This is a genomic window from Leisingera sp. (assembly GCF_982940295.1).
The window spans coordinates 54,775-165,095 of the sequence record NZ_CEYXRG010000005.1 but is presented as its reverse complement, the minus strand read 5'-3'; the positions used below and the strand labels follow the sequence as shown (position 1 = coordinate 165,095).

Annotated in this window: 109 protein-coding genes and 1 tRNA gene (2 of these 110 only partly in view); 56 read left to right on the top strand and 54 right to left on the bottom strand. The window is 64.8% G+C overall.

Annotated features, from left to right (window positions below; all coding sequences use genetic code 11):
- Together AC4HIX_RS06805 and AC4HIX_RS06800 are read left to right on the top strand one after the other, a co-directional pair.
- Window positions 1-718, top strand: partial view of a calcium-binding protein gene (locus AC4HIX_RS06805; RefSeq protein WP_490398410.1) — the 3' portion only. It extends 188 nt beyond the left edge of the window; 718 of the gene's 906 nt are visible here — the last part of the coding sequence; its start codon lies off the left edge, out of view; its stop codon occupies window positions 716-718.
- 213 nt (window positions 719-931) lie between these two features.
- Window positions 932-1,738, top strand: coding sequence for a mechanosensitive ion channel family protein (locus tag AC4HIX_RS06800; RefSeq protein ID WP_490398409.1), 807 nt, complete (start codon window positions 932-934; stop codon window positions 1,736-1,738).
- Window positions 1,739-1,834: 96 nt separating this feature from the next.
- Here AC4HIX_RS06800 and AC4HIX_RS06795 read toward each other — a convergent pair whose 3' ends face one another.
- The 5 genes from AC4HIX_RS06795 to AC4HIX_RS06775 form a co-directional block, all read right to left on the bottom strand.
- A complete protein-coding gene (locus tag AC4HIX_RS06795; RefSeq protein WP_490398408.1) occupies window positions 1,835-2,371 on the bottom strand; it encodes a hypothetical protein in 537 nt (178 codons plus the stop codon).
- 224 nt (window positions 2,372-2,595) lie between these two features.
- Complete coding sequence (locus AC4HIX_RS06790) at window positions 2,596-3,126, bottom strand: GNAT family N-acetyltransferase (protein WP_490398407.1); 531 nt, start codon at window positions 3,124-3,126, stop codon at window positions 2,596-2,598.
- Window positions 3,123-3,572, bottom strand: coding sequence for a YtoQ family protein (locus tag AC4HIX_RS06785; protein WP_490398406.1), 450 nt, complete (start codon window positions 3,570-3,572; stop codon window positions 3,123-3,125). The genes AC4HIX_RS06790 and AC4HIX_RS06785 overlap by 4 nt, the downstream gene beginning before the upstream one ends.
- Window positions 3,563-4,225 (bottom strand): phosphoribosyltransferase, encoded by a 663-nt coding sequence (locus tag AC4HIX_RS06780; RefSeq protein WP_475049861.1) that lies wholly within the window; start codon window positions 4,223-4,225, stop codon window positions 3,563-3,565. The genes AC4HIX_RS06785 and AC4HIX_RS06780 overlap by 10 nt, the downstream gene beginning before the upstream one ends.
- Window positions 4,226-4,273: 48 nt before the next feature.
- On the bottom strand, window positions 4,274-4,909 hold the full coding sequence (locus AC4HIX_RS06775; RefSeq protein WP_490398405.1) for a class I SAM-dependent methyltransferase: 636 nt from the start codon (window positions 4,907-4,909) through the stop codon (window positions 4,274-4,276).
- 87 nt (window positions 4,910-4,996) lie between these two features.
- Here AC4HIX_RS06775 and AC4HIX_RS06770 point away from each other — a divergent pair, with 87 nt between their 5' ends.
- Window positions 4,997-5,875 carry a LysR family transcriptional regulator gene (locus AC4HIX_RS06770; protein ID WP_490398404.1) on the top strand — a complete coding sequence of 293 codons (879 nt, stop codon included), beginning with the start codon at window positions 4,997-4,999 and terminating at the stop codon, window positions 5,873-5,875.
- A gap of 91 nt (window positions 5,876-5,966) precedes the next feature.
- On the opposite strand, the gene pheT is transcribed toward AC4HIX_RS06770, so the two are convergent.
- The 4 genes from pheT to pheS form a co-directional block, all read right to left on the bottom strand.
- Window positions 5,967-8,363 (bottom strand): phenylalanine--tRNA ligase subunit beta, encoded by a 2,397-nt coding sequence (gene pheT, locus AC4HIX_RS06765; RefSeq protein WP_490398403.1) that lies wholly within the window; start codon window positions 8,361-8,363, stop codon window positions 5,967-5,969.
- Between the two features lie 88 nt (window positions 8,364-8,451).
- Window positions 8,452-9,267 carry a CE1 family esterase gene (locus tag AC4HIX_RS06760; RefSeq protein ID WP_490398402.1) on the bottom strand — a complete coding sequence of 272 codons (816 nt, stop codon included), beginning with the start codon at window positions 9,265-9,267 and terminating at the stop codon, window positions 8,452-8,454.
- Between the two features lie 134 nt (window positions 9,268-9,401).
- A complete protein-coding gene (locus AC4HIX_RS06755; protein WP_490398401.1) occupies window positions 9,402-9,698 on the bottom strand; it encodes a hypothetical protein in 297 nt (98 codons plus the stop codon).
- Window positions 9,699-10,772: a phenylalanine--tRNA ligase subunit alpha gene (pheS, locus tag AC4HIX_RS06750; protein ID WP_259958341.1), complete on the bottom strand. Its 1,074-nt coding sequence runs from the start codon at window positions 10,770-10,772 to the stop codon at window positions 9,699-9,701.
- 183 nt (window positions 10,773-10,955) lie between these two features.
- Here pheS and AC4HIX_RS06745 point away from each other — a divergent pair, with 183 nt between their 5' ends.
- Window positions 10,956-11,591, top strand: a complete 636-nt coding sequence (locus AC4HIX_RS06745) for a DUF1326 domain-containing protein (protein ID WP_490398400.1) — start codon at window positions 10,956-10,958, stop codon at window positions 11,589-11,591.
- Window positions 11,592-11,597: 6 nt separating this feature from the next.
- On the opposite strand, the gene AC4HIX_RS06740 is transcribed toward AC4HIX_RS06745, so the two are convergent.
- Window positions 11,598-12,362: a MauE/DoxX family redox-associated membrane protein gene (locus AC4HIX_RS06740; protein WP_490398399.1), complete on the bottom strand. Its 765-nt coding sequence runs from the start codon at window positions 12,360-12,362 to the stop codon at window positions 11,598-11,600.
- A 208-nt stretch (window positions 12,363-12,570) separates the two neighbouring features.
- Between AC4HIX_RS06740 and AC4HIX_RS06735 the strand changes: the two genes are divergently transcribed.
- Window positions 12,571-13,620, top strand: a complete 1,050-nt coding sequence (locus AC4HIX_RS06735; protein ID WP_490398398.1) for a PAS domain-containing sensor histidine kinase — start codon at window positions 12,571-12,573, stop codon at window positions 13,618-13,620.
- A 12-nt stretch (window positions 13,621-13,632) separates the two neighbouring features.
- Here AC4HIX_RS06735 and AC4HIX_RS06730 read toward each other — a convergent pair whose 3' ends face one another.
- From AC4HIX_RS06730 to pyk, 4 genes are all read right to left on the bottom strand, one after another.
- Window positions 13,633-14,655: a histidine kinase dimerization/phosphoacceptor domain -containing protein gene (locus tag AC4HIX_RS06730; RefSeq protein ID WP_490398471.1), complete on the bottom strand. Its 1,023-nt coding sequence runs from the start codon at window positions 14,653-14,655 to the stop codon at window positions 13,633-13,635.
- Window positions 14,656-14,868: 213 nt separating this feature from the next.
- Window positions 14,869-15,234, bottom strand: coding sequence for a 50S ribosomal protein L20 (rplT, locus tag AC4HIX_RS06725; RefSeq protein WP_008557989.1), 366 nt, complete (start codon window positions 15,232-15,234; stop codon window positions 14,869-14,871).
- 15 nt (window positions 15,235-15,249) lie between these two features.
- Window positions 15,250-15,450, bottom strand: coding sequence for a 50S ribosomal protein L35 (rpmI, locus tag AC4HIX_RS06720; protein WP_475049837.1), 201 nt, complete (start codon window positions 15,448-15,450; stop codon window positions 15,250-15,252).
- A gap of 360 nt (window positions 15,451-15,810) precedes the next feature.
- The gene (pyk, locus tag AC4HIX_RS06715) at window positions 15,811-17,256 is read right to left on the bottom strand and encodes a pyruvate kinase (protein ID WP_490398397.1); all 1,446 of its coding nucleotides are present in this window, start codon (window positions 17,254-17,256) and stop codon (window positions 15,811-15,813) included.
- A 119-nt stretch (window positions 17,257-17,375) separates the two neighbouring features.
- On the opposite strand from pyk, the gene AC4HIX_RS06710 reads away from it, so the two are divergent.
- From AC4HIX_RS06710 to AC4HIX_RS06700, 3 genes are all read left to right on the top strand, one after another.
- A complete protein-coding gene (locus AC4HIX_RS06710; protein WP_490398396.1) occupies window positions 17,376-18,113 on the top strand; it encodes an N-formylglutamate amidohydrolase in 738 nt (245 codons plus the stop codon).
- 113 nt (window positions 18,114-18,226) lie between these two features.
- Window positions 18,227-18,466 carry a DUF6868 family protein gene (locus AC4HIX_RS06705; protein ID WP_490398395.1) on the top strand — a complete coding sequence of 80 codons (240 nt, stop codon included), beginning with the start codon at window positions 18,227-18,229 and terminating at the stop codon, window positions 18,464-18,466.
- A gap of 81 nt (window positions 18,467-18,547) precedes the next feature.
- Window positions 18,548-18,862 carry a DUF1244 domain-containing protein gene (locus AC4HIX_RS06700; protein WP_475049830.1) on the top strand — a complete coding sequence of 105 codons (315 nt, stop codon included), beginning with the start codon at window positions 18,548-18,550 and terminating at the stop codon, window positions 18,860-18,862.
- 121 nt (window positions 18,863-18,983) lie between these two features.
- Here the strand turns inward: AC4HIX_RS06700 and AC4HIX_RS06695 are convergent, their stop codons facing one another.
- Entirely contained in the window at window positions 18,984-19,391 is a 408-nt protein-coding gene (locus AC4HIX_RS06695) for a winged helix-turn-helix transcriptional regulator (protein WP_475049829.1), read from the bottom strand.
- Between the two features lie 153 nt (window positions 19,392-19,544).
- Here AC4HIX_RS06695 and AC4HIX_RS06690 point away from each other — a divergent pair, with 153 nt between their 5' ends.
- On the top strand, window positions 19,545-20,369 hold the full coding sequence (locus tag AC4HIX_RS06690) for a dienelactone hydrolase family protein (protein WP_490398394.1): 825 nt from the start codon (window positions 19,545-19,547) through the stop codon (window positions 20,367-20,369).
- A 36-nt stretch (window positions 20,370-20,405) separates the two neighbouring features.
- Here the strand turns inward: AC4HIX_RS06690 and AC4HIX_RS06685 are convergent, their stop codons facing one another.
- The 6 genes from AC4HIX_RS06685 to AC4HIX_RS06660 form a co-directional block, all read right to left on the bottom strand.
- Complete coding sequence (locus tag AC4HIX_RS06685; protein ID WP_490398393.1) at window positions 20,406-21,254, bottom strand: CE1 family esterase; 849 nt, start codon at window positions 21,252-21,254, stop codon at window positions 20,406-20,408.
- 176 nt (window positions 21,255-21,430) lie between these two features.
- On the bottom strand, window positions 21,431-21,634 hold the full coding sequence (locus tag AC4HIX_RS06680) for a hypothetical protein (protein ID WP_490398392.1): 204 nt from the start codon (window positions 21,632-21,634) through the stop codon (window positions 21,431-21,433).
- Window positions 21,635-21,962: 328 nt separating this feature from the next.
- Window positions 21,963-22,823, bottom strand: coding sequence for a D-amino-acid transaminase (locus AC4HIX_RS06675; protein WP_490398391.1), 861 nt, complete (start codon window positions 22,821-22,823; stop codon window positions 21,963-21,965).
- Window positions 22,824-22,833: 10 nt separating this feature from the next.
- The gene (dgcA, locus tag AC4HIX_RS06670; RefSeq protein ID WP_490398390.1) at window positions 22,834-23,799 is read right to left on the bottom strand and encodes an N-acetyl-D-Glu racemase DgcA; all 966 of its coding nucleotides are present in this window, start codon (window positions 23,797-23,799) and stop codon (window positions 22,834-22,836) included.
- Window positions 23,800-23,952: 153 nt separating this feature from the next.
- Window positions 23,953-24,954, bottom strand: coding sequence for an N-acetyltransferase DgcN (gene dgcN / locus AC4HIX_RS06665; protein ID WP_490398389.1), 1,002 nt, complete (start codon window positions 24,952-24,954; stop codon window positions 23,953-23,955).
- 110 nt (window positions 24,955-25,064) lie between these two features.
- The gene (locus tag AC4HIX_RS06660) at window positions 25,065-26,336 is read right to left on the bottom strand and encodes an MFS transporter (protein WP_490398388.1); all 1,272 of its coding nucleotides are present in this window, start codon (window positions 26,334-26,336) and stop codon (window positions 25,065-25,067) included.
- Between the two features lie 174 nt (window positions 26,337-26,510).
- Here AC4HIX_RS06660 and AC4HIX_RS06655 point away from each other — a divergent pair, with 174 nt between their 5' ends.
- Both AC4HIX_RS06655 and AC4HIX_RS06650 read left to right on the top strand, forming a co-directional pair.
- Window positions 26,511-27,470, top strand: a complete 960-nt coding sequence (locus tag AC4HIX_RS06655; RefSeq protein ID WP_475049811.1) for an L-malyl-CoA/beta-methylmalyl-CoA lyase — start codon at window positions 26,511-26,513, stop codon at window positions 27,468-27,470.
- Between the two features lie 66 nt (window positions 27,471-27,536).
- Window positions 27,537-28,130 (top strand): hypothetical protein, encoded by a 594-nt coding sequence (locus AC4HIX_RS06650; RefSeq protein ID WP_490398387.1) that lies wholly within the window; start codon window positions 27,537-27,539, stop codon window positions 28,128-28,130.
- Between the two features lie 436 nt (window positions 28,131-28,566).
- On the opposite strand, the gene AC4HIX_RS06645 is transcribed toward AC4HIX_RS06650, so the two are convergent.
- Entirely contained in the window at window positions 28,567-29,019 is a 453-nt protein-coding gene (locus AC4HIX_RS06645) for an Lrp/AsnC family transcriptional regulator (protein ID WP_490398386.1), read from the bottom strand.
- A 73-nt stretch (window positions 29,020-29,092) separates the two neighbouring features.
- Between AC4HIX_RS06645 and AC4HIX_RS06640 the strand changes: the two genes are divergently transcribed.
- Entirely contained in the window at window positions 29,093-29,689 is a 597-nt protein-coding gene (locus tag AC4HIX_RS06640) for a LysE family translocator (RefSeq protein ID WP_490398385.1), read from the top strand.
- Between the two features lie 40 nt (window positions 29,690-29,729).
- Here AC4HIX_RS06640 and AC4HIX_RS06635 read toward each other — a convergent pair whose 3' ends face one another.
- On the bottom strand, window positions 29,730-30,563 hold the full coding sequence (locus tag AC4HIX_RS06635; protein WP_490398384.1) for an AraC family transcriptional regulator: 834 nt from the start codon (window positions 30,561-30,563) through the stop codon (window positions 29,730-29,732).
- Between the two features lie 126 nt (window positions 30,564-30,689).
- Between AC4HIX_RS06635 and AC4HIX_RS06630 the strand changes: the two genes are divergently transcribed.
- Together AC4HIX_RS06630 and AC4HIX_RS06625 are read left to right on the top strand one after the other, a co-directional pair.
- The gene (locus tag AC4HIX_RS06630) at window positions 30,690-31,652 is read left to right on the top strand and encodes an acetyl-CoA carboxylase carboxyltransferase subunit alpha (RefSeq protein WP_475049804.1); all 963 of its coding nucleotides are present in this window, start codon (window positions 30,690-30,692) and stop codon (window positions 31,650-31,652) included.
- 159 nt (window positions 31,653-31,811) lie between these two features.
- On the top strand, window positions 31,812-32,684 hold the full coding sequence (locus AC4HIX_RS06625) for a DUF1206 domain-containing protein (RefSeq protein WP_490398383.1): 873 nt from the start codon (window positions 31,812-31,814) through the stop codon (window positions 32,682-32,684).
- A 10-nt stretch (window positions 32,685-32,694) separates the two neighbouring features.
- Here AC4HIX_RS06625 and AC4HIX_RS06620 read toward each other — a convergent pair whose 3' ends face one another.
- From AC4HIX_RS06620 to AC4HIX_RS06610, 3 genes are all read right to left on the bottom strand, one after another.
- Window positions 32,695-33,357, bottom strand: a complete 663-nt coding sequence (locus AC4HIX_RS06620; RefSeq protein ID WP_490398382.1) for a GntR family transcriptional regulator — start codon at window positions 33,355-33,357, stop codon at window positions 32,695-32,697.
- Window positions 33,358-33,438: 81 nt separating this feature from the next.
- Entirely contained in the window at window positions 33,439-35,280 is a 1,842-nt protein-coding gene (locus tag AC4HIX_RS06615; protein WP_490398381.1) for an adenylate/guanylate cyclase domain-containing protein, read from the bottom strand.
- A gap of 85 nt (window positions 35,281-35,365) precedes the next feature.
- Window positions 35,366-36,052, bottom strand: a complete 687-nt coding sequence (locus AC4HIX_RS06610) for a M48 family metallopeptidase (protein WP_490398380.1) — start codon at window positions 36,050-36,052, stop codon at window positions 35,366-35,368.
- Window positions 36,053-36,151: 99 nt separating this feature from the next.
- Between AC4HIX_RS06610 and AC4HIX_RS06605 the strand changes: the two genes are divergently transcribed.
- The 4 genes from AC4HIX_RS06605 (at window position 36,152) to AC4HIX_RS06590 (ending at window position 38,858) form a co-directional block, all read left to right on the top strand.
- Window positions 36,152-36,478 carry a TIGR02300 family protein gene (locus AC4HIX_RS06605; RefSeq protein WP_490398379.1) on the top strand — a complete coding sequence of 109 codons (327 nt, stop codon included), beginning with the start codon at window positions 36,152-36,154 and terminating at the stop codon, window positions 36,476-36,478.
- Window positions 36,479-36,663: 185 nt separating this feature from the next.
- A tRNA-Ala gene (locus AC4HIX_RS06600) sits at window positions 36,664-36,739 on the top strand.
- 342 nt (window positions 36,740-37,081) lie between these two features.
- Window positions 37,082-37,498, top strand: coding sequence for a VOC family protein (locus AC4HIX_RS06595; RefSeq protein ID WP_490398378.1), 417 nt, complete (start codon window positions 37,082-37,084; stop codon window positions 37,496-37,498).
- A 319-nt stretch (window positions 37,499-37,817) separates the two neighbouring features.
- A complete protein-coding gene (locus tag AC4HIX_RS06590; RefSeq protein WP_475049792.1) occupies window positions 37,818-38,858 on the top strand; it encodes a radical SAM/SPASM domain-containing protein in 1,041 nt (346 codons plus the stop codon).
- A 78-nt stretch (window positions 38,859-38,936) separates the two neighbouring features.
- Here the strand turns inward: AC4HIX_RS06590 and AC4HIX_RS06585 are convergent, their stop codons facing one another.
- Window positions 38,937-39,734: a phytanoyl-CoA dioxygenase family protein gene (locus AC4HIX_RS06585; protein WP_490398377.1), complete on the bottom strand. Its 798-nt coding sequence runs from the start codon at window positions 39,732-39,734 to the stop codon at window positions 38,937-38,939.
- Window positions 39,735-39,833: 99 nt separating this feature from the next.
- Here AC4HIX_RS06585 and AC4HIX_RS06580 point away from each other — a divergent pair, with 99 nt between their 5' ends.
- Window positions 39,834-40,763, top strand: a complete 930-nt coding sequence (locus AC4HIX_RS06580; protein ID WP_490398376.1) for a LysR family transcriptional regulator — start codon at window positions 39,834-39,836, stop codon at window positions 40,761-40,763.
- On the opposite strand, the gene irrA is transcribed toward AC4HIX_RS06580, so the two are convergent.
- The gene (gene irrA, locus AC4HIX_RS06575) at window positions 40,728-41,144 is read right to left on the bottom strand and encodes an iron response transcriptional regulator IrrA (protein WP_027235305.1); all 417 of its coding nucleotides are present in this window, start codon (window positions 41,142-41,144) and stop codon (window positions 40,728-40,730) included. The genes AC4HIX_RS06580 and irrA overlap by 36 nt on opposite strands.
- Window positions 41,145-41,359: 215 nt before the next feature.
- Between irrA and fabA the strand changes: the two genes are divergently transcribed.
- The 3 genes from fabA to AC4HIX_RS06560 are packed head-to-tail and all read left to right on the top strand — an operon-like array spanning window position 41,360 to window position 43,942.
- Window positions 41,360-41,869, top strand: a complete 510-nt coding sequence (fabA, locus tag AC4HIX_RS06570; RefSeq protein ID WP_174146241.1) for a bifunctional 3-hydroxydecanoyl-ACP dehydratase/trans-2-decenoyl-ACP isomerase — start codon at window positions 41,360-41,362, stop codon at window positions 41,867-41,869.
- A 45-nt stretch (window positions 41,870-41,914) separates the two neighbouring features.
- The gene (gene fabB / locus AC4HIX_RS06565) at window positions 41,915-43,144 is read left to right on the top strand and encodes a beta-ketoacyl-ACP synthase I (RefSeq protein WP_490398375.1); all 1,230 of its coding nucleotides are present in this window, start codon (window positions 41,915-41,917) and stop codon (window positions 43,142-43,144) included.
- A 6-nt stretch (window positions 43,145-43,150) separates the two neighbouring features.
- A complete protein-coding gene (locus AC4HIX_RS06560) occupies window positions 43,151-43,942 on the top strand; it encodes an enoyl-ACP reductase FabI (protein ID WP_490398374.1) in 792 nt (263 codons plus the stop codon).
- Between the two features lie 208 nt (window positions 43,943-44,150).
- Here the strand turns inward: AC4HIX_RS06560 and AC4HIX_RS06555 are convergent, their stop codons facing one another.
- Window positions 44,151-44,579 carry an FKBP-type peptidyl-prolyl cis-trans isomerase gene (locus AC4HIX_RS06555; RefSeq protein ID WP_475049784.1) on the bottom strand — a complete coding sequence of 143 codons (429 nt, stop codon included), beginning with the start codon at window positions 44,577-44,579 and terminating at the stop codon, window positions 44,151-44,153.
- A 137-nt stretch (window positions 44,580-44,716) separates the two neighbouring features.
- On the opposite strand from AC4HIX_RS06555, the gene AC4HIX_RS06550 reads away from it, so the two are divergent.
- The 11 genes from AC4HIX_RS06550 (at window position 44,717) to AC4HIX_RS06500 (ending at window position 54,719) form a co-directional block, all read left to right on the top strand.
- On the top strand, window positions 44,717-45,403 hold the full coding sequence (locus AC4HIX_RS06550) for a haloacid dehalogenase type II (RefSeq protein ID WP_490398373.1): 687 nt from the start codon (window positions 44,717-44,719) through the stop codon (window positions 45,401-45,403).
- Window positions 45,404-45,411: 8 nt separating this feature from the next.
- Window positions 45,412-46,242 (top strand): alpha/beta fold hydrolase, encoded by an 831-nt coding sequence (locus AC4HIX_RS06545; RefSeq protein ID WP_490398372.1) that lies wholly within the window; start codon window positions 45,412-45,414, stop codon window positions 46,240-46,242.
- The gene (locus AC4HIX_RS06540; protein WP_490398371.1) at window positions 46,239-47,216 is read left to right on the top strand and encodes a threonine ammonia-lyase; all 978 of its coding nucleotides are present in this window, start codon (window positions 46,239-46,241) and stop codon (window positions 47,214-47,216) included. The genes AC4HIX_RS06545 and AC4HIX_RS06540 overlap by 4 nt, the downstream gene beginning before the upstream one ends.
- Window positions 47,217-47,259: 43 nt before the next feature.
- A complete protein-coding gene (locus AC4HIX_RS06535; RefSeq protein ID WP_490398370.1) occupies window positions 47,260-48,456 on the top strand; it encodes an endonuclease/exonuclease/phosphatase family protein in 1,197 nt (398 codons plus the stop codon).
- Between the two features lie 133 nt (window positions 48,457-48,589).
- The gene (gene pcaD / locus AC4HIX_RS06530) at window positions 48,590-49,381 is read left to right on the top strand and encodes a 3-oxoadipate enol-lactonase (RefSeq protein ID WP_490398369.1); all 792 of its coding nucleotides are present in this window, start codon (window positions 48,590-48,592) and stop codon (window positions 49,379-49,381) included.
- Window positions 49,374-50,084 (top strand): alpha/beta fold hydrolase, encoded by a 711-nt coding sequence (locus AC4HIX_RS06525; RefSeq protein WP_490398368.1) that lies wholly within the window; start codon window positions 49,374-49,376, stop codon window positions 50,082-50,084. The genes pcaD and AC4HIX_RS06525 overlap by 8 nt, the downstream gene beginning before the upstream one ends.
- The gene (locus AC4HIX_RS06520; protein ID WP_490398367.1) at window positions 50,084-51,421 is read left to right on the top strand and encodes a lyase family protein; all 1,338 of its coding nucleotides are present in this window, start codon (window positions 50,084-50,086) and stop codon (window positions 51,419-51,421) included. Before AC4HIX_RS06525 ends, AC4HIX_RS06520 begins: the two co-directional genes overlap by 1 nt.
- A 170-nt stretch (window positions 51,422-51,591) precedes the next feature.
- The gene (locus AC4HIX_RS06515) at window positions 51,592-52,683 is read left to right on the top strand and encodes a Zn-dependent alcohol dehydrogenase (RefSeq protein ID WP_490398366.1); all 1,092 of its coding nucleotides are present in this window, start codon (window positions 51,592-51,594) and stop codon (window positions 52,681-52,683) included.
- Between the two features lie 24 nt (window positions 52,684-52,707).
- A complete protein-coding gene (locus tag AC4HIX_RS06510) occupies window positions 52,708-53,076 on the top strand; it encodes a hypothetical protein (RefSeq protein WP_490398365.1) in 369 nt (122 codons plus the stop codon).
- 3 nt (window positions 53,077-53,079) lie between these two features.
- Window positions 53,080-54,312, top strand: coding sequence for a mandelate racemase/muconate lactonizing enzyme family protein (locus AC4HIX_RS06505; RefSeq protein ID WP_490398364.1), 1,233 nt, complete (start codon window positions 53,080-53,082; stop codon window positions 54,310-54,312).
- 122 nt (window positions 54,313-54,434) lie between these two features.
- Complete coding sequence (locus tag AC4HIX_RS06500; RefSeq protein ID WP_490398470.1) at window positions 54,435-54,719, top strand: ArsR/SmtB family transcription factor; 285 nt, start codon at window positions 54,435-54,437, stop codon at window positions 54,717-54,719.
- Window positions 54,720-54,864: 145 nt separating this feature from the next.
- Here the strand turns inward: AC4HIX_RS06500 and AC4HIX_RS06495 are convergent, their stop codons facing one another.
- The gene (locus tag AC4HIX_RS06495; protein ID WP_490398363.1) at window positions 54,865-55,713 is read right to left on the bottom strand and encodes a fumarylacetoacetate hydrolase family protein; all 849 of its coding nucleotides are present in this window, start codon (window positions 55,711-55,713) and stop codon (window positions 54,865-54,867) included.
- A gap of 32 nt (window positions 55,714-55,745) precedes the next feature.
- Entirely contained in the window at window positions 55,746-58,703 is a 2,958-nt protein-coding gene (locus tag AC4HIX_RS06490) for an ABC transporter transmembrane domain-containing protein (protein ID WP_490398469.1), read from the bottom strand.
- A gap of 235 nt (window positions 58,704-58,938) precedes the next feature.
- Between AC4HIX_RS06490 and AC4HIX_RS06485 the strand changes: the two genes are divergently transcribed.
- Window positions 58,939-59,331 carry a DUF3307 domain-containing protein gene (locus AC4HIX_RS06485; RefSeq protein WP_475049764.1) on the top strand — a complete coding sequence of 131 codons (393 nt, stop codon included), beginning with the start codon at window positions 58,939-58,941 and terminating at the stop codon, window positions 59,329-59,331.
- A gap of 125 nt (window positions 59,332-59,456) precedes the next feature.
- On the opposite strand, the gene AC4HIX_RS06480 is transcribed toward AC4HIX_RS06485, so the two are convergent.
- Entirely contained in the window at window positions 59,457-59,915 is a 459-nt protein-coding gene (locus tag AC4HIX_RS06480) for an Lrp/AsnC family transcriptional regulator (RefSeq protein ID WP_008555582.1), read from the bottom strand.
- 147 nt (window positions 59,916-60,062) lie between these two features.
- Here AC4HIX_RS06480 and AC4HIX_RS06475 point away from each other — a divergent pair, with 147 nt between their 5' ends.
- Complete coding sequence (locus AC4HIX_RS06475; protein ID WP_490398362.1) at window positions 60,063-63,485, top strand: indolepyruvate ferredoxin oxidoreductase family protein; 3,423 nt, start codon at window positions 60,063-60,065, stop codon at window positions 63,483-63,485.
- A 31-nt stretch (window positions 63,486-63,516) separates the two neighbouring features.
- Here AC4HIX_RS06475 and AC4HIX_RS06470 read toward each other — a convergent pair whose 3' ends face one another.
- Window positions 63,517-64,182 (bottom strand): TetR/AcrR family transcriptional regulator, encoded by a 666-nt coding sequence (locus AC4HIX_RS06470; RefSeq protein WP_490398361.1) that lies wholly within the window; start codon window positions 64,180-64,182, stop codon window positions 63,517-63,519.
- A 405-nt stretch (window positions 64,183-64,587) separates the two neighbouring features.
- Between AC4HIX_RS06470 and AC4HIX_RS06465 the strand changes: the two genes are divergently transcribed.
- The 5 genes from AC4HIX_RS06465 to AC4HIX_RS06445 are packed head-to-tail and all read left to right on the top strand — an operon-like array spanning window position 64,588 to window position 71,797.
- The gene (locus AC4HIX_RS06465; RefSeq protein ID WP_490398360.1) at window positions 64,588-66,369 is read left to right on the top strand and encodes an ABC transporter ATP-binding protein; all 1,782 of its coding nucleotides are present in this window, start codon (window positions 64,588-64,590) and stop codon (window positions 66,367-66,369) included.
- A complete protein-coding gene (locus AC4HIX_RS06460; protein WP_490398359.1) occupies window positions 66,362-68,275 on the top strand; it encodes an ABC transporter substrate-binding protein in 1,914 nt (637 codons plus the stop codon). Before AC4HIX_RS06465 ends, AC4HIX_RS06460 begins: the two co-directional genes overlap by 8 nt.
- On the top strand, window positions 68,275-69,303 hold the full coding sequence (locus AC4HIX_RS06455) for an ABC transporter permease (protein WP_475049756.1): 1,029 nt from the start codon (window positions 68,275-68,277) through the stop codon (window positions 69,301-69,303). The genes AC4HIX_RS06460 and AC4HIX_RS06455 overlap by 1 nt, the downstream gene beginning before the upstream one ends.
- Window positions 69,300-70,454 carry an ABC transporter permease gene (locus tag AC4HIX_RS06450; RefSeq protein ID WP_490398358.1) on the top strand — a complete coding sequence of 385 codons (1,155 nt, stop codon included), beginning with the start codon at window positions 69,300-69,302 and terminating at the stop codon, window positions 70,452-70,454. Before AC4HIX_RS06455 ends, AC4HIX_RS06450 begins: the two co-directional genes overlap by 4 nt.
- On the top strand, window positions 70,451-71,797 hold the full coding sequence (locus AC4HIX_RS06445; protein ID WP_490398357.1) for a CoA transferase: 1,347 nt from the start codon (window positions 70,451-70,453) through the stop codon (window positions 71,795-71,797). The genes AC4HIX_RS06450 and AC4HIX_RS06445 overlap by 4 nt, the downstream gene beginning before the upstream one ends.
- Window positions 71,798-71,907: 110 nt before the next feature.
- Here AC4HIX_RS06445 and AC4HIX_RS06440 read toward each other — a convergent pair whose 3' ends face one another.
- Window positions 71,908-74,409 (bottom strand): mechanosensitive ion channel family protein, encoded by a 2,502-nt coding sequence (locus AC4HIX_RS06440; protein WP_490398356.1) that lies wholly within the window; start codon window positions 74,407-74,409, stop codon window positions 71,908-71,910.
- A gap of 394 nt (window positions 74,410-74,803) precedes the next feature.
- On the opposite strand from AC4HIX_RS06440, the gene AC4HIX_RS06435 reads away from it, so the two are divergent.
- Genes AC4HIX_RS06435 through AC4HIX_RS06405 form a run of 7 tightly spaced genes read left to right on the top strand, consistent with a single transcriptional unit; the run spans window position 74,804 to window position 81,315 of the window.
- Window positions 74,804-76,027 carry a glycosyltransferase family protein gene (locus AC4HIX_RS06435; protein WP_475049753.1) on the top strand — a complete coding sequence of 408 codons (1,224 nt, stop codon included), beginning with the start codon at window positions 74,804-74,806 and terminating at the stop codon, window positions 76,025-76,027.
- A complete protein-coding gene (locus AC4HIX_RS06430; protein ID WP_490398355.1) occupies window positions 76,024-77,268 on the top strand; it encodes a glycosyltransferase family 4 protein in 1,245 nt (414 codons plus the stop codon). The genes AC4HIX_RS06435 and AC4HIX_RS06430 overlap by 4 nt, the downstream gene beginning before the upstream one ends.
- 6 nt (window positions 77,269-77,274) lie before the next feature.
- Complete coding sequence (locus AC4HIX_RS06425; RefSeq protein WP_490398354.1) at window positions 77,275-78,363, top strand: glycosyltransferase family 4 protein; 1,089 nt, start codon at window positions 77,275-77,277, stop codon at window positions 78,361-78,363.
- Window positions 78,360-78,947, top strand: a complete 588-nt coding sequence (locus AC4HIX_RS06420; RefSeq protein ID WP_490398353.1) for a histidine phosphatase family protein — start codon at window positions 78,360-78,362, stop codon at window positions 78,945-78,947. The genes AC4HIX_RS06425 and AC4HIX_RS06420 overlap by 4 nt, the downstream gene beginning before the upstream one ends.
- Entirely contained in the window at window positions 78,944-80,080 is a 1,137-nt protein-coding gene (locus tag AC4HIX_RS06415; protein WP_490398352.1) for a glycosyltransferase family protein, read from the top strand. The genes AC4HIX_RS06420 and AC4HIX_RS06415 overlap by 4 nt, the downstream gene beginning before the upstream one ends.
- Window positions 80,077-80,835, top strand: coding sequence for a polysaccharide deacetylase family protein (locus AC4HIX_RS06410; protein WP_490398351.1), 759 nt, complete (start codon window positions 80,077-80,079; stop codon window positions 80,833-80,835). Before AC4HIX_RS06415 ends, AC4HIX_RS06410 begins: the two co-directional genes overlap by 4 nt.
- Window positions 80,836-81,315: a class I SAM-dependent methyltransferase gene (locus AC4HIX_RS06405; protein WP_475049738.1), complete on the top strand. Its 480-nt coding sequence runs from the start codon at window positions 80,836-80,838 to the stop codon at window positions 81,313-81,315. It abuts the gene before it with no gap.
- A gap of 86 nt (window positions 81,316-81,401) precedes the next feature.
- On the opposite strand, the gene AC4HIX_RS06400 is transcribed toward AC4HIX_RS06405, so the two are convergent.
- Window positions 81,402-82,544 carry an alpha-D-ribose 1-methylphosphonate 5-triphosphate diphosphatase gene (locus AC4HIX_RS06400; RefSeq protein WP_490398350.1) on the bottom strand — a complete coding sequence of 381 codons (1,143 nt, stop codon included), beginning with the start codon at window positions 82,542-82,544 and terminating at the stop codon, window positions 81,402-81,404.
- 50 nt (window positions 82,545-82,594) lie between these two features.
- On the opposite strand from AC4HIX_RS06400, the gene AC4HIX_RS06395 reads away from it, so the two are divergent.
- Window positions 82,595-83,278, top strand: coding sequence for a DUF1045 domain-containing protein (locus AC4HIX_RS06395; RefSeq protein WP_490398349.1), 684 nt, complete (start codon window positions 82,595-82,597; stop codon window positions 83,276-83,278).
- Here the strand turns inward: AC4HIX_RS06395 and phnN are convergent.
- The 7 genes from phnN to phnG are packed head-to-tail and all read right to left on the bottom strand — an operon-like array spanning window position 83,260 to window position 88,276.
- On the bottom strand, window positions 83,260-83,820 hold the full coding sequence (gene phnN / locus AC4HIX_RS06390) for a phosphonate metabolism protein/1,5-bisphosphokinase (PRPP-forming) PhnN (RefSeq protein WP_490398348.1): 561 nt from the start codon (window positions 83,818-83,820) through the stop codon (window positions 83,260-83,262). The two genes, AC4HIX_RS06395 and phnN, sit on opposite strands and share 19 nt — an antisense overlap.
- A complete protein-coding gene (phnL, locus tag AC4HIX_RS06385; RefSeq protein WP_490398347.1) occupies window positions 83,817-84,500 on the bottom strand; it encodes a phosphonate C-P lyase system protein PhnL in 684 nt (227 codons plus the stop codon). The genes phnN and phnL overlap by 4 nt, the downstream gene beginning before the upstream one ends.
- 10 nt (window positions 84,501-84,510) lie before the next feature.
- On the bottom strand, window positions 84,511-85,281 hold the full coding sequence (phnK, locus tag AC4HIX_RS06380; protein WP_490398346.1) for a phosphonate C-P lyase system protein PhnK: 771 nt from the start codon (window positions 85,279-85,281) through the stop codon (window positions 84,511-84,513).
- On the bottom strand, window positions 85,281-86,138 hold the full coding sequence (locus AC4HIX_RS06375) for an alpha-D-ribose 1-methylphosphonate 5-phosphate C-P-lyase PhnJ (protein WP_490398345.1): 858 nt from the start codon (window positions 86,136-86,138) through the stop codon (window positions 85,281-85,283). Before AC4HIX_RS06375 ends, phnK begins: the two co-directional genes overlap by 1 nt.
- The gene (locus AC4HIX_RS06370) at window positions 86,135-87,235 is read right to left on the bottom strand and encodes a carbon-phosphorus lyase complex subunit (RefSeq protein ID WP_490398344.1); all 1,101 of its coding nucleotides are present in this window, start codon (window positions 87,233-87,235) and stop codon (window positions 86,135-86,137) included. Before AC4HIX_RS06370 ends, AC4HIX_RS06375 begins: the two co-directional genes overlap by 4 nt.
- Before the next feature lie 4 nt (window positions 87,236-87,239).
- On the bottom strand, window positions 87,240-87,824 hold the full coding sequence (gene phnH, locus AC4HIX_RS06365; RefSeq protein ID WP_490398343.1) for a phosphonate C-P lyase system protein PhnH: 585 nt from the start codon (window positions 87,822-87,824) through the stop codon (window positions 87,240-87,242).
- A complete protein-coding gene (gene phnG / locus AC4HIX_RS06360) occupies window positions 87,824-88,276 on the bottom strand; it encodes a phosphonate C-P lyase system protein PhnG (protein WP_490398342.1) in 453 nt (150 codons plus the stop codon). The genes phnH and phnG overlap by 1 nt, the downstream gene beginning before the upstream one ends.
- Before the next feature lie 107 nt (window positions 88,277-88,383).
- On the opposite strand from phnG, the gene phnF reads away from it, so the two are divergent.
- Window positions 88,384-89,097 (top strand): phosphonate metabolism transcriptional regulator PhnF, encoded by a 714-nt coding sequence (gene phnF, locus AC4HIX_RS06355; protein WP_490398341.1) that lies wholly within the window; start codon window positions 88,384-88,386, stop codon window positions 89,095-89,097.
- Window positions 89,098-89,393: 296 nt separating this feature from the next.
- Here phnF and AC4HIX_RS06350 read toward each other — a convergent pair whose 3' ends face one another.
- The 3 genes from AC4HIX_RS06350 to AC4HIX_RS06340 are packed head-to-tail and all read right to left on the bottom strand — an operon-like array spanning window position 89,394 to window position 91,608.
- Complete coding sequence (locus AC4HIX_RS06350) at window positions 89,394-90,197, bottom strand: ABC transporter substrate-binding protein (RefSeq protein ID WP_490398340.1); 804 nt, start codon at window positions 90,195-90,197, stop codon at window positions 89,394-89,396.
- Window positions 90,194-90,904, bottom strand: a complete 711-nt coding sequence (locus tag AC4HIX_RS06345; protein ID WP_490398339.1) for an ATP-binding cassette domain-containing protein — start codon at window positions 90,902-90,904, stop codon at window positions 90,194-90,196. The genes AC4HIX_RS06350 and AC4HIX_RS06345 overlap by 4 nt, the downstream gene beginning before the upstream one ends.
- Window positions 90,904-91,608, bottom strand: a complete 705-nt coding sequence (locus AC4HIX_RS06340) for an ABC transporter permease (protein WP_475049709.1) — start codon at window positions 91,606-91,608, stop codon at window positions 90,904-90,906. Before AC4HIX_RS06340 ends, AC4HIX_RS06345 begins: the two co-directional genes overlap by 1 nt.
- Before the next feature lie 290 nt (window positions 91,609-91,898).
- Here AC4HIX_RS06340 and nadA point away from each other — a divergent pair, with 290 nt between their 5' ends.
- Genes nadA through nadC form a run of 3 tightly spaced genes read left to right on the top strand, consistent with a single transcriptional unit; the run spans window position 91,899 to window position 95,362 of the window.
- Window positions 91,899-92,951: a quinolinate synthase NadA gene (gene nadA / locus AC4HIX_RS06335; RefSeq protein WP_490398338.1), complete on the top strand. Its 1,053-nt coding sequence runs from the start codon at window positions 91,899-91,901 to the stop codon at window positions 92,949-92,951.
- A gap of 3 nt (window positions 92,952-92,954) precedes the next feature.
- Complete coding sequence (locus AC4HIX_RS06330) at window positions 92,955-94,511, top strand: L-aspartate oxidase (protein WP_490398337.1); 1,557 nt, start codon at window positions 92,955-92,957, stop codon at window positions 94,509-94,511.
- Window positions 94,508-95,362 (top strand): carboxylating nicotinate-nucleotide diphosphorylase, encoded by an 855-nt coding sequence (nadC, locus tag AC4HIX_RS06325; protein ID WP_490398336.1) that lies wholly within the window; start codon window positions 94,508-94,510, stop codon window positions 95,360-95,362. Before AC4HIX_RS06330 ends, nadC begins: the two co-directional genes overlap by 4 nt.
- Window positions 95,363-95,411: 49 nt before the next feature.
- Here nadC and AC4HIX_RS06320 read toward each other — a convergent pair whose 3' ends face one another.
- From AC4HIX_RS06320 to AC4HIX_RS06295, 6 genes are all read right to left on the bottom strand, one after another.
- Window positions 95,412-96,881, bottom strand: coding sequence for a hypothetical protein (locus tag AC4HIX_RS06320; protein ID WP_490398335.1), 1,470 nt, complete (start codon window positions 96,879-96,881; stop codon window positions 95,412-95,414).
- Window positions 96,878-97,642, bottom strand: coding sequence for a class I SAM-dependent methyltransferase (locus AC4HIX_RS06315; RefSeq protein ID WP_490398334.1), 765 nt, complete (start codon window positions 97,640-97,642; stop codon window positions 96,878-96,880). Before AC4HIX_RS06315 ends, AC4HIX_RS06320 begins: the two co-directional genes overlap by 4 nt.
- A gap of 14 nt (window positions 97,643-97,656) precedes the next feature.
- Entirely contained in the window at window positions 97,657-98,040 is a 384-nt protein-coding gene (locus tag AC4HIX_RS06310; RefSeq protein WP_490398468.1) for a GtrA family protein, read from the bottom strand.
- A gap of 2 nt (window positions 98,041-98,042) precedes the next feature.
- Window positions 98,043-99,020 carry a glycosyltransferase family 2 protein gene (locus tag AC4HIX_RS06305; protein WP_490398333.1) on the bottom strand — a complete coding sequence of 326 codons (978 nt, stop codon included), beginning with the start codon at window positions 99,018-99,020 and terminating at the stop codon, window positions 98,043-98,045.
- Between the two features lie 202 nt (window positions 99,021-99,222).
- Complete coding sequence (locus tag AC4HIX_RS06300) at window positions 99,223-101,208, bottom strand: CocE/NonD family hydrolase (RefSeq protein WP_490398332.1); 1,986 nt, start codon at window positions 101,206-101,208, stop codon at window positions 99,223-99,225.
- Window positions 101,209-101,458: 250 nt separating this feature from the next.
- Complete coding sequence (locus tag AC4HIX_RS06295) at window positions 101,459-102,562, bottom strand: CaiB/BaiF CoA transferase family protein (RefSeq protein ID WP_490398331.1); 1,104 nt, start codon at window positions 102,560-102,562, stop codon at window positions 101,459-101,461.
- Window positions 102,563-102,968: 406 nt separating this feature from the next.
- On the opposite strand from AC4HIX_RS06295, the gene zwf reads away from it, so the two are divergent.
- Genes zwf through eda form a run of 3 tightly spaced genes read left to right on the top strand, consistent with a single transcriptional unit; the run spans window position 102,969 to window position 106,928 of the window.
- Entirely contained in the window at window positions 102,969-104,417 is a 1,449-nt protein-coding gene (zwf, locus tag AC4HIX_RS06290; protein ID WP_490398330.1) for a glucose-6-phosphate dehydrogenase, read from the top strand.
- 48 nt (window positions 104,418-104,465) lie between these two features.
- Window positions 104,466-106,274, top strand: a complete 1,809-nt coding sequence (edd, locus tag AC4HIX_RS06285; protein ID WP_490398329.1) for a phosphogluconate dehydratase — start codon at window positions 104,466-104,468, stop codon at window positions 106,272-106,274.
- Window positions 106,275-106,277: 3 nt separating this feature from the next.
- The gene (gene eda, locus AC4HIX_RS06280) at window positions 106,278-106,928 is read left to right on the top strand and encodes a bifunctional 4-hydroxy-2-oxoglutarate aldolase/2-dehydro-3-deoxy-phosphogluconate aldolase (protein ID WP_490398328.1); all 651 of its coding nucleotides are present in this window, start codon (window positions 106,278-106,280) and stop codon (window positions 106,926-106,928) included.
- A 12-nt stretch (window positions 106,929-106,940) separates the two neighbouring features.
- Here the strand turns inward: eda and AC4HIX_RS06275 are convergent, their stop codons facing one another.
- The gene (locus AC4HIX_RS06275) at window positions 106,941-107,870 is read right to left on the bottom strand and encodes a carbohydrate kinase family protein (RefSeq protein ID WP_490398327.1); all 930 of its coding nucleotides are present in this window, start codon (window positions 107,868-107,870) and stop codon (window positions 106,941-106,943) included.
- On the bottom strand, window positions 107,867-108,898 hold the full coding sequence (locus tag AC4HIX_RS06270) for a D-cysteine desulfhydrase family protein (protein WP_490398326.1): 1,032 nt from the start codon (window positions 108,896-108,898) through the stop codon (window positions 107,867-107,869). The genes AC4HIX_RS06275 and AC4HIX_RS06270 overlap by 4 nt, the downstream gene beginning before the upstream one ends.
- Before the next feature lie 164 nt (window positions 108,899-109,062).
- Between AC4HIX_RS06270 and AC4HIX_RS06265 the strand changes: the two genes are divergently transcribed.
- Window positions 109,063-109,728: a DsbA family oxidoreductase gene (locus AC4HIX_RS06265; RefSeq protein ID WP_490398325.1), complete on the top strand. Its 666-nt coding sequence runs from the start codon at window positions 109,063-109,065 to the stop codon at window positions 109,726-109,728.
- Between the two features lie 143 nt (window positions 109,729-109,871).
- Here AC4HIX_RS06265 and AC4HIX_RS06260 read toward each other — a convergent pair whose 3' ends face one another.
- Window positions 109,872-110,321: the final stretch of an aspartate aminotransferase family protein gene (locus tag AC4HIX_RS06260; protein ID WP_490398324.1), read on the bottom strand. It continues 879 nt past the right edge of the window; the window shows 450 of its 1,329 coding nt (coding positions 880-1,329); the start codon falls outside the window, past its right edge; its stop codon occupies window positions 109,872-109,874.

The following is a 110,321-nucleotide window of genomic DNA, read 5'->3' as shown; positions in this document are numbered from 1 at the left end:
CGGCAACATCACCGAATTCAACTATGCTGAAATCTCCCTGACCCCGTCGTTCCACACCATCAAAAAACTGGTTCTGGACGGCTTCGATGTCAGCGCGGGCGGCCTTTTCGACCTGACCAGCCGCACCGCCACCACCGCCACGGGCCGGTTCGATCTCGACCGGTTTGTATCTTTCGTGCAGGGCGAAGACTGGACCATCAACGGCTCAACCGAAGACGATATCATCCGGCCCGGCCAATACTACAAACTGGCCGGTAGCGAGATTATCGAGGCAGGGCGCGGGGCGGATACCGTTTCCGCCGGAGCTGGTGCCGATTTCATTTCCGGCGGCAGCGGCAAAGATGTTCTTAAGGGCCGAAACGGCAAGGATACCATTGAGGGCGGGTCCGGTGCGGACAAGCTGCTGGGCGGAAAGGGCAACGACAGCCTGCACGGCGGCGACGGCAAAGATGTCCTGCGCGGCAACCGGGGCAAAGACACCTTGGATGGCGGCGATGGCGCTGACCTCTTTGTGTTCAAACGCGGAGACGGCGTCGACACAATCCTGAATTTCGACGCCAGCGAGGACCTGATCCAGATCAAACGCGGCGCCTCCGGCTTCTCCGATCTCACGGTCTCGCAGACGGAAGGCGGCGCCGAAGTCAGTTTCGCCAACGTCTCCATCACCCTCAGCGGTTTCGATGCAGAGGACGTTACCGCCGATTTGTTCCTGTTCTGATTACGAAAGGGAGCTGCGGCACAGCCCGCGGCTCCCGCTTACAGCCCTTTCCGTTTCACGGCACATGCCGGCCCGGTGCCTGCGGCGGCCCCAGTCCGCCCGCACAGGTTGAGGCTTTGACGCCGGAACTTTCCCCGCTGCGCCCTATTGCCACGGCTGCGCTCTTCCACGACAGTCCGGGGCAAGCAATGACAGCGCTAAGGGACAGCGGACATGGAACAGATGATGGAACAGGCAGGCGCCTATTGGCCTCTGATGGTGAATGGCGCAAAAGCGCTGGCGGTGCTGATCCTCGGCTGGATCGCCACCGGCTGGATCAGCAGTGTAGTGCGGCGGCGGATCAACAGCACGCCGCGGATCGACCCTACGCTTGGCAATTTTGCCGCCAGCGCAGTGCGCTGGGTGCTGCTCCTGGTGGTGCTGGTCGCCATCCTCAACATCTTCGGAATCGAGGCCACCAGCCTGGTCGCCATGCTGGGCGCCGCCACCCTGGCAATCGGACTGGCGCTGCAGGGCACGCTCAGCGACCTGGCCGCGGGCTTTATGCTGATCCTGTTCCGCCCCTACAAGATCGGCCAGTATGTCGACATCGGCGGCACCTCTGGCACGGTGAAGGACCTGAACCTGTTCGTGACCGAGCTGGCCACACCGGACAACGTGCAGATCATCGTGCCCAACGGCCAGGCCTGGGGCGCGATTATCACCAACTTCTCGCATCACCCCACCCGCCGCGCCGACCTGGTGTTCGGCATCGACTACGCCGACAGCGCCGAAGAGGCCAAGGCGATCATCCTGGAGCAGGCAAATGCCGATGCGCGGGTGCTGCAGGACCCTGCTCCCTGGGTGCGGGTCACCAACCTTGGCGACAGCTCTGTCGACCTGACCGCGCGGGTCTGGTGCAACGCCGAGGATTACTGGGAGCTGAAGTTCGCCCTGATGCAAGGGGTGAAGGAAGCATTTGACGCCAAGGGCATCTCAATCCCCTACCCGCATACGGTGGAAGTCAAAAGGGAAGGCTGAGGCACTCCCGCCCGTCTTCGGCCCCTGCGGGCCTCATCCCGTTGGGCCCGGCGCCCCGCCTGCGGCGGGGCGTTTTGCGTTGCGGCCGCGGCTGGCTCAGCGTGCCCGCGCAGCCTGGGCGGCACAGGCCGCAGCCTGGCGGGCGCGCACCGCACGGGCCCGCTCCAGCACCCTGTCCTGCGGCTCCTCGGGCGGCCAGCCGCAGACGACGGAGCTGCCGTCAAGATCGGTAAAGGCCCATTGCGCGGCCAGCAGCTGGTAGCTTTTCACCTCCCAGCCGGAGGCATCGGGTTCAAACCGCAGGCGCCAGGCGCCGCGCACCTGTACCGGCAGCCGCAGCCGCCGGATCTGCAGCATTGCCTCGTGCCCGGTCTCCGCCGATCGCACCCCCTGTGCGCGCAGCCTCTTCATCCGCTCCACCAGCGGTGCCGCTTCACGCATCCGGCGCCCGGCAAAGATCACCTCTATCTCGGTATCCGGCCTGACGATCCCCTTCACCACCAGATCGCGCCGGTTATTGCGGCTGAACACCGGCACCAGTTCCACCGGCACATCGCGCACTTCGCGCTTGAACAGGCCCGCGTCCTCGATCTGCGGGGTGATTTGGGAATGAGGTCTGCGACGGTTCTTCATGGCAATTCCCGGCACTGCCCGCAAAAGCGGACAGCTGCCTTGTCAGCTGTTTCGTGTCTTCACCCCAGCCTAGGCCGCCGCGCTTAACGAAGCGTTGAACGATCACAAAAATGCAAGACAGGCACGAAATCTCGGCGCAGAGGGGCGGGCTATGCCACCGCCGCGCGCGCCCAACGCTGCGATGCGCTCCCCCTGGAAGCGCCTTCAGGGGCGGGAGTCCCAGCTCACTTCCGGGATACTGGCCGTTTCATGACCAGCGTTGGATTACCCTTGTACAGCGCTTCGCCTGCGGGCTCATACCCCAGCTTGCGCGCCACCTTCTGCGACACCGCATGAGAGGGATCAAAGATACAGGCAGTTTCCGCCCAGTCCGTCGACTCCGCCGCCCATTGGTGAATGCGGTGCACCGCCTCAGTCGCCAGGCCCTTGCCATGCACCTCGGGCGCCAGCACCCAGCCCGCTTCCGGAACACCATCCAGCGGCGGCTGCATCTCCCGCCGGTAGTCGGCAAAGCCCGCTTCGCCGATGAATTTGCCACCGCCGCGCAGGGTCACCGCCCAATAGCCATAGCCCAGCGCCTGCCAGTGACCGATGTAGCGCAACAGCCGCGTCCAGCTTTCCGAAGGCGTCGAGGGCTTGCCGGAGATGAACTGCACCACTTCCGGCTCTGCCCACAGCGCCGCGACGTCGGCAAAATCCTGCACCCGATGCGGGCGCAGGACCAGCCGGCCCGTCTCCAGAACCGGAGGAATCATCCAGGCAGCTTGCCGGTCAGCACATAGCGCAGGATCTCGACCACCTGGCGCGGCTCCTCTGCCACTGCCAGTGCCGCCGCGTGCACCTCTTTCAGCGCGTGCTGATGCTCCGGCGGGCTCAGCACGATCACCGATTTGCCAAGTGCTGCGGCATAGCCTGCGTCGAACGCCGCATTCCACTGCTTATACTTGTCGCCAAAGCGAACAACGACCACATCGGCGTCCGAGATCCCCTTGCGGTTGCGGATCGCATTCACCATCGCGCCCTTGTGGTCATGCCAGTACTTGTTCTCCTCAGACCCGAGGATGGCCACGCCGCAATCGTCGCTGGCGTCGTGGTCGGTGACCGGCGCGTTGAAACTCACCTCCAGCCCCTGCGCGCCGTCAATGATCTGTGCCCGCCAATCGGTGTGAATCTCGCCCGAGAGATAAACGTTCAATGCCACGTCTTGTCCTTTCCTGCGCCAGCCTGCGGGGCCGCGGCCAGGGCGGCCGTGACCTCGTCATCGCTGGTTTGCGTAAAATCCCTGTAATGCGCGCCGACCGCCCAGAATTCCCTGGGGCTCAGCAGGCAGATCACAGTATCAACCAGCGGGCGCAGTTCGTCCACCGCTTCCGGGGGCGCCACCGGCACCGCCAGAATCACCTCAGCAGGCTTACGCTCCTTGAGCCAGAAATGCGCCGCCATGAAGGTCGCGCCGGTGGCGATGCCATCATCGACAACGATGACGGTCCGCCCCTCCACGTCCACCGGATCGCGCCCTTGCAAATAGCTGGCGCGGCGGGCGGCGTTTTCTTCCCGTGCCTGGGCAACCTGGGACGCAAAGTCCTCCGGCTTCATGCCGGTGGCCTGAAGCAGGGCACCGTTGAATATGGGGTTGCTGCCCTCCGCCAGCGCACCCGCGGCCAGCTCCGGGTTGGAGGGCATGCCGATCTTGCGGATCAGAATCAGGTCCAGCGGGGCGTTCAGTTTCTGCGCAATGGGCAGCGCGACAGGAACCCCGCCCCGCGGCAGCGCCAGCACCACGGGGTCCGTCATCGGCAGTTCAGCCAGTTTCCCGGCCAGCTGAAGCCCGGCAGAAATCCGGTCCTCGAACATAGGGGCCTCCACCCGGTAACCTAGCGCGCCGGGGCGAAAGGCAAAGCCTCAGCTGCGCCGCGCCACCAGATAGCGCCCGGGGGTATCCGCCGGGTAATTGCCGGTTTCGACGATGTCAAAGCCTGCGCGCTGCACCGCAGCCTCCAGTGTGCGGATATCCATGAAATCCACATAGCTGGGCGCCTTGCCCGCCAGCCGCATCAACGGGATGGCCACAGTGTACATCCAGTATTTCCAGGATCCCCGCGCCTCGCCCAGGCAGGGCGTCTTGGAGATGAACAGCCCGCCCTCGGGCAGCCTGGCCGCGATCGCGTCCAGCGCCGCCTCCAGATCCGGCAGCAGATGCAGCAGGTTGAAGGCCATCACCGCATCAAACGGCCCCTCCGGCGCGTCCAGCACGCCGCAGCACTGGAAGTCGACATTGGAAGCTGCCGCGTTCCAGGCCCGCTCCTGCCCGACCTTCAGCATCCCCTCCGACAGGTCGGTGGCGGTGATCTGGGCCGCATTGCACGCCAATGCGATGGCGGTGGTCCCGGTGCCGCAGCCCAGCTCCAGCACCCTGTCGCTGTCTCGCAGGTAAGACCGGGTGCGCTCCAGCGTGTAGCGGTAGGCGTCCATGTCCCGGATCGGGGACTCGGCGTATTTCGGGGCAATCCTGTCCCAGAAGCGGGCATCGGCTGTCATGGCGGGTCTCCTTGCTTGCATAAAGCCTATCCATGCAGGAACCACAGATAAATTGCCGAAATCCGCAGGGCTGTTATACGTATTCGCATGGAAAACCCCGACTGGAACCATATCCGCGCCTTTCTGGCCACCGCGGAAACCGGCTCGCTATCAGCCGCCGCCCGCCGTCTGGGCCTGACCCAGCCGACACTGTCACGCCAGGTCGCGGCACTGGAGGCGGAGCTGGGCGTGTTGCTGTTTGAACGCCTCGGCCGCGCCTTGGCGCTGACTGACGCGGGGCACGAACTGCTGATCCACAGCCGCAAGATGGGCGAGGCCGCAAATGGACTGCGCCTGGCCGCCACCGGCCAGGCGCAGTCCATCGAGGGCACAGTGCGGATCACCGCATCTGATGTGATGTCGGCGCATGTGCTGCCGCCGGTATTGCACCAACTTCGGCAGCGGGCGCCGCGGCTGACCATCGACGTGGTGGCCGCCAATGACATCCGCGACCTGATGCGGCGCGAGGCCGATATCGCCATCCGCCACGTCCGCCCCGAGCAGCCCGAGCTGATCTCCCGCCTGGTGCAGGAGGCCACCGCCCATTTCTACGCCGCCCCCAGCTATCTGGAGCGCCGCGGGCGGCCCGTCTCGCCTGCGGATCTGGCGGATCATGACTTCGTGGGCTTTGCGGACGTTGACCGGTCCATCGCGTTCATGGCGCCGCTGGGCATTCACCTGACAGCGGACAACTTCCGCATCAGATCCACCAGCGGCCTGGCATCCTGGGAGCTGGTCAAACAGGGCTTCGGCGTATGCCCGATGATGGACGATGTGGCTTCCGTCACACCGGGGGTGGAGCGGCTGCTGCCAGGGATGGAGCCGATCACCTTCCCGGTCTGGCTGACCACCCACCGCGAGCTGCACACCAGCCGCCGCATCCGGCTGGTGTTTGACCTTCTGGCAGAGTTCTTCGCCGCCAGGTGACACGGAAAAGGCAGCGCCCGTCAGGTGCGCCGCCTAAAAGTTCTTCTGAAAACTTTTGCCAAGACTTTTCGGAAAAGTCTTGGTCCACGCGTTACCCCCGCAGGGTGCCGCCGGTTGCCTTGGTGACTTTGGCGATGATCTTCTCGCTCACCGCCTCGATGTCCTTTTCCTTCAGCGTCTTATCGCTGGGCTGCAGCCGCACGGTGATCGCCAGCGACTTCTTGCCCTCGCCCAGGGAACCGCCGATGAACTCGTCAAAGACGCGCACATCCTCGATCAGCGCCTTGTCGGCACCGGCGGCGGCATTGACCAGGGTCAGCGCCTCGACATCCGCATCAACGACAAAGGCAAAGTCCCGCTCCACCGCCTGCAGATCGCTGATTGCCAGCGCCGGGCGGGTGGCACTGGACTTGCGCGGCAGCGGCACCTCATCCGGGAAGATGGTGAAGGCCACGGCAGCGCCCTTGATGCCCATCTGCTTCAGAACCTTCGGGTGCAGCTCGCCAAAGACGCCGAGGGTCTTTTTCGGACCCAGGCAAATGCGGCCATGGCGGCCCGGGTGCCACCAGCTGGCGCCGCCGCGCAGGATCTGCACCTTGGCAGGCGCGCCGATGGCAGCCAGCACTGCCTCGGCATCCGCCTTGGCGTCATAGAGGTCCACCGCGCGCGAGGCGCCATGCACGTCCTTGGGCCCGGTGCGGCCCACCAGCAGCCCCGCGATCTGGGTCACCTGCTCGCCCGGCTCGCCGCCGGTGAAGGCAGGGCCTGCCTCGAACAGCGCCAGATCCATGAAACCGCGTGCCTGGTTGCGGGCCGCGGCCTGCAGCAGGCCCGCCAGAAGGTCCGGACGCATGTGCGACATCTCCGACGAGATCGGGTTGGCCAGCATGGTGGCATCATCACCGCCGCCGAACAGCGCGGCAGAGGCTTTGTCGATGAAGCTGTAGCTGACGACTTCATTATAGCCGAGGCTGGCGCAGGTGCGGCGCGCCATCTGCTGGCGGCGCTGCTGCGGCGTCATCACCGGCTTCGGGATGCCGTCGGTCAGGCGCGGCAGCGGCTTGCCCTGCAGCTTGGTCAGCGAGGCGATGCGGGCAACCTCCTCGACCAGGTCGGCCTCACCCTGCACATCAGGGCGCCAGCTGGGCACATGCGCCATGTTGCCCTCCAGGCGGAAGCCAAGGCGGGTCAGGGTTTGGCGCTGATCGCTTTCCGGGATCTCCATCCCCACAAGCGACTGCACCCGGCCGCTGTCCAGTTTGTAGGCGCGCGAGTGATCCGGCACGTCGCCCGCAATCACCACCTCCGACGGCTCGCCGCCGCAGATATCCAGGATCATCTGGGTTGCCCGGTGCAGCCCCTCGATGGTGTATTCCGGATCCACGCCGCGCTCAAAGCGGTAGCGCGCGTCCGAGTTGATCTTGAGCGCCCGGCCCGCCATGGCGATCTGCACGTGATCCCAGAAGGCGCTCTCCAGGAACACATCCACGGTTTCCTCGGTACAGCCGGTTTCCTCGCCGCCCATGATGCCGCCGATGCTCTCCACACCCTTTTCGTCGGAGATCACCATGTGGCCCGCGCCCAGGGTGTATTCCTTCTCATCCAGCGCCACCAGCGTCTCGCCGCCCTGGGCCCGGTGCACCCGCAGGTTACCGGAAACCTTGGCCGCATCGAACACATGCAGCGGGCGGTTCTGGTCGAAGGTGAAGAAGTTGGTCACATCCACCAGCGCCGAGATCGGGCGCAGGCCGATCGCCGTCAGCCGGTCCTGCAGCCATTGCGGGCTGGGGCCGTTTTTCACACCTTTGATCAGGCGGCCGGCAAACAGCGGGCAGCCGTCGAGGGTGTCCTCGTCGATGGTGACCTTGATCGGGCTTGCGAAGTCGCCCGGGATCGCCTCAAACGCACGGGTCTTCAGGGTGCCCAGGCCGCGCGCCGCCAGATCGCGGGCGATGCCATAAACGCCCAGCGCATCGGGGCGGTTCGGGGTGATCGCGATCTCGATGACCGGGTCGACCTTGGCCGGATCGTTTTCCGCCAGCCAGTCCACGAACTTGTCACCGACATTGCCCGAGGGCAGCTCAATGATGCCGTCATGCTCTTCCGACAGCTCCAGCTCGCGCTCGGAGGCCATCATGCCAAAGCTTTCGACACCGCGGATCTTGCCAACGCCGATGGTGATGTCGAGGCCCGGGATATACATGCCCGGTTTGCACACCACCACGGTGATGCCCTCGCGCGCGTTCGGCGCGCCGCAGATGATCTGCATCTCGCCTTCATCGGTGTCCACCTTGCAGACCCGCAGCTTGTCGGCATCCGGGTGCTTTTCGGCGTGTTTCACATAGCCAAGGGTGAAGTCCTTCAGCGCGTCCGCCGGATTGACGACCCCTTCGACCTCAAGGCCCAGGTCGGTCAGAGCATCAGTAATCTCTTCCACCGAAGCATCGGTGTCGAGGTGGTCTTTCAGCCAGGAAAGCGTGAATTTCATCGGTCGGGGACCCCTTGGCAGACATGCGTGTTGGCCACAGGCAATGGCAAAGATTGCGCCAAGGTTCAAGGGTCGGGGCGCCCTGCCCTCAAGGATAGCTGGGAGTGAGGTTCAAAAGCTCATCCAATTGCCGCCCGATCCAGCCGTGCGGGATGAAATGGCCGCCGGGATGGGTGTCCAGGACCACCCGTCCGCCGGCGCAGCCCGGCCAGACCGTGCGCTCAAGCTTCAGGAATTCCACCACCTGCCACTGCCCCAATGCGCGCGCCGCGCCGCAGCCAAGCCGCGACCGCCACAGCGCCACCGGATAGGTCCGTTCGCCGCCAGGGCCATAGGGGAAGTCCATCACCGTGTCCTTCAACCCATGCACGTGGCGCACCTCGCGCGGGGCCTCGGGGCAGTTCTCGCTCTGCTGAATGGTGCCCGCCACCGCCAGCAGCGCCGCCACATCATTACCGCTGTGGCAGACAAAGCGCCATGCCATGGCCGAGCCATAGGAGTAGCCGGAAACGTATATACGTTTAGGATCAACGGGATAGTTCTCAGCGACGTCTTTCAGAACCGCATCGGCAAAATCCACGTCCTCCGTTTCCGGCGACCAGAAATCCCAGGTCTTGCGGCGTCCGTTCGGCGTCACCAGCAAGACGCCGCGGCGCTTGGCCGAGGCCCCGACCCGGTCACTTCTCTGCGCATGGCGCCCGGTGCGGGACCAGCCATGGAAATGCAGTAGCACCGGCAGGGGCGTAACCCCGTCCCAGCCCTCCGGCTCCATCACATGATAGGAGCGGTCGCCCAGTTCGCAGGGAGTCTCGCCATGGCAACCAGCAGGCTTCGATGGCCCCATGGCGGCAGCAGCAGAGACCCAAAGGAAGGCGGCGGAAAGGGAAAGAACAGCTCGGAACATCTGTCCGAGCCTAGCCGCTGGGCGGCGGCTGTCACGTCACAAAATTGTGGGACCGGGTGCCGAGCCGCGCCAATGACTGAACTTGCAAGGCAGCGCCCGCCCCAGGGCCGCCGTCGGGGCGGAAGACAAAATGTCTAGCGTTTGAAGCCTTTGAGCAGACTTTGCGTCTTGCGCAATTGTGCTGTGGCGGCCCGCATCTCGCGCGCCTGTTTCCTTCTCGAACGCCGATCCAAGTTAAAGAACAGACTGGCCGGGGCACCCCCCAAGAGTACAACCGGCAAAGAAATCTCAGCAGGCGCGAGAGAAATCAATAAAACGGCCACCATAAAAAACAACAGCCCCGCCAGATTAATTTTCCAGCGGGGCGTGGTTTCAGAAATCGCATTACACCAGTTCACATAGCGCGACAGGTATACGCCAATAAGGTACACTTACCGGCTCAAACCGCCATGCAGCGCCGGCATATCCAGGCTCTGGAAGCCGTAGTGGCGCAGCCAGCGCAGGTCGCTGTCGAAGAAGGCGCGCAGGTCCGGAATGCCGTATTTCAGCATCGCCAGGCGGTCGATGCCGATGCCGAAGGCAAAGCCCTGATAGATCTCCGGGTCGATGCCGCCCGCGGCAATCACCTTGGGATGCACCATGCCGGAGCCCAGGATCTCCATCCAGTCGTCGCCCTCGCCGATCTTCAGCGCGCCGCCCTCCCAGGAACAGCGGATGTCCACTTCGGCAGACGGCTCGGTGAAGGGGAAGTGCGAGGCGCGGAAGCGCAGCTCGACGTCGTCCACCTCGAAGAAGGACTTCACGAATTCCTCCAGCACCCACTTGAGGTTCGCCATCGAGATGTCCTTGTCCAGCGCTAGGCCTTCGACCTGGTGGAACATCGGCGTGTGGGTCTGGTCATAGTCGGCGCGGTAGACGCCGCCCGGGCAGATGATGCGCAGCGGCGCGCCCATCTTCTCCATCGAGCGGATCTGCACGGGCGAAGTATGGGTGCGCAGCACATGCGGCGGGCGGTTGTCGCCCTCGGCGCGGTGCATATAGAACGTGTCCATTTCAGCGCGTGCCGGGTGGTGGCCGGGGATATTCAGCGCATCGAAGTTGTACCAGTCGGTGTCGATCCGCGGACCCTCAGCGACCGAGAAGCCGAGTTCGGCAAAGATCGCGGTGATCTCTTCCTGCACCTGGCTGATCGGATGCAGGCTGCCCTGGCGCGCGGGGCGCGACGGCAGGGTCACGTCCAGCCACTCGGTGCGCAGGCGCTCATCCAGCGCGGCATCTTCCAGACCCGCCTTCTTGGCTGCCAGGGCCGAGTTGATCTCATCCTTCAGCGCGTTCAGCGCCGGGCCGGCCACCTGGCGCTCTTCCGGGGTCATTTTGCCCAGCTCGCGCATTTTCAGCGCCACTTCGCCCTTCTTGCCGACGGCGGCAAGGCGGATCGCTTCCAGTGCGGCCTCGTCGGCGGCCTCAGCAATCTGACCCAGGTATTTGGCTTTAAGATCGTCCATCACGGCCCCTCGAATTCTGCTTGTGCCCTGCTACCACAAGGGCCGCCGAAAGCAAGAGGGCGGCGGTGGAAGCCGCGAGGGTGTGTCACCGCTACGCGTTGCGCCGGTGCCCGGGCCTGAAATCACGCCCGTTTTGTGGTACTCTTCGCGCAGATCATTTCAGCGGGTCGGGAGGACAGAACCATGGCACATGTGGATTGGTATATCGAAGGCCGCAGCTTCGGGAACTGCAACTGCAACTACGGCTGCCCCTGCCAGTTTGAGGATCTGCCCACGCACGGCAACTGCACCGGCTTCGAGGTGCTCCATATCGACAAAGGGCATTTCGGCGAAACCGACCTGACCGGCACCCGCGCCGCCCTGCTCTATGCATGGCCTGGCCCGATCTTCGAGGGCAAGGGCGCGCTGCAGGCGATCATCGACGACCGCGCCTCTGACGCCCAGCGCGCGGCGCTGGAAACCGTGCTCCTGGGCGGCGAGACGGATGAGGAAGCCACCCACTGGTGGGTGTTCCGCGCCATGTGCGACACAGTGCATGAGACACTGGTCAAAAGGATCGACTACGAGGCCGACATCGAAAACCGCACCGCCAAGCTGGACATCGAAGGGCTGGTCACCTCCACCGGCCGCCCGATTCAGGCCCCGCATGGCGGCGGCGCGCACCGGGTCCGCATAGATATCCCCGGCGGCATCGAGTTCACCCTGGCCGAGATCGGCAGCGCCTCCACCAAATCCAATGCGGCGATCAAGCTGGACTTAAATGACAGTTATGGCCAATGGGCCATCATCCGGCACGGCCCGCACGGGATTGCGGCCTGATCGGCCTTAGCCCAGCAGCATCCAGGCGCCCATGCCCGCCATCATCAGGTTCTCGGTGAGAGAGACAAAGCCCAGCGGCACCTCGCTGCTGCCGCCCATGCAGGCACATTTCAGCTCCCGCTTGTCGATATAGACCGCCTTGAACACCGACACTGCACCCACAGTGCCGATCACCAGTGCCAGCGGCGCGGCCAGCCAGATCAGAACGCCCGCCAGCATGAGGAGGCCCGCCAGTCCTTCGGCAAAAGGATAGACATAGGCATAAGGAACAAACCGGCGGGCCAGCAGGTCATAGTTCAGGAACATGCTGGAGAAGCTTTCAACATCGCGAAGCTTTTGCAGCGCTAGCAGGCACATCGAAATGGCGACGAACCACATCAGCGTCCGCCCCATGCCAAGCGCACCGAAGGCGGCCCACTGCGCCGCCAGCGCAATCCCCAGCGCCATGGCAAACAACGCGATTACCGGCACATAGGTGGTTTCCCCCTTCGCGCGCACAGGTATTCCGAAATGGGCACGCAGATCCTCATAGCCGCCAATCCGCTCGCCGCCGATGTAGGTCTGCGGCGTGGTTTCAACCCCCGCCTGCTCCCGGAAGCTGTCAACCTCCGCGCGGGTAGTCAGCCGGTGATCCTCCACCTCATGCCCCTTCCAGCGCAGCAGGGCCCTGGACTTGAGCCCGTAGGGGCACAGGTGGTCCGGCATGTCCATCCGGTAGAGCTTGGCGGTCCTGCCTTCTGACTTTGTATGCGCGGTGTCTGCGGCGGTCATCGCCTCCTCCTGTGCCGGTGCCGGATCAATAGCTTAACGAGCCCGCGCCATTGAAAGTTCCGGCCTGAGCGGGGCAGCGCGGCCCGCCGCCCCGCTCAGGCCGCGCGCCACCGGCGTAGCCGATCTTGCCAATCGGAATTAACCGCTTGCCAGCCCGCCGTTTTCATGCGCACGTTGACCGGCAGCTTGCGAAAATGGATGTGACACCATGCCTACGCATTTGGACCGCACAACCCTGACCTGGAAGATCACACCTGACCTGCTCGGTGTCATCGACTCCTCCGGCATTTTTACAGACACCAATCCGGCCTGGTTCAAGACTCTGGGCCTGCTGCCCGAGGAAATCGAAAGCCGTCAGTTTTTTCACTTTCTGCATCCCGACGATATGTCCCGGACAGAAGCGGCATTTGAACTGGTCAAGCAAGGCAATCCGGTTCTGCAGTTCGAGAACCGCTACCGCCACAAGGACGGCTCTTACCGCTGGCTGTCCTGGAATGCGGTGCCGGAAGGGGACCGGTTCGTCTGCAGCGCCCGCGACGTCACCAAGGCCAAGGAAAACGAGGCCCACCTCGCCACCCGCGAGCAGGAAGCCCGCTTCCGCGAGCAGTTCATTGCGGTGCTGGGCCACGACCTGCGCAACCCGCTGACCGCGATCGGCGCCGTGCTTAGGCTTCTTGGGAACGAGCCGCAATCCGCCAAGGCGCTGGAGCTTCTGGCGAACGGCCGGCAGTCGGTCACCCGAATGTCATCGCTGATCAACGACATTCTCGATTTTGCCCGCGCCCGCCTGGGTAATGGCATCGAAATGAACCGCAGCCGGAAAATTGAGCTGCGGCCGGTTCTAAGTCAGACGGTGGAGGAGATCCGGCTGGCAAACCCGGACACCGCGCTGCGCGAAGAGTACAGTTTCGAGGATCCGATCGGCTGCGATCCGGAACGCATCGCCCAGCTGGTTTCGAACCTGCTTTCCAATGCTGTGACGCACGGCACCCCCGGCAAACCGGTGACGGTGACCGCCGGCGACGACGGCGGCGACTTCACCCTGTCCATCGCCAATGCGGGCGAGCCGATCCCGCCGGATACCATAGAGCTGCTGTTCGAACCCTTCACCCGTGCCGAAACACGGGAGTCGCAGAACGGGCTGGGGCTGGGGTTGTTCATCGCTCAGCAAATCGCCAAGGGCCACGACGGCCTGCTGTCGGTGCAGTCGGACGAGCAGCAGACCGTGTTTACCCTGCGGATTCCGCGCCAGAGCTGAAGACAGACGGCCTCAAGCCGGGAACAGCAGCACGGCGGTGAAACCCGGACCGTCGGTTACCAGCTCCAGCTCGCCCTCCAATTCCATCCGTGCGACATCGGCAATCCTCACACCCAGCCCCGGCGCCGCTTCGCCGGAGTCTCCGGGCAAGCCAACGCCATCGTCCGAGCACACCAGCCGTAAGCTGCCCCCGCCGGCCTGCTCCAGCCTGATGGAGACATTGCCGTGACGGTTTCCCGGGAAGGCGTGCTTGAAGGAGTTGGCAATGAATTCGTTCACAAAGGTACCCACCGCCACCGCATGAGTGGGGCTGACCTCCTGGGCGCAGGCTTCAAGCCGCAGCTCCACGCCCGGCGGCGCCAGGCCCGCCGTGTGGCCGCAAACCAGATCAAGAAAACCTTTGAGGCAGATGCTGCGGCCCTCCGGCTGCTGGTACAGCAATTCATGAACACGGCTCATGGCATCGACCCGTGCCATGATGCCTTCCAGCGCGGACTTGGCCTCAGGCTGCTCGTATTTGCGCTGCTGGAGGCGCGCGAAGGCGGACAGCGACGCAAGCGAGTTCTTGACCCGGTGGTCCGCCTCCTTGCGCAGAACGGCCTCAGCGCGCAGCGACTTTCGCAATTCGAGCTGCGCCATAACCTGGTGTGCCAGCACCTTCAGCGAGCGGCGCTGAAGGCTGGTCAGCTCCTTCGGCTCGTAGTCCAGCACACACAACGTGCCCAGGGGCAGCCCGTTGCCGGTCTTCAGCAGCGCGCCGGCATAGAAGCGCAGGCCCGGTTCGGCAAGACACAGCGGGTTGTCGCACATCCTGGGATCATTCAGGGTATCCCTGATTTCGACAAAATCCTCCTCCAGGATTACATGCGAACACAGCGAGGTTTCCAGCGGGGTCTCGCGGACACCCAGCCCGGTCTCGGCCTTGAACCACTGCCGGTCTGCGTCAATCAGGTTCACCACGGAAATGGCAGTGCCGCACAGTTCCGCGGCGAGATCCGCGATGTCGTCGAAATCCTTTTCCCGTTCCGTGCCCAGAACGTTGAAGGATTACAAAGCGCGAAGGCGGTCTTCCTGTTGCGGGTGCGGGCTCGCTCTCATTTCAGGCCTCCAGCCAGGTCAGCAGCCTGTCGACTATTGGCCGGCGGGGCGCCGATAGCAACCAGCGAACCGCGGAGGCGGCAACCGGGCGCGAAAAAAGGCCGCTCCAGCTGGAGCGGCCTTTCAGCGAATTCAGGTCCGTCCGGAGCCTTAGGCTGCCAGCGCGTCCTGTGCCTGGCGCACGATCGCACCGAAGGCTTCGGGCTCGTGCACTGCCAGGTCGGCCAGAACCTTACGGTCCACTTCGATGCCGGCCAGGGTCAGGCCGTTGATGAAGCGGGAGTAGGTCAGCGCTTCGTCGTGCGAACGCACAGCCGCGTTGATCCGCTGGATCCACAGCGCGCGGAAGTTGCGCTTGCGGTTCTTACGGTCGCGGGTTGCGTACTGGTTCGCCTTATCGACGGCCTGACGGGCAACCTTGAAGGTGTTCTTGCGGCGGCCGTAGTAACCTTTGGCTGCCTTGATAACCTTCTTGTGACGGGCGTGAGTCGTGGTACCACCTTTTACGCGGGACATCTCTCAAATCTCCTCTTAGCGGTCGTAGGGCATGAAGCCCTTGACGATCTTTGCGTCCGGTGCGGACAGGGTGGTGGTGCCGCGGGCATCACGGATGAATTTCTTGGTGCGTTTGATCATGCCGTGGCGCTTGCCGGCCTGACCTGCGATGACCTTGCCGGTGGCGGTCACCTTGAAGCGCTTCTTGGCGCTCGATTTCGTCTTCATCTTGGGCATTTCCGTCTCCTTCAATGCAGGTTCGCTAGACGCGCGACTCGGCATGCCTCGACGGCCGGCCGCGCGGAACAGAGCTGCCCTTTAAGCAAACCTCACCCTGGGGGCAAGCGGATTCTATGGATTAAGCGCACAGGACCCTGCAAAAAACGCATCTGCCCCATCATTCCCCGCATATCAGCCGGGTTTCGCCGCCACAGCACAGGCGGCCGGCGGACGCCGCCCGCTGAGCGCGGCAGGACCGGGGTGCCACGTCCCGGCGATCCGCGGCCCCGCACTCCGCGCAAGTCCGGTTTCCATGCGGCCTCAGCTCACGCAAGGGCCTGCCGGCAGCGGCGCGGCAGGCCCGTAGCCAAGGACCGGTTACTCCGGGTCGGTACTGTAGATCAACCGCTCGTCACAAGGGGCGATGCGCAGGATGTTGGTGGTGCCCGGCACATTGAACGGCACACCGGCGGTGACCACGATCTGGTCGCTTTCGCCCGCATAACCGCCCGCGCGCGCCGCGCGCGCCGCATTCACCACCGCGCCCTTGAAGCGGTCCAGCTCCGGCGTCATCACGCATTTGCACCCCCAGCTCAGGCACAGCCGCCGCGCCGTGGCGCTGACCGGGGTCATCGCGATGATCGGCACGCCGGGGCGCTCGCGCGCGGTTAGCAGCGCGGTTGTGCCCGATTGGGTGAAACAGCAGATCGCCTTGATCTCGGTCTTCTCGGCAATCTCACGCGCCGCGGCCACGATGCCGTCGGCCACGGTGGTGCCCTTGGCAGAGCGCGAGGCGGCGATGATCTGGGTATAGGTCGGGTCCGCCTCAACCTCGATGGCCACCTTGTCCATCGTCTGCACGGCCTGGACCGGATACTGGCCGGCCGCGCTCTCTGCGCTCAGCATGATCGCATCGGTGCCTTCATAGATGGCGGTGGCCACGTCAGACACCTCGGCGCGGGTCGGCATCGGGCTTTCGATCATGCTTTCCAGCATCTGGGTTGCCACGATCACCGGCTTGGCCGCGGCCCGGCACTTGCGCACCAGCCGCTTCTGGATCGGCGGCACCGCCGCCACCGGCAGCTCCACCCCCAGGTCGCCGCGCGCCACCATGATACCGTCGGAAGCGTCCAGGATCGCCTCGAAATCCTCCACCGCCTGCGGTTTCTCGATCTTCGACAGCACCGCCGCACGGCCATCGGCCAGCGACCGCGCCTCATAGACATCCTTGGCCCGCTGCACGAAAGACAGCGCCAGCCAGTCAACGCCCAAAGAACAGACAAACTCCAGATCCGCGCGGTCCTTTTCCGACAGCGCCGCCAGCGGCAGCACCACGTCCGGCACGTTCACCCCCTTGCGGTTCGAAATCGTGCCGCCGGTTTCCACCGTGCAATCGGCAAAATCCGGGCCGCAGGCGTCCACCACCAGGCGGATCTTGCCGTCATTGACCAGAAGATGCGCGCCCGGCTCCAGCGCCTGAAAGATTTCCGGATGCGGCAGGCACACGCGGTTCGCGTCGCCCTCCGCCTCATCCAGGTCGAGGCGGAACTTGGCGCCCTCCTCCAGCTCTTCGGCGCCATTGGCAAAGACGCCGACACGCAGTTTCGGCCCCTGCAGGTCCGCCAGGATCGCAATCGGGCTGTCCAGATCCTTTTCCACTTGGCGGATAATCTTATGCTTCTCGGCAATCTCCGGGTGGCTGCCGTGCGACATGTTCAGCCGGAACACATCGGCGCCGGCCTCATGCAGCGCGCGGATGGTGTCATAGGTCTCCGAAGCCGGCCCCAGGGTGGCGACAATCTTAACATTGCGCGAGCGTTTCATAGGGGTCTACTCCTCCGGACCTGAAATATGTTATCGCAAACAGCGTTGAGCTGCTTATCCCCTAATTCCCATTTTCCCGCAACTCCCCTAAACAGCCGTCAACAAAAGATGACAGGTCCATGACATATACACCCTATTTTGTGCACGGCGCCGACCGCCCCGCCCGCTGGCTGATCACCTGCGATCATGCGACCAATGTTGTTCCCCCCTTTGCCGGCGGCGGCGACCTGGGCCTCCCGCGCGAGGACATGGAGCGCCACATCGCCTATGACGTCGGCGCCTATGAGGTGTCGAAACTGCTGGGCGAAATGCTGGACGCGCCGGTGGTGGCGTCAAACTTCTCCCGCCTGGTGATCGACCCCAACCGCGGCGAGGATGACCCGACACTTCTGATGAAGCTCTACGACGGCACCATCATCCCCGCCAACCGCCACGCAGGCGAGGCCGAGCTGAAAGAACGGCTGGAGAACTGCTACCGCCCCTATCACCGGGCGCTGGCGCGGCTGGCGGAACGCCCCGGAACGGTGATCGTGTCCATGCACAGCTTCACCCGCCAGCTGCGCGGCCGCCCGCCGCGGCCCTGGGAGATCGGCATCCTGTTCCCGCAGGGCGAGCGGTTTTCGCCCTTTGTCGTCGATGAGCTGAACCGCGAGGACGGCCTGTGCGTCGGCGTCAACGAACCCTATACCGGCTATCTGCCCGGCGATGCGATCGAGACCCACGCCACCCATGCAGGCCGCCCCAACACGCTGGTCGAGCTGAGGAACGACCTGATTGCCGAACACAAGGGCCAGCACGCCTGGGCCGAACGCCTGGCCCGAATCCTGCCCAAGGCACTGGAAGCCTCCGGTCTCTAACCCGGAATTCGACGCGAATTCCGGCCAGGAAAACGGCTCCCCGCGTTGCAGAACCGGCGGCGCACACCCATATCTGTAACGGGAACGCGGGATTTTCCGGGAAAGGAGCCGCCATGAGCCAGGACACCCTCTCTGCCTTTTTCGGCTGGCTGTCCGTGCTGCACATCGGCCTGTTCACCCTCTCCGCCATCCTGCTGATGCTGATGCACGATTGGGTGGCCAGTCTGCACGCCCGTATGTTCGGTCTGGCGCCTGCCGATGTCAGCCTGACTGCCTACCGCTGGCTCGGCACCTACAAGATCGTGATCTTCGCCACCGCGCTGGGACCCTGGATCGCTTTGCAGCTGATCTGACCCTGCCGCGCCTTGCCATTGCCCGCCCCTGCCCCGGCTGCTAGGCCTGCGGGGACACCAGAAAACTCCGGAGCCACCGCCATGGACAAGCAAACCGAGATCGAAATCCAGGCCGCCGCCTTCCGCCGCCTGCAGAAGCACCTGATGGAAGACCGCACCGATGTGCAGAACATCGACCTCATGAACATGGCGGGCTTCTGCCGCAACTGCCTGGCCCGCTGGTATCAGGAGGCCGCCAACGAGCGCGGCATCGGGATGGATAAAAACGAGGCCCGCGAGATCTACTACGGCATGACCATGGATGAATGGAAAGCCAACTATCAGACCGAGGCCAGCGCCGAAAAACAGGCGGCCTTTGAGGTCGCGTTCAAGGAAAACGTCACCGACAAGCAGTGACAATGCCGCAGCGGCGCTGCCCCGCTGACGGTTGAAAATGGGGCGCTGCCCCTCTTGGCCTTGCGGCCAATTCACCCCGGAGTATTTGCCCAAAGGTGAAAAAGCCGGGCTGGCCGCAGCCTCAATCTCTTAGCCGCAAGGCGGCGCGTGCGGGGTCAACCGGCGCGCCCTGCGCATCAACAAGGGCGACCTGCAACGGTGCGCCGGTCTCCCGGTCCGCAACCCCGACCGGCGCGGCGCCGCCGGTGACATGCGCCTCGCCCCATTGCGCCAGCGCCAGAAATGTCAGCGCCAGCCCGCGGCCCGCTTCCGTCAGCACATAGGCCTGGCGCACCCGGTCGCCCGCCTCCTGATAGGGCTGTTTCTTTAGGATCCCCTGCGCCACCAGCCTGTTCAGCCGGTCGGTCAGGGTAGAGCGCGGCGCCTTCAGGTCTTCGCGCATATCGTCATAGCGGCATACCCCGTAGAACGCCTCCCGCAGGATCAGCAGCGTCCAGCGGTCGCCCAGGACTTCTGCGGCCAGCGCCATCGGGCAGAGGTCCTTGGGTACCAGGGCGCGGCGGCGGACAGCGGGCAGGGTTTCACGGGAATCAGATGCTGGGTTTGACATACGGACCCAGATAGGGAATTTTTATCTGAGTTCAAAATCAAGACTCAGATTCGCAGACAGGAAGAACGCCCAATGACCCAACACCCAATGGACCAGGATGACGCGCTCGAAGACTTCAAGCCGCGCCGGATCACGCTCAACGGTGCGGAGAAACCCGTGCATGTGTCCGGCCAGGGCCCCGCAGTGATCGTGATGGCAGAGATGCCAGGGATCAGCCCGCATGTGGCCCGCTTTGCCCGCTGGGTGCGTGATGCAGGTTTCACCGTTTACATGCCTTCGCTGTTCGGCCGTGACGGTGCCGTGGCGACAGCGGAAGACGGCGCGGAGGTGTTCCGCCGCGCCTGCGTCAGCGCCGAGTTCCGCGCCTTTGCGGGCAATGGCGCCAGCCCTGTCACCCAATGGCTCCGAGCGCTGGCGCGGCTGGCGCATGAGGAATGCGGCGGCCCCGGCACCGGTGCCATCGGCATGTGCTTCACCGGGAACTTTGCCCTGTCGATGATGCTGGAACCGGCGATGCTGGCACCGGTGCTGGCGCAGCCCTCGCTGCCGCTGGACGACCCCGCTGGACTGGAGAGCCCCCCCGATGAGCTAGCGGCGGTGCGCCAACGGCTGGAGCGCGAGGACCTTACGGTGCTGGCCTACCGGTTCGAGGGCGATACCTTTTGCCAGGCCCAGCGCTTTGCGGCCTATACCGAGGCGCTGGAGGACCGGTTCGACGCCCGCACCCTGCCGGACAGCGCCGCCGCCACCGAGGTTCCGCCCTTCTTTGCCAAACATGTCCGTACCCCGCATAGCGTGGTGACGGCCCATCTGGTGGATGAGGCAGGCCAGCCGACCCTGCAGGCGCGGGACGGCATTCTGGAGTTCTTCAGACAACGATTGACGGAGCAGGGCTGATCACGCAGCCGGCGGGGCATCTCTGCCCTGCCCTGCTCAGCGCTCCAGGCTTTCGAACCAGTCCAGCGCCATGCCGCTCCAGCCCTTCGGCAGGCCATGGCCGCCCTTGTGCAGGATCAGCTCCAGCCCGCCTGCCCCGCACTGCCAGCGCTTGCGCCAGACCCCGTCTGCTGCCTGATGGTCCGCGGCGTTGCTGGGACAGGCATTCTCCCGCCGCCACAGCTGCAGCCCCTCCCAGACATCGGCCTGCACGACACCGGCTTCAGAACCCGGGATCGCCCGGCCCTCCAGCGGCACAACCTTGTCCGCAAAGCCGTGGATATGCAGCAGCTGCACCGGGCCTCTGCATTGCTGCGTCATCGGCAGCCAGAAGCCGCCGGACACCGCCGCATAAGCCGCCGCGAACTCCGGTTGCAGGCAAGCCATCTCCCAGACCATCGAGCCGCCGCGGGAAAAGCCGCTCAGCAGCAGCCGGTCCGGATCGGCACCGGTGCGGGCGGCGGCATCCGCCAGCACACCGCGCAGGAACGCCGCATCATTGCGCGGGTAAGTGTTCCAGCCGTCGCGCACAGACCAGTCCGCGGGCTTGCCTTCCTTCCAAGGCAGCCCGCTGGGGGCAATCACAGCGTAGCCCCGCGCGGTAAGGGCCGTTACCAGCCCCTTGTTTGCGATCACCTTGGCGCCGCTGCTGCCATAGCCGTGCAAAAACATCACCGCAGGCCCGCCTTGCCAGCCGTCCGGCAGGGCCATGTGGTATTCGCCGCCCGCGATCCGGCAGGGGGTTTCGCCACCGCAGTCCGCCGTGTTTTCCGCCGCCCCTGCGGGCAACTCAGCGCAGGCAGCAATCAGCCCCGCCGCCAGCAGCCTCCGTATCCGGTTCAGCATCCGCGCCTCTTTCCGCCTGTTTCGGCGCCCAGAGTACCACACCAAACCGCGCCCGCCGCAATCCGCAACTCTTAAAAAAAACAGGCCGCCCGGTTCGGGCGGCCTGCACAACAATAACTTCAAAAAATGACCGGCTGCGGCTCCGCCGCCGGGCGCGTTCCCCCCCGGGTGCGCGCCTAGCCGCGGAACCTGCCAACCAGCCGTGCCGCCAGAGAGCCCGCAAACCAGCCCCCGCCGGCAGATGCCTGCGCGTAATCAGGATGCTCCACCACTTCGGCAGTCAGAACCCGGCGGACAGCCGCAAGAATTTCGGTATCGCTCGGCTCTGCGGGCTGAGCTGCCGTCATCTGACCCATTTCCGGCTGAAAACACTGTTCCATCTGGCACCTCCGCGGCTGTTTGCTTGTACAGGCGGCCTGTATTCCGGCGCCCTCTCATCTGCGATCCAGACTATCCTAATTCGCCGTTGACGTGCCCATTTTGTGTAAAATTAGTTAAAATCCCGAGCTGAAACGCAGGGTTCCGGCGACAGTACCGCAACAGGGGCGGCGATTGTTGACGGGTCTTGGAGAATACCCCCGGCTGAGGCACCGGAAGACGCGATTTTCATGCGCTATTACCGTCCGGAAGCACCCCGAACGATTCCCCTGAAACGCAGAAAGCCACCCACAAAGGGGCGGCTTTCGATCCCGGATCCGGCGATCAGCCTCAAACGGCTTTCTTGCGGCTTTCTTCCAGATAGATCTCGCGCAAGCGCTTGGCGATCGGGCCCGGAGTGCCGTCGCCCAGCTGCACGCCGTCGATCTCCACCACCGGCATCACAAAGGCGCTGGCGGAAGTGGTGAAGGCCTCATCCGCGTCCTTGGCTTCCTCAATGGTGAACAGGCGCTCCTCGATCTCCATCTGCGCCTCGGCAGCCAGCCGCAGCACCGCGGCGCGGGTGATGCCATGCAAGATGTCGTTGCTGAGCGGCCGGGTCACGATCTTGCCATTCTTGACGTAATAGGCGTTGTTCGAGGTGCCTTCGGTCACATAGCCGTCCTCGATCAGCCAGGCGTCATCGGCACCCGCCTTCTTGGCCATCATCTTGCCCATCGAGGGGTACAGCAGCTGCACCGTCTTGATGTCGCGGCGGCCCCAGCGGATGTCCTCGATCGAGATGATCTTGGCACCCTTCTGCGCGGCAGGGCTGTCGGCCAGGCCCGGCTTGTTCTGGGTGAACAGCACCAGGCTCGGCGGCGTATCAGCAGAGGGGAACACAAAATCCCGGTCGCCATCGGAGCCGCGGGAGACCTGCAGATAGACCAGGCCCTCTTCGATGCCGTTCAGCTCCACCAGCTTGCGGTGGATTTCCAGCAGCTCCTCCTTGGAGCAGGGCGACGCCATGTCCAGCTCTTTCAAGGAGCGCTCCAGGCGTACGGCGTGGCCGTCGAAGTCGATCAGCTTGCCGTCGAGGACCGAAGTCACCTCATAAACCGCATCGGCAAACAGAAAGCCGCGGTCAAAGATTGAAACCTTGGCTTCACCTTCGGGCAGGTATTCGCCATTCACATATACGGTACGGGTCATGGTAGTCTCCTCAGCCCCAGAGTTCTGCCTTCGGCGGATGCACCCCGGCGGCGTCAAATGTCAAAGGTTCCTCGCGGTCTTCGGCCAGAAGCAGCGGACCGTCAAGATCCGTAACCGCCGCACCCTGCGCCACAAGCGTCGCCGGCGCCATGGCGAGCGAAGATCCGACCATGCAGCCGACCATCACCTGGTAGCCCTCGGCCAGCGCCTGCTCGCGCAGCTTCAGCGCTTCCGTCAGGCCGCCGGTCTTGTCCAGCTTGATGTTGACCACATCGTATTTGCCCTTGAGCTTCGGCAGGCTCTCGCGGTCATGGCAGCTCTCATCGGCGCAAACCGGCACCGGGCGCTCCATGCCGATGAGCGCTTCATCCTCACCCGCGGGCAGCGGCTGCTCCACCAGCTCCACACCCAGGCGCACCAGATGCGGCGCCAGTTCGGCGTAAACCTCAGCCGACCAGCCTTCGTTGGCGTCGATGATGATCTTGGCATCGGGCGCACCCGCGCGCACTGCTTCCAGGCGGGGCATGTCGTCAGGGGTGCCGAGCTTGATCTTCAAGAGCGGCCGGTGCGCGTTTTCTGCCGCCTGCTGCTGCATCTTCTCCGGCGTATCCAGAGACAGGGTATAGGCGGTGATCTCCGGCTTCGGCTCAGGCAGCCCGGCGAGTTCCCAAACCCGCTTGCCGGCCTGTTTCGCCTCCAGATCCCACAGCGCGCAGTCCACCGCATTGCGGGCAGCGCCGGCGGGCAGCAGCGATTGCAGCTCTTCACGCGTGAAACCGGCGGGCAGCCCTTCGATCTCGGCGGTCACGCTGTCCAGCGTCTCATTATAGCGGGCATAGGGCACGCATTCGCCCCAGCCGGTGACGCCGTCCTTTTCGACCCGCACGGTCAGCACCTTGGCCTCGGTGCGCGAGCCGCGCGAGATGGTGAAGACCTGCGCCAGTTTGAAGACGTCCGGGGTGACGGTGATAGTCATGAAACTGCCCTTTCCTGCGGCCCTGCGCGCGAGCCGCGGCGGGCCTTGGCATGATGCCCGGCAACCCTGGCACCTGCCTTTTCATCTTTCCAAAAATACTCCCGCCGGAGGCATCCCAGGCTGTGCCTGCACACCTCCGGCGGGGCTGTTAGATCAGACCGCGGCCAGCGCGTCCACCAGGCGGCCGGCGCCGTGGCGGTACGGGTCAACGGCGGGCAGGCCCATGCGCTCTTCGACCTCGGCCAGGTATTTCACCGCCTCGTCCTCGGACAGGTGCTGGGTGTTGACCGAAATGCCGACGATCTGGCAGGCCGGGTTGGACCGCTGCGCCAGCGGCAGCGCCACTTCGCGCAGCTCTTCCAGGGTCGGAACATCATACTCCGGCAGGCCGCGCATATGGGTGCGGGTCGGCTCGTGGCACAGGATCAGCGCATCCGGCTGGCCGCCGTGCACCAGCGCCATGGTGACACCGGAGTAGGACACGTGGAACAGCGAGCCCTGGCCTTCGATCAGGTCCCAGTGGTCGTCGTCGTTGTCCGGGGTCAGATATTCGATGGAGCCCGCCATGAAGTCCGCCACAACCGCGTCCAGCGGCACGCCGTGGCCGGTGATCAGGATGCCGGTCTGGCCGGTGGCGCGGAAGGTCGACTTCATGCCGCGCTTCTGCATCTCTGCGTCCATCGCCATGGCGGTGTACATCTTGCCGACTGAACAGTCGGTGCCAACCGCCAGGCAGCGCTTGCCGGTGCGGTTCTTGCCGTTGGCGATCGGGTAGCCGACGGTGGGCACGCGCACGTCGTGCAGGGTGCCGCCGTGGGTCTGGGCCGCTGCCACCAGGTCGCCCTCGTCGCGCAGCAGGTTGTGCAGGCCGGAGGCAATGTCATAGCCCATTTCCAGCGCTTCGATCAGGACTTCTTTCCACGCGGGAGAGATCACGCCGCCGCGGTTGGCCACACCGATCACCAGGGTCTTGGCGCCGGCTTCTTTGGCTTCGGCCAGGGTCAGCTCCTTCAAGCCCAGGTCCGCGCCGCAGCCCGGCAGAGAGATCTGGCCGACGGCGTGATCAGGGCGCCAGTCACGGATGCCGATGGCAACCTTGGCGGCCAGCATGTCGGGCGCGTCGCCCAGGAACAGCAGATAAGGGGTTTCGATCATGGCGGGTTTCCTCTTCACTCTTGCCGGTGAGTTTGCGGAGATTCCCGCACAAGTTCATGTCTTTTCCGCTGCACGCCGCCGTCACGACGCAAGATCCTCCGGCATTTTTTTCATTTAGCGGCAGATTCCTGCGTTATGTCATCATTGCTGACATTATTTTCCTCCTCCAGCCAGGATTCGGCCTGAAGCACCCCGGTTTGGGGCGCGCCAAGCACGGCAATCGCCTGCTGAGAGCCGGTTTCCTCCGGCGCTTCGGCCTGACTGCGCCGCAGTGCGGCAACGCCCGCGACCATAAAACACAAGGCCGCGAGCAGGATCAGCAATCCATTTCCGTCAGCAATGCTGACCATATTCGGGGCGGCCAGCGTGCCGCCGAACTGGCCGACGTTCAAAAGGAACACCATCGCACCGCTCGCGGGCACGATCTGCGCCGGTTTCAACTGGTCGTTGGCATGGGCAGAGCAGACCGCGTACATCGGCAGGCTGGCCCCCGCGAGCACCGCAAATCCGATGACCAGCGCCTGCGGCGCGGGCGTCGCCAGCATCCACAGACAGGCTGCGCCACCGACCACGCCCAGCCCCACCAGCACCAGCCGCCGGTCGGTCTTGTCGCTGATCCAGCCGACGGGATACTGCACCACTGCGCCCACGATCATCGCCACCACCAGCACGCCGGAGGCCTCGGCCGCGCTCATACCGCGCGACAGCGCATAAAGCGGCAGCGCGATGAACCAGCCTGCCACTGCCGCAGCGCTGACCAGATTGCCGAGCACCGCCATCGGCGAAACCCGGTAGAGCTTGCGCACCGGCATCCGGTCCGGCACCTGGTATTCCGGCGCCTTGTTGCCCGACAGCAGCAGCGGCACGATCGACAGCGAAATCAGGATCGACACCACGCCGAACAGCAGGTTGCCGCCCGGATCGGGCAGCGCCACCAGCGCGGTGCCTATGGCCGGCCCTGCCATCCAGATCATGAAATAAATCGACAGGATCTGCGCCCGGTTGCTGTTTTCCGACTTCGCCTGCAGCCAGCTTTCGGTGATCACATACATGCCGGGATAGCAGAATCCAGCCAGGAACCGCATCGCCGACCAGGAATAGGGGTCCGAGGTCAGCAGGTGCAGGATCGCCGAGATCGACACCAGCGACGCCAGCGCCGAAAAGGCCCGGATGTGGCCCACCTTGGCCACCATCCCCGGCGCCATCACAGTGCCCAGCAGCGCGCCGGCCGGATAGGCCGCCTGCATGATCGAAATGGTAAGGCCGGAGAAGCCAAGCCCCGCGCCCCGGATTGTCAGCAGGGTGACCAGAAGCCCGTTGGCCACCATCAGCATCAGCATGCCCAGAAACAGGGCCCAGTTTTCAATGAATGCACGTCTCATGCCTGATTGCTCGCACGGGCACCCTGCTCTTTCGCGCCTGTTTGCGGCAATGTTTCCGGCGCCGCATCGCAGCGGCACTTTCTGCACGTGCAAAATTCCCTTGCATGAGGCTGCGCAACTTTCTAACACTTCAACCCAGCAGAATTGAAACGTCATTACCCGGAGGATTGCCCCATGAGCTTCCGCATCCAGCCCGCCGCTCCGGCGCGCCCCAACCGCTGCCAGTTGTTCGGCCCCGGCTCCAAAGTGAAGCTGTTCGAGAAGATGGCGGCCTCGGCGGCGGATGTCATCAACCTCGACCTGGAGGATTCGGTGGCCCCGGATGACAAGGACCAGGCCCGCGCCAATGTGATCGAGGCGATCAACAATGTGGATTGGGGCAGCAAGTACCTGTCGGTGCGGATCAACGGGCTCGACACCCCCTATTGGTACCGCGACGTGGTGGATATTCTGGAACAGGCGGGCGACCGGCTCGACCAGATCATGATCCCCAAGGTGGGCTGCGCCGAGGATGTCTATGCAGTTGACGCGCTGGTCACCGCCATTGAGCGTGCGAAGGGCCGCACCAAGCCGGTGTCCTTTGAGGTGATCATCGAATCCGCGGCGGGCATTGCCCATGTGGAGGAGATCGCCAAGTCCTCCCCGCGGCTGCAGGCGATGAGCCTGGGCGCTGCGGATTTTGCTGCCTCGATGGGGATGCAGACCACCGGTATCGGCGGCACCCAGGAGAATTACTACATGATCCGCGAGGGGCAGAAGCATTGGTCCGACCCTTGGCACTGGGCGCAGGCGGCGATTGTCGCGGCCTGCCGCACCCATGGCATCCTGCCTGTGGACGGCCCGTTCGGCGATTTCTCCGACGAGGACGGCTATATCGCGCAGGCCAAGCGCTCTGCGACGCTGGGCATGGTCGGCAAATGGGCCATCCACCCCAGCCAAATCGCGCTGGCGAACCAGGTCTTCACCCCGTCGGATGAGGCGGTGGCGGAAGCCCGCGAAATCCTGGCAGCAATGGAAGAGGCCAAGGCCTCCGGCGCCGGGGCCACCGTCTACAAGGGCCGTCTTGTCGACATCGCCTCGATCAAGCAGGCTGAAGTGATTGTGGCGCAGGCCGAGTTGATCGCGGGCAGCTGACGCCGGTCCGCGGCTAAAGATTCCAAGGGCGTCCCGGCGGGGCGCCCTTTCTGGTTGGAGAGATTGATGCCGGATTTGACATTGCTGCATACGGCGGAGGTGCATGTGGAAACCTTTCGGGCATTGGCGCCGGGGGCGGATCTGGACCAGCAGGTGCGCGCCGACTGGCTGGCACGGGCGCAGGGCGGAATCGATGCCGAACTGCGGGCCGAGATTGCCGCGGCCGTTGCGGCGGCTGATGGGCCGGTGCTGTGCACTTGCACCACCTTGGGTCCGGCGGCGGAGGAGGCTGGTGCCACCCGCATCGACTGGCCGATGATGCAAGAGGCCGCGCGCATTGGCGGGCCGGTGCTGATGGCCTATTGCCTGGAAAGCACCGCGGACCCTTCGCAGGCGCTGCTGCGGCGGGCGTTCGGGCCGCGCGATCCGCAGCTGACCTGCCTGGAGCTGGGCCATCACTGGCCGCTGTTTGAAGCCGGGGATGACGCCGGCTTCGCTGCGGCCATTGCGGCGGATACCGTCAAGGCAATGGGAGCGATGGATTTTGCCTGCGTGGTGCTGGCACAGGCTTCGATGGCCGGGGCGGCGGAGCTGCTGCGGCAGCGGGTTACGGTGCCGGTTCTGGCCTCGCCGGAGATTGCGGTCAAAGCGCTTCTTTAGGGGGGACGGAAGCGCCCGCCTTTAGGATCACGCACCTTAGCCCGGCCAAGGCCGCTGCCCTGCCGGTGTGTCTGGTCTGTATTTGCCTGTCTGCATTTTCCAGTTCAGCGGAGGCGGTAAGGGTTGGCGGCGCCGCCAATATGGCGGAGATGGACGGGCGTATCCGCCCCCATGCTAAACGTTGTCTCTGCACGGCCCCGCTGCCAGGCGGGAGCCCTGTTCCAAGGATGCCGGGGAGCCAAGCCCCGGCGGGTGATCGCGATCACGGGCAAGACTGCCTGAGGCCGCTTAAGATGTGGTGCAAGCAGCGTACGGCGGGTACGCAACACCTTCGTTGCGCTTGCCGCGGCTGCAGCGCAGTGAGTATTTAGGGAAAGATGAAAACCTGCCTCGCTTCATCTTTCCCCAAATACTCAAAAGTCCAACCGCGCCGCGGTCACGCCCGCATGTCCTTGGGCGAGCCCATCACCACATAGGTCGTTATCCCGGTCACATAAGGCGAGGTGCCGAGGATATCGGTGTGGAAGCGCTTGTAGCTGGGCAGGTCGGCGCATTCGACGCGCAACAGGTATTCGATGGTGCCGGTGATATTGTGGCATTCCACCACTTCCGGGGCCGCCTGCATGGCGCGTTCAAAGGCTTCCTGCGCCTCCTTGGTGTGCTCGCCCAGGCCGACACCGATGTAAGTGACGAAGCCGACTCCCATCTTCTGCCGGTCCAGCACCGCGCGGTAGCCGGTGATGACGCCTGCGCGCTCCAGCTCCTGCACCCGGCGCAGGCAGGCGGAGGGTGACAGCCCCACACGCTCGGCCAGCTCCAGGTTGCTGATCCGGCCATCGCGGGAGAGCTCTTGCAATATATGCTGGTTTATTCGATCGCTTTTCGCCATTAGTTGCGAAAATAGAGACAGGGCGCTGCAAAACGCAATTACATTTGGCAGTTTTCACGCAAGCATTCTGCGCATGACTCATGAACTCCTCACCGCGCTGGCGCTTTTCGCCTTTGTCTCCTCGATCACGCCTGGGCCGAACAACCTGATGCTGATGGCCTCCGGCGCCAATTTCGGCTTCCGCCGCACGATCCCGCATATGCTGGGAGTGGCGCTGGGGTTCGTGTTCATGGTGCTGCTGGTGGGCGCCGGGCTGGTGCAGGTGTTTGACGCCTTCCCGGTGAGCTACACGGTGCTGAAAGTGGTGTCGGTCATCTATCTGCTGTGGCTGGCGTGGAAGATCGCCAACGCAGCGCCGGTGGAGGCCAAGGGGGCGGAAGGCCGCCCGATGACGTTTCTGCAGGCGGCAGCTTTTCAGTGGGTGAACCCCAAGGCCTGGGCGATGGCGCTGACCGCGATCAGCGCCTACACGCCGGATCAGACCCTGATGGCGATCCTGCTGGTGGGGGTGATATTCGGCGCCATCAACTTGCCCTCGGTCGGGTCCTGGACAGTGCTGGGCCAGCAGATGGCGCGGTTCCTGACCAGTCCGCGGCGGCTGGTGCTGTTCAACTGGACCATGGCGCTGCTGCTGGTGGCCTCGCTCTATCCGGTGATCTGGCCGCAGTAAGGCGAGCGGCCCGCCCTCGGGGAGAGGGCGGGCGGTGTCCTCACTTCAAAGGCAGGCAGATCTCGGTCAGCAGATCCTCTGGCGCGGTGTCGCGGGGATCGTTGAGGTAGACCTCGTAACAAGGCTGGTCGGCGGGTTCCTCTCCGGACTCGGGCAGCCAGTTGCCGAAAAGGCTGTGATAGGCGGCGGCAAGGCCGGAATAGGGACCCTTGTACGTGAGAACGGCGGCGCGGCCTCCGGGCAGGGTCACCTCTTCCATGCCATCGGGCAGAGCATCGCCGGTGAACTCCGCCCCGGCAAAACTGCGCAAATCCGCCTCGGGGACGTCGTCGGGGCTGTCGAAATAGACGCCCAGCACGGCGCCTAGCTGGGGCCAGAGCTGGCGGCTTTCGCAGATCGCGCCGAGAGCCTCAAAGCTCTTGCCGATCTCATGGTAGGCGCCTTTGTGCGGCAGGCCTGCGAGGCGGCGGGCGGGGTCGGTGCGGGTGATCACATCATGCATCGGATAGCTTCCTGTTCTGAGGGTTGGGTTCGGCAGCCGCACCTGGCCGTCGCGGCGGAAGGCCGCCGGGCTGCTGCCGTAGGAGTCGGAGAATGCGCGGGAGAAGCTGCCCTGGTTCGGATAGCCCGCCCGGGCAGCCACCCGGGCGATGGGCATGTCCGACATCACCAGCCAGCTGGCTGCCCGGTGCAGGCGGATGCGGCGCACGGCTTGGGCGCAGGTCTCGCCGGTCAGGGCGCGGAACACCCTGTGCCAGTGAAACCGCGACATCGCCGCCACATCCGCGAGCCGGTCCAGCGACAGGTCGCCGTCGGTGTTGTCGTGGATGTAGGCCAGAACCCGCAGGATCCGGTTTTCGTAGCTGGCTGCCATCGGCGGCGCCTCCCCTCTCATTCTCTGCCCTCATCTGATGCCACGGCAGCAGATCACAAATCTTGCTGAGTTGCATCTTGCGGCGCAGGAGGCCATATAGCTGCAAACCTGCAGAGCAGAGGCAACATGACCCAGTATCTGGAATTCGAAAAACCGCTGGCCGAAATCGAGGGCAAGGCGGAAGAGCTGCGGGCGCTGGCGCGCGCGAATGAGGAAATGGATGTGGCGGACGAGGCCAAGGCGCTGGACGCCAAGGCGGCGCAGCTGCTGAAGGACCTCTATAAAGATCTGACGCCCTGGCGCAAATGCCAGGTGGCGCGCCATCCCGAGCGGCCGCACTGCAAGGACTACATCGAGGCGCTGTTCACCGAGTACACGCCGCTGGCGGGCGACCGGAACTTTGCCGATGACCTGGCGGTGATGGGCGGGCTGGCGCGTTTCAACGACCAGCCGGTAATGGTGATCGGCCATGAGAAGGGCAGCGACACCAAATCGCGGATCGAGCGCAACTTCGGCATGGCGCGGCCTGAGGGTTACCGCAAGGCGATCCGGCTGATGGAGATGGCCAGCCGCTTCAACCTTCCGGTGATCACCCTTGTGGACACCGCCGGCGCCTACCCCGGCAAGGGCGCCGAAGAGCGCGGCCAGTCGGAAGCGATTGCGCGCTCGACCGAGATGTGCCTGAAGATCGGCGTGCCGCTGATTTCAGTGATCATCGGCGAAGGCGGCTCCGGCGGCGCGGTGGCCTTTGCCACCGCCAACCGGGTGGCGATGCTGGAGCATTCGATCTACTCCGTGATCAGCCCCGAAGGCTGCGCCTCGATCCTGTGGAAGGATGCGGAGAAGATGCGCGAAGCGGCGGAAGCGCTGCGGCTGACCGCGCAGGATCTGAACAAGCTGGGCGTCAACGACCGCATCATCCCGGAACCGCTGGGCGGCGCGCACCGCGATCCCAAGGCGGCGATTCAGGCCGTGGGCGGAGCTATCCAGGAGATGCTGAACGAGCTGAAGGACAAGGACGCAGCCGAACTGGTCAAGGACCGGCGCCAGAAATTCCTGGACATCGGCTCTAAGGGGCTGGCGGCGTAACCGCCCGGACAGTTTGGTGAAATTCAAAGCCCGGCCTTTGCGCCGGGCTTTGCCGTTTCTGGGCCTGGCCGCCGCTGCGGCGGGGGCGCGGGAACAAATCCGGGTTTGGCGCATTGAGGTAGGGAGAGCTCTCCCTTTGCCCAGCCGGAATTTGATGCCATGACAACCGACAGCTTTTTCAACGACGCCCGCCGCAAGCGCCTGCAGGATGTGGACCCTTCGGATTTTGCCTGGGCAGTGCCGATCATGCGGACCGGGTATGCGGGCCGGGCTCTGGTCTATCTGGCCATTGCCGGCGTGTCGCTGTGGTCGATATGGCAGGGCGGCGAGGCCAAGGGCACGGCCGCGGCGCTGGAATGGCTGCAAGGCGGCTGGGGCACGGCAGTTATTATCCTCATCACGATCGGGCTGTTTGCCTATGCGGTCTGGCGCATGGTGGACAGCTTCTGGGATTTGGAGGCCTATGGCAGCGGCGCGAAGGGGCTGATCGCGCGCGCCGGGATGATCGTGACCGGACTGATCCACCTGGGCCTTGGCATTCTGGCGCTGTCGGTGCTGACCGGATCCGGCGAGGCGTCCGAGGGCGGCGGCGGCCTGAGCGGCTATTTCAACAGCGCTGCCGGGCAGACTGCGCTGGCCGTGGCGGGACTCCTGACCATTGGGGCCGGCGGGTATTACATCCGCAAGGCATGGCGGGAAAGCTACCGCGACCACCTGCGCGCCAACCCGGCAACCCTTCACATGAATACAGCATTAAAGGCTGGTGTGGCTGCGAACGGGGTGGTCATAGCCATCATCGGCTTGCTGATTCTGCAGGCGGCACTCTCCGCCTCAAGTGCGCCTGCGGGCGGCATCGGCAGTGCATTCGATTGGCTGCATGACAAGGTATACGGCCGAATTCTGGTGACGGCCCTCTGCGTTGGCCTGCTGGGGTTCGCCCTGTTCTGCCTGGTCAATGCCCTGTACCGGATCGTTCCGAAAGCCTCAGACAGCGCCACCGAAACATTGCGGGCGGCGCTGGAGAAGAGCTGAGACCTGCCCCCTAACCCGCCAGCAGCCTCAGCCCCTGAGTGACATCGGAACGCACTGCCAGCCGCAGGCCCGGCTCATCCCCCGCCTTGAGCGCGGCAATGATCAGCCGGTGGTTTTGCGGCGGGTCGGTGCGGCGCAGCCGGCCGTAAAGCGCCCGCATGGTGGGGCCGAGCTGCAGCCAGACGGTTTCAGCCATTGCCAGCATCGCCGGCGCCTGGGCGCGCAGGTAAAGGGTGCGGTGAAACTCCAGATTGGTGCGGATGTAGCCGACCGCATCGCGTTTGGAGACCATTTCCGCCACCGTCGTGTTGATCATCTGCAGCCGGTCGATCAGCGCGATATGCGCCCGCGGCAGGGCGCGGCTGGCCAGTTCCACCTCCAGGAGCGCGCGCAGGGCGGCCAGTTCCTCGATCCGTTCATTGCTGAGCTCAGGCGTCGACACCCGTCCCGAGGAGGACAGGAACAGCGCGCCCTCGGCCGCCAGCCGCCGCACCGCCTCGCGGGCGGGGGTCATCGAGACCTCGAACTCGCGGCCAATGCCGCGCAAGGTGAGCGCGGCGCCGGGTGTGATCTCGCCATGCATGATGCGGGTGCGCAAGGCGCGGTAGACGCGGTCATGGGCCGGGGCGGAGGCTGTGGCGGCGTCCTGGGAAGAGCGGGCGGTCAGGTTCATGCGCTCATGTGATCACAAAACACGCCCCGGTCAAGCGGGCAGATCCGCACGCGTGCCGGCGGCGGCCAGCCGCGGAACCGGTCAAGGTCGGCCGGACAGCCCGGCCAGGCTGAGGCCGGTACGCAGCCGCCGCAGCGGCGCCTGAGCGGAATACGGAAAGCCGGCCGCTGCCTGATCCACCGTCAGCGGCGCGCCTGAGAGTTTGCCGCAGGCCGCTGCCGCCTCCTCAAAGCTGCCGAGGGCGGCAAGGCTGGCGCAGTGCAGAACCAGTGCATGCTGGGCCCCGGGTTCCAGCGCCAGGGCCTCGGCGGCGGCGGCGGCAGCCTCAGCCTCCTGCCCGGCGGCGAGGCGGATGGCGGACTGCACTGTCAGAACGGCCGGCTGCGGCACCGGGTCGAGGCGGCGCACCTGGTCCAGGACCTTTTGCGCCGCACCGCCCTGCCCCGCCAGATGCAGCAGCCAGGCGCGGGTCAGCTGGCCCGAGGCATCATTGGGATAGTCTTCGGCCAGGGTTTCAGCGTGCTGCAGCGCTTCGGCGGATTGGCCGGCAAACTGCGCCGCCAGCGCCCGCAGGCCCAGCACCTCGGCCTGCGGCGGCAGGCCCGCGGTCATCCGCGCAGCCTCAGCGGCGCGCTGCGGCAGGCTGGCCACCGGGCCGGTCAGAGGATCCAGATGCCACATAGCGGCAAGCGCCTGTGCCTCCGGCCAGTCCGGTGCCATTTGCAGTGCCCGCTGCAAGGACTGCTTCGCGCCGCTGCTGTCGCCCTGCTGCATCAAGAGACGGGCGGTGAACAGCTTCTGAACAGCAGCGCCGCCGATCTCAGAACGTTCGAAATCAGGCAGCGGTTTGCCGAAATAGCGGACGATGCTGGCCGCCAGCTCCGGTGCGAGAGCGGAGACCGCCGGCTGAGGCTGGGGCGGAAGGATGCTGAGAGGCTCTGCCCCGGCGCCAGCCTGTAGAATTTCCAGAGACACCCCGTCCTGCAGTGGCCCCGGCAGATGACCTGTGACCACAAAATCCGCCTCCAGCAGCGCGGCTGCTTCGGCGGGCAGCAGGCCCTCGGCTGCGCGGGCGCTGGCGGGGGCGATAATGCGAATCCCTTCGGCCGGTGCCAGGCTGCGGATCACCTCCTCCGACAGCATTTGGGCAAAAGCGGGCTGCAGATTTTCGGAGGTGAAGGGCAGCACGGCGATGACCGGGCGGCCCTCGAACGAGGCCGCGGCCGGCTTGCCCGGTGCCGCCGTGGCAACGCTGTTCTGCCGGGCCGTCTGTTGCCAGCCCCAAAGGCCCGCCGCGGCGGCTGCGGCCCCAAGCACCCCGGCCAGAAGCAGCACCGCAGGCCGCAGGCCCTGGCGCGGTTTGGCCCGTTCAGGCTTGGGCGGCGGGGGGCTGCGGCGCAGGCTGGGCAGCGAGGTCAGTTCCTGGCCCAGAACATAGACATGCACCGGTTCGGGAATGTTCTTGACCTCATGCAGGCCCAGATCCTCGAACGCATAGGGGATACGGCCCTGCACCTGCCCGTAGGCAGCAGCCGACAGCGCCACTCCGCCCAGCGGCGCCAGCGCTTCCAGCCGGGCGGCGATATTCACGTCGTCACCGTAGACATCGCCCCGGGCAATCATCACCTCCCCCAGGGTGATGCCGATCCGAAGCTGTAGATGCCGGTTTCGGGCGGCGCCTGCCTGAACCTCTGCCGCGGCCTGAACCGCTGAAATCACGCTGGGAAAGATGGCGAGAACCCCGTCGCCCATAAGCTTGACGATGCGGCCTTCGTGGTTGCGGATCGCGGGGGCGATGAGGCTTTGCTGCTGCGCCAGAACCTGATTGAGCGTGCCGGCTTCGTCCTCGGCCATCAGGCGGCTGAAGCCGGAGACATCCAGCACGAAGATGGCAGCAAGGCGTCTTTGCGGTTTGTCTGGCACGGGCTGGCCTCAGGTACCGGGGCAACTGGAAACGGAAACGTGACGCGAGCTTAGCCCGCGCAGCCCGGCCCGCAAAGCACTGAGTTTATTCGCCGAACCGGTAGCGGTGCAGGCTGGCGCCGTTTTCCCGCAGCCAGGCGCGGGGGGCCTGCCAGCGGCCGTGGATACGTTCCACCGTGTCCCAGAAGGCCTGCGAGTGGTTCATTTCCTGCAGATGCGCGACCTCGTGGGCAGCCACATAGCGCAGCACCGCAGGCGGCGCCAGGATCAGCCGCCAGGAATACATCAGCCCGCCGTCCGCGGTGCAGGAGCCCCAGCGTGAGCGGGTGTCGCGCAAGGTCAGGCGGTTGTAGCCCTTGCCGAGCCGGTCGGCATAGTAGTCTGACGCCTCGGCCAGCCGGTCGCGTGCCAGCTCCTTCAGGTAGCGTTGCAGCGGCCGTGCCGGGTTGTTCCCCGGCACCGCGATCCGGCCCGCCTCCAGCTGGATCCGCCGCCCCTGGGCGCGCTCTACCATGCGGTTCTGGCCGTCAACCGGCAGCACTGTTCCAAACCCCGCCTGCACTGCTTCGGGGTGCTTTTGCAAATGGCCGCGGATCCAGTCCGCCTTTTCCTCGGCAAAGGCCAGCGCGGTGTCCTCCGGCAGGCTTTTGGGCAGGGTCAGCGTCACCCGCCCATCGAGCGAGGAGATCCGCAGGCTGATCCGCCGCGCCCGGGCTGACCGGCGCAAGGTCAGCGGCACCGGCGGATCTCCGGGCAGATGATAGTCGGCCATGCGCGCCCCCTTCCAGGCAAAGGCTTTGACAGTGCCCCCCTCATATGGCAAGGCACCGGAATCGTCGATACGACTCACCAGTAAATCAAGGGGATCCACATGCCCAAGGAAGAATGGGGTGTAAAGCGCGTCTGCCCTACCACTGGAAAGCGCTTTTATGACCTGAACAAGAACCCGATCGTCAGCCCCTATACCGGCGAGGTTGTCGAGCTGGACACCGGCAAGACCCGGATGATCGAGGCGGATGCCGAAGACGCGGCCACCCTGAAGGCCAAAGAGAACATGGACGCGGATGACGTGGTCCTGGATGATGACGACGACGTCGATGTCGATCTGGGCGATGATGTCCTGGACGATGACGACGATGACGACAACGTCTCGCTGGACGACATCGCCGACATGTCGTCGCCTGAGGACGATTCCTGAGGCCATTCAAGCTGTTCGGGGAAGCGCATGGCCTTCCCCGGACCGCGCTCCGGCCTGGCCCGGAAAAAATTTGGACCCCGGCGCATTTTCCGCTTGCAGCCCGCGCCGCCGTCCCGTAAACGACGCTCACACCGCAAGACGGGCCGCACCGGCGACGGAACGGACACTGAAAAGCGGACAGGTTTGGGGCCTTAGCTCAGTTGGGAGAGCGCTTGCATGGCATGCAAGAGGTCAGGGGTTCGACTCCCCTAGGCTCCACCAAATCTTCAAAAAATCTCCGATAACGATACGTTGATTAAGTGCTGCGCCCACATGTGCAATCGGCAGCACTGCCATCTCGCGAGCCGCATATCTGCGGAACGAAGCGGGCTTTGGCAACGAAGCAGAACTGCCAGCCTGGCGGGAGAGGCACTCTCATTATGGCTGCATCCGGTGCGCTTCATCTTGCGCCAGAACGACAGCAACGGGCAGCTGACCGCACCATGCAGAAATTCTCAATCATGCAGCGGATCTTGCGGCGGTTGTTGTACCGGATTACAGGTCGGCCTACCATGAAACCGCGAATTGCTTACCGAAACCAATTCTCTGGAATGGGAACGCCGCATGATTGCTTACGTCACCGTCGGTGCTGATGACATCGCTCGCGCAAAACGGTTTTACTCGGCATTTCTGCCAGCCCTTGATTACGAACTGACGGAGAGCTCTGAGGGACTAAGCTACGTGCTGCCAGAGCAGCCGGGTCAGCTTGCCGCCCTACCGGATCTCTACGTCAAACCGCCTTTCGATGGACGTCCCGCCTCGTCCGGGAACGGTGTTATGATCGCATTTAAGGCGGGCAGTCAAAAGCAGGTGCGCGAACTTCACACCGCAGCGCTTGCCGCTGGCGGCTTTGACGAGGGGCAGCCGGGTTTCCGTGACACGTACAGCCCGCAGTTTTTTGTCGGCTACCTTCGCGACCCTCAAGGCAATAAAATCGCATTGTTCTCCAACGATCCGAACGAACCTGCACGCGATGGATGACGCGGGCGCCGCGGACAATGATCGTGAAGTTTTCTCAGGTCGGACCGAGAGCAGTTGTGGATGTTTTTCAGCTTCCGTCGCGGAAACAACACCCGCCGTTACAAAGGGCCGGTTGATTGGCCCGAGCCGGGTAATCGCTGCTGCGTCAGGGTGGTCCTGAACAGCGGATTTGCGGATCTGGCGCCGGCAACCGCCGGCACACTTGAATTCCCGCTCCGCAGGCTCACGTAAAGCTCACAAACCGTGACGCGACAAATGGTTGCCTGCCACCCCCGGACCTTTAAGGTAGAGTTCGTCAGCCCCCTGCGGAGATCCTCGCATGAAAGATCAAGCCCCCGCGCCGGACCTCAGTCCGGCAACCGCGCAGCCAGACCTTCCCGCAAAGCCGCCCGGGCTGCATGAGCGGGCGCTGCATCTGATGGCCCGGCTGCTGCCGCTGTCCTTTTTCCGCCGACCGCCAAAGATCATCATCATCGACGCCACCAACAGCTGCAACCTGCGCTGCCCGGTCTGCCCCGTCACCTTTGCGATGAGCCGCAAGCGCGGCATGATGAAGCCGCATGTGTTCCGCAAGATCATCGACGACTTCAAGGACCAGCCGGAAAAGCCCGCGATCTACTTCAGCTTCTCCGGAGAACCGACGCTGCACAAGGATCTGCCGGATTTCATCGCCTATGCCCATGAAAACGGCCACGACACCTATCTGTCGACCAACGCCACCCGCCTGACGCCGGACATGAGCGAGCGGCTGATCCGTTCGGGCCTGGCACGTGTGAACCTGTGCATGGACGGGTTCTCCAAGGAGGCGCAGGAGGTCTACCGGGTCAATTCCGACTTCGATAACGTCAAGGCGAGCATCGAGGAATTCCTCAGGATCAAGAAAGACCTGGGCATGAAGACCCCGGTCACCGTGCTGCAGACGCTGCTGACCAGTTATTCCGAACCGCAGATGGATGAGATGGAGGCTTGGGCGCGCGAGGCGGGCTTTGACCGGGTGCGGTTCAAGACCTTCTCGATCGGCTCCTACACCTCGGCCGACCAGAAGCGCGAGTTCGCCCATTTCCTGCCGCGCCAAAAGGAACTGCGCCGCCACCCGCGCCACACCAGCCATGCGTTGTGCACGGTGCCGCTGTTTCAGTCGGTGGTGTTCTGGAACGGCGATCTGGGCCTATGCTGCATCGACTACGATCAGGTGATCCAGCTGCCCAATGTGGAGCGGGACGGCTTCCTGGCCGCCTACCGCTCCGACGAGGCCGCGCGCGCCCGCAAGCGCGGCTTCCTCAAGCAGTTCGGTATCTGCAAGACCTGCTCGTTCTCCAACGCCGAGAACATGGGCATACGGCGCGACCTCAAGAAATAGCCCCTGCGGCTTTCATCTTTCCCAAAATACTCTGGGGGTGAAGGCCGCGAGGCCGAGGGGGCAAAGCCCCCTCCCCTTCTACCGCTGCAGCAGGATCGGAAACCAATCCTCGCGCAGGCGCTGGCCCGGCTGCATATCATGGCCCGGGAACGGCGGCGAGGTGCGGCCGGGGCGTTCGACATAGCGGGCATCATCGCCCACCAGCCGCAGCGAAAAGGCGCGGCGGCGCGAGGTGGAGGTGTTGCCGCGGGCGCCGTGCAGGGTCTTGTAATTGAAGGCCACCGCATCGCCCGGCTGCATCGGGTATTCCAGCACCTTCATCCCTTCGGCATCCGGGTCCGGGACGGGCATGTACTGACCTTCGTCCGGAAAGAAATCCTCCTCGGACACCCAGCGGGTCGGCAGCACTTCCTTCTCCCATTTGTGCGAACCGGCCACGCAGCGCAGGGTGGCCTCTTTCACCTCGTCCAGCGGCGACCAGAAACTGATGGTCTGCCCGCCCTCTACAAAGTAATAAGGCCCGTCCTGGTGCCAGGGCGTGGCCATCGAGGTGCCGGGCTCTTTAACCAGCACATGGTCATGGAACATTTGCACTGACCGGGATTTCATCAGGTCGGCCGCGACTTCGGCCACAGGGGACTCTTCGATCGCCTGCTGGAATTCGGGAATGCGGGTCCAGTTGCAGTAGTCGTCAAAGAATCGCCCGGTCTGCCCTGCCTTTTCATTGTTTGAGGCATAGGGGCCGGGATTTTCCATGTTGGCGGCGACGCCTGCGCGCAGCAGCTCGACTTGGTCTGCGAACAAACCGCGGATCAGGACCACACCGTCACGCTGGTACTGCTCGACGTGTTCCGGGGTAATAAGGGGGTGGACCATTGCTTCCTCCGCTGCTGAATGATGCAAATCCGATGCGCCATTCCTGCCGCGGCAGATATATAGTTTCAAATCGTATCTTTCTAAGCTACCCATCACTTCATGTTATATCTCACCTTGCGCCACTACGAATATGTCTGTGCCGTGGCCCGCCACGGCAGCCTGTCGGCAGCGGCGGACGCCGTGCATGTGAGCCAGCCGGCGCTCTCCGCCGCGCTCAGCCGGATTGAGGAGCATCTGGGCCACGCGCTGTTCCTGCGCAGGCGTGGCACGGCGCTGGCGCTGACCCCGCAGGGTCGGCGGTTTGCCGAACAAGCGCAAGCGCTGCTGGATCAGGCGGCGCGGCTGGAAAACCCGAAAGAAGCCGGTGCCGCGCAGAAACTGGCGCTGATTTGTTTCTCCGACCTGGCCCCTTTTCTGCTGGCTCCTGCTCTGCAAGCGCTGCGCCTGGCTTTGCCGGGCGTGGATATCCGCCATCGCGCCTGCGGATTCGAGCCGCTGATTTCCGCGCTCAGTAATGGCGAGGCGGATCTCGCCATCACCTATGATCTGGGCCTGGATGCAGCGTTCAGCCGCGCGGAGCTGGACAGAATAATCCCTCATGCGCTGGTGCAGCCCGGGCACCCGCTGGCGGACCGCGCCGGCGTAACCCTGGCAGAACTGGCGCAGCACCCGCTGGTACTGTCGCAGGAAGGGCTGTCGGTGCAGCACATGCTGGGTCTGTTCAAGACACAGGGACTGGTGCCGCGGATTGCACACAGGGCGGGTTCCTTGGAGCTGCTGCGCAGTCTGGCGGCCAATGGCGAGGGGGTGGGCATCAGCTACAGCCAGCCGCCTGGCGGGATCAGCTATGACGGCAAAGCTCTATGCGCGGTGCCGGTCACCGACACGGAGGCGCAGGAGCCGGTGATTCTGGCAGCCCACACAGAAATGCCGGAGGCGTCCCCGGCATTCAAAGCGCATCAAATTCTCCGAGAGACGCTGAGCGCCCGCCGGTCAGACCTTGCGCAGGCGGATCACCACATCGACTGAGGCGATTTCCATCCCCTCGGGCGCTTCCGGCAGCTTGTGAATCACCAGATCCTGCGAGGGCGCGTCGCTGACCCTGCCCTCGTCCTCCCAGAAGAAGTGGGGGTGGTCGTGGGTGTTGGTGTCGAAATAACTCTTGGAGCCGTCGAGCGGGATTTCCTGCAGCACCCCCGCATCGCAGAACGCGCGCAGGGTGTTGTAGACGGTGGCCAGCGACACTGCGGCCCCTTTTTTCTTGGCCGACTCGAACAGGCTTTCGGCGGTGATATGGCGGTGCTTACCGTCGCCCACCAGCAATTCGGCGAGCGCCACCCGCTGCCGGGTGGGTCTCAGCCCGGCCTCTGTCAGCCAGCGTGTGGCCACTTCTTCGCTGTTTGGCGTCATGAGCAGGTCCTGCATCGCGTTGCTGACCGTATATATAGGAGCAACACCCAAGGTTTTTCAAATGAAATTCATTCGCAGCTGAACTCCCCTTTCCGGTGCGCCTGTGGCACATTCAACGCAGGAAGTGACGCGGGGTCCCCTTGCAGGACCCTTTGGCCCGATGCTACAGAGCGCCAGATATATAGACCCGAACCCCAGGCAGGAGATGCGCCCGAATGGCCGATTACCCCAGCAGCTTTGACAAGGACGATTTGCTGAAATGCGCGCGGGGCGAGCTGTTTGGGCCGGGCAACGCCCAGCTGCCGGCGCCGCCGATGCTGATGATGGACCGTATCACCGAGATCTCCGGTGACGGCGGCGAGCATGGCAAGGGCCATGTGATTGCAGAATTCGACATCACCCCGGACCTGTGGTTCTTTGACTGCCATTTCCCGGGCAACCCGATCATGCCCGGCTGCCTGGGCCTGGACGGCCTGTGGCAGCTGACCGGCTTCAACCTGGGCTGGCGCGGCTGGCAGGGCCGCGGCTATGCGCTGGGTGTGGGTGAGGTGAAGCTCACCGGCATGGTGCGCCCGGACCGCAAGATGCTGACCTACCGCGTCAACTTCACCAAGGCAGTGCAGACCCGCCGTCTGACCATGGGCGTCGCCGACGGCATCGTCGAGGCTGACGGGGACGTGATCTATCAGGTCAAGGATATGAAAGTGGCCCTGTCCGAAAGCTGATACGCTTTCCGGCAAGACAAAAGTCACAGAAACAGGAGTACGCACATGCGCCGCGTCGTCGTCACCGGTCTGGGGATTGTCTCCTCCATCGGGAACAATGCCGAAGAAGTCACCGCCTCGCTGAAAGCCGGTAAATCCGGCATCGTCGCCAGCCCGGAAATGGCCGAGCACGGTTTCCGCAGCCAGGTGGCCGGCACCCTGAAAATCGATGTGGCTGAGCACGTGGACAAGCGCACCCTGCGCTTCATGGGTCCGGGTGCGGCCTATGCCCATATCGCCATGAGCCAGGCAATTGCCGATGCCGGACTGTCTGAAGATCACGTGGTGAACGAGCGGACCGGTCTGGTGGCCGGTTCCGGCGGCCCGTCGACTTCGGCCATGCTGACGGCGCATCAAACGGTGCTGAAAACCGGCGCCACCAAACGCATCGGCCCGTTTGCAGTGCCGAAATGCATGTCCTCGACGATCTCGGCCAACCTGGCGACCGCGTTCAAGATCAAGGGCATCAACTACTCGATCACCTCGGCCTGCTCGACCTCGCTGCACTGCATCGGCAATGCCGCCGAACAGATCATGATGGGCAAGCAGGACGTGATGTTTGCCGGCGGCGGCGAAGAGCTGGACTGGACCCTCAGCTGCCTGTTCGACGCCATGGGCGCGATGTCGTCCAAGAAGAACGACGAGCCGGAGAAAGCCTCCCGCGCCTTCGACCAGGACCGCGACGGTTTCGTGATCTCCGGCGGCGGCGGCATCGTGGTGCTGGAAGAGCTGGAGCACGCCAAGGCCCGTGGCGCAAAAATCTATGCCGAGGTGACCGGCTTTGCCGCCACCTCCGACGGCCATGACATGGTGGCGCCGTCCGGTGAAGGCGGCGAGCGGGCGATGCGGCTGGCGCTGGCCACCCTGCCCGAAGGCCGCAAGGTCGGCTACATCAACGCGCATGGCACCTCGACCCCGGTTGGCGATGTCGGCGAGGTCGAAGCCGCCCGCCGGGTGTTCGGCGAGGGCAACGTGCCGCCGATCTCCTCGACCAAGTCGATGACCGGCCACGCCCAGGGCGCTGCCGGCGCGCTGGAGGCGATCTTCTGCCTCCTCATGCTGGACAACGATTTCATCACCCCGTCGATCAACGTCGACACCCTCGCCGAAGGCATCCTGCCGGGTGAGATTGCCACTGATCTGGTGGAAAATGCCGGGCTCGACTCGGTGATGACCAACAGCTTCGGCTTTGGCGGCACCAACGGCTCGATGGTTCTGAGCAAGTACAAGGGATAAATGGCGATGACGGGACTTCTGACCGGCAAGCGCGGCCTGATCATGGGCGTGGCCAATGACCGCTCCATCGCCTGGGGCATCGCCAAGGCCATGGCGGATGCTGGGGCCGAGCTGGCCTTTACCTATCAGGGCGAAGCCTTTGGCAAGCGGCTGGAGCCGCTGGCCCAGAGCGTCGGCTCGGATTTCATGGTCGATGTGGATGTGACCGATGATGCCTCGCTGGATGCTGCGTTCGAGCAACTGGCAGGGCGCTGGCCCACGATCGACTTTGTGGTCCACGCGATTGCCTATTCCGACAAGTCGGAGCTGACCGGGCGGTTCCTGAACACCACCCGCGCCAACTTTAAGAACTCTATGGATATTTCCGCCTACTCCTTCATCGAGGTGGCGCGCCGCGCCTACCCGCTGATGAAGGACAACGGCGGCACCCTCTTGACCCTGACCTATCAGGGGTCGAACCGGGTGGTACCGAACTACAACGTGATGGGCGTAGCCAAGGCGGCGCTGGAATCGGCGACCCGCTATCTGGCCAACGATCTGGGCCCGGAGGGCATCCGGGTAAACGCGATCTCGCCCGGCCCTATGAAGACCCTTGCCGGGGCGGCCATCGGCGGTGCGCGCAAGACCTTCAAGCACACAGCCCAGAACGCGCCGCTGCGCGACAACGCGACGCTGGAGGCCGTGGGCGGCACCGCAGTCTACCTGGCGTCGGACGCAGGTGCCTGCACCTCCGGCGAGATCATCCGGGTCGATGGCGGTTTCCACGTGCTGGGGATGCCGCAGCAGGATCACCTGTAAGCAGGCTCAGACAGCCATGATAATAAAGGCGCCCCCAGGGCGCCTTTTTCTTTGAGCCGCAGGGCCGTGCGGGCCTGAAGTGCTCAGCTTCGGGGCTGCGGTGCACTCCCGCCCGTCGCCGGGCTTCTGGCGAAGCCCGCTCTCGTTGGGCGTGGCAGCCGGCGGACCTGCGGGCGCGGGAGAACCTCCCTGCCCTGCAGGCGCAGCATCAGTTGATAGACACCAGTTCGATGTCGAAAACCAGATCCTTGCCCGCCAGGAAATGGTTGGCATCCAGCGTCACGGTCTCTTCGGTCACTTCAACCACAGTGACCGGCAGAACATGGCCCTCGGGGCTTTGCATTTGCAGCTGCGTGCCCAGGTCCAGCGGGATATCGGCGGGAATACCTTCGCGCGGGATTTGCTGGCGCGCCTCGGGATTGATCGGGCCGTAACCATCGGCACACGCGATTTCCAGCGTCTTCTTGCCGCCGGGTTCCATGCCTTCCAGACCGGCATCCATTCCGGCAATCACCTGGCCTGCGCCGACGGTGAACTCCAGCGGGTCGCGTCCTTCGGAACTGTCGAAAACGGTACCATCCGTCAGCTTGCCTGTGTAATGGATGCGCACGGTGTCGCCGTTCTTTACCCCGGTCATGAGACCTCCAATCGGTTGCGGGTTCATAAAGGGGCGCAGCCTAGCGCCCGCAGACGCGATGTAAACCCGTATGGGTACAATTTCCGGCTTTGCCCGCCTGGCGCCTTCGTGCAAGTCTCGCCGCAAGGGAGGGAACCATGCCGATCACCACCTGTATCTTCGACGCCTACGGAACCCTGTTCGATGTGGCAGCCGCCGCCCGCCAGGCCGCCGGCGAGCCGCAGTTTCCGCATCTACAGGACACCTGGGCAGAGCTGGCCAGCCACTGGCGTCTGAAACAGCTGCAATACACCTGGCTGCGCGCCATCACCGGGGCCCATGCGGATTTCTGGGATGTGACCCAGGACGGGCTCGACTGGGCGATGGAAGCCGCGGGGCTCGGCGGGGACGCCGCCCTGCGCCAGCGCCTGTTGGATCTCTACTGGGAACTGCAGGCATACCCGGAGGTGCCTGCGATGCTGAAGACGCTGAAAGATGCTGGAATGAACACCGCGATCCTGTCGAACGGCTCGCCTGCGATGCTGGACGGTGCGGTGCAATCGGCGGGCTTGGGAGATGTACTGGATGATGTGCTGTCGGTGGAAAGCGTCGGCGTCTTCAAACCTGACAGCCGCGTGTACGATCTGGTCGGCAAGCGCTTTGGCTGCGCCAAGGACGAAGTGCTGTTTGTCTCCTCCAACGGCTGGGATGCGGCGGGGGCTGCAGGCTACGGTTTTATTACCGCCTGGGTGAACCGGGCGGCAGAGCCGGTGGACCGGCTGCCCTGGAAGCCCGCGCATATCCTGCCGGATCTGACCTCAATTCCAGACCTTGCCAGGAGTTAGACGCAGCAATGGCGTTCTTTGAAACCAGAGACGGGCTGCGGCTGTACTACTCCGACAGCGGCGCGGGCCAGCCGCTTCTCTGCCTGGCGGGCCTCACCCGCGACAGCCGGGACTTTCGCTATTTCGCCCCTCATGCCGGGCAATACCGGATGATCACCCTGGACGCGCGTGGCCGGGGGCAGTCGGCGCGTGACCCCGAGTTCGCGAACTACAACGTGCTGCGCGAGGCGCAGGATGTGCTGGAGCTGCTGGATCATCTGGGACTGGAGCGCGCCGCGATCCTGGGCACATCGCGCGGCGGATTGGTGGCGATGACGCTGGCCGCGATGGCCAAGGACCGGCTGGCGGCGGTGATCCTGAATGACGTGGGCCCGGAATTTCCCCCGGGCGGCATTGCCCGGATCATGGAATATGTGGGCCGCCGCCCGGCCGCCAAAACCCATGCACAAGCCGCGCAAACGCTGGCGGCGCTGATGGCGCCGGCCTTCCCGGATGTGCCCGCGGCGCGCTGGCGCGAGGAAGCCGAAGCGTTTTATGACCAGGGTCCGGAGGGGCTTAGCCTACGCTATGACCCTCGCCTGCGCGACGCGCTTCTGGCGCAGGCCGAAGCAGGCCCGGCCCCGGACCTGTGGCCGCTGTTCCTGGCGCTGGAAGGGCCGCCCAGTGGCGTGATCCGCGGCGCGAACTCGGACATTCTGAGCGCGGAAACCTTCGCAGAGATGCAGCGCCGCCTGCCCGGCCTGCACACGGCGGAAATTGCCAACCGCGGCCATGTGCCGTTTCTGGACGAACCCGAAGCGCTCGCCCTCATTCATTCAGTTCTGGACCACGTCAAATGACCTCAATTGCTATGATCGACGCCGCGGCGGAGCGGCTGAAGGGCCATGCCCGCGTCACCCCGCTCCTGTCCTCGCCGTTTCTGGACGAGATCGCCGGGCGCCGCATGTTCGTGAAGGCGGAATGCCTGCAGCACACCGGATCGTTCAAGTTCCGCGGCGGCTGGTCGGCGGTCTCTGCGCTGCCGGAAGAGACGCGCAAGCGCGGTGTCATCGCCTATTCCAGCGGCAACCATGCGCAAGGCGTGGCAGCGGCAGCCAAGGCGCATGGGGTGCCTGCGGTGATCGTGATGCCCGCCGACGCGCCCCGGCTGAAGATCCAGAATACCCGCGATCTGGGCGCCGAGGTGGTGCTGTATGACCGCGCAGGCGGCGAGAGCCGAGAGGCTGTGGGCGCGCAATACGCGGAAGCGCGCGGACTAACGCTGATCAAGCCCTATGATGAGCCGCAGGTGATTGCGGGACAAGGCACGACGGGGCTGGAGATCGCGGAACAGGCCGCCGCCGAAGGCGTCACGCAAGCGGATGTGCTGGTCAACTGCGGCGGCGGCGGGCTGTCCTCGGGCATTGCGCTGGCGCTGGAGGCCCGCGCGCCGGGCCTGCGGGTGCGGCCGGTGGAGCCCGAGGGGTTCGACGATGTGACCCGGTCGCTGGCGGCGGGCGAAATCCACGCGAATCCCAGCCAGTCCGGCTCAATCTGCGATGCGATCCTGACACCGCAGCCGGGCGAGATCACCTTTCCGATCCTCAGCCGGCTGTGCGGGCCGGGGCTGGTGATCAGCGAGGAGGAGGCGATGCGGGCGATGGCGCTTGCCTTTCTGCGGCTGAAGATCGTGCTGGAACCCGGCGGCGCGGCATCGCTGGCCGCCGCGCTGTTCCATCCGGACCGGATCACTGGCGGGGCAGTGATCGCGGTCGCCACCGGCGGCAATGTGGATGCAGAGCTGTTCCGGGAGGCGCTCTCGCGCTATGCTTGACCCCTGGCCGCGCGTTTTTCTGCGCGGCAGTCAGGGGGCATTCATGACACGCTTCACTATCGCCTCGTTCAACGTCAAGAATCTGATCGGACCGGAGCGGGAATACTACCGCTTCCAAAGCTACACGCCGGAGGAATACGCCTGGAAGGCGGATTGGATGGCCGACCAGCTGCTGACATTGAACGCCGACATCGTGGGGTTTCAGGAGATCTTTGACGAAGCGCCGCTGCGCCAGGTCATTGCCGAAACCGACCGGCGCGGTGCGGAGGCCAACGCCGCCAGCATCCCCGACCCCTCGAAGCGCTATCACCGCAAGGCGATTTTCCAGAAGCTGGCCTATGCCTCCTATGCGGAAGCCGAGCTGGCTTTTGCCCCCAACGCCAACGACACTGGCGAACCGGGCAAGCGGCGGCCCGGGCTGGCGGTGCTGTCGCGCTTCGGTTTTGCAGATGAGCCGGAGGTGATCCAGGATCTGGAGCAGCCGCTGGACATCCCGATGGCCTGCCTGGGCGAGGAAGAAGACGCCGGTTTCTACACCCTGCGCCGCCTGTCGCGCCCGATCCTCAAGGTTCGGGTGCCGGCCGGGGATCAGGTGATCAGCGTGTTCAACTGCCATCTGAAATCGAAACTGGGGGAATACATCAAGCCGCAAGGCGCGCCCTACCCCCCCGAAACGGTGCTGACCGCCTATGATGCGGCGGGCCGGGCGATGGGATCGCTGCGGGCGGCGCTCAGGCGGATGGGCGAGGCCTGGGTGCTGCGCCGCGCGGTACTGGACGAGCTGGACCGCGGACGCCCGGTGATGGTGCTGGGGGATTTCAACGACGGCGAGCATGCGGTTAGCAGCGAAATCATCTCCGGCGAGGTTCCGTTCAAGAACTACACCTGGATGCTGCGCCATGACGCCAAGCACCCCGGCGACCGCTACAGCGAAGAAGAGGACGCGCTTATCCGCGAGGCCATCGACCGGGTGCGGCTGCGCTCGGCCGAGAAGATGTTCTTGAAGAAATCCCTGCGCGACGTGGTTTTCACAACCGCCTTTGGCGGCGTGCATGAAAGCGTCGACCAGATTTACATGTCGCGCCATTTCGATCCAGCCTGGCCCGGTGCCATAGGGGAAATGCAGTATTACAGCGTTTTCAACGATCATCTCACTGACGGCAGCCACCCGGAGGCGCCATATAACAAGCTGGCCTCCGACCACGGGCAAATCATGGCCCACATGGCGCTGCGCGGCTGAGGCGCGCCGGAAAAATGCAATTGTTCCGGCCAATTTTCTTTCTCAAGAAAATTCCCCCGCCTGCGGCAGGCGGCTGGTTTACCTCTCTGCCCGGGCGCAGGTAGAGTGCGGCGGAACAGCAAAGAGGCGCTCCATGCAGATTGCAGACCTGGGCGATGTCCAGCTTCACTACCGCGTTGACGGGGACCCGGACGGCGCCCCCATAGTTTTTGCCAACTCGCTGGGCACCGACCTTAGGGTTTGGGATGCGGTGGTGGACCGGTTGCCTGCGGGCCTGCGCATTATCCGGTATGACAAGCGCGGCCACGGCCTGTCCTCCTGCCCGCCCGCGCCCTATTCGATGGGCGCGCTGGTACGGGACGCGGAGCGACTGCTGGACCATCTGCAGGTGCGCGACTGCATGTTCGTGGGGCTTTCGATCGGCGGCATGATCGCGCAAGGGCTGGCGGTGAAGCGGCTGGATCAGATCCGGGCGCTGGTGCTGTCGAACACCGCCGCCAAGATCGGCACCGCAGAGATGTGGAAAGAGCGGGTGCAGACAGTGCAGTCCGACGGCATCGAAGCGCTGGCCGACGCGGTGATGGAGCGCTGGTTTGCCCGTGGCTTCCGCGCCACGCCGGAGCTGCAGCTGTGGCGCAACATGCTGGTACAGCAATCCCGCGACGGCTATGCCGGCTGCTGCGCGGCGATTGCGGGCACTGATTTCTATACCCCCACCAGCGGCTTGCGGCTGCCCTGCCTTGGCATCGCCGGCACTGAGGACGGCTCCACCCCGCCCGATCTGGTGCGCGAGACGGTGGACCTGATCCCCGGCAGCCAGTTCCACCTGATCCGCCGCGCGGGCCACATTCCTTGCGTCGAGCAGCCTGACGAATACGCGGCGCGGCTGACCGCCTTCCTGAGGGAGACCGGGCACATTGGCTGACATTCTCCTGGTTCACGGCTCCTGCCACGGCGCTTGGTGCTGGCGCGATGTTGTTCCGGCGCTGGAAGCGCGCGGCCACACTGCCCGCACAATCACCCTGCCCGGCCATCGCGACGGGCGCGACCCGGCGGGGATCACACTGGCAGAGACCGCTGACGCAGTGCTGGCGGCCTCGACCCCGGACACCATCGTGCTGGGCCATTCCTGGGCCGGGTTCCCCATTTCCGCAGCGGCAGAGGCCGCACCTGACAACCTGCGCGGGCTGATCTACCTGTGCAGCTACATCCCGGTCAGCGGCATGTCCCTAATCGATATGCGCAAGGCCGGGCCGCAGCAGACGCTGACCGGTGCCACCGCCAAGAATGCGGCCGGCACCAGCTACAGCTTTGTGGCAGAGACCGCGCCGGAGCTGTTCTATCACGACTGCCCGGCTGAAGCGGTGAGGTTCGCGCTGGAACACCTCTGCCCGCAACCGATCCCGCCTCAAGACACGCCGATCCAACTGAGCGACCGGTTCGAAGGCGTGCCCAAGGCCTATATCCGCTGCACAGGCGACCGGGTGATTCCGCCGGAATACCAGGCGCAGATGGCGGCGCAGCTGCCGCCGCAGCGGGTCTTTGACATGAACACTTCCCATTCGCCCTTCTTTGCGGACCCAGAGGGGCTCGCGGATCTGATCGGGCACATCGCAAAGGACTTCTGATGGCAGGTTCGGTTTTTGACAGCCCGGTTTATGGCGGGCTTTTCGGCTGCGGCGAGGCTAGCCGCCTGTTTTCGGACAGTGCAGAGGTGCGTGCCATGCTTCTGGTGGAGGGCGCACTGGCCAAGGCGCAAGGCGAAGCGGGCGTGATCCCGCAGGAAAGCGCCGCGGCAATTGCCCGTGCGGTGGTTGAAATCGCCGTTGACCCCGGCGTTCTGAAACAGCCCACGGCGCAAAACGGCGTGCCGGTGCCGGGGCTAGTCGCCGCCTTCCGCGAGGAGATGAAGGCGCCGGAACATGCACAGTATGTCCATTGGGGCGCCACCTCGCAGGACATCATGGACAGCGCGCTGATGCTGCGGCTGCGCCAGGTGCTGGCGCTGGTGGAAGCGGATGCCGCGGCCGCCGCAAAGGCGCTTGGCAAGCTGGCCAAAGCCCATGCGGAGCTGCCGATGGCGGCCCGCACCTATGGCCAGCACGCGACCCCCACCAGTTTCGGGGCGGTGGCGGCAGGCTGGGGCACCCCGTTATTGAACCTGGTGGAGGAACTGCCCGCGCTGCGCCAATCGTGCCTGATGGTCTCCCTGTCGGGAGCCGCGGGAACGTCCGGCGCACTGGGGCCAAAGGCAGCCGAGGTGCGCGCAGCGATGGCCAAGGGGCTGGCACTGCAGGATCCCGGGCGCAGCTGGCACACCGACCGCACACCTATCCTGCGGATTGCGGACTGGCTGCAGCGGGTGACGCTGGCATTCGGCAAGATCGGCGAGGACTGCATCGCGCTGGTGCAGAGCGGCATTTCAGAGATTTCGCTGGGCGGCGCTGGCGCCTCCTCCACCATGCCGCAGAAGCAGAACCCGGTGGCGCCGTCGGTGCTGGCGGCGCTGGCGCGGCAGGGCAGCGGCTTGTTCTCCGTCCTGCAGGGTGCCTCAATGCAGCAGCACCAGCGCGACGGGGCGGCTTGGTTCACCGAATGGATGTGCCTGCCGCAGATCGTGCTGGGCGCGGCCAGCGCTGCGAGGACGGGCAAGGACCTGTGCGCGGGACTGGCACCGAATGCGAAGGCAATGGCTGCCGCGCTGTCAGGCGGGCTGGACATGATCCACGCCGAGGCGCTGAGCTTTGCCCTGGCGGAGCGGATGCCGCGGCCCGATGCGCAGGCGGCGGTGAAGGCACTGTGCCGGGAGGCGCAAAGCTCGCAAACACCGCTGCGGGAGCTGGTGGCGCGCGACTATCCGGATCTGGACGCGGCGGCGCTGTTTGACCCGGCGCAGCAGATGGGCCGGGCGCCTTGGGAGGCCTTGCAGTTTGCCAAGCGGGCTGAGGATCTGGACAGCGAGTAAAGGACACTGAGGAGAGAAGGCGTGTTCGCGCTGTTCCTTACGGCCATTGGCTGCGCGGCGCTCCTGCGCAGCAAATCTTCCGTAGCGTAAAATCGCCGCCCCGCTGCCGCATTCCGGCTTGCTTGCAGAGCACCTGCCGCGCACCCTGCCTGAAAACGGGGAGGAAGACCATGCAAACCATCAAAGCCGCCGTCTGCCATGAATTCGGTGCCCCGCTGGTGATTGGAGATATCCTGCTGGCGCCGCCCGGGATGGGCGAGGTCGAGGTCACGTTGGACGCGGTTGCCATCTGCCACAGCGATATTTCCTATGCCGAAGGGGCCTGGGGCGGGCATCTGCCTGCGGTCTACGGGCATGAAGCGGCCGGGGTGATTACCAGCGTTGGCGAGGGCGTGCAGGGATTTGCTGAGGGCGACTCCGTTGTGGTCACCCTGATCCGCAGCTGCGGCACCTGCCCGTCCTGCGCGGGCGGCAGGCCGGTGATCTGTGAAACACCCTATGACGGTGTGAATTTTGGCCCGCTAAAGACCGCCGACGGCAAACCGCTGGAGCAGGCCATGGCATGCGGTGCCTTTGCCGAGAAGGTGGTGGTGGACCAGCGCCAGATCGTGAAGGTCCCCGCAGACATGGGCAAGGACGTGGCGGCGCTGATCTCCTGCGGGGTGATCACAGGTGTCGGCGCTGTCGTCAACGCCGCGCAGTTGCGGGCGGGCCAGGACGTAGTAGTGATCGGTGCCGGCGGTGTTGGCCTCAACGCCATCCAGGGCGCCCGCATTGCCGGCGCCCGCCGCATCGTTGCCGTGGACATGAGCCCGGAGAAGCTGGAGATCGCCAAGGAATTCGGCGCCACCCACGGGGTTCTGGCGACGGAAGACAAGCCCTGGAAGGCAGCCATTAAGGCGCTTGGCGGCCGTGGCGCAGACGCGGTGCTGGTCACAGTTGGTGCCATTCCGGCCTATGAGCAGGCCCCGCGCTATCTGGCCCGCGGCGGCAAGGCGGTGCTGATCGGCATGCCGCACTCCGGCGCCAAGGCCAGCTATGAACCTGTTGTTCTGGCCGCCGTGGGCCAGGGGCTGATCGGCTCCAAGATGGGCGATGTGGTGATACAGCGTGATATCCCGTGGATGGTCGACCTCTACCAGCAGGGACGCCTGAAACTGGATGAGCTTATCTCGGGCCGCTGGTCCCTGGAGCAGATCAACGAGGCCATTGCCGACACCAAGACTGGCTCTGCCAAGCGCAATGTGATTGTGTTTGGCTGACACCCGCAAACCGGAGCGCAGCACGTGCTGAAATTCCTGACCAGCCTGTTCAAGCCTGAAGCGGTGAAACCCGCCCCGGCCACCTCGGACACGTCGATGCTTTTTGCAGTGGAAGAGATTGCCCCCTTCCTTACCCGCCTTGCCAATAACTCCCGCTTCGGCCTGCCCGGCGGGCTGGCGGCCGAGATTGCCGCGGCGCTGCCGGAGCTTGCCGAACGGCAGAACCGCCGCTGGCGCATCGACGGCGACTTTGACGGCACGCCTGCGCATTTCGAAATCGAGGTGATGATGGAGCGCGGCGGCGAGGCGGACGTCACCTTCCTTGCCCCGCAAGATGCCATCGAAGAGATCAACCGGGAACTGGCCGCCTTCGATGCGGCAGCGGAGCGCTAGGCCATGAAACTGCAGGATCTGGACGTCATTGTAACCGCCCCTCCTGCGCCCGGCTGGGGCGGGCGCTACTGGATCCTGGTGAAGGTCACCACCGACACCGGCATCACCGGCTGGGGCGAATGCTACGCGTCCTCGGTTGGCCCCGATGCAATGACCCATGTGATCCGCGACGTTTTCGGCCGCCACATGGCGGGGGAAAACCCGGAAAACATCGAGCTGATGTTCCGCCGCGCCTATTCCTCCGGCTTCACCCAGCGCCCTGATCTGACGGTGATGGGCGCGTTCTCGGGGCTGGAGATTGCCTGCTGGGACATTCTGGGCAGGGACCGCGGCCGTCCGATCCATGCGCTCCTCGGCGGGCGGATGAACGAGCGAATCCGCGCCTACACCTACCTCTACCCGCTGCCGCAGCATGACATCACGGCGTTCTGGACCTCACCCGAGATGGCGGCGGAAGCGGCGGCGCAGAAGGTGAGCGAAGGCTACACCGCAGTGAAATTCGACCCGGCAGGCCCCTACACCATGCGCGGCGGCCACATGCCGGCAATGTCCGACATCTCGATGTCGGTGGCTTTCTGCGAGGCAATCCGCGAGGCGGTTGGCGACAAGGCGGATCTGCTGTTCGGCACCCACGGGCAGTTCACGACTGCAGGCGCCATCCGCCTTGGCCAGGCGCTGGAGCCCTATTCCCCGCTCTGGTTCGAGGAGCCCACGCCGCCCGACAACATTGAAGACATGGCCCGCGTCGCCCGCAACGTGCGTATTCCGGTGGCCACGGGCGAGCGGATGACCACCAAGTCCGAATTCGCCGCCGTGCTGCGTGCAGGCGCTGCGGAGATCCTGCAGCCCGCCCTTGGCCGGGCCGGCGGCATCTGGGAAATGAAAAAAGTCTCCGCGATTGCCGAGGTTTTCAACGCCCAAATGGCGCCGCATCTCTATGCCGGGCCGGTGGAATGGGCCGCCAACATCCACCTCGCCGCCTCAATCCCCAACATCCTGCTGCTGGAAACCATCGAAACCCCGTTCCACGACCAGCTGATCAAGGGGTCGATCCGTGTGGAAAACGGCTTTGTGACGCCGCCGGAAGCGCCCGGTCTGGGCATAGAGGTGGACGAGGATTTGGCGCGCGCGCATCCCTTCACCGGCAGCGATCTGCACCTCAACATGCAGGAAGCCCCCTGCGATTATGCCAATGGAAATGCCTTCGCCGGTGGCTCTCCGCCTATTGTGAAGTGAAATGCAACTGCGGGGTGACTCGGCCGCCGGAAAGGGTCATGTTGCCGGGAAAAGACGACCGCAGGACCTGAGCATTGCCCCCTTCGCCCCAAGACGCCCTTCCCCCGGAAACCCCGCAGAACATGCAGGAAAGCGCCGCTGCCGCGGCTGCCTTCCTCAAGGCGCTGGCCCATGAGGGGCGGCTGATGATTCTGTGCCACTTAGGCGCGGGCGAGCGGTCGGTCGGAGAACTCGAGGGCCTGCTGGACATGCGCCAGGCCGCGGTGAGCCAGATGCTGGCCCGGTTGCGCGAGGAAGGCCTGGTTGCAACCCGGCGCGAAGGGAAAACGGTGTACTACTCGCTGCAGGACCGGAAAACTGAAGAGACCATTGCGCTGCTTTATAAGCATTTTTGCGGCGGTACCTGACCGGCGGGCATCTCAGGCCCCTAAGAAAAGTAAGTGCCAGCTGGCTCCGCAGCGGAACCCGCGCTGCGCTGTGCGCAGCGCCACGCCCCACCGTCCGGTGCATTCTGCGAATGCGCCAGGACGGGCTGGAGCGCCCCGCTGTGCCTCAGCCGTCCGCGCGCACGGTCTGGGTCTGGACACCCAGGCCTTCGATCTCCAGCCGCATCACGTCGCCCGGTTTCAAGTAGACCGGCGCGGGCTTGATCCCCATGCCCACACCCGGCGGCGTGCCGGTGGCGATCACGTCGCCCGGGTGCAGGGTCATCAGCTGGCTTAGATGCGCGATGATCTGCGCCACCGTGAACACCATCGTCTGAGTGCTGCCGGTTTGCCGGCGTTCACCGTTCACGTCGCAGGTCAGCCACAGGGCCTGCGGATCGGGCACCTCGTCGCGGGTCACCAGCCAGGGGCCCACGGGTCCGAAGGTGTCGCAGCTCTTGCCCTTGGTCCATTGTCCCGTCAGCTTGGTCTGATAGTCGCGCTCCGACACGTCGTTGATCACGCAATAGCCCGCCACGTGGTCCAGTGCGTCTTCTTCGGCCACGTATTTGGCGGCGGTGCCGATCACCACGCCCAGCTCCACCTCCCAATCCGATGCGACCGACCCGCGCGGCAGGACTACGTCGTCGTTTGCTCCAACCATCGAAGACGTAGCCTTGAGGAACAGGATCGGATGCTCTGGCAGCGCCATATCCATTTCCTCGGCGTGATCGGTGTAGTTGAGGCCGATCCCCAGAAATTTGCCCGTCTGCCCGACACACGGCGCCAGGTCAGGCTGGCCCGGCACCAGCGGCAGTGTCTCCGGATCCAGCGCGGCCAGCCGGGCCAAGGTCCCGACATCGAGAACAGCCCCCGTGATATCCGGCACATGCGCCGACAGATCCCGGACCGCGCCAGCGCTGTCCAGCAGTCCCGGCCGCACATCTGCGCCAGTGCGGTATCGCAGCAGTTTCATGAGTGTCTTCCCTGTGTCCTGATTGTTCCGATTCAGTTGGAGACGTAGCCCGCCACCACCTGCAGCAGCTTGAAGGCGGTCGAGGCATCGTTTTCAACAACCGCCAGGAATTCCTCTTCGCCGATGCGCAGGCAGCGCAGGTCGCTCTCCGCAATCATACTCAGCGCCCGCGGCTCCTGGCGGATCAGGCCCAACTCCCCGACCAGCCGTCCCGGGCCGACCTTGGCAATCAGCCGGTCCTTCTCACCCTCTTGCGGCAGATAAAGACCCGCTTCGCCTTCGAGGATCATGTATGCGCCGTCCGAGGCCACATCATCCTTGAGAAAGACCACCTCGCCGTCCTTGGCCTCATACCAGCGCGCACCAAAGGCCAGCAGGCGCAGCTGGCGGCGGTTCAGGCCGGAGAACAGCTCTGTCTGTTCCAGCGCCCGCAGCTTGCGGGCCAGGTCCTGGCTGGCTGCCCCCTCGCTTGCCGCCACCGCCTGCGCTTCGTCGCTGACCAGCCGCCCCTGGCGCAGTTCATAGAAGACGTCGAACACGTCCGGGTTCTGGAAACCGGACGCCAGGTAGATCAGCGTTGTATCCGGCAGCAGTTTGCGCAGGTTCTTGTGCACCGCCACCCGGGTTTCGAGATCATAGCTCGCCATGGCAGAATCGAGGATCAGGATATCCGGCCGTTTGATAGTGGCCCGGCAGAACGCCAGCGGCTCGGCAAAGCTGGCCGCCAGCCCCTGCCCTCCGACGGCGATCGGCATGTCAAAGATCAGTTCCACCACTTGGTCACGCAGCCCTTCGCGCACCATCAGATCCGACACCAGCTTGCGCACCTCATCCGCTTTGCCGCCGGCCGCATCGGAGATCTTGCCGAACAGCGCGTTTTCAAGAACCGTCAAAGTGGGTGCAAAACTGTCGCCGGAGAACGGCACAAAGCTGGTGCCCAGCGATTTCAGCAGACTCTCACCGTGACTGCTTCGGAAGCTCAGGATTCGGTCCTTCATCCCGTCCTCAAAGGCCGGGCCGATCTGCTCTGCGGAAATGGTGAAAGGCACGATCAGCAACTGCGCCAGTTCCTCACGGCTGAGGCCCGCAATATCGCCGGGCCCCTGCCGGTCTACCAGTGCAATCGCTGCTTCATAGGCCTCGACATCCAGCCCCAGCTTGCGGAACAGAGGGTGGCCAGTGCCATCCATGCCAAAGATCTGCCGCAGCATCTCCACCACGTCACGGGTCAGCGACACCAACCCTTCATCCAGCCCAAGCTGCTTGAGCTGGGCGAGAAACTCCGCATGCCGTTGCAGTGTTTCGACCGTCATCGTTTCCTGGGACGCGGCAAACAGGAGGTTCTCCGCAACCGGCAGCGCCGGGTTGTAGCTGCCGGCATCCAGGAAATGCACGTGGACGTCCAGTCCCGCGGCCTCGATTTCCTCACGCACAGCCGGGCGCAGCTTAACCAGCCGGTCTGCCAGCTCTCTATGAGCCGCGGACTCGAAATACTGGTCGATGCCGCGGCGGAACAGGGCTGTATCTGAGCCGATCCCCTCCACCAGTTTCAGCCACCAGTCCCGCAGCTCCTCCTCGCTGGAGAACCCCGCCAGTTTGGGGTCCAGCCAAGCCGCGTCAAAGGGATCCGGGCTGTTGCCCGCACGCACTGCGGTTTCCAGCCGCTCCAGGTCCTGCCCTTCGCCCAGCGGGCGCAGCCGCATCGGCATCATCACGTTGTCGCCAAAGGACCCTTGGAACAGCACTGGCCGCGAAGTGGCATAACCGATCCGCGCCGCCAGCGTGGCCTGATGCATACCGCTGAGGTTCTGATCTGCTACAGTCACCGTGCCGGAAGACGGCAGAATCTCCCGGGTCAGCAGCTCCGCAAGCGCCCGCCTGTCTTCCTCCGAGGGGGCGGCAATCCCGATCACCTGCCCTGCCGGGAAAGCCGCGCTCAGTTCCTCCAGCACCAGGTTTCCGTCGGCATCCCGAACGGTGACGGAGTCCAGCACGATATCCCCGTTGAGATGCGCCAGTTCTTCCGGCTCCCCGGTCATCAGCTTTTCGCCAACCATGCCCTGAGGCGCAAAGCGTTCCAGAACCACGTCCCAGCGCAGGCTCATATCCTGGGTCTGGTTGTAATAGGCCAGCAGCTCCTTCCACGGCGCGGCGAGGTCCTTGTAGGCCGCTAGCGCTGCCACAAGCGCCCCCAGCGATACCTTACCCTGCAGCACCAGGTAGCCGCCGACGGCATAAAAGAAAAAAGGCGTCAGCTGAGTTATGAAGTTGTTGAGAAACTTCATGAAGAATTTCTTCTGGTAAATCTGGAAACGGATGTCGTACAGCCGCCCCAGCCGGTCGGTTATCACTGCCATCCGGTAGCGCCAGCCGCCGTTGATCCTGAGCGTCGCAGCACCCGCGGCGCTTTCCCCGATTTCGGTCGCAAGAGCACGGACCTGCTTGATCCGCTTTTTGTTGAGCTGATTGATCTGCCGCTGAAGCATCGGGATCAGCCAGCCCTGCAGCGGGATCAGTGCTATCGCGGCCATGCCGAACCAGAAGTTCTGCAGGAACAGGAAAAATAGAATGGTCAGCATCTGGCCCGCTTGCAGCACCGGCTGGCTGACCGCATCGCCCATCAGCCCGCCCATCGGCTCTGACTCTGAGGTCACCATCGACACCAGTTCACCCTGACTGACGCGTTCGAAGTAGGGCTGCGGAAAACGCAGCACCCGGGCGATCAGCTGGTAGCGGAAGCGGCGCAGCATACGCTCGGCCAGCACCCCCTTCATGGTGTTGATCCGCATCTTCAGCAGCCCGTGGCAGAGCACCGACACCAGAAACGCGCCGCAAAGGATCCACAGGAAGGTCAGCTGGTCAAAACTGTAGCCCAGCACGGTGACGGTAGAGGTTTCCGAGCCGATTGCATCGTTGATTATCCGCTTGGGCAGCTCCAGCGTCAGATACAGCAGCGGGAACAGGCAGGCGGTAACAACCAGCAGCACCAGCTGATCGCGTTTCGAGTATTTCCAGATGAAACGGAACAGAGAGCGTTCGATGGGAAAGCTCCATCAATGGCGGCTTCGGAATTAGGCTGTCTTATGGGTAGCGCGGTTTACCGGGGACAGGCAATGGGCAGAAACCCGCTTCGTCCCGTTGCGGCACCTTGCGGGCGCGGCATTTGCCAGGCGGCAAAAAATCCGTAAGGTTCCAGCGAGGTACACATGCTGGAGGTCATTCGGTTTGCCGGATTATGTCGGATCTGTTCTGCTGCTGCTCTGCGCTTTGCAGGTCAAACACCTGTTTGCCGACTTCTTTCTGCAAACGCCGAAGATGCTGTCCGGCCGCTGCGCTTATGTGCACATGGGGCGCGCCCAGCATGCCGGGGTTCATGTGATCGGCTCGGCCATCGTCTTCTTACTGTCCGGTGCGCCGGTGATGTTCATTCTGGTGCTGGGAGTGCTGGAATGGGTGGTGCACTTCCACATCGACTTCGGCAAGGCCCGGTTCTCCGAGCGGCGCAAGCTGAACCCGCAGCAGGCGATGTTCTGGCAGGCGATGGGCTCGGATCAGGCGCTGCATCAGCTGACCTATATTGCGATGGCCTGGGCCTGGGTGAAATACGCCGCGATGTGAGTGCGGCCGGCGGCTGGGGGCCGGCCCCCAGACCCCCGGAGTATTTTCCGGAAAAGTGAAATGTCCAACTCGCGGTTTCAGTTTTTTTTCCAGATACGCCGGTCCCGCCCCGGCTGGGGTGGTGTTCAAGGCACCACCGGCTTGTCCCGCTTGATTGTGCGCAGCACCACATTGGTCTGGGCACTGGCAACCGCTGGCAAGCGGAACAGGAAGTCCTCCAGAAAACGGTTGTAGGCGTCCAGATCAGGAGCCAGCACCCGCAAGTGGTAATCGGCCTGGCCGGTGGTGGCATAGCATTCCTGCACCAGCGGGCTGGTTTCCACCGCCCGGATGAACTCCACCAGCTTGTCCGGGTCATGACGCGTCAGATGGACATGCACGATGGCCTGAAACCCCAGCCCCATGGCAGGCGCATTCACCACCGCGCCGTAGCGCTCGATAATGCCTGCCTCTTCCAGAGCCCGGACCCGGCGCCAGAGGGCAGACGGCGACATGCCCACCGCCTCTGCCAGGTCGGCATTGGAAATGCGGGAATCCTCCTGCAGCAGGGTCAGGATGCGGCGGTCGCGTCGATCAAGCTTCATTTTCCGGTGAGATTTTCCGTGACTATGCCCACTATAGGTCAATATACCCATAAATCTGCGCAAAACCAGCAAGTCTGGCAATTCTTTCCAGCCTGAGGGGATTATCTTTCCGCGATCCATAGAATCCGTGCAAGGACTTCCCCTGCGATGACCAAGCTGAGCCACGATTTCCGCAGCTACAAGCTGGACGACCGATATGACATGACCGAGGGCCGGGTGTTCCTGACCGGCACCCAGGCGCTGGCCCGGGTAATGCTGGACCAGGCCCGCCGCGACCGCGAATCGGGACTGAACACCGCCGGCTTTGTGTCGGGTTACCGCGGATCGCCGCTGGGCGGGGTGGACCTGGAATTCTGGCGCGCCAAGACGCGAATGCAGGAGAACCGGATCAAGTTCATGCCCGCCGTGAACGAGGACCTGGGTGCCACCGCAGTTCTGGGGGCGCAGCAGGCGGTGCTCGATCCGCACTGCGAGGTCGAAGGCGTGTTTTCGATGTGGTACGGCAAGGGGCCGGGCGTCGACCGTTCCGGCGACGCGCTGAAGCATGGGAACGCATACGGGTCGTCGCCCAAGGGCGGTGTGCTGGTCGTGGCCGGCGACGACCACGGCTGTGTCAGCTCGTCGATGCCGCATCAGTCCGATGTGGCCTTCATGTCCTGGTTCATGCCGGTGCTGAACCCGGCAGATGTTTCGGAATACCTGACCTTTGGCGAATACGGGTTTGCACTGTCCCGGTACTCTGGCACCTGGGTCGGCTTCAAGGCAGTGTCGGAAACAGTGGAAAGCGCGCGCTCGGTCGAGCTGCGGCCGGACCGCGAGTTCTTCTACCCGGAGCTGCCGGACTACCCCGGCGGGCTGCATATCCGCCGCGCCGATCTGCCCTCGCCTGAAATCGAGACCCGCATTCACGCCAAGCTGGACGCCGTACGGGCCTTTGCCGAGGCAAACCCGATCGACAAGCGGATCTATGACATCAAGGACGCGCGCTTCGGTTTTGTCTCCACCGGCAAGGGGCATCTGGACCTGATGGAAGCGCTGCGGCTTCTTGGGCTCGATGAGGCCGCCTGCCGCCGCCTGAAAATCGACATCTACAAGGTTGGCATGGTCTGGCCATTGGACCGGACCGATGCACTGAAGTTCGTGAAGGGCAAGCAGGAAGTCTTGGTTGTCGAAGAGAAACGCGGCATCATCGAGAGCCAGTTCAAGGAAAACTTCTATGACTGGCCCGGCAACAAGCCGGAGAAGATGGTCGGCAAATACGACAGCGAAGGCAACCCGCTGATCCCCTGGACCGGCGAGCTGAGCCCGCTTCTGCTGGCGCCCATCGTCGCGGCGCGGCTGGACAAGTTCTTCCCGGAGGAAAACCTGCCCGCCAAGGCGGCGGCGCTGACTGCGGAGCCGCCGAAGGTGCTGAACGTGCCCGGTGCCACCCGCACGCCCTATTTCTGCTCCGGCTGCCCGCACAATACCTCGACCAAGCTGCCCGAGGGGTCCAAGGCGTTTTCCGGCATCGGCTGCCACGTTATGGCGAGCTGGATGGACCGGGAGACCGCGGGCTATGCGCAGATGGGCGGTGAAGGCGTGCCCTGGACCGTGGCCTCGCAGTTCAATGGCAACAAGCATGTGTTCCAGAACCTGGGCGAAGGCACCTGGTACCACTCCGGCAGCCTCGCGATCCGCCAGGCGGTCGCGGCCGGCACCAACATCACCTACAAGATCCTTTACAATGACGCGGTGGCGATGACCGGCGGACAGCCGGTGGACGGGCCCGTGTCGGTGCATGGCATCGCCCAGACCTGCCGCGCCGAAGGAGTGGAGCGGATTGCCCTGGTGTCGGACAATATCGGCAAGTTCAGCCGTGGCGACTTCCCGGCCGGCACCACCTTCCACGACCGCAGTGCGCTGGACACGGTGCAGCGGGAACTGCGCGAGATCCCCGGCGTGACCGTGCTGATCTACGAACAAACCTGCGCCACCGAGAAGCGCCGCCGCCGCAAACGCGGCAAGATGGAGGACCCGAAACGCTTTGCCTTCATCAACGATCTGGTCTGCGAGGGTTGCGGCGATTGCTCGGTGGAATCCAACTGCCTGAGCGTTGAGCCGAAGGAGACGCCCTTTGGCCGCAAGCGCAAGATCAATTTATCGACCTGCAACAAGGACTTTTCCTGCCTGAACGGCTTCTGCCCGTCCTTCGTTACTGTGGAGGGCGCAACCCGTCGCAAAAAGAAGATCGCCGGGCTGGATGCCGCCGCGCTGACGGCCAAGCTGCCCGCGCCCGAACTGCCGTCGTTTGCGGAACCGTTCGACCTGCTGGTCACCGGGGTTGGCGGCACCGGAGTTGTAACCGTGGGCGCGCTGATCACCATGGCGGCGCATTTGGAAGGCAAGGGTGCGAGCGTGCTGGATTTCACCGGCTTTGCCCAAAAGTTCGGCACGGTGCTGAGCTACATCCGGCTGTCCACTGCTCCGGAGACTTTGAACCAGGTGCGGATTGATCAGGCCGGCGCGGATGCTGTGATCGGCTGCGATGTGGTGGTCAGCTCGGCGCCCAAGGCTTCGGTTCATTACCGGGCCGGCACCAAGGTGGTGCTCAACCGGGCAGAGATGCCCACCGGCGACCTGGTACTGCGCCGCGATGCCGACCTGATGGCCGGCGTGCGCGAGAAGACCATCGCCGAGGCTGTCGGCCCGCAAAACCTTTCTGGCTTCAATGCCAACGAGGCGGCGGAAAAGATGCTCGGCGATGCGGTGCTGGCCAACGTCATGATGCTGGGCTTTGCCTGGCAAAAGGGGCTGGTGCCGGTCAGCGCCGGCGCTTTGGATCAGGCGATTGAGTTGAATGGCGTTGCGATCGACAAGAACCGCCTCGCGTTCGCAATCGGCCGCGCAATGGCGGTGGACCCGGACCTGGTTGCCAGCCACTACGAGGAGACTCCGGAGAAAGAGGAGACGCTGGACGAGCTGATCGAACGCCGCGCCACCTTCCTCACCGGCTATCAGAACATGGCCTATGCCAGCCGCTACACCGCAGCCCTGAACCGGTTCCGCGACGCCCTGCCCCGCGACGCGCAGGAAGAGCTGACCGCCGCCGCCGCCCGGTCGTTGTTCAAACTGATGGCTTACAAGGACGAGTATGAGGTCGCCCGGCTGCTGACCAGCGACGGATTCCGGCATCAGCTGGAGGAGGAATTCGAGGGCGATTTCTCTGTCAAATACCACCTTGCCCCGCCGCTGATGAACTGGAAGCGGGATGCGCGGGGGCGTCCGGTGAAACGGGCGTTTGGCGCCTGGCTGCGCCCGGCGATGAACCTCTTGGCCAAGGGCAAGACGCTGCGCGGCTCGGCCTTCAACATCTTCGGCTATCACGAGGAGGCCCGGCTGCACCGTGATCTGCTGGCGTGGTATGAAGGGGTTCTGGACACCGTCGCGCGCCGCTACGGCGCGGACAAGCGCGAAGCCAGCCTGAAACTGCTGAAAGCACCGATGGAGATCCGCGGTTACGGCCCGGTCCGCCTGCAGGCCGCCAAGGACGTCCGCGCACAGGCCGAGGAAACGCTCAGCAGCCTGTAACCTTCGCCGCCGGCCCGTCCGGGCCGGCGCGTTACACGTCCCAGTGCTGGCGGGTGAACTCGGTAAAAGCCTCCATTTCCTCCGGCAGCGGTTCGCGCCCGGTGAACACCTTGAGGTATTCCGGCGTCACCTCCAGCCGGTGAGCGTGGCTTTCGTTGGGATCAGCCATGTCATAGCCAAGCTGCATATAGTAAAGCACCTTGGCGCGGGTCACCGCCTCTCGCTCCGGGTAGCCGTAGCGCTCGAACATGCCGGTCAAGGCTTCGACGCGACGGCGGTCCGAGCGGTCCAGCAGGCTGCGCACCTTGCCGGAGCGGCGCGACCAGTCGCGTACGGCGAAATCCAGCGCCGTGTTGAACAGGGTGGGGTTGGTGATGCAGTGGAACACGTTCAGCACCGCCCCGGTGATTGTCTTGGCCGGCGCTTCAGCCTGGCGCACCATACCCGTGGTGTTGGTCTGCTCCCATGTCTTGAGCAGCGCATCCAGCAGATCCTGGCGCGACTTGAAGTACCAGTAAAACGATGACCGGGAGACCTGCATCCGCTCTGCCAGCGCCAGCACCTTGACCTGCTCCACCCCGTCCGAGATCAGCACATCCATCGCCACATTCAGCCAGTCATTGCGGGTGACCTTGATATTGCCGATCAGCGGCTCCGCCTTGGGATCGTCGCGGTGAAGAACAGGTTTCTGCGCCATGTGCGGCCCTTTGGATCATTCGCATCCTGATCATCTTAGGCCGGGCGTGCTGCGAGCGCCAACATGGCAATGCCACAAGCCGGCGACAGATGCGGAGGCCAAGTGGCTTGCAGGCCACAGGCCCTGCACTGCCGGGCCGTATCGCACCTGAAGGTGCTGGCAGACAAACGTTTTCGCCCGGCTTCCAGTACGCGGAACTGTCACGAAACCGGCACAAATTTGGGCGGATAGCCCCCGCGGCACCAGGCTGCACCGTGCCATAGCCGGTAAAATTTCCCTTTCATCGCGGGCCTCTGGCCAAATGGGGTTTGACTAAACCGCCCCCGGCGCGCGAAGGTGAGGCCAAAAAACAGGGGAACACAAGATCTCATGCACGCCTTGAACCAGCCGGGCGGACACATTTGAATGCGCCCGCTGCTATCCGTCGAAAACCTCAGCATCGGCTTCAACAAGGACGATTCCGTCGTCAAGGACGTGAGCTTTGCTGTCAGGCCAGGCGAAACGCTGGCCCTGGTCGGGGAAAGCGGTTCGGGCAAGACGATCTCCTGCCGTGCGGTTCTGCGCATCCTGCCGAAAGTGGCGCAGCTGCGCTCCGGGCGTATCATGCTGGATACCGGAAAGGACCAGCTGGATTTGGCCACGCTGGAAGAACGCCGGATGCGCGACGTGCGCGGCAACACTGTGTCAATGATCTTTCAGGAGCCCATGCGATCCCTGTCCCCTTTGCACCGGATCGGCAATCAGGTGTCCGAGGTTCTGTGGCTGCATGGCCGCAAAAGCGAGCGCGAAGCCCGCGAAATTGTGCTGGAGTGCTTTGAACGGGTCGGCTTCCCGGAACCCGAACGGACCTACCGCTCCTATCCGTTTGAACTGTCCGGGGGCATGCGCCAGCGGGCGATGATCGCGATGGCGATGGTGGCAAAACCGCAGCTTCTGATCGCCGACGAACCGACAACTGCGCTGGATGTGACCACCCAGGCGCAGGTGCTGGGGCTGATGAAGGATCTGCAGCGCGAAACCGGCATGGCGATGATCCTGGTGACACATGACTTGGGCGTGGTCGCCAACATGGCCGAGCAAGTGGTGGTGATGCACAAGGGCCGGGTAATGGAATCCGGCGGCGCCGAGCCGATGCTGCGCGCGCCGGCCCATCCCTACACACAGGCGTTGTTCAAAGCCGCACCTGGCATCCCGGACGAAGCCGTTGTCGCCATCCCGCCCTCGCGCGAAGACTTGATCATGGAGATGAGATCGGTCTCCAAGACCTACACGCTCAGGGCTGGTAAGGGCTGGCAGGCGCCAACTCTGATCCATGCCTGCCGCGAAATCGATCTGCGGGTGAGCCGCGGCGAAACACTGGCGATCGTCGGTGAAAGCGGCTCCGGCAAGACTACCGCGGCGCGGATCGCGCTGGGGGCAGAACTGCCCGACCCGGGCGGCGAGGTACTGTTCCGCCCGGCGGCCGGAGAACCGCCGGTGACCGTTCACAACATGGACCGCGCAGCGCGAACTGCCTTTCAGCGGCAGGCGCAGATGGTGTTTCAGGATCCCTATTCCTCGCTGTCGCCGCGCATGCGCATCCAGGACACGCTGGTGGAGCCGCTGGACATCCACCGCATCGGCAGCCGCGCTGAGCGCCGCGACAAGGCGGCGGAGATGCTGCGCCTGGTCGGCCTGTCGCCGGACATGCTGAAGCGCTACCCGCACGCGTTTTCCGGCGGCCAGCGCCAGCGCCTGTCCATCGCCCGCGCGCTGATGCTGGACCCGGCGCTGATCGTCTGCGATGAGCCGACCTCGGCGCTGGATGTCTCGGTGCAGGAACAGATCCTTCGGCTCCTGGAAGAGATCCGGGAGCGGCAAAAACTGTCTTACCTGTTCATCAGCCATGACCTGGCGGTGGTCGCCCGGATTGCAGATGAAGTCGCTGTGATGCGGCGGGGACTGATCGTTGAGCAGGCGCCGCCTGAAACCCTGTTCTACAATCCCCAGCACCCCTACACCAAGGCGCTGATCGCCGCCCAGCCGGAGCCTGATATCGACCGGCCTATCGACCTGAAACTGGTGGCCCAGGGCGCGGGAGCACCGGAATGCTGGCCAGAGGAGTTCCGCTTCGACGGCGCCGAAGCGCCGCCGCTGGTGAACATGCTCCACCTGGAACACGGCCACAAGGTACGCTGCCATGTTTGATGCCCTGAAACCCCTCCTCGCCGCTGCGCTCTGCCTGGCACCGCTCAGCGCACTGGCCGGCCCCGAGGTGCAGGAGAGCGCCTTCTGGAGTTCGGAAGTCAAAGCCGGTTACATGCCGGCTGCCGCCAAACGCATCCCCGAGGTGCCGCTTGTTGTGGACCTGGCGGCCAAGGGCCGTGAATTCGGCGTGCAGGGCGGCACCCTGAACACCATGGTCACCCGCTCCAAGGACATCCGCCAGATGGTAGTCTACGGCTACGCGCGGCTGGCCGGGTATGACGAGAATTACCAGCTGCAGCCGGACATCCTGCTGAGCTTCGAGAATGAGAACAACCGCCGTTTCACTCTGAAACTGCGCCCCGGGCACCGCTGGTCCAGCGGCGAACCTTTTACCTCGGCCGATTTCCGGTACTGGTGGGAAGACGTTGCAAACAACGAACTGCTGAGCCCGGCCGGGCCGCCAGATTTCATGCGGGTGCTGGGCAATCTGCCTCGGGTGAGCTTTCCGGACGAGAGCACCGTCATTTACGAGTGGGACGCGCCTAATCCGGGCTTCCTGCACTTGCTGGCGCAGGCCCGCCCGCCCTTCATCTACCGGCCGGCAAACTACCTGAAGCAATTCCATGCCGATTATGCCGACCCGGAGGTTCTGGCGGAGGAAGTCGATTATGCCCGCGTCAAAAGCTGGGCGGCGCTGCACAACAAATACGACAATATGTACAAGTTCGATAACCACGAGCTTCCGACATTGCAGCCCTGGATCAACGCTTCACCAGGCAAGAAGATCCGCCACCAGTTCGTGCGCAACCCCTACTATCACCGGATCGACAGCCGCGGTGTGCAGCTGCCCTATATCGACACGGTGGAAATGGAGATCGTCACTGCCGGGCTGGTGGCGGCCAAGTCGAATGCGGGCGAGACCGACCTTCAGGCCCGCGGCCTCGGCTTTCGCGACATTCCGATCCTGCGCAAGGGCGAGAAGGACGGCCGCAACTACAAGACCTATCTTTGGGGCTCGGGCGCTGCGTCGCAGATTGCCATCTATCCGAATCTCAACGTGAATGACCCGGTCTGGCGCGAAATCCTGCGCGATGTGCGTGTTCGCAGGGCGCTGTCGCTGGCCATCAACCGGCGCGCCATCAACCGGGCGCTCTATTTCAATTTGGCCAAGCCCGGCGCCATGACCGTACTGGAGCAAAGCGAATTCTTCGATCCCGCCCTGCGCGAAGCCTGGGCGGACTTCGACCCGGAACTGGCCAACCAGCTGCTGGACGAGGCGGGCCTTACCGTCAAGGACGGCTACGGCATTCGTTACCTGCCTGACGGGCGGCGGATGGAGCTGGTGGTGGAAACCGCGGGCGAGCGTGAAGAGGTGGAGAACGCGCTGCAGATCATCACCGACGACTGGCGCGATGTCGGTGTGAAACTGGTGATGCGGCCGCTGGACCGCGACATCCTGCGCAACCGGGTGTTTTCCGGTACAACTATGTCCTCCGCCTGGTTCGGCTGGGACAACGGGCTGCCGCAGGCCTATACCTCGCCCGCCTATCTGGCACCTACCGATCAGGTGTTCCTGTCCTGGCCGAAGTGGGGCCAGTACTACCAGACCGGCGGCGACGCAGGTGAGCCGCCGGACATGGCCCCTGCCCAGCGGCTGATGGAACTGCTGCAGGACTGGAATATGGCCACCACCGAGCAGGAACGCGCAGCAGCCTGGCGCGAGATGCTGAGGATTCACGCGGACCAGGTCTACGCCATCGGCGTGGTGGCCGCCGCCCCGCAGCCCGTCGTGGTCAGCAACCGCCTGCGCAATGTGCCGGAAAAGGCGATCTGGGCCTGGGATCCGGGCGCGCACTTCGGGGTCTACCATCCGGATGAGTTCTTTTTCGTGGATGGCGAAGGCTGATGGAAATCCTGCGATACGCCATTTACCGCTTTGGCACCATGCTGCTCACGCTCCTGGTGGTGTCGGTGCTGATCTTTGCCATCATCAACCTGCCGCCCGGCGACTATCTGTCGAACCAGATCGCAGAGCTGCAAGCCACCGGCCAGTCCGCGGGTGTCGCCAAGGCGGAGTTCCTGCGCAAGGAATATGCGCTCGATAAACCGCTGTGGCAGCAGTACATGATCTGGATGGGCTTCATGCCCGGACCGCACGGGTTCTCCGGCATGATCCAGGGCAACTTCGGCTGGTCCTTCGAGTTCGACAGTCCAGTGGCCGATATCGTCGGCGACAGCCTGTGGCTGACCGTCCTGGTGAACCTGGCTGCGGTGGTGTTTGTCTACGCCGTGGCGCTGCCGCTGGGGGTTCTGGCCGCCGCCCGCGCCCGTACCTGGGTCGACTACACCACCGCTTTTGTCGGCTACCTGGGGCTGGCGACGCCGAACTTCCTGCTGGCGCTGATCCTGTTCTACTACGGCCACCGCTGGTTCGACCTGCCGATCGGCGGACTGATGGCGCCCGAATTCGAAGGCGCGCCGATGAACTGGGAGAAAGTGAAATCCATCCTTGTCCACCTTATCGTGCCAACCTTCGTGATCGGCACCGCCGGCGCCTCCGCAATGATGCAGCGGCTGCGCGCCAACATGCTGGATGAACTGGGCAAGCCATATGTGGAAACAGCCATCGCCAAGGGCATGGCGCCCTCCCGCATGCTGGCGAAATACCCGCTGCGGGTCGCGTTCAACCCCTTTGTCGCCGATATCGGCAACCTGCTGCCCGCGATGATTTCCGGCTCGGTGCTGGTGTCGGTGGTGCTGGGGCTGCAAACAATCGGCCCGACCCTGCTGACCGCGCTCAAGACCCAGGACATGTTCCTCTCGGGTTTCGTGCTGATGTTCGTCGCCCTGCTCACCCTGATCGGCACCATGATCTCCGACGTGCTGCTGGTGCTGCTTGATCCCAGAATCCGCTACGAGGGGCGCGACGCATGACCCAGCTGCCTGATGGACGTTACGTCGACGACGAACCCTTCGACCCGCAGGCCTCATTGCTGGAGCTGGAGCGCAAGGATCTGGACGCCCCCAATTGGCTGCTGGTCTGGCGCAAGTTCAAGACGCACAAGCTGGGGCTGATCTCAGGCATCTTCCTGCTGATCGCCTACGGCCTGATCCCGTTTGCCGGGTTCATTGCGCCTTACGGCCCCAATCAGCGGTTTTCAGAGCATCTTTATTCGCCGCCGCAATCCATCAAGCTGTTTCACGAGGGTGAATTCGTCGGACCGTTCGTTTATCCAATGACATCCGAGGCAAATCTCGAAACCTTTCAATGGGAGTTCAAGCCGGACACCTCGCGTCCCCTCAGGCTGTCGTTCTTCTGCGAAGGCAGCACCTATCACCTGGCCGGTTTCATCGAAAGCAACCGGCACTTGTTCTGTGCGAGCGAAGACGCGACAATCTTCATCCTGGGATCCGACCGCCTGGGCCGCGACATCTTCAGCCGCGTGTCCTACGGGGCGCAACTGTCTCTGACGGTGGGCCTGATCGGGATCACGGTCTCCTTTGTGCTCGGCATCTTCTTCGGCAGCGTTGCCGGCTATTTCGGCGGCCGGATCGACTGGATGGTGAACCGCGTGATCGAGATCCTGCGGTCGCTGCCGGAGCTGCCATTGTGGCTCGCGTTGTCTGCCGCGGTGCCGTCGAACTGGTCGCCGGTTGCGGTGTTCTTCATCATTTCGATCATCCTCGGCATTCTCGACTGGCCCGGGCTGGCCCGTTCGGTGCGCTCCAAGTTCCTGTCGCTGCGGGAAGAGGAATACGTCCGCGCAGCCGAGATGATGGGCGCCTCTTCCGGCCGGGTGATCCGCAAACACCTGCTGCCGAACTTCATGTCGCACCTGATTGCCTCGGCCACTCTGTCGATCCCGGCGATGATCCTGGGCGAAACGGCCCTCTCCTTCCTTGGCCTCGGCCTGCGCGCGCCGGCGGTCAGCTGGGGGGTAATGCTGAATGACGCGCAGAACCTCACAGCGGTGGAAATCTATCCCTGGCTGGCCGTTCCGATGCTGCCGATTGTGATCGTCGTGCTTGCCTTCAACTTCCTCGGCGACGGTCTGCGCGACAGTCTGGATCCCTACCAGCAATGACGCTGCTTACCGCCCTGCCCGCTGTGGGCTCCTACCGCCTTACCGGCACGGGCCAATGGCGCAGCGCTTTTGCGGTAACGGAGCTGGCCAACGCCTCGATTGCCGCCCTGGGTTTGGAGCTTGCGCAGCTTATCGAGGCGCTGAACCTCACGCCCTCAGCCCCGGAGGTCACTGTAGATCAGCGGCTGGCGTCGCTCTGGTTCAGCTACAGCTTCCGCCCAGAGGGCTGGGAGCTCCCCAGCCTGTGGGATGCAATTGCCGGGGTGTATGAAACGCAGGACGGCTGGATCCGCCTGCACACCAACCTGCCGCACCACCGCCAAGCCGCGCTGCGGGTGCTTGGCTGCGCAGGCGAGCGCAGCGCCGTGGCCGCCACGGTGGGCGATTGGCAGGCGGACAGGCTGGAAAATGAAATCGTCTCCGAAGGCGGTGTGGCTGCTGCCATGCGCAGCCGCGCGGACTGGCTGGCGCATCCGCAAGGCCGCGCCGTCTCGCCGGAGCCGCTGATCCAGTGGACCTCTCCCCGCGCTGTCCGGTTGCGGGACCGGCCGCAGGCAACGGCATCGCGCCCGCTGGCGGGGTTGCGTGTGCTAGACCTCACCCGGGTGCTTGCCGGGCCGGTCTCGACCCGGACGCTGGCTGGTTTCGGCGCCGATGTGCTGCGCATCGACCCGCCCGGCTGGGATGAGCCAGGGGTGATCACCGACATTTCCCTAGGCAAGCGCATGGCCGCGCTGGACCTCACCAAGGGCGAAGACCGGCTGGTCTTCGAGACCTTGCTGGCGAATGCGGACGTGCTTGTGCACGGTTACCGCCCCGGCGCGCTGGACGGGCTCGGCTACGGGGCGGACAGCCGCCGCCAGATTGCTCCCAACGCAGTGGAGGTGACGCTGGACGCCTACGGCTGGACCGGCCCCTGGGCGGCCCGCCGCGGCTTCGACAGCCTGGTGCAGATGAGCGCAGGGATCGCCGATGCCGGCCGTGCCTGGGCCGGGACGGACAAACCCGCCCCGCTGCCGGTGCAGGCATTGGACCATGCCACAGGCTATCTGATGGCGGCCGCCGTGCTTTCAGCGCTCACCGAAGCGGCCCGTGGAGCGAATGTACCCACAGCGCATCTTTCTCTCGCGCGCACGGCTGAGCTGCTTGCCGGACTGCCAAAATCTGCCGAAGGACCGGACCTGACCGCCCCGGCGGACAGTGATTATGCCACGGAGACCGAGCGCAGCGGCTGGGGGCCTGGCCGCCGTCTGGAACCGCCGCTCCGGGTTTGCGCGGCCCCGATCCGCTGGACCCTGCCCGCTGCGCGGTGCGGCAGCGATGCGGCCTGCGGGCCCGAATAACCGGATGCAACGGCGCGCGCTGCGCCGCGCGGCAGCGCGGCGCCACGCCCAACCCCAAGCGGAGCGCGCCAGCGGTCCGGCGCGGGGGCGGGAGAGCCCCGGCCGCGGCCTCAGCGATCGTCGCCGCCGGGTCCGCCCATTTCCTCCAGCATGTCTTCGTCGATGGCTGCCTGCACGGCACCTGCCGCGGCTTCCTTCTGTTTCGGCGTCAGCTCATCCTCCTGGTCCGGCGCCAGCCGCACGGTGACCTCGCGGTGGGCAAACTTGATGCCTTCGCGGGCGAACAGCTCGCGGATTTCCTGATACACCCGTTTGCGGACGATCCACTGGTCCCCCGGCTTGGTCATAAATTTCACCCGGATGATCATTGCCGAGTCCTGCATCTCGATCACGCCCTGGGATTTCAGCGGCTGAATGAACGTATGGCCGACAACCGGGTCATCCATCAGGCTTTGACCCAGTTTCTTGATCAGCTTGCGGACCTTTTCCACATCGGTGTCGTAGGTAACCCGCAGCGGCAGCTTCATCATCACCCAGTCGCGGGAATAGTTGGTCAGCACCTTGATCTCGCCAAAGGGAATGGTGTGCAGCGCGCCCAGGTGGTGGCGCAGCTGAAAAGAGCGGACCGAGATTTTTTCCACCGTTCCCTTCACATCGCCGATGTCGATATATTCGCCTTTCCGGAAGGCATCGTCGATCAGGAAAAAGGCGCCGGAAAAGATGTCCCTGACCAGCGCTTGCGAGCCGAAGCCCACCGCCAAGCCAACCACACCGGCACCGGCAAACAGCGGGCTAACGTTGATGCCCAATTCCAGCAGGACGATCAGCACGATCGACACCAGCACCACGGCCAGGATCGCACCGCGGAACAGCGGCAGCAAGGTTGCCAGGCGGCTGGCACCGCCCGCGCCGCCTTCATCACCCAGTTCCGCCTGCGGAACGTCGCCCGCCTCCTCGTCGATCTTACTGTCGATCCAGATCCGGAACAGGTGATAGACGATGTAGCCAATGAACAGGATCACCGTGACATCAACCGCCCGTTCGGCGGCGGTGGAATCGATCCAGCTGGCGTCGGGGTTCCAGACGATCACCAGCGAGTAGGCTCCGACCACAAAGGCGAGGATGCCTGCAACCCGGCGGGCAAGGTCTTCATAAGTGGCAATCGGGTGCTTGGACCGCGGCGCGATTTCCTCTTCGCCGCCTTCATCCTCCGATTCCGGCGTCGCGCCGTCCTGAGGCACGTCCACAGCTTCGGCATTCATTGCCGCGGCAGCTGTCGGAGCGGAAGTTTCCGCAAGTGCCTCCTCAGCTGCAGGCGCCTCAGCTGCGTGGGTGGCGGGGGCCGCTTCAGCGGCGCGGATGGCGGGTTCCGGCTCTCCGGCTTCCGCCGCGGTTTCCTCCGCCCCTGCCGCTTCGCGCTTTACCAGACGGGCGCGGCTGAAATAGCGCTCGATACCATAGTTGATCACCCCGTAGACCACCAGAATTGTGGTCAGCACGAAATAGCTGCCCGCCATCAGCGGGATCGAAATGTCCTGTTCCAGAACAAGGTCAAACGCCAGCTTGAGCCAGCCGAACGCCATGTAGACCATCAGCACCGGCGCCCAGGCCACGGCGAGGACACGCACCAGCCAGGAACACTCCTCGGGCGCCCGCCCTGCGCGAATGGCGTTTGAAATTGCCCGGCGGTTGACCAGAACCATCAGCAGGTTACCCAGCGTCCCAACCAGAGCCAGAACCCCGTAGACCAGCGCATAGACATTGTAGTTGAGGCCGAAGTCCCCGACCCAAGTGGCAAACAGTGTCGAGGAAATGTCATAGGTCGCCAGCACCGACGCCCAGATATAGAGCCGCTTTGCGTCCCGGTCGGAAAACACGGGGATCCGGTACTGGGCCAGAAACGGCGACAATACCATCCGCCACAGGTCGGATACCGTGCGCGCCAGAAAGAAGGCGGTGTAAACAGCCGTTACGGTGAATTCGATGGACGGATCGCCGGAAGCTCCGAAAATCAGGTAGGAAATCAGCGCCGCGAACACCATCGCAAAAACCGTGGCGCCAATACCCATCAGAAACCGGAAGACCAGGAAGGGCATCTTTTCCTGATAGCCCTTGGGCTGGTCCTGAATCCGCGCGACCACGAACCGTTTGGCAAACCGCTTGCCGTAAATCTCCGTCGACAGCCAGCGGCCAATCAGCAGGAACAGCACGCTCCAGCCCATCACCTCGACATAGGTAAAGATGCGCCCGTCGGGGCTGGTCTGACGCAGGATGTATTGCATTTCAAAGATCGAGTAAGGCAATGCCTCAAGCCGGCTGTTCAGCTCCGCCCGGAAGGCGGCGACCCTGGATTGCGCCTTCATCAGTGCCGAAGGCTGCTCCATCACGTCAGCAGGCGGATGCCCGGCGTCCCGCTCTGCCGCCGGCGGCGCATTCAGCAGTTGCCCGCTGCTGTCGACCACAACCACGCTGACACCGCTTTCGGCCGCCTGTTCGATCGCTTTGGAGAGCGCGTCCGCCGGCGCCGTTTCACTTTCCTGCGCGCCAGCGTGAGGCGCCAGACTGAAACTGAGCAGCAGGCACAGAAGGAACCGGAAAAACATTTGCAGCATGGCCGCCTATCCTTTTGGAAACTTGTATCAAACTAACCACGCGCAAGAGCGTTGCGCAAATGGCGCGCGCGCAATTTGCTGTGCATTATGCAACCGTGGCGCATGATTGCATGCGCTAGGTGTCCGGGCTATACAAAACCGGATACCCGCCCACAGGGCGGTCAGCTGTGCCCGGCCCCTGCAAAACCCTGCCAGGACAAGCAGCTGCAAAGGCAAATACTGACCGCGCCCCCGCCCTATCCGGTTGCGGTGCGCGCAATCTGAGGCGGACGATGGCGGAGCAAAACAGCATGCGCCCGGGGACGAGCGGCAGCATTGGCCGGCGTGCCTCTGGCACCGCCGGAACCACCTCCTTGCCCGGCGCGGCCCGGACCCCCTATCAGGCAATCCTATGATGGCAACAGGCACTCATGAGACAGCAGCGGAAGCCGGCGCACGCGGACCGCGGATCATGTTCTACAGCCATGACACCTTCGGGCTGGGCCACCTGCGCCGCTCGCGGGCGCTTGCTGGGGCGATCACCGCGGCGAACCCGGACGCCTCGGCGCTGATCCTCACTGGCTCGCCAGTGGCAGGGCGGTTTTCCTTCCCGACCCGGGTCGACCATGTGCGCCTGCCCGGTGTGATCAAACGCGCCGATGGCTCCTATGCCTCGCGCACCATGGGCATGAGCATCGAGGAAACGGCTGATCTGCGCGCCGCCCTGATCCGCTCCACTGTGGAACAGTACGAACCGGATGTGCTGGTGGCTGACAAGGAGCCGACCGGGTTCCGCGGCGAGTTGATGCCGGCGCTGGAGCTGCTGAAGTCCAAGGGCCGCTGCAAGATGGTGCTGGGCCTGCGTGACGTTCTGGACGAGCCGGAGGTGCTGGCCGCCGAATGGGAGCGCAAGCACGCGGTCGAGGCCACGCGCGACTTCTATGACGAGATCTGGGTCTACGGACCGCGGTCTGTCTATGACCCGACCGCCGGGCTGCCCTTCACGCCGGAGATGCAGGGGCGGATGCATTGGACCGGCTACCTGCGCCGCGACCTTGGCCAGGTGGGTGAGCCGCCGGAGCAGCCCTATCTTCTGGTCACTCCTGGCGGCGGCGGTGATGGCGAAATGATGGTGGATCTGGTGCTGTCGGCCTATGAAGCGGACCCGGAATTGTCCCCCCGCGCAGTGCTGGTATACGGCCCCTTCCTGTCCGGCGAAACCCGCGAGGACTTCGAGGAGCGCGTTGCCCGGCTGGATGGCCGCGTCACCGCTGTCGGCTTTGAATCTCAGATCGAAACGCTGTTTGCCGGCGCCCAGGGTGTGGTTTGCATGGGCGGTTATAACACCTTCTGCGAGGTGCTGTCCTTTGACAAACCTGCGGTGATCGTACCCCGAACCACCCCGCGTCTGGAGCAATGGATCCGCGCCAGCCGCGCAGAAGAAATCGGTCTCACCACAATGCTGGACGAGACACGCGACGGGTGGACGGCCCCGGCGCTGGCGAAGGCGATCCGCGCGCTGGCGACCCAGCCGCCGCCCTCTGCCGCGGGGTCCGAGGGTCTTTTGGACGGGCTGGACTACGTGACACGCCGCGTCTCAGCCCTGTTGCAGGACACGCGACGGGAGGCTGCCGAATGAGCGCTCCCCGCCCGCCCCTCGCGGTGGTGGTTAAAGGCTGGCCGCGGCTGTCCGAGACCTTCATCGCCCAGGAACTCGTCGCCCTGGAAGCGGTCGGCCACACGTTCGAGATCTGGTCCCTGCGTCACCCGACCGACATCAAGCGCCACCCGCTGCACGCGCGGCTGCAGGCCCGCGTGAACTACCTGCCCGAATACCTGTACCAGGAGCCGGAACGTGTCTGGCGCGCCCGTGCCGCTGCGCAGGCCCTGCCCGGCTACGGTGAGGCCTACCGCATCTGGCGCGCCGATCTGCGCCGCGACCTGACCCCCAACCGCATCCGCCGCTTTGGCCAGGCCTGCGTGCTGGCCGCCGAAATGCCGGACGAGGTACTGGGCCTCTACGCGCATTTCCTGCACACGCCCTCCTCCGTCGCGCGCTATGCCGCGATAATGCGCGGGCTGCCGTGGAGCTTTTCGGCGCACGCAAAGGACATCTGGACCTCGCCCGACTGGGAGCTTCAGGAAAAACTCTCCGCCGCCCATCACGGCGCGGCCTTTGGCGCCACCTGCACCGGCTTTGGCGCCAAGCACCTTCAAGAGCTGGCCGATACGCCGGACCGGGTCGACCTGGTCTATCACGGGCTCGACCTGTCCCGCTTCCCCGCGCCGCCGGAGCGCAAGGCCCGGCAGCCGCAGGATCCGATCCGCTTCATGTCGGTTGGCCGCCTGGTAGAAAAGAAGGGTTTCGACCGCCTGATCGCCGCGCTGGCGCTGCTGCCTGCAGGCCTTGACTGGCACTGGACCCACATCGGCGGCGGCGGCTTGGGCGACCTTCTGCAAGGGATGGCGGAGGATGCAGGCATCGCGGACCGCATCACCTGGCGCGGGGCCTGCGACCAGCCTGAGGTGATCGAGGCGATGCGCAGCTCCGACCTTTTTGTGCTGCCCAGCCGGGTCGCTGCGGACGGCGACCGCGACGGGCTGCCAAACGTGCTGATGGAAGCTGCCTCGCAAACCCTGCCGATCCTGTCGACCCCAGTCTCCGCTATTCCGGAATTCATCACGCACGGCACGCACGGTCTGCTGAGCGAAGACAGCCCCGAGGCGCTGGCCGAAACGCTGCTCTACGCAGCCCGCCATCCGCAAAAGCTGGCAGAGATGGCAGGGGCGGCGCTGGAGAGGCTGCGCTCCGACTTCGGCATGGAACCCGGTATTGCCCAGCTTTCCAAACGGCTTACGGCGATGCTGCAGGGCGGCTGACAGGTCATGCCGCCGGGAGCCGGAAAGCGGGTCGCCTTTTACGCGCCGATGAAGCCGCCGCACCACCCGGTGCCCTCCGGCGACCGCGAGATTGCCCGCAACCTGATGGGTCTGCTCGGCGCCAGCGGCGCAGACGTGCAACTGGTCTCGGAACTCAGGATCTACGACAAGCGCGGCGATGTGGCGCTGCAGGCATACCTGAAACGGGCGGCTGAGGCCGAGGCCGCCCGGCTGATCCGGGACATGCCGCCGGCTGACCTCTGGGTCACCTATCACAACTATTACAAGGCGCCGGACCTGCTCGGCCCCGCCGTGGCCCGCGCCCGCGGAATACCCTATGTGCAGATCGAATCCACCCGCGCTAAGAAGCGCCTGGCCGGGCCATGGGCAGGATTTGCCGAGGCCGCCCACGCCGCCGCTGATGCCGCTGCGGTGATCTTTTATTTTACCGGGCAGGACCGCTTTGCGCTGGAGCGCGACCGATGCGGCAACCAGATCATAGCTCCCCTTCCGCCTTTCCTTCCGCTTGAGGATCTGCCCGCTGCCTCTTCTTTAGACGGCCCAATGCTGACCGCAGGCATGATGCGCGCGGGCGACAAGCTCGGTTCCTACCGGATCATCGCGGAAACTCTTGCGCTCCTGCCGGGGGAATGGCAGCTGGACATTGCTGGCGACGGCCCGGCCCGTTCCGAAGTTGAGGCGCTGATGGGTGCCTTTGGCGGAAAAGTCCGCTTCCTCGGCCAGCTCACTCGCGAGGAATTGTCAGCAGCCTACGCCCACGCCTCCCTGTTCCTGTGGCCCGGTGTGAACGAAGCCTTCGGCATGGTCTATCTGGAGGCCCAGGCCCATGGGCTGCCGGTTGCCGCTCAGAACCGCCCCGGCGTGCGTGATATACTGCTTCCCCGACCCTACCCGGAGCCCGAAGACGGCCCGGAAGCTTTGGCCGCTTTCACGGCCAGCCTGCTGGCAGACCCCGCACTGCGCTCTCGCATTGGCCGGGAAGGACGTGACCACATCGCCCGAAACCACCTCGCCCCCGCCGCGGCCCGCCAGTTTTGGGATGTTGCCGCCCCGCTGATGGAGACACCCGCATGATCCGCCTCGCCCTTCTGCGCCACGGCCATACCGCCTGGAACCGCGCCGGGCGCATCCAGGGGCGCAGTGACATCCCGCTCGACGATCAGGCCCGCGAGGAACTGCGCGGTTACACCCTGCCTGCGCCGTGGGACCAGGCGGAACTCTGGTCCAGCCCGCTGATGCGCGCAGCCGAAACCGCTGAACTGGCTGCAGGCCGCCCGCCCCGCACCGTGCCAGAGCTGATCGAGATGAACTGGGGTGACTGGGAAGGCCTGCACGGGCTGGACCTGAAGGCGGATCCAAACAGCGGATTTCGCGATATCGAGGACTGGGGCTGGCACTACCGCCCGCCCGGCGGCGAGTGCCCAGCAGAGGTCTGGGCCCGCATTGCCCCTTGGCTCCACAGCCTGACACGTGACGCAGTCGCGGTTTGCCACATCGGCATCATGCGGATGATCCTGGCCCGCGCATACGGTTGGGATTTCAACGGCCCCGCCCCGTTCCGCATCAAACGCAACCGGCTGTTTGTGGTGGAAATGGAGGGAGCCTCTCTCACCCCTTGGGCCGAACCTGTCCGGCTGATCCAAGAGGGGACCTCATGAAAGTCCTGATTGCCGTCACCCACCTCCTCGGCACCGGCCACCTTTCGCGGGCACTGACGCTGGCGCGTGCCTTCACCGCGTCCGGGCACCAGGTTCAAGTGGCCTCCGGCGGTTTCCCCGCCCCGCAGCTTAACGCCGAAGGGATCGAGGTGATCCAGCTGCCGCCGCTACGCTCGGACGGAGTGGATTTCACCCGGCTGCTGGCCGCGGATGGGTCATTGGCAGAGGAAACTTATCTGGCCCGCCGCCAAGACGCGCTTTGCGCAGCCCTGCACGAGCTGCAGCCCGACGTGCTGATTACCGAGCTTTACCCGTTTGGCCGCCGCTCCTTGCGCCGGGAATTCCTGGCCCTGCTGGAAGCTGCTCATGCGCTGCCACAGCCGCCGGTGATCTTGTCCTCCATCCGCGACATCCTCGCCCCGCCCTCCAAACCGGAGAAGGCGGAAAAGGCCGATGCAGTCATCGCCCGGTATTACGATGCGGTGCTGGTCCACTCCGACCCCGCGGCGACCAAGCTGGAGGCCAGCTGGCCGGTCTCGCCGATGCTGGCCGGCAAGCTGCGCTACACTGGCTATGTGGCGCCGCCAGCGGCTGGCCCCCACCCTCAGCAAGCAGGCAGCGGCGAAGTGCTGGTCAGCGCCGGCGGCGGCAGCGTCGGCACGCCTCTTTACCGGGCAGCCCTGGAAGCCGCCAAGCAGATGCCGGACATCCCCTGGCGCCTGCTGGTCGGCGGCGCGGACGCCGGCGCGCGGATCGCAGAATTTGCCAAGGCAGGTTCCCCCGCCCTGCTGGAGCCGGCGCGCAGGGACTTCCGGCAGATGCTCTCTCACGCCGCCGCCTCTGTCAGCATGTGCGGCTACAACACTGCGCTCGACCTGTTGCAGGCCGGGACGCCCGCGGTCCTGATCCCGTTTGATGCGGGTAACGAGACCGAACAGGGCCTGCGTGCCGCCAGCCTTGCACCCCTGATCGGCATGGAGGTGGTCAAAACAGCGGACCTCACTCCTGAAACGCTATGCGCTGCGGTCAAGGCGGCAATGCAGGCGCCGCCGCGGCTTGCAGGCGGTTTCAGGTTTGACGGAGCCGCCCGGAGTGTGGAGATTGCCGCAGAACTTGCGGGAGGGCGCGGATGACACCGGATTGGAGCGGTCTGGACCGGGAACTGGAGCACTGGCAGGAGGCGGGCCTAACGCTGCCCTTGTGGTGGCGGGACGATGACGCGATGTCCCAGTCGGCGGAACTGGACCGGTTGGCGGACCTCTCCGCGGAGCTTGATCTGCCGGTGCACCTGGCCGTGATCCCGCAGGGCACCACGGCAGACCTCGCCCGCTTTGTTGCAGACCATACGCAGCTGATCCCGGTGGTGCACGGCTGGGCGCACCTGAACAACGCCCCTGCAGGCGAGAAGAAGGCGGAGTTCGGGGCTCACCGGCCTCTGGACGAACTGCTGGACGACGCCGAGCGCGGCCTGACCCGCCTGCGGGAGCTGTTTGGCGCCAGCCTGCGCCCTATGTTCGTGCCGCCGTGGAACAGGGTCTCGCCGGAGATGCTGACCTGGCTGGCCGGCGCCGGATTCACAGCCGTCTCCACCTTCGGTCCGCGCAGCAGCGCCAAACCCGCCTCCGGCCTGTTGCGGGTTAACACACACCTGGATCCGATCGACTGGAAGGGCTCCCGCAGCCTGCTTCCGCCGCAGCAGCTGATTTCGCAAGTCACGCGTCAGCTGCGCGACCGCCGCCAGGGTGATGCGGACAATACAGAACCCTACGGCCTTCTCACTCACCACCTTGTGCATGACGAAGCGGTCTGGGAGTTCACTGCCGCGCTTGCAAAGCGATTGCTGGCAGGGCCGGCCGAGGCCTGGATCTATGATGAAAGGATGTCCTGAATGAGCCGTCTCGACTCCATGCTGCGCCGCCTGACTGCCCAGCGTGATGGGCTGAACTGGGCCGCAGAGCAGATCAGCGCGATGGAGGGCGATGTGCTCGACATGGGGCTCGGCAACGGGCGCACTTACGACCATCTGCGCGAAATCCTCTCCGGCCGCCGCATCTGGGTGATCGACCGGGTGCTGCAATGCCACCCCTCCTGCATCCCGCCGGAACAAGACTTTTTACAAGGCGAAGCAAGGCCGATGCTGGAGCGGCTTGCCGCCGAAGACCGCCGGATTGCCTTGGCGCACTATGACTTCGGCTTCGGGGTCAAGGAAAAGGACGTGGCCGAAGCGGCTGCCCTGTCGCCTGTGATTGCCGAGGTGATGGCGCCGGGCGGCATCATCGTCTCCGGCCAGCCGCTGGCCGGTTTCGAGGAGCTTGACGGTCCGGAAGGCATCCCGGCGGGCCGCTACATGTTCTACAGGGCCGGCTGATCCAGGTCCCGCCCGGCCCCAGGCCGGGCAGCGCACGCCCCCGCCCCGAGAGGGCGGGCGCTTCGCCCGCATCCGCGGCTGGGCGCTCAGGCCACCCGAAGTCCGCGCGACCAGACCCCGCGAACTGCAGGCGCACCTGCTGTCACACGGAACCGGATCAGATCGGCACGCTTGCCGGTCTGCAGCCGCCCGCGGTCGTGCAGCCCCACCGCATCGGCCGGCGCATGTGTGACCGTGCCCAGGCCGCGCGCCGTGTCGCCCCACAGCTCGCCCAGCCGCACAGCCGCCATTAACAGAGCGGCCGGCACATAGTCCGACGACAGTATGTCCAGCAGTTCCAGCTCCGCCAGCTCATGCGCTGCAACATTGCCGGAGTGCGAGCCGCCGCGGATCAGGTTCGGCGCGCCCATCATCACCTTGATGCCATGGGCGTGGCAGGCCTGCGCGGCCTCCACTGTGGTCGGAAACTCCGCCAGCTGAATGCCATGGCCCGCCGAAACGGCCACCTGCCCTGCCGTTGTATCGTCATGGCTTGCCAGCACCGCGCCGAACCGCTTGGCCGCCTTCACCGCCTCCGCCTCGTGCAGATCGCCGTAGGTCTCGCGCAGCTCCCTCAGATGGGCGATATGCGCCTGGAAGCCCGCATCGTCGAACCCGTGCTTGCCCTTCACATACTGCTCCAGCTTGGAGAGGTCGCGGAACTGCCGCTGGCCCGGGGTGTGGTCCATCAGCGAGACCAGCCCGACCCTGTCCGCCGCGCCAAAAGCCTCCAGCTCCGCAACCAGCGAATCCGAGCAAACCTCTGCCCGCAGATGCAGGAAATGGGAGATCTTCAGCGCGTCCGCCGCCCGAAGCTCCAGCAGCTCGCTGGCCAGCCCGCGGGCATAGGCGCCATAGCGGCTTTCCTTGCGGGTGATCGAGCCAACGCGCATTGCATCAAACACCGTGGTGATGCCAGTGCCCGCCAATTCCGCATCATGGGCAATGATCGCGCTGGCGTGCGGCCAGTCCACTTTAGGACGCGGCTGGATATGACGCTCCAGATTGTCGGTGTGCAGCTCCACCAGCCCCGGGCAGACGAAATCGCCTGCACAGTCGATGGCGCCTTCCGGAACCGCGGTGCCTTCCGCGATCTCCGCTATCTCGCCGCCGGCAATCTTCACGCTGCCGGTTCGTGTTTCCCCCGGGAGGACCAGCGTGGCATTGGCAAGGATCAACTCTTCTGTCATCTGAACTTCACATCTTTCGAGCTATGGAAGGCCACGTTTAGGAGGCCAATGTGACATTCACGCGATACGCGATCTATTACGCCCCGCCCGCCCAAGCGGAATGGAGCCGGTTTGGCGCCAGCTGGCTGGGCTGGGACATGGCGGCGGGCCGCAGCCTGCCCCAACCGGAGGGAACCGGGCTGGAGCTGTCCGCGATCACGGAGGTTCCGCGCAAATACGGGCTGCACGCCACCCTGAAGCCGCCAATGCGCCTTGCCGAAGGACAAACCCAGTCCGGTCTTGAGGCTGCCTGCGCAGAACTGGCCGCGACGCAAACACCGGTCTCGCTGGTCGGGCTGCATCTTGCCCGGCTTGGCCGCTTCCTGGCGCTGCGCCCCACAGGCGATGAGGCGGCGCTGAACTCCCTGGCCGCCGCTTGCGTGACGGAGCTGGACCGTTTCCGTGCGCCGCCGTCCCAAGCCGAACTGGACCGCCGCCGAGGCGCAGGCCTGAGCCCGGAACAGGACGAAAACCTGACCCTCTGGGGCTACCCCTTTGTTCTGGAGCAATTCCGGTTTCACATCACGCTCACAGGCAAGCTGCCCAAACCGGATCTGCCGGCGGTCGAGGCGGCTCTTGAAGAGCGTCTGATCCCGCTGCTCCCGGCACCGCTGATAATCCGCGACATCGTACTGGCGGGCGAAGGACCTGACGGAAGGTTTCACCTGATCCACCGCTACGCCCTTTCCGGCTGAAGGACTGCCAGAGCGGCCGTGACGGCCGCGCTGAGCCCGCCGCTGTTGTCGATCTCATGCACCCTGCGCAGCCCGTCCGGCAAGGGCTTGACGGCCCGGGCCAGACGGCGCTGAACCTCTTCGGCACCTTCCCGCCCGCGGGAAGACAGCCTCTCGGCCAGCACCTCTGGCCGCGCTGTCACCGACAGCACGATGAAATTGCCGAACACCTCCTGCGCCTCCAGCAGCACAGCGCGGGAGAGGTTCACCAGCACTCCGCCCGCACCTTCCCGTACCGTTTCGATGTCACGCGGGATGCCGTAGTGCAGGCCATGCGCCTGCCAGTGCAAGGCAAAGACATCATTCTCCGCGAGGGCGGAAAACTCGGCCTCCGTGACCGCGTGGTAGTCCTCCCCGCCGGCCTCCGGCGCGCGGGTGATCACTCGCCGCATCAGCCGCAACTGAGGGCCGGACACCGCCAGGGCAGACATCAAACTGTCCTTGCCCACCCCCGATGGCCCGACCACCGCGATGACGGGCCCCTTTTCAGCGGGCCCACTCATGCCGCGGCCTGGGGCGCATAGCCCGACACATCCACGAACCGGTCGCAAACCTGCTGGCGCGCCGCCTCGTCGTGGAAGATACCAATGATCGCCGCCCCGCGCGCCTTGGCGCCTTCGATCAAGCCCAGAACGGTAGCTCGGTTCTGCGCATCCAGGCTGGCCGTGGGTTCATCCAGCAGCAGCGCCGGGTAGCCATAGGCAAAACCGCGGGCAATGTTCACCCGCTGCTGCTCCCCCCCGGAGAAGGTCGTGGGGCTGAGGCTCCATAGGCGTTCGGGGATGTTGAGCTGCGCGAGCAGCGAAGCCGCCTTGTCGCGCGCCTGTTCCAGCGGCGTACCGACGGCCAGCAGCGGCTCGGCCACCACATCCAGTGCCGGCACCCGCGGCACCACCCGGAGAAACTGGCTGACATAGCCCAAAGTCTCACGGCGCAGTTTCAGGATTTCACGCGGCTCGGCCTTGGCAACATCGACGCCGCCGACCATGACACTGCCGGAAGCCGCCAGATAGTTGCCGTAGACCACCCGCATCAAGGTGGACTTGCCCGCCCCAGAGGCACCGGTCAGCCCCACGCATTCGCCCGGTTTCACGGTCAGGCTGGCGTTTTCCATCACCGGGATCACCGCGCTGCCCTGATTGTGCAGGGTGAAGCTCTTGCTCACGTTATTCAGTTCAATCATCGCCCCGTCCTCAGACTTGCAGCACACTGGAGACCAGCAGTTGGGTATAGGCGTGCTGGGGATCGTCCAGCACCTGATCGGTCAGCCCGGTTTCAACCACCTGGCCGTCCTTCATCACCATCAGCCGGTCCGCCAGCAGGCGCACAACGGCCAGATCATGGGTCACGATAATCGCGCTCAGCCCCATCTCGCGTACCAGCCCGCGCAACAGGTCCAGAAGCCGCGCCTGCACGGACACATCCAGGCCGCCGGTCGGTTCGTCCATAAACACCAGCCGCGGGCCGGTCACCAGGTTGCGGGCAATCTGCAACCGCTGCTGCATGCCCCCGGAAAAGGCCGAAGGCCGGTCATCAATACGGCTTTCGGAGATCTCGACCCGGCCCAGCCAGTCGGCTGCCCGCTCACGGATCGAGCCATAGTGCCGGTCGCCCACGGCCATCAGCCGCTCACCGATATTGCCGCCGGCCGAGACAGACATTCGCAGCCCGTCGCGGGCGTGCTGATGCACAAAGGCCCAGTCGGTCCGGCCCAGCATCCGCCGTTCCGGCTCAGACATGGTGACTGTGTCCACAGGTCCGTCCGCACGGGTGTCAAAGATGACCTCCCCCCGGTCCGGCGTCAGATGGCCTGCCAGGCTGTTCAGCAGGGTCGATTTGCCCGAACCGCTTTCACCCACAATCCCCATAACCTCGCCTGGGTAGAGATCGAAACTCACACCAGTGCAGCCGATCCGTGCGCCATAAAGCTTGGCAACGTTTTTCACTTGCAGCAAAGGCGTCATCACGCGGCCTCCTTACCCAGACGGCCGCTGTGGCCTGCGTCGCGCCGGGAACGGCAGTAATCAGTATCTGAGCAGACGAACATCCGGTTGCCCGCGTCGTCCAGGATCACTTCATCCAGATAACTGTCCTGCGCCCCGCACAGGTCGCAGGCATGATCCGCCTTGCTGGCCTCGAACGGGTAATCCTCGAAATCCAGCGACACGACCTTGGTGTAGGGCGGCACTGCATAGATACGCTGCTCCCGGCCCGCGCCGAACAGCTGGATCGCTGCCATCTCCATCTTGGGGTTGTCGAACTTCGGGATCGGCGACGGGTCCATCACATAGCGCCCCTCCACCTTCACCGGGTAGGCATAGGCGGTGGCAATCGCGCCGTGCTGCGAGATGTCTTCATAGAGTTTCACGTGCATCAGCCCGTATTCCTGCAAAGCATGCATCTTGCGGGTTTCGGTCTCCCGCGGCTCCAGAAAGCGCAGCGGCTCCGGGATCGGCACTTGGTAGACCAGGATCTGATCTTCGGTCAGCTCCGCCTCGGGAATCCGGTGGCGGGTCTGGATGACGCTGGCCTTTTCGGTTTCCTCAGTGGTCGCAACCCCCGCTGTTTTTTCAAAGAACTTGCGGATCGAGACCGCGTTGGTGGTGTCATCGGCGCCTTGGTCGATCACTTTCAGCGTGTCGTCCGGTGTCAGCGTGGCAGCCGAGACCTGCACCCCGCCGGTGCCCCAGCCATAGGGCATCGGCATCTCCCGGCTGGCAAAGGGCACCTGATAGCCCGGCACCGCCAGCCCCTTGAGGATCGCCCGGCGGATCATCCGCTTGGTCTGTTCGTCAAGGTATGCAAAGTTGTAGTCGGTCATTCCGCAGCCTCCCGTGCCGCCAGCGTCTCTGCCAATTCCGCCGCTTCCCGGCGCAGTTTGCGGACCAGTTCCAGCTCGGACTGGAAATCCACGTAATGCGGCAACTTGATGTGCTCCAGAAAGCCGGTGGCCTGAATGTTGTCGGCGTGGCTCAGGACAAATTCCTCATCCTGCGCGGCGGCACCGACATTGTCCTCGCCCAGCTCCTCCCAGCGCAGCGCGCGGTCGACCAGCGCCATGGCGATGGACTTGCGCTCTGACTGGCCGAAAACCAGCCCGTAGCCGCGGGTGAACTGCGGCGGCACTGTCTTGGAACCCTTGAACTGGTTCACCGTCTCGCATTCGGTCAGTTCCACCTCGCCGATTTCGATCGCAAAGCCCAGCTCCGGGATTTCCATTTCCACCGGCACCCTTCCGATCCGCAGTTCACCGACAAAGGCATGGTTGCGCGCATAGCCGCGCTGGGTGGAATAAGCCATGCCCAGGATGAACCCCTCGTCGCCGCGGGTCAGCGATTGCAGCCGCACCGCGCGGCCCGCTGGGAAGGACATCGGCTCACGCGTCAGATCGCCCGGAACCGCGTCCGAGGCCGGCTCCCGCTCGATGATGTCCTCTCCTTGCAAAAACTCAGCAATATGCGGCGTGGCCGCCTTGCGCGGCTCCGCGGCCGGTGCCTTGGGCACCTCACCTTCGGCGGCCAGTTTGAAGTCCAGAAGGCGGTGGGTGTAGTCAAACGTCGGTCCCAGCACCTGCCCTCCCGGCGCGTCCTTGAAGGTTGCCGAGATCCTGCGGTCGCATGCCATCTCCCCGGTCTCCACTGGCTGCGAATAGCCAAACCGCGGCAGGGTCGTGCGGTAGGCCCGGATCAGAAAGACCGCCTCGATCAGATCCCCGCGGGACTGCTTGATCGCCAGCGCCGCAAGGTCCGGATCATAGAGCGAGCCTTCCGCCATCACCCGGTTCACCGCCAGGCTGAGCTGCTCGCGGATCTGAGCGAGGGAGAGTTCCCCCACATCCTTGTCGCCGCGGCGCTCCTCAGCCAGCCAGGCATGAGCGTTTTCAATGGCGCGCTCGCCGCCCTTGACTGCAACATACATAAGCTCAGGCCTCCGCGGTTACTTGCGTTGAACGCGGCAGCGCAGCCACCTGCGATCCCGCTGTGAAGAAGACGTCGACGCCCAGCGGGTAGAGAGCCGCGTTGTTCTGAAACGCAGCCAGCTCCGGCAGTTGCATCCGGGCGGTGTCCTTGATGCCGGGGCCGCGCAGCACCGCGTTGGGTGAAGCAAAGCCGGGTGTTTCGACAATCAGGGTGGCCGAGCGGTCGGGGTATTCCGGGCTGCCGATGCGGAAGCGGTCGAGCGGCGCCAGCGCTGCCCAGCCGCCGAGCGCGAAATCCGCTTGCTCCGCCGGCACAACCGGCGCGCCGGTGTGGAATGCCAGCCAGCCTTGCAAGGCCTCGCTGTCCACATCCGGCGCCAAATAGACACCGGTTTCCGGGTCACACAAGGCCAGCAGCAGGCTGCCCGCCGCGATCGAGATCCCATCAGGCGGTACAGCTCCGGTGATGTCCTGGACTTGGCCGGGCCGGGCCATCGCATTCATCGCCGCACGGAAGGCATGTGCTGCAGCCACCGGGGGATTGCTGAAGCCGCCCGCATATACGGCATTCCGGGGTTGCAAGCTCATCAATCCTCTCCCCGCACCATGGTGAAAAACTCGACCTTGGTCGCTGCCGCCTTGGCTGCGCGCCCGTCCTTTTGCGCTTGCCGCGCTGCGGCCAGAGGCGCCAGCACCGCCGCGCGCAGGCCTGCCGCAGCACTGGTTTGCATCAGCGCATCGACCTTGGCGGCAATTGTTGCCTTGGCCTTGCTGCGGCCCTGCACGTAACCGTGGCCAATGGTGCCATCCTCCAGCGACAGCGCACACCGCGTTACGGTCATCTCACCGAGGTTGAAGGGTGCACCGGAACCGCCCATGCGGCCCCTCACCATGACACCGCCGGCCTCAGGCACGCGCAGCCATTCACAAGCGGGATCGGTCCCGTAGCTTTGCCACAGCTCAGCAAGCCGGGCCTCATCAGCAGTGGCCAGAAGGCTCATCCAGCCTTTGCGGTCCTCTGCGGGAAAAGTGGGTTTCATCTGTCTATGCCTCTTGGCCGGGTTGTCTATTTTTACTATACAACTAGACAAATGTTAGCCGAGTCGCCTCGGCCGGCGCAATCCCAGACTTGTGAAAGTTCCGTGACATGGCCCGCACACCCGTTTGGAAATCCATCGCCATCGCCCTGACAGACGATATTGCACAGGGCCGGTACGCGACCGGCGGCAAGCTGCCGGCAGAGGCGCAGCTGGCGGCCCGGTTCGGTGTCAACCGCCACACCGTGCGCCGCGCACTGGCGGAGATGGCAGAGCAGGGCCTGGTGCATTCCCGCCGCGGTGCAGGGGTGTTCGTGGCCGCCAGGCCAACCGACTACCCGATCGGCAAGCGGGTGCGGTTCCATCAGAACCTGACACGCGAGGGGCGGACTCCGGCCAAGAAAATGCTGATGCTGGAAACCCGCGCCGCCGGGCTGCGCGAGGCGGAAGCGCTGGGGCTGGAGGCGGGAGATCCCGTGCATGTCTATGACGGCCTCTCGCTGGCCGACGGCCAGCCCATCGCCCTGGCCCAGGCGGTGTTTCCCGCCGCGCGGCTGCCGGGGCTGCGCGACGCGCTGGAGGCGGACAGCTCGATCACCGAGGCCCTGAAGCGATGCGGGATCGAGGACTATACCCGCTTGGAAACCCGCATCGCTGCCAAGCTCGCCACCGCTACCCAGGCGCTGCATCTGCAGATCAGCGAAGGGGCCCCCATCCTGCGCACCACGTCTGTCAGCGTGGACACAGCCGGTATCCCGATCGAGTTCGGCCGCACATGGTTTGCGGGCGACCGGGTGACGCTGACGGTTGGCGGCGAAACCTGACGCGGAATGCTCCCGCCTGCTCCGGTGCAATTGAAATTGCCCCTCACAGTTGGGCATAGCGCCGCGCTGACGCGCGGCGCGGCAGTTCTCCCAAAAGCCGAGTCAAATGCTGCACCAGCAGCCGTACACCAGGCCAATTCACCCTTCACGCGGTGGGGGGCGGATCGGATTTGGCACGGCGCTTCGGGGCGCACACCTCACCGAAGCACGGGACCGCACCGCGCGCAGCGCGGTGCTGCGCCCAACCATTCAGGGCATCTGTGATGTCCGGATTGGGCGGGAGTGCCTCCGCTGTGTTACTGTTCGGCGTTAAAAATAAACAGCGTCTCGCCGTTGATCCGGTAACCGTTGATCAGGTCCCTTGCCTTGTCCGAGACCAGCCAGCTTTCCAGCTGCATCGCCAGCCCGTTCTTCACGTGGCCATGCTTTTCCGAATTCACCGGGATGTAAGCGTATTGGTTAAACAGCACCGGGTCGCCCGAGAACAGCAGCGCCAGTCCGGCCTTGTTGCCAAAATTCAGCCAGCTGGCCCGGTCCGACATGATGTAGGCGTCCATGCCCGCCGCCGTGTTCAGCGCAGCGCCCATGCCCGCGCCGACGGCCCGGTACCACTCGCCAAACCCCTCGGGCTCCAGCCCCGCAGCCTTCCAAAGCGACAGCTCTTTTTTGTGAGTGCCGCTGTCATCGCCGCGGCTGACGAAGGAGGCTTCCGCCCCGGCAATCTGCTGCAGCGCGGCCGCCGCGTCCTCAGCCCCAGCGACCCCGGCAGTGTCGCGCTTGGGGCCGATGAAGACAAAATCATTGTACATGATCTCGCGCCTGTGGGTGCCGTTGCCGCCCGCCAGAAACTTCTCCTCGGCCGTCTTGGAGTGCACCAGGATCGCGTCCACGTCGCCCGCCTCGCCAAGACGGATCGCCTGGCCGGTGCCAACCACCAGCAGCTGCACATCCAGGCCCAGATCCTTCTTGATCTCCGGCAGCAGGATCTCCGCCAGGCCGGAATTGTGGAAGGAGGTCGTCACCGCCATCTTCATCTCTTCCGCCAGCGCGGCAGAGGCAAAGGCCATGGATGCAATGGCACCAAAAATCAAACGTTTCATTCGACAATATCTCCGTTCAGAAAGGCACGCCCCTGCGGCGTTTGCGGCCCGGAAAAGAAATCCTCCGCCGGGCTGAATTCGTGGATGCGGCCGCCCAGGACAAAGATCACCTCATCCGCCAGCCGCCGCGCCTGCCCCATGTTGTGGGTGGACATGATGAGCCGCGTGCCGCTTCCGGCGGCATGGGCCAGTATCGCCTCGATCTCGCGGGTGGCGCGCCCGTCCAATGCGGCGCAGGGCTCGTCCAGGAAGAGGACATCCGGCTCGCGCACCAGGGCCCGGGCCAGCGCCAGCTTCTGCCGCTCACCACCCGACAGCATCGTGGCCTGACGCTGCAGGATCCTCCCCAGGCCGACACGGGCCGCCCAGTCCGCCGCGCGCGTGCGCGCCTCGCGGCGGCCGGTGCCCGTCAGCCGCAACGGATAGGCAATGTTATCGATCACCGTACGGCGCATCATTACCGGTGTCTGGAACACAAACGCCTGCCGCTTCTGCGCTTCTTCCAGCGGGCAGGCCCAGTCCAGGCTGCCGCCGTTCATCCGTACAATGCCATGCAGCATTTTCAGCAGCGTGGTTTTGCCCGCCCCGTTAGGGCCGATGACGATAGAGGTTCCCTGCCCGCCAAGCGTCAGATCGACCGGCCCGACCAGCACCTTGCCGCGGCGGCGCACCTGGGCGCCCTTGGCCACCAGCGGGAACATCTGCATCACCAGCGCCCCTCACTCTCAGTGCGGCCCAGCCAGTGGATCGCCAGATTGACCGCAATCGCCAGGGCAATCAGCACAAACCCAAGCCCCAGCGCCATCGCGAACTCCCCTTTGCCGGTCTCCAGCGCAATCGCAGTGGTCAGCACCCGGGTGGCATGGTCGATGTTGCCGCCCACCACCATGATCGCGCCCACCTCGCCGATCGCGCGGCCAAAACCCGCCAGCGCTGCGGTCAGCAGTGCCCGGCGGCCATCCCATAACAGCGTCTGGATGCGCTGGAATTGGGTGGCATTCATCGAGATCAGCAGATCGTGGTAATCGCTCCAAAGCTCCCGCAGCGACTGATGCGCGACCGAGGCCACCAGCGGCACCACGATGATTACCTGCGCGATGATCATCGCCGTGGGTGTGAACAGCAGGCCAAAGACACCGAACGGTCCGGCCCGGGACAGGAATACGTAAACCACCAGCCCTACAACCACCGGCGGCAGCCCCATCAAGGCATTCAGCACCGCAATCGTGGCGCGGCGCAGCCGGAACCGGCGCACCGCCAGAAAGGCCGCCAGCGGCAGCGCAATGGCACAGGCGATGGCCAGAGCGGTCAGCGTCACCCGCAAGGAGCGCAGGGTGATCTCCACCAGATCCGCGTCCAGCGTCACCAGCAGCCAAAAGGCCTGGCACAGTCCTGCCCACAGATCATTCATCGCGTCCGGTCGCTCTCCCAAGGGGCCCCAATTCAGCCCGGTTTAACATGGCTTTGCACGGCTCAAAATCACAGGACAGGACGCCGGGACAGCCAAAAACGGCACTCCGGCTGGAAATTTGTGCCCTTGATCCCCATCTTTGAAACACAAGCGTCCTGAAGATGCCGCCTGTTAGCGCCAAATCACCGCATTTGCGTGCAAAACCCGACACGCGTGCTTGCGTGCGCGTTTTGAACGTGAAACAACCCCCGCCCAAAGTGTCACCCTGGACGCAACCTTGAGGAACCGCCATGTTCGACCTGCAATCCATGCGGGATCAGCTCGCCGCCCATTATGATCTGGCCCCTAACCCGGCCCTGGCCGAACAGATGGCAGATGTCTACGCCCGCATGAACCGCGTGGTGAACCCCATCGAATGGGCCACCCATGCGCCTTATGTTGCGGCCATCCTGGAGCTGAAGAAGCAGCGCAACGCGGTGATTCTGGCGCATAATTACATGACGCCCGAAATCTATCACGGCATCTCGGATGTGGTCGGCGACAGCTTGCAGCTGGCGATCGAGGCCACCCGGGTCGAGGCAGACGTGATCGTCCAGTGCGGCGTGCATTTCATGGCCGAAACCTCCAAGATCCTGAGCCCTGAAAAGACCGTTCTGATCCCCGACATGGAGGCCGGCTGCTCGCTGGCCGAAAGCATCACCGCCGAAGGCGTCGCGGAAATGCGCCGCCGCTACCCGGGCGCGCCGGTGGTCACCTATGTGAACACCACCGCTGAGGTCAAAGCCGCGTCGGACATCTGCTGCACCTCCTCCAACGCGGCGCAGATCGTTGCCGCGATGGAAGAAGACACCATCATCATGACGCCGGACCAGTATCTGGCGCAGAACATCGCCCAGCAGGTTCCGGAAAAGAACATCGTCTGGTGGGAGGGCTCCTGCATCGTGCATGAGCAGTACACCGCCAAGGACCTGCGCGACTTCCGCGAATGGAACCCGGGCACCCGGCTGATCGCCCACCCGGAATGCCCGCCCGACGTGGTGGCCGAGGCTGACTTCTCCGGCTCGACCAGCGGCATCGTCAAATACGTGACAGACGAAAAGCCGGAAAAGGCGCTGCTGATCACCGAATGCTCGATGGCCTCGAACATTGCCGATCAGCTGCCTGAGGTGGAATTTGTCGGCCCCTGCAACATGTGCCCTTACATGAAGAAGATCACTCTGGAGAAAGTGCTGTGGTCGCTGCACACCATGACCGAGCCGGTCGAGGTGGATCCCGAAGTGGCCGAAAAGGCCCGCGTGGCGGTGCAGCGGATGATCGACCTCAGCCAAAAACTGGGCATCTGATCCGTGATCGAAACCGGCCGTATCGTCATTGCCGGCGCAGGTCTGGGCGCGCTTTACGCCGCGCTTGAGCTGGCACCCCGGCCGGTTCTGGTGATCTCCCCCGAGACCTTGGGCGAAGGCGCAAGCTCAGCCTGGGCGCAGGGCGGCGTGGCCGCCGCCATGGCCAACCATGACACGCCTGAGGCCCACGCCGCCGATACCCTGCAGGCGGGTGCCGGCACGGTCGACCCCGAAGTCGCCGCCATGGTCACCCGGGTGGCGCGTGAACACATCATTGATCTCACCGAGCTCGGCACCCCCTTCGACCGCGACGCGGACGGCAACTACGTGATGAGCCGCGAGGCCGCCCATTCCGCCGCCCGCGTGGTGCGGGTAAAGGGCGATCAGGCCGGTGATCAGATCATGCGGACACTGATTGCCGCCGTGCGCGCAGCTCCCTCTGTTCAGGTTCTGGAAAACACCCAGGCCGTGCGGCTGGAGACCGAGGGCAGCACCGTCACCGGCATCTGGATCACCCGCGCCGATGCGCCCTCTGCCCCGGTGCTGATCAAGGCGCCCGGCGTGCTGCTGGCGGGCGGAGGCTCCGGCGGGCTTTATGCCCACACCACCAACCCGCCACGCATCCGCGGACAGGTGATCGGTTTTGCCGCCCGCGCCGGCGCCTGTATCGCCGACCCGGAATTTGTACAATTCCACCCCACCGCCTTTGACATCGGCGAAGACCCGGCACCGCTGGCAACCGAAGCCCTGCGCGGCGAGGGTGCGGTGCTGATCAATGCAGACGGTGAGCGCTTTATGCTGGCCGCGCACCCCGACGCTGAGCTTGCCCCCCGCGACATTGTCGCCCGCGCAATCTTTGCCGAAACACAAGCCGGCCGCCGCCCGATGCTCGACACACGTGAAGCATTGGGCGCAGAGGTGCTGACCCGCTTCCCAACCGTGGCCGAAACCTGCGCCCGTGCCGGCATCGACCCCGTACAGGAGCCGATCCCCGTTGCCGTCGCTGCCCATTACCACATGGGCGGAGTCGACGCGGACATGAAAGGCCGCACCAGCCTGGCAAACCTCTGGGTTTGCGGCGAAGCGTCCTCGACCGGCCTTCACGGCGCCAACCGGCTCGCCTCCAACGGCCTTCTGGAAGCGCTGGTCTATGCCCGCAACGCCGCACAGGACATGGCGTCTTTGGACACCCCATCAGACGCAGAAGAGGTCCGCCCCAGCTTCCCGGAAGGCGGGCAGGACCTGGATCCGGCCGCGCTGAAAGCCTTACGCGAAACCATGACCGCCCACGCCGGGGTGCGCCGTACTGGCGCGGGCCTGAAACAGGCGCTCGCCGCCATTGCCCGGCTCGAGGCAGACCAGGCCGCGGACGAAAACTTCATCAACATGTGCGCCACCGCCACGCTGATTGCCGCCGCTGCGCTGAGGCGCGAAGAAAGCCGCGGCGGCCACTTCCGTGACGACTTCCCCGAGGCCGACACCGCGCAGGCCCATCGCACCCGCATCACTCTGGACGAGGCCTTGGCCATCCGCGCCGAGGTTCAAAAGGAACTGACATGAGCACCCAATTCGCCACCCTGCCCGACCTGATCCTGGAACCGATGGTGCGTGCCGCATTGATGGAGGATCTGGGCCAGAACGGCGACGTCACCACACGCGCGGTAATCCCGGCCGCCGCTACCTATTCCGCCCGCCTGAACGCCCGCGAGAACGGTGTGGTTTCCGGCATGCAGATCGCCCGTATCGCCTTTCACCTGGTGGACGCCGGGCTGAAAGTCGAGACCCTGCTCCCCGACGGCAGCCCTTGCAAGAAGGGCGACACGCTGATGACCATCGAAGGCTCCGCCGCTTCGATCCTGTCGGGCGAGCGCGTCGCACTGAATTTTGCCGGCCGGCTGACCGGCATCGCCACGCTGACCGCCGCCTTTGCCGCGGAAACCAAAGGCACCGCCACCCGCATCACCTGCACCCGCAAAACCACCCCGGGGCTGCGCATCGCAGAGAAGCAAGCCGTGCTGCACGGCGGCGGCTACAACCACCGCTTCGGCCTGTCGGACGCAATCCTGATCAAGGACAACCACATCGCGGCTGCCGGCGGGGTCAAGGCTGTGCTGGACGCCGCCAAGGCCAGCGTCAGCCACATGATGAAGGTGGAAATCGAGGTCGACACCCTGGACCAGCTTGCTGAAGTGATCGCCACCGGCGGTGCCGACGTGGTGCTGCTCGACAATATGGACACCCCCACACTGGCCAAGGCAGTGGAGATGGCCAAGGGCCATGTCGTCACTGAGGCTTCCGGCAACATGCGGCTGGAGCGCATTGCCGAAGTGGCGGCAACCGGGGTCGACTACATCTCGTCGGGCGCGCTCACCCACTCGGCACGCACCCTGGATTTGGGTCTCGACTTCTGAACTTACCCAATCATGAAAGCCGCAGGCGGCAGGCCCCCAAGCCTGCCTGCTAGTCTGTCTGACGCTGCTGGCGGGCCGCCTCCAGCTTCCCTTCCCGCAGTGCCACGGGCGACAGCATCAGCACTGAGCCGCCTTCAATCTGGCGCACCTCGAACCCTCTCCGGCCTTGCAAGCCGCCGCGCAGCTCATCCGGCAGCGCCGCGCAATCGTCGGGACGGCTCTCGCACATCACGATCTCGCGCCCGGTCAGATGGTGCAGGCGGAACGTAACCGACTGGTCCTTTTGCAGATCCGATTTCCGGGCGGCCTCCAGCGACAGGTAGGTTCCGGTGACATAGACCGGACCCTGCCCCTCAACCAGCTCTGCCGCCATCGCCCGGCTCACCTTATGCCACTCCGACAGAAACTGGTGGGTCAGCCCGCCGAAGATCACGTAGACCGCTGTCACGGTAAACAGCAGGTTCCGGCTCAGCCGCGCCCGCCCGCTGTCGCGCAGTGCAATCACGAACAGCCCGATGAAGACGGCCCCGAAGATCCACAGGAATCCGCCGGAGCGCACCGGCATGTCAATGCCGCTGCGGATCACCTGCAGGCAGATCAGCGCCAGCCCCAGGGCCGCCCCGGACAGCAAATAAAGCGCCCGCCACTTGTCCCGCCGCAGCACAACCCAGACCGCACAGGCCAGCAGCGCCGCCTGCAAGAGCGCCAGAACCGCGTTGTTATAACCGCCCTTCTGCGCCAGGCTGACCAGGAACTGCCAGGCGAGCTTGGAGTTCTCCAGCGCCGAGGCCAGATCATGCGCCGGACTGGGGTTGCGCCATTCCGCCATCGGCACGCCGAATACCCCATGCACGATATAGTTCAGCGAATAGATCGCCAGCATACCCAGCGCGAAACTGGCGATGAACAGCGCCAGCAGGCCCGCCAGATCCCTCGCAGAACGCGCAACACCGGCGCGGGTCAGGCTCAGCCCCAGGATCAGAAACGGATAGGTGGTGTAGGCCATCAGCGAGACCGGCACGAAGACCAGCATCAGCCAGCGGCAGGTCCGCTCGCTCAGCCGCGTGGCCAGCCAGGCATAAAACGCCACAACCGCCAGCCCCAGGATCAGCGTATTGAACCACATCGAGATCAGCACCCAGGGCAGGCCGAGACCCGCAATCAGCGCCACCATCACACGCTGCCAAATCTCCGCGTCCCGGCCAAAGGCGTTGTGCACCAGGCAGCCAAGATAGACCGCCCACAACAGCTGATAGACCAGAAAATTCAGCCAGGCCGGAGGTACAACACCACGCAGGTGCCACAGGTAATTGACCCAGCGCCCCTCGGTCAGCGTCTTCGCGTAGAACAGCGCAGGATCCGCCAGCAGCGCCGGGTAGTCATCGTGCCGGATCATCGGATCCGGCAGCTGGAACAGCGCCGTCAGCAGCAGCACAGCAAAAACCGCAGCCACCGTGACCGGCAGTTGCGGCAAGGCGCGCCGCTGCGCAACACTGCTGCCGGCGGAGGCCAGTGTCATCCCGCGGCCTCCTGCAGGCGCCGGGCGCGGCGGGCCAGCACGGCAGCACGGCCCTGTGCGATTCTGGTCACCATCGGCTGCGGCATCAGCGAGACAATGCCGCGCCGCATCCGCCAGCCCAGGCTGCCCGCCAGCGGCACCTTCTGCCCGGCCGGAATTTCTGTTGCCAGCACCTCCCGCGGCAAGCCTTCCCGGCCCGCGGCATTGGCATAAAGCACGGTGTTGTAGCGGTACCAGGGCTCGACACCCGACATGTTTTTCAGCTGGGGGCGGGCAAAGTCATAGGCAGTGAACCCGCGCGCCGCAAACATCTCCTGCCAGAACGACAGCGGCTTCTCGTTGATATGGAACTCGCCCCCCTGCCCCGGCACAGCGGCGGAGAACAGCACCCGGTCAGCGTGGCGGGTCAGGCTGTCGACCAGCTTTTCCGAGGCTGCCTCTGGCAGGTGCTCGCCCACCTCCAGACTCTGCGCCAGATCGAATTTGCGTCCCAGATCAAAGGGTTTGGTCAGGTCGGCAGCATGGAACTGCTGGCGCGGGATCGCCAGACGGTCGCGGTCGACATAATCGCCGTCAACGCCAGCAACATCGGTCACCCCTGCCTTGATCCACTCGCTCAGCCACACGCCGCGGCCGCTGCCCAAGTCCAGAACGCTGCCCGCTTGCAGCTGCGGCTGGACCACCGAAATCATCGCTTGCGCCGAGGAGCGTGCGCCCTGGTCGATATAGTCGTAGAACTCGTTGGAATAGATATGGGACATGATTGCTCCGAACTTTACTCGCCAGCCGCGGCATACACCCAGAGGCGGAAAATGATGAAATTCTGAACCGGCAGGATCACCGTGACGGCGGCGGCGGACAGCCAGTCCGCCCAGCCCAGGGCCGGGCCGATCACACCGGTGATCAGCGCCGAGACGGCAAAACCCGCGGCAATGGCGCAGGTAAAGCGCGCCATCTGGTCGGGCAGGCCCAGCGGGCGGCGGAAGGTCCACCAGGTTTGCAGCACGTATTGCACCGCTACCGCAGCCGCAAAGGCCAGCGCATTGGCAGGCGCCTGCGCCATCCCTGCGGCCAGCAGTGCGGTATAGCCCACCACATACAGGCCCGCGACCGTGGCGCCGACGACAGAAAAGCGCAGGATTTGCCCCGCGCCTCCCATGCTCACGACGCTTCCTTGCGCAGCGGTGCGGGCTCGGCATTCGCCGCCTCCGCAGGCGCGCTCTCGCCGGTTTCCTCTGACAGGAAATACATCGGGCGCTGTTTGCTCTCCATATAAAGCCGCCCGATGTACTCTCCCATGATCCCCAGCGTCAGCAGCTGAATTCCTGAGAAGAAGGAAATCGCCAGCAGCATCGACGCCCAGCCGGGGGCAGTGTTGTAGAGGATCAGCGACAGGAACACATAGACCGCCATCAGGAAGGTCACATAAAGGCTCAGGAACGCCAGCCGCGTCGCCATTTTCAGCGGTTTGGTGGAAAAGCCGGTCAGCGCGTCCGTGGCAAAGCGCAGCATTGCCCGGAACGGGTATTTTGTGACGCCGGCAACCCGGGCATCCCGGACGTATTCCAGACCGATCTGCTTGAAGCCCGCCCAGGCGAACATGCCGCGGATGAAGCGGGCCCGCTCCGGCATCGCCAGAACCGCATCCAGCGCGCGGCGGCTGACCAGGCGGAAATCGCCGGTGTCCTTGGGGATGTTCACATCCGACAGCGTGTTCAGGAAACGGTAGAACAGATAGGCGGTTGCCTTCTTGAACAGGGTCTCCCCCTGCCGTTCGGCCCGGCGCCCATAGACCACGTCATAGCCGCGGTCCATCATCATCATCATGTCGGGAAGGATTTCCGGAGGGTCCTGCAGGTCGGCGTCCAGCATGAAAACGCGGTCGCCGCGCGCGGCCTCAAGACCGGCCGTCAGCGCCACCTGGTGGCCGCGGTTGGCCGACAGCCGTATGCCCCGCACCACCGGGTGCCTGGCATGGGCCGCCTCGATCGCCGCCCAGGTGCCGTCGCTGGAGCCGTCATCCGCCAGGATGATCTCGGCGTCCTGCGCCCATGGTTCAATGGCCTGCACCAGCCGCTCCACCAGAAGGGGGACCGACTCTTCTTCGTTGTAGCAGGGCACAACAACGGAAAGCTGCACTTTCTCGCCCTCAAATCTGTTTGTTAACCGCTCGTTAACCACGATACTGACCGATCCGGTGCAGGAAGGGCAACGGCAGCCCGATGAGAGCTGAATTTGCAATTAAATGGTTAAGGGCCTGTGTGCTTTGGGTAACGCACTATGGCGAAACCAAGGCAAATGCGGACGAATTGCCGAAAATCCGCCCGCATCCCGCCCCGGTCTACAGCACGCCGCGGGGAATCGTTTCCTGCCACTCCTTGGTCAGGACAACCTCCCTGTCCGCGCCCTCGTAGGCGGTCACCTTGCGCCAGAGAAAGAAATTCTCCCGGTCGCAGGTCACCTTGTTCCCGGTCTCAATCGCGACCTGCCAGCCGCCGCGCTCGAACTCGAAGGTCCAGTCACTGGCAAAGGTTGCCGTGGCCGGATCATCCGGGTGCACCTCATAGTGCATCGTCACATGGCTGCCCGCGCACATGCCGTGATAGGGGTCCACAGCCTTGCCGTAGTCATCAAAGGTATCCAGCACCAGCGCACCATCCTCGCGGGTCCAGGTTTTCGATGTGCCGCCCGCGGGGCGCAACTGCTCGGCCTGCAGCACCGGGTAGCCGCGCGGCGCGCCAGGGTTCTGCGGGGCAATCTCTTCAGTAACCCGCCGCTCCGGCAGCACCAGCGCGCAGCCTTCCAAATGCAGGGAGACTTCCGCCGCCTCAGGCGCAGGCCAGACAACCGGCCAGTATGACGCCGACAGCGCCAGCCGCAGCACATGCCCCGGTTTCAGGCGGTGCGCGCATTCGTTCAGCTCGATCTCCGCCTCATAGCGCTCCCCCGGCACAAGGTTCTCCGGCGCCTCAAACCCATTGCGGCACGTCAGGTTCAGCGGCCGGAAGGTGATCCGCTGCGACACGCCTTCAGGCGACACATCGCACAGCCGCGCCACCAGCTGCGCCACCGGCTTGTCAGTGCTGAAGGCCACCTTGAGCCGCGGCCTGCCCAGCAGTTCCAGCGGCTTCGTCAGCGGCGCGGTGTCGAAACAGGCCGACAGCGCATCGTCAACCGCCTGGTCCCCGGCCAGCTCATTGTCAAACCGCATCCCCGGGCAGAAATAGCCGGACGCCTGCCCGACCGTCGCCGGATTGCTGACTGCTATGGCACCTTGCCCCGGAGTCTCCGCCAGCACACCCTGCCCCAGGTGCATCACCCGGTCCTGCACGTTGGGCGAGGGCCATTCAGCCTCCGCCACCCAGCGGCCCTGGCGCGGTTTGTTCTGCATGGCGGGGTTGAAGTGCTCCTGCATAAAGACGCGGTAGTCCGGCAAGTCTTTGGCGCCGGTATTCTCGCCCTTCAGCCATTGGCCGAACCAGCGCAGCACCTCGCCGTGAAAATCCGCCGGATCCAGCTTGGCGATATGGGCATAGCGGTGCTCCCACGGTCCGATCATCGCCTTGGCGGGCACAGTCAGATTGGCCGCCAAGGCAGGCGGCGCGTTCACATAGGCGTCCGCCCAGCCGGTGATCGCCAGCACCGGCGCCTGGATCGCAGACCAGTCCTCGCAGACCGAGCCGTGCTTCCAGAAGTCCCCCCGGGTCTGGCGCCGCAGCCACTCGGCAGCCATGAAGGGCATCTCCTCGATCCGCTTGATCCAGTCCTCGCGCCAGTCCGCCCGGTGCACCGGGTCTGCGGGGCGCGACTGATAGGCAAACATCTGGCTGCCCCAGTTTGCGTTGTCGCTCAGCAGGCAGCCGCCCATGTAATGAATATCGTCAGCATAGCGGTCGACGGTCGAGGCCACGGACACCACGGCCTTCAACGCCTCAGGCCGGCGGAACGCCAGCTGCAGCCCGTTGAACCCGCCCCAGCTGATGCCGATCATGCCGATGTTGCCGTCACACCAGGGCTGCGCGGCGATCCAGGCCAGCACCGCCTCACCGTCGCTCAGTTCCTGTTCGGAGTATTCGTCGTCGAACACCCCCTCGCTGTCACCCGTGCCCGCTATGTCCACGCGGATGCTTGCATAACCTTCGGCAGCAAAAACCGGATGTGTGGTCTCATCCCGGGGCGCGGTGCCGTCACGCTTGCGGTACGGGAGGTATTCCAGGATCGCGGGATGCGGCCCCGCGCCCTCCGGCATCCACATCCGCGCCGACAGCCTGCGGCCGTCCGGCAGAGGGATCCAGGTGTTCTCAATAATGCTGTAAGCGCCGGGCATAAGTTTGTTCCTGTGGTTGTTTTGGCTACGGCCGCACTCAGCAAATTCACCAGATCACCTGCCGAAGAAAAGGGTGCGTTTATGCGCGGATGTAAGCGAACTGACGCGGGATAGGCGCAAATCGCCACGGCCAGCCCGAGCATTCCACGCGTTTACCGGCGTTCCCTTGCCCGCCCCAGCCGCACCCAAACAGCACCGCAACGCACCGCAAGGCGGAGACGGAGTACCGCCGCAGATGGCAGCAGCGCGGTTATCCCGGCAGTTTCGGCGCCGACTTTTCCAGCGCCAGTTCGGCGTCCGAGAACTTCCACGGGCCCCGGACCCCCGGCACGCCCTCCGGCGCGATCTGCATCTCCCGGTGCTTTATCTGCGGATCCTCAAACGCCTGGCCAATGGTATTGATCGGCCCAGCCGGAACTGTCGCCGCTTCCAGCGCTGCCAGCAGGTCCGCTTGTGCCCACGCCGCCAGCACCTCCTCCAGGATCGCCGTCAGCGCCCTGCGATTGGCGACCCGCAGCTGGTTGGTCTGGAAGCGGTCATCCGCCTTGGCCTCAGCCAGCCCCAGCACATCGCACAGCCGCTGAAACTGCCCGTCGTTGCCCACCGCCAGGATCACATGGCCGTCTTTCACCGCCATTACCTGATAGGGGGCAATGTTCGGGTGGTCATTGCCCAGCCGCGTAGGGCTGTCGCCGGTCGCCAGATAGTTCATCGCCTGGTTTGCCAGCAGGGCCGTTGCGCAATCCAGCAGTGACATGTCCAGATGCTGGCCGCGCCCCGTCCTGTGGCGCTGCTCCACCGCCGCCAGAATGCCGATGGTGCCGTACAGCCCGGTGACAATATCGGTTATCGCCACACCGACCTTCTGCGGCTGGCCGTCCTGCGCACCGGTGATCGACATCAGCCCCGACATGCCCTGCAGCAAAAAGTCATACCCCGCCCGCTTGGCATAAGGCCCATCCTGGCCAAATCCGGTCACAGAGCAGTAGATCAACCGCGGATTGACCTTGCTGAGGCTCTCATAATCCAGCCCGTATTTCTTCAGCCCGCCGACCTTGAAGTTCTCGATCAGGATGTCGGCATCCTTGATCAGCTCAAGGACTGCCTGCTTGCCCTCTTCAGTGCGGAAGTCGGCGGTCACGCAGTCCTTGCCACGGTTGGCGGCGTAGAAATAAGCGGCCGTTTTGTCACCTTCGCGCTCGATGAACGGAGGCCCCCACTTGCGGGTATCGTCACCATCCGGGCTTTCCACCTTCACCACATCCGCGCCCAGATCCGCCAGCGACTGGCCGATCCAGGGCCCAGCCAGGATGCGGGCAAGTTCAACCACCTTGAGGCCTGCAAGCGGGGTCATGGGCACTCCTCCCTGTTGGTGCCGTCGTCTTTGCCAGCATGCTTAGCCGCTGCACTGCACTCCTGCAAGATTTGATCAAATCCCGGCCTAGCGAAAACACCCCTCAGGCTGCAAACCGGAATTCGGCGCGAATTCCGGCTCGGAAAACACGTGTTTTCCGAGCCGTTTCCCGCGCCGGGAAACGGGATATCCATTGTCACGGCATCCAGACATCTCCGCGCAGGTCAGACTGCGTATCCAGAGCCAGTTTCAGCCGGCAAATTCCTGATGGAATGCCGCAGGACAATATGTTAGCGATAACTCAACTTTAACCGGCCCTGTGCCAGCAGAGGCAATTGAATTGCCCCGCCCCAGGCGGCACAATGGCCCGGCCTTCGGCCCTCAATGGAACAGCGATGTAAAATCAATGGTTTCCCGCGTCATCCCCGTCCAGCCCTTTGACCTCGTGCTGTTTGGCGCGACCGGCGACCTGGCCCGCCGCAAGATCCTTCCGGCGCTGTTCCACCGGTTCCAGATCGGCCAGTTCAACACGGAATGCCGGATCATCGGCAGCTCGCGCAGCGAGCTGACCGCGGAAGAGTTCCGCAGCCAGACAGCAGACGCCATCCGCGAATTCGGCCAGGATGTGGAAACCACGGCCGAGGAAATCGCCGGATTCACCGCGTTGTTGGACTATGCCGCGGTGGACGCCCGCGGTGAGAGCGGATGGGATGTGATTCACGGGAAACTCCGCGACGATGCGGCCCGCGCCTTCTATCTATCGGTGGGGCCTGGCCTGTTCACCGATATCGCCCGCCGCCTCAGCGAAACCGGCATCGCCACGCCCGACAGCCGCATCGTTCTGGAAAAGCCCTTCGGCCATGACCTGGCGTCGGCCCAGGCGCTGAACGCGGCGCTGCGGGAGCATTTCGAAGAACGCCAGATCTACCGGATCGACCATTACCTGGGCAAAGAGACAGTGCAGAACCTGATGGCGCTGCGTTTTGCCAACTCGCTGTTCGAGCCGTTGTGGAACTCCTCCCATATCGACCATGTGCAGATCACCGTCGCCGAAAGCATCGGCATCGAGGGGCGCGAGGAATATTACGACAAGTCCGGCGCCATGCGGGACATGGTGCAAAACCACCTGATGCAGCTTCTGTGCCTGACCGCGATGGAGCCGCCGGCCCATTTCGCGCCCAATGCGGTACGGGACGAGAAGGTCAAGGTGATCGAGGCCTTGCGCCCGGTGGCGCAATCCAGCATCGCCCGCGGCCAGTACCGGGGCAAAAGCGGAGAGGGCTACCGCGATCACGCGGGCAACCCCGCCAGCCGCACCGAAAGCTATATCGCGCTCAAGGTCGAAGTGGCGAACTGGCGCTGGGCCGGCACGCCGTTCTACCTGCGCACCGGGAAATGCCTGCGTGACCGGGTGAGCGAGATCGCGGTCTATTTCCGCGACCCGCCGCACAACATCTTCGAAGGCTCCGGCCCGGTGCACGGCAACGTGCTGGTGATCCGCCTGCAGCCCGACGAGGGCATCACGCTGAAAACCACCATCAAGGACCCCGGCCCTGGCGGCATGCGCCTCACAGGCGCCAACCTGGACATGACCTTCGCCGATGAGCTGCCGGAGTCGGGCCGCCCGCAGGACGCCTATGAACGGCTGATCATGGATGTGATCCGCGGCAACCAGACCCTGTTCATGCGCGGCGACGAGGTCGAGGCCGCCTGGGCCTGGGCCGACCCGATCATCGCCGGCTGGGAAGACACCGGAGAAGCCCCGCAGCCCTATGACAGCGGCAGCGCCGGCCCTGACGACTCACTCCTGCTGATCCACCGCGACGGCCGCCGCTGGCGCAGTATCGGAGCCTAAGACAGCCGCCCTCCCCCTTGCCCCCTCAGTTTGCTACAAAGGCACCCCATGAGCTTGAATTCCACACTGGCCGCCGTCACCGACCGCATCATCGCCCGCAGCGAGACCACCCGCGCGGCCTATCTGGAACGGATGCGCGCGGCCAGCGGCAAAGGGCCTGCGCGGGCGCATCTGTCCTGCTCCGGCCAGGCCCATGCCTATGCGGCCACCGGGCCGGACCAGCAGACACTGGCCGCAGGCAGCCAGGGCCACCTCGGCATAGTCACTGCCTATAACGACATGCTGTCGGCGCATCAGCCGTTTGAAACCTACCCTGCGCTGATCCGCGATGCGGTCCGCAAGGCCGGCGGCACCGCGCAGGTGGCGGGCGGCGTGCCCGCGATGTGCGACGGGGTCACCCAGGGCGAGGCCGGCATGGAGCTGAGCCTGTTTTCCCGCGATACCATCGCCATGGCCACGGGCGTCGCGATGAGCCACAACGTCTTTGACGCCGCCGTCTACCTTGGCGTCTGCGACAAGATCGTGCCTGGACTGGTGATCGGGGCGCAGGCCTTTGGCCATATCCCGGCAGTGTTCCTGCCGGCAGGCCCGATGACTAGCGGCCTTGCCAATGACGAAAAGGCCCATATCCGCCAGAAATTCGCTGCTGGCGAGATCAGCCGCGAGGAACTGCTGAAGGCCGAGATGGCCGCCTACCACGGCCCTGGCACCTGCACCTTTTACGGCACTGCCAACACCAACCAGATGCTGATGGAGTTCATGGGGCTGCACCTGCCCGGGTCCTCCTTCGTGAACCCCGGCACCCCCCTGCGCGAGGCGCTGACGGTGGAGGGCGCCAAGCGCGCCCTGTCGCTCAGCGCGCTGGGAAACAACTACACGCCGGTCTGCGACGTGCTGGACGAAAAGGCTTATGCCAACGGCATTGCCGGCCTGATGGCCACCGGCGGCTCGACCAACCTGCTGATCCACCTGATCGCAATGGCGCGGGCGGGCGGCATCCTGCTGGACTGGCAAGACTTTGCTGATCTCTCCGACGTGGTGCCGCTCCTGGCCCGGGTCTATCCCAACGGGCTGGCCGACGTGAACCATTTCCACGCGGCCGGCGGCCTCGGCTACATGATCGGTGAACTGCTGAAAACCGGCCTCCTGCACCCCGACACAAGGACCGTGACGGGCGAAGGGCTGGAGCATTACACGCAGGAACCCTTCCTGTCGGAGGACGGCCTCACCTTCCGCCCCGGCCCGGGGCAAAGCCTGAATGACGCGGTGCTGCGCCCGGCGGACGCGCCGTTCCAGAAGACCGGCGGCCTGAAGCGGCTGACCGGCAACCTGGGCACCGCCGTGATCAAGGTCTCGGCAGTGGCGAAAGAACACCACATAGTCGAAGCTCCTGCCCGCGTCTTCCACGACCAGGAGGAGGCCAAGGCCGCCTTCAAGGCGGGCGAGCTGACCGGCGACGTGATCGTGGTGGTGCGCTTCCAGGGCCCCAAGGCCAACGGCATGCCCGAACTGCACAGCCTCACCCCCTTCCTCGGCATCATGCAGGGCCGCGGCCAGAAGGTGGCGCTGGTCACCGACGGACGGATGTCTGGCGCATCCGGCAAAGTGCCCGCCGCGATCCACGTGGTGCCAGAGGCCCTGGATGGCGGGCCGATCTCCCGGATCCAGAACGGCGACCTGGTGCGGCTGGATGCGGTGAAAGGCACGCTGGAAGTCCTCACCGAAGGCGCGCTGGAGCGCGAGCCCGCCACCGCCGACCTCAGCGCCTATCAGCACGGCACCGGCCGCGAGCTGTTTTCCCTGTTCCGCCGCTCGGTTGCTTCGGCCGACGAAGGCGCCAGCGTTTTTGGAGTGTAACTCATGCGGATAACCCCTCAGGACGCCAGCCTGCGCACCTGCGAGATTTGCGCCCTGGCACCGGTGATGCCGGTGCTGGTAGTGGAGGACGCGGCCCACGCCCGCCCCTTGGCCGAGGCACTGGTTGCGGGCGGCCTGCCTGCACTGGAAGTCACCCTGCGCACCGGCGCCGCGCTGGACGTGATCCGCGAGATGGCGCAGGTGAAGGGCGGTGTGGTGGGGGCCGGGACGCTGATCACCCCCAAGGACGCCGAAGCCGCCAAGGAGGCCGGCGCCCGGTTCGGCGTCTCGCCCGGCGCCACGGATTACCTGCTGGACGCCTGCGAATCCATCGGCCTGCCGCTCTTGCCCGGCGCCGCCACCGCGACCGAGGCGATGCGCCTGCTGGCCCGCGGCTATGGCATGCTCAAGTTCTTTCCGGCTGAGGCCTCCGGCGGCGCCCCGGCGCTGAAAGCCATTGGCGCGCCGCTGCCGCAGATATCCTTCTGCCCGACCGGCGGCATCAGCCCCGCCAATGCCGAAACCTACCTGAGCCTGCCCAACGTGGTCTGCGCCGGCGGCAGCTGGGTGGCCCCCGCCGACCTGGTCAAGGCCGGCAACTGGAGCACCATCGAAGCGCTGGCGCGCGACGCCAGCCAGCTCGGCAAAGGTTAAGCTACCGCAAAATCATCCTGGTATTTCCGCTCGCCAGGGCGGATTTGCTCCGGCACGCGAAACCGAAACCGCCGCCGCCCTCACGGCGAATTGCAGGCAAGCCCTTAGATCCTCCGGGGTAATTTCGCCTGACGCCGCGGCCCTCAGCAGGCCCCGCTCTTGCGCCTTGGCCAGAAAGCCCGCATTGAAGGTATCCCCTGCGCCGACCGTATCAGCGACCGCGACGGGCACGGCATCTGCCGTCACAATCCGTCCGTCCGGCAGATGGGCCTCAGCCCCCCGTGCGCCGAGGGTCAGCAGCACCAATTTGGGCCCAGCGGCGAACAGGCTGCGCAGTTTCGCGCCCGTGTCCCCGCGGGGACAAAGCCAGGAAAGGTCCTCTTCAGAGACCTTCACGATATCCGCCAGCGCGACAAATTTCTCCAGCCGCACGCGATAAGCCGCCTCATCCTTGGCAAATCCGGCGCGCACATTCGGGTCCAGCATCACGGGCCGGCGGCCTGCTTCGCGCTGCGCCAGAGCCAAGTAAGCCTCCGCCGCTGGCGGGTTGCACAGGCTGATGCCGCCAAGCAGCAGCGCTTCCACGCTGTCCGGCACCTCCGGCAGGTCCTCCGGCGTGAGTGAGGACCCGGCGGAACCAGTATCATAGAAACTGTAGCTGGCGTCCCCATCCGTCAGATGGACAAAGGCCAGGGTGCAGGGCCGCGGGCTGGTCACCGCAAGGGAGGTTTCCACCCCGGCCTCCACCAGCCTTGCTGCCAACTGCTGCCCGAACACATCCGAGGACAGTCCGGTGAACAGCCCCGCACGCACCCCGAGCCGCCCCAGCGCCAGCGCGGTGTTGAACGACGCGCCGCCGCCATGCGGGACATATGCCGCCTGCCCCGCAGCGGTCTTGCCGGGGATCATATCGATCAGCGCCTCGCCGCAGCAGAGGATCATGGCGTAGCCCCGCCGCTGCCGGAACCGAGCGCGTTCTGATAAGCAAACAGCGCGGGCAGCCCGCCGGTGTGCAGCAGCAGCACTTTCTGCCCCTTGCGAATGGTGCCCTCCTCCAGCAGACCAAGCAGCCCGGCAAAAGTCTTGGCGGAGTAGACCGGGTCCAGCAGGATCCCCTCCGCGGCGGCCATGCGCTGCAAAGCTATGCGTGTCGCGGGTCCTGCGCGGCCATAGCCGGGCGCCAAGGCACCGTCCCAGGTAAGGATGTCACCGCCGGGAAATGGCTGCGGGATGTTCATCAATCCGGCCAGCTCTGCGGTCACCTGCTCCAGCCGCGCTTTCTGTGCTTGCGCATCGCGGCGCACGCAGATGCCAAAGACCGGCGCGGTGATGCCGGCCAGCCGCACACCGGTCAGGAACCCGCCATGGGTGGCCCCGCTGCCCGAAGGCACCACGGCAGCATCAAAGCCGCCGATCTGCGCCGCCAGCTCCGCTCCGCCCTTCACATAGCCCAGCGCGCCCAGCGGCGGATGGCCGAGGCCCAGCGGGATGATGTAGGGGCTGCGGCCTGCCGCGCGCAGCTCTTCTGCCCGCGCTTCCAATGCGGCATCGGCGCCGGCTTCATCCTCCCCCTCCGGGTAACTCATGCTCTCTGCGCCCAGTATATCCGACAGAAAGACATTGCCCGAGCTGTAGTAAAGCGGGTCCATGCCCGGCACCCGCTCCTCGCGCTGCAGTATCGCCTGCATCCCGTATTTCGAAGCCGCGGCGGCGGCAGTGCGGGCAAAGTTCGACTGCACCGCGCCGGTGATCAGGATGGTGTCCGCCCCGGCCGCCAGTGCCGCGCCGATGTAGAACTCCAGCTGCCGGGTCTTATTGCCGCCAAAGCTGAGGCCGGTCAGGTCGTCGCGCTTGATCCAAAAGTCCAGTCCCAGCTCCTCCGACAGTCGGTCCAGCCGCTCCAGCGGTGTTGGCTGGGACAGCAGCTTGGCGCGCGGGAACGCGGAAAGGAGCGTGTCGGTCCGGGGCATTGCGGTCTCTTTCCTTCTGATCGGGCAGCGGCGCCAGCCTGACTGGGCCGCACCACGTTGCAGCAGTATGTGCAACCGGGCAAGGCCCCCAAGGCCAGCGGTTGCTTTTCAGGCGCTGCGCCCCCATGTCCCTGCGAAGCACCGGAAATCCAAGGATACGCGCCATGACAGAGACCGCCCACAGCCCCGCCCTGCGGGTCGATATCATCTCCGACGTGGTCTGCCCCTGGTGCGCCGTGGGCTACAACCAGCTGGCCTTTGCCGCCCGCCGCGCCGGGGTGGCTCTGGACATCCACTGGCAGCCGTTTGAGCTGAACCCGGACATGGCGCCCGAAGGCGAAGACCTGCGCGAGCATCTGGCCGCGAAATACGGCAGCACGGCAGAGCAGTCGGCCCAAGTGCGCGCGCAGCTGACGGGACTGGGCGAGGCGCTGGGCTTCACCTTCCGCTTCTTTGACGGGATGCGGATCTACAACACCTTTCAGGCGCATCAGCTGATCGAATGGGCGGAAGAGCACGGCAAGGGCCACGAGATGAAACAGGCGCTGCTGAGCGCGTATTTCACTGATGGCAAGGATGTATCCGATCCGGAGGTGCTGGTGGAAACCGCCGAAAGCCTCGGCCTGGACGGCGCCGGTGCGCGTGCGGCCCTGGAGAGCGGCAGACACGCGGAGAACGTGCGCCAGCGCGAGGCGTTCTGGATGCAGCAAGGCATCCGCGGCGTGCCCGCGATGGTATTTAATGGCCGCCACCTGGTGACCGGCGCGCAAGGGGTGGAGAACTACGCCAGCATCCTGGAGCAGTTGGGTCTGACAGCAAAAGCGTTTTGACTGCCGGGATTTCGAAAAACGTTTAGGTGCAGATCAGTACGCTGAGCGTTCGCCCGGGCGGGTGCGGAACGCGCCCGCCGTGGGGCGGGCGGACGCGTGCCTGCCGCTGGCGCGACAGGCGAGATGATACTGACCAGTCTGGTCTACCCTTGAGACAAGCACTGGGTGATCGCGGTTTCCAGCTTGTCCACCACTTCGGTGATCTGTTCATCGGTGATGATGAAGGGCGGCGCCAGCAGGATGTGGTCGCCGTTCTGGCCGTCGCGGGTGCCCGACATCGGGTAGCAGATCAGCCCGGCCTGAAAGGCTGCCTTCTTGATCCGCCCGGCAAGCCCCAGCGCCGGATCAAACGGTTCCTTGGTGTCCCGGTCGGCGACCAGCTCCACCCCGCGGAACAGCCCGCGGCCGCGGATGTCGCCCACGTTGGGATGCTGGCCGAAACGGTCCTCGAGCGCCGTCTGCAGCTTCTCTCCCATTTCCGCGCAGCGCTGCACCAGGCCGCGCTCCAGCATCGCCTTGACCACGGCAAGGCCCGCAGCGGTGGCCACCGGGTGGCCGATATAGGTGTGGCCATGCTGGAAGAAGCCGGACCC

Excerpts from the sequence above, each read along its gene's own strand:
- AC4HIX_RS06800 (WP_490398409.1), top strand. The coding sequence starts at position 932 with ATGGAACAGATGATGGAACAGGCAGGCGCCTATTGGCCTCTGATGGTG.
- AC4HIX_RS06795 (WP_490398408.1), bottom strand. The coding sequence starts at position 2,371 with ATGAAGAACCGTCGCAGACCTCATTCCCAAATCACCCCGCAGATCGAG.
- AC4HIX_RS06790 (WP_490398407.1), bottom strand. The coding sequence starts at position 3,126 with ATGATTCCTCCGGTTCTGGAGACGGGCCGGCTGGTCCTGCGCCCGCAT.
- AC4HIX_RS06780 (WP_475049861.1), bottom strand. The coding sequence starts at position 4,225 with ATGTTCGAGGACCGGATTTCTGCCGGGCTTCAGCTGGCCGGGAAACTG.
- AC4HIX_RS06775 (WP_490398405.1), bottom strand. The coding sequence starts at position 4,909 with ATGACAGCCGATGCCCGCTTCTGGGACAGGATTGCCCCGAAATACGCC.
- AC4HIX_RS06770 (WP_490398404.1), top strand. The coding sequence starts at position 4,997 with ATGGAAAACCCCGACTGGAACCATATCCGCGCCTTTCTGGCCACCGCG.
- pheT (WP_490398403.1), bottom strand. The coding sequence starts at position 8,363 with ATGAAATTCACGCTTTCCTGGCTGAAAGACCACCTCGACACCGATGCT.
- AC4HIX_RS06760 (WP_490398402.1), bottom strand. The coding sequence starts at position 9,267 with ATGTTCCGAGCTGTTCTTTCCCTTTCCGCCGCCTTCCTTTGGGTCTCT.
- pheS (WP_259958341.1), bottom strand. The coding sequence starts at position 10,772 with ATGGACGATCTTAAAGCCAAATACCTGGGTCAGATTGCTGAGGCCGCC.
- AC4HIX_RS06745 (WP_490398400.1), top strand. The coding sequence starts at position 10,956 with ATGGCACATGTGGATTGGTATATCGAAGGCCGCAGCTTCGGGAACTGC.
- AC4HIX_RS06740 (WP_490398399.1), bottom strand. The coding sequence starts at position 12,362 with ATGACCGCCGCAGACACCGCGCATACAAAGTCAGAAGGCAGGACCGCC.
- AC4HIX_RS06735 (WP_490398398.1), top strand. The coding sequence starts at position 12,571 with ATGCCTACGCATTTGGACCGCACAACCCTGACCTGGAAGATCACACCT.
- rplT (WP_008557989.1), bottom strand. The coding sequence starts at position 15,234 with ATGTCCCGCGTAAAAGGTGGTACCACGACTCACGCCCGTCACAAGAAG.
- rpmI (WP_475049837.1), bottom strand. The coding sequence starts at position 15,450 with ATGCCCAAGATGAAGACGAAATCGAGCGCCAAGAAGCGCTTCAAGGTG.
- pyk (WP_490398397.1), bottom strand. The coding sequence starts at position 17,256 with ATGAAACGCTCGCGCAATGTTAAGATTGTCGCCACCCTGGGGCCGGCT.
- AC4HIX_RS06710 (WP_490398396.1), top strand. The coding sequence starts at position 17,376 with ATGACATATACACCCTATTTTGTGCACGGCGCCGACCGCCCCGCCCGC.
- AC4HIX_RS06705 (WP_490398395.1), top strand. The coding sequence starts at position 18,227 with ATGAGCCAGGACACCCTCTCTGCCTTTTTCGGCTGGCTGTCCGTGCTG.
- AC4HIX_RS06700 (WP_475049830.1), top strand. The coding sequence starts at position 18,548 with ATGGACAAGCAAACCGAGATCGAAATCCAGGCCGCCGCCTTCCGCCGC.
- AC4HIX_RS06695 (WP_475049829.1), bottom strand. The coding sequence starts at position 19,391 with ATGGCGCTGGCCGCAGAAGTCCTGGGCGACCGCTGGACGCTGCTGATC.
- AC4HIX_RS06690 (WP_490398394.1), top strand. The coding sequence starts at position 19,545 with ATGACCCAACACCCAATGGACCAGGATGACGCGCTCGAAGACTTCAAG.
- AC4HIX_RS06685 (WP_490398393.1), bottom strand. The coding sequence starts at position 21,254 with ATGCTGAACCGGATACGGAGGCTGCTGGCGGCGGGGCTGATTGCTGCC.
- AC4HIX_RS06680 (WP_490398392.1), bottom strand. The coding sequence starts at position 21,634 with ATGGAACAGTGTTTTCAGCCGGAAATGGGTCAGATGACGGCAGCTCAG.
- AC4HIX_RS06675 (WP_490398391.1), bottom strand. The coding sequence starts at position 22,823 with ATGACCCGTACCGTATATGTGAATGGCGAATACCTGCCCGAAGGTGAA.
- dgcA (WP_490398390.1), bottom strand. The coding sequence starts at position 23,799 with ATGACTATCACCGTCACCCCGGACGTCTTCAAACTGGCGCAGGTCTTC.
- dgcN (WP_490398389.1), bottom strand. The coding sequence starts at position 24,954 with ATGATCGAAACCCCTTATCTGCTGTTCCTGGGCGACGCGCCCGACATG.
- AC4HIX_RS06660 (WP_490398388.1), bottom strand. The coding sequence starts at position 26,336 with ATGAGACGTGCATTCATTGAAAACTGGGCCCTGTTTCTGGGCATGCTG.
- AC4HIX_RS06655 (WP_475049811.1), top strand. The coding sequence starts at position 26,511 with ATGAGCTTCCGCATCCAGCCCGCCGCTCCGGCGCGCCCCAACCGCTGC.
- AC4HIX_RS06650 (WP_490398387.1), top strand. The coding sequence starts at position 27,537 with ATGCCGGATTTGACATTGCTGCATACGGCGGAGGTGCATGTGGAAACC.
- AC4HIX_RS06645 (WP_490398386.1), bottom strand. The coding sequence starts at position 29,019 with ATGGCGAAAAGCGATCGAATAAACCAGCATATATTGCAAGAGCTCTCC.
- AC4HIX_RS06640 (WP_490398385.1), top strand. The coding sequence starts at position 29,093 with ATGACTCATGAACTCCTCACCGCGCTGGCGCTTTTCGCCTTTGTCTCC.
- AC4HIX_RS06635 (WP_490398384.1), bottom strand. The coding sequence starts at position 30,563 with ATGGCAGCCAGCTACGAAAACCGGATCCTGCGGGTTCTGGCCTACATC.
- AC4HIX_RS06630 (WP_475049804.1), top strand. The coding sequence starts at position 30,690 with ATGACCCAGTATCTGGAATTCGAAAAACCGCTGGCCGAAATCGAGGGC.
- AC4HIX_RS06625 (WP_490398383.1), top strand. The coding sequence starts at position 31,812 with ATGACAACCGACAGCTTTTTCAACGACGCCCGCCGCAAGCGCCTGCAG.
- AC4HIX_RS06620 (WP_490398382.1), bottom strand. The coding sequence starts at position 33,357 with ATGAACCTGACCGCCCGCTCTTCCCAGGACGCCGCCACAGCCTCCGCC.
- AC4HIX_RS06610 (WP_490398380.1), bottom strand. The coding sequence starts at position 36,052 with ATGGCCGACTATCATCTGCCCGGAGATCCGCCGGTGCCGCTGACCTTG.
- AC4HIX_RS06605 (WP_490398379.1), top strand. The coding sequence starts at position 36,152 with ATGCCCAAGGAAGAATGGGGTGTAAAGCGCGTCTGCCCTACCACTGGA.
- AC4HIX_RS06595 (WP_490398378.1), top strand. The coding sequence starts at position 37,082 with ATGATTGCTTACGTCACCGTCGGTGCTGATGACATCGCTCGCGCAAAA.
- AC4HIX_RS06590 (WP_475049792.1), top strand. The coding sequence starts at position 37,818 with ATGAAAGATCAAGCCCCCGCGCCGGACCTCAGTCCGGCAACCGCGCAG.
- AC4HIX_RS06585 (WP_490398377.1), bottom strand. The coding sequence starts at position 39,734 with ATGGTCCACCCCCTTATTACCCCGGAACACGTCGAGCAGTACCAGCGT.
- AC4HIX_RS06580 (WP_490398376.1), top strand. The coding sequence starts at position 39,834 with ATGTTATATCTCACCTTGCGCCACTACGAATATGTCTGTGCCGTGGCC.
- irrA (WP_027235305.1), bottom strand. The coding sequence starts at position 41,144 with ATGACGCCAAACAGCGAAGAAGTGGCCACACGCTGGCTGACAGAGGCC.
- fabA (WP_174146241.1), top strand. The coding sequence starts at position 41,360 with ATGGCCGATTACCCCAGCAGCTTTGACAAGGACGATTTGCTGAAATGC.
- fabB (WP_490398375.1), top strand. The coding sequence starts at position 41,915 with ATGCGCCGCGTCGTCGTCACCGGTCTGGGGATTGTCTCCTCCATCGGG.
- AC4HIX_RS06560 (WP_490398374.1), top strand. The coding sequence starts at position 43,151 with ATGACGGGACTTCTGACCGGCAAGCGCGGCCTGATCATGGGCGTGGCC.
- AC4HIX_RS06555 (WP_475049784.1), bottom strand. The coding sequence starts at position 44,579 with ATGACCGGGGTAAAGAACGGCGACACCGTGCGCATCCATTACACAGGC.
- AC4HIX_RS06550 (WP_490398373.1), top strand. The coding sequence starts at position 44,717 with ATGCCGATCACCACCTGTATCTTCGACGCCTACGGAACCCTGTTCGAT.
- AC4HIX_RS06545 (WP_490398372.1), top strand. The coding sequence starts at position 45,412 with ATGGCGTTCTTTGAAACCAGAGACGGGCTGCGGCTGTACTACTCCGAC.
- AC4HIX_RS06540 (WP_490398371.1), top strand. The coding sequence starts at position 46,239 with ATGACCTCAATTGCTATGATCGACGCCGCGGCGGAGCGGCTGAAGGGC.
- AC4HIX_RS06535 (WP_490398370.1), top strand. The coding sequence starts at position 47,260 with ATGACACGCTTCACTATCGCCTCGTTCAACGTCAAGAATCTGATCGGA.
- pcaD (WP_490398369.1), top strand. The coding sequence starts at position 48,590 with ATGCAGATTGCAGACCTGGGCGATGTCCAGCTTCACTACCGCGTTGAC.
- AC4HIX_RS06520 (WP_490398367.1), top strand. The coding sequence starts at position 50,084 with ATGGCAGGTTCGGTTTTTGACAGCCCGGTTTATGGCGGGCTTTTCGGC.
- AC4HIX_RS06515 (WP_490398366.1), top strand. The coding sequence starts at position 51,592 with ATGCAAACCATCAAAGCCGCCGTCTGCCATGAATTCGGTGCCCCGCTG.
- AC4HIX_RS06505 (WP_490398364.1), top strand. The coding sequence starts at position 53,080 with ATGAAACTGCAGGATCTGGACGTCATTGTAACCGCCCCTCCTGCGCCC.
- AC4HIX_RS06500 (WP_490398470.1), top strand. The coding sequence starts at position 54,435 with ATGCAGGAAAGCGCCGCTGCCGCGGCTGCCTTCCTCAAGGCGCTGGCC.
- AC4HIX_RS06495 (WP_490398363.1), bottom strand. The coding sequence starts at position 55,713 with ATGAAACTGCTGCGATACCGCACTGGCGCAGATGTGCGGCCGGGACTG.
- AC4HIX_RS06480 (WP_008555582.1), bottom strand. The coding sequence starts at position 59,915 with ATGAAGCTTGATCGACGCGACCGCCGCATCCTGACCCTGCTGCAGGAG.
- AC4HIX_RS06475 (WP_490398362.1), top strand. The coding sequence starts at position 60,063 with ATGACCAAGCTGAGCCACGATTTCCGCAGCTACAAGCTGGACGACCGA.
- AC4HIX_RS06470 (WP_490398361.1), bottom strand. The coding sequence starts at position 64,182 with ATGGCGCAGAAACCTGTTCTTCACCGCGACGATCCCAAGGCGGAGCCG.
- AC4HIX_RS06465 (WP_490398360.1), top strand. The coding sequence starts at position 64,588 with ATGCGCCCGCTGCTATCCGTCGAAAACCTCAGCATCGGCTTCAACAAG.
- AC4HIX_RS06460 (WP_490398359.1), top strand. The coding sequence starts at position 66,362 with ATGTTTGATGCCCTGAAACCCCTCCTCGCCGCTGCGCTCTGCCTGGCA.
- AC4HIX_RS06455 (WP_475049756.1), top strand. The coding sequence starts at position 68,275 with ATGGAAATCCTGCGATACGCCATTTACCGCTTTGGCACCATGCTGCTC.
- AC4HIX_RS06450 (WP_490398358.1), top strand. The coding sequence starts at position 69,300 with ATGACCCAGCTGCCTGATGGACGTTACGTCGACGACGAACCCTTCGAC.
- AC4HIX_RS06445 (WP_490398357.1), top strand. The coding sequence starts at position 70,451 with ATGACGCTGCTTACCGCCCTGCCCGCTGTGGGCTCCTACCGCCTTACC.
- AC4HIX_RS06440 (WP_490398356.1), bottom strand. The coding sequence starts at position 74,409 with ATGCTGCAAATGTTTTTCCGGTTCCTTCTGTGCCTGCTGCTCAGTTTC.
- AC4HIX_RS06435 (WP_475049753.1), top strand. The coding sequence starts at position 74,804 with ATGGCAACAGGCACTCATGAGACAGCAGCGGAAGCCGGCGCACGCGGA.
- AC4HIX_RS06430 (WP_490398355.1), top strand. The coding sequence starts at position 76,024 with ATGAGCGCTCCCCGCCCGCCCCTCGCGGTGGTGGTTAAAGGCTGGCCG.
- AC4HIX_RS06425 (WP_490398354.1), top strand. The coding sequence starts at position 77,275 with ATGCCGCCGGGAGCCGGAAAGCGGGTCGCCTTTTACGCGCCGATGAAG.
- AC4HIX_RS06420 (WP_490398353.1), top strand. The coding sequence starts at position 78,360 with ATGATCCGCCTCGCCCTTCTGCGCCACGGCCATACCGCCTGGAACCGC.
- AC4HIX_RS06415 (WP_490398352.1), top strand. The coding sequence starts at position 78,944 with ATGAAAGTCCTGATTGCCGTCACCCACCTCCTCGGCACCGGCCACCTT.
- AC4HIX_RS06410 (WP_490398351.1), top strand. The coding sequence starts at position 80,077 with ATGACACCGGATTGGAGCGGTCTGGACCGGGAACTGGAGCACTGGCAG.
- AC4HIX_RS06405 (WP_475049738.1), top strand. The coding sequence starts at position 80,836 with ATGAGCCGTCTCGACTCCATGCTGCGCCGCCTGACTGCCCAGCGTGAT.
- AC4HIX_RS06400 (WP_490398350.1), bottom strand. The coding sequence starts at position 82,544 with ATGACAGAAGAGTTGATCCTTGCCAATGCCACGCTGGTCCTCCCGGGG.
- phnN (WP_490398348.1), bottom strand. The coding sequence starts at position 83,820 with ATGAGTGGGCCCGCTGAAAAGGGGCCCGTCATCGCGGTGGTCGGGCCA.
- phnL (WP_490398347.1), bottom strand. The coding sequence starts at position 84,500 with ATGATTGAACTGAATAACGTGAGCAAGAGCTTCACCCTGCACAATCAG.
- phnK (WP_490398346.1), bottom strand. The coding sequence starts at position 85,281 with ATGACGCCTTTGCTGCAAGTGAAAAACGTTGCCAAGCTTTATGGCGCA.
- AC4HIX_RS06375 (WP_490398345.1), bottom strand. The coding sequence starts at position 86,138 with ATGACCGACTACAACTTTGCATACCTTGACGAACAGACCAAGCGGATG.
- AC4HIX_RS06370 (WP_490398344.1), bottom strand. The coding sequence starts at position 87,235 with ATGTATGTTGCAGTCAAGGGCGGCGAGCGCGCCATTGAAAACGCTCAT.
- phnH (WP_490398343.1), bottom strand. The coding sequence starts at position 87,824 with ATGAGCTTGCAACCCCGGAATGCCGTATATGCGGGCGGCTTCAGCAAT.
- phnG (WP_490398342.1), bottom strand. The coding sequence starts at position 88,276 with ATGAAACCCACTTTTCCCGCAGAGGACCGCAAAGGCTGGATGAGCCTT.
- phnF (WP_490398341.1), top strand. The coding sequence starts at position 88,384 with ATGGCCCGCACACCCGTTTGGAAATCCATCGCCATCGCCCTGACAGAC.
- AC4HIX_RS06350 (WP_490398340.1), bottom strand. The coding sequence starts at position 90,197 with ATGAAACGTTTGATTTTTGGTGCCATTGCATCCATGGCCTTTGCCTCT.
- AC4HIX_RS06345 (WP_490398339.1), bottom strand. The coding sequence starts at position 90,904 with ATGCAGATGTTCCCGCTGGTGGCCAAGGGCGCCCAGGTGCGCCGCCGC.
- AC4HIX_RS06340 (WP_475049709.1), bottom strand. The coding sequence starts at position 91,608 with ATGAATGATCTGTGGGCAGGACTGTGCCAGGCCTTTTGGCTGCTGGTG.
- nadA (WP_490398338.1), top strand. The coding sequence starts at position 91,899 with ATGTTCGACCTGCAATCCATGCGGGATCAGCTCGCCGCCCATTATGAT.
- nadC (WP_490398336.1), top strand. The coding sequence starts at position 94,508 with ATGAGCACCCAATTCGCCACCCTGCCCGACCTGATCCTGGAACCGATG.
- AC4HIX_RS06320 (WP_490398335.1), bottom strand. The coding sequence starts at position 96,881 with ATGACACTGGCCTCCGCCGGCAGCAGTGTTGCGCAGCGGCGCGCCTTG.
- AC4HIX_RS06315 (WP_490398334.1), bottom strand. The coding sequence starts at position 97,642 with ATGTCCCATATCTATTCCAACGAGTTCTACGACTATATCGACCAGGGC.
- AC4HIX_RS06310 (WP_490398468.1), bottom strand. The coding sequence starts at position 98,040 with ATGGGAGGCGCGGGGCAAATCCTGCGCTTTTCTGTCGTCGGCGCCACG.
- AC4HIX_RS06300 (WP_490398332.1), bottom strand. The coding sequence starts at position 101,208 with ATGCCCGGCGCTTACAGCATTATTGAGAACACCTGGATCCCTCTGCCG.
- AC4HIX_RS06295 (WP_490398331.1), bottom strand. The coding sequence starts at position 102,562 with ATGACCCCGCTTGCAGGCCTCAAGGTGGTTGAACTTGCCCGCATCCTG.
- zwf (WP_490398330.1), top strand. The coding sequence starts at position 102,969 with ATGGTTTCCCGCGTCATCCCCGTCCAGCCCTTTGACCTCGTGCTGTTT.
- edd (WP_490398329.1), top strand. The coding sequence starts at position 104,466 with ATGAGCTTGAATTCCACACTGGCCGCCGTCACCGACCGCATCATCGCC.
- eda (WP_490398328.1), top strand. The coding sequence starts at position 106,278 with ATGCGGATAACCCCTCAGGACGCCAGCCTGCGCACCTGCGAGATTTGC.
- AC4HIX_RS06275 (WP_490398327.1), bottom strand. The coding sequence starts at position 107,870 with ATGATCCTCTGCTGCGGCGAGGCGCTGATCGATATGATCCCCGGCAAG.
- AC4HIX_RS06270 (WP_490398326.1), bottom strand. The coding sequence starts at position 108,898 with ATGCCCCGGACCGACACGCTCCTTTCCGCGTTCCCGCGCGCCAAGCTG.
- AC4HIX_RS06265 (WP_490398325.1), top strand. The coding sequence starts at position 109,063 with ATGACAGAGACCGCCCACAGCCCCGCCCTGCGGGTCGATATCATCTCC.